This is a genomic window from Streptomyces sp. NPDC031445 (genome assembly GCF_055581365.1).
This window is the reverse complement of record NZ_JBVIJO010000002.1, coordinates 791,514-906,856: the sequence shown is the minus strand read 5'-3', so window position 1 is coordinate 906,856 and position 115,343 is coordinate 791,514. Positions and strand designations below refer to the sequence as shown.

Here is a 115,343-nt window from a genome sequence, read left to right as displayed (position 1 = left end):
TCAGGCCGAGCAGGAGGAGCAGTCCGGCCAGCCTCGGGATCTGCGGGCGGGCCTCGCGCCAGGCCTCGCCGGTGCTGACCGGCCTGCCGAGCACGGCGCGGCTGGTGATGGTGGTCAGCAGGGCGGTGGCGACGATGACGGCGGCCGCGGAGATCACCGTGACGATGCCGGTCCCGATCATGGAGTCGCGCAGGGAGCGGTAGACGTCGTCGAGGGTGGCGGTCCGGCTGTCGAGCGATGTGCGGGCGAGGGCGTCGTTGACGAAGAAGCCCTGGACGAGCACCAGGCAGGTGTCCGTGACGACGGCGACGGCCAGCGCGATGCCGAGGACGGTGCGCCAGTAGGTGCGCATGGTGGAGACGGCGCCGTCGAGGATCTCGCCGACGCCGAGCGGGCGCAGCGGGATGACGCCGGGCTTGGCCGCCGGCGGGGGACCTCCCCAGCCGCCGCCCCAGGCGGGGTAGCCGCCGGGGTTGCCGTAACCGCTGTAGCCGGGGGGCGGGCCGCCGTATCCGCCGCCGGGGGCACCGTAGCCACCGTGGCCGGGGCCGCCGGGCTGCCCGCCGCCCCAGCCCGGGCCGGGCGGCGGGGCGTGGTGCGGGCTCGGGGCACCGGTGGGCGCGGACCACTGGCCGGCCGGCGGCTGCTCCTTGGACCACTTCGAGCCTGGGCCCTGCGCGTCCGGGCCCGGCTGCGGCGCGGGTTCGGTGGGGGCGGGGCGGTCCGCGGGCTCGGCGGGGCCGGACGCACCGGGTTCCCGCCCCTCGGGCGACGGGGCGGATCCGGGCGAGGCCCAGCCCGGAGTGTCAGTCATCGAAGCTCCTTCTCGGTGCCCGTCCGCGTTCGCGGCGGCAGGTTGGCAGCCATCGTGCCATGTGCTGGTCACCGGGTAACCGGCCACGGTGGGGGCCGGACGCCTTCAATTGTCCGCCGGATCCGGGGCAGACTGACGGCATGGTTGATCAGCAGGCGCGAACCGGTGGGGACAGGCGGCCGACCGAGATACCGGCGATCCGATGGGAGGAACCACCAGAAGGCCCCGTACTGGTCCTTCTTGACCAGACGAGGCTTCCGGCCGAAGAGGTCGAGTTGGTGTGCACGGACGCGGCGGCGCTGGTGGAGGCGATCCGTTCGCTCGCCGTGCGCGGGGCGCCGCTGCTCGGGATCGCGGGGGCGTACGGCGTCGCGCTCGCCGCCGCGCGGGGGTTCGACGTGGCCGAGGCGGCGCGGTCGCTCGAAGAGGCGAGGCCCACCGCGGTGAACCTGTCCGTCGGGGTGCGCCGGGCCCAGGCGGCGCACCAGGCGGCGCTGGCCCGGACCGGCGACCCGACCGCGGCCGCCGTGGCGGCGCTGGCCGCCGCGCGGGCGCTGCACCAGGAGGACGCCGAGGCCAGCGCCAGGATGGCGGCCCATGGTCTGACGCTGCTGGACGAGTTGCTGTCCGGTGGCGGGCACCGGATCCTGACCCACTGCAACACCGGGTCGCTGGTGTCGGGCGGGGAGGGCACGGCCTTCGCGGTGGCCCTCGCCGCGCACCGGGCGGGCCGGCTGCGGCGGCTGTGGGTGGACGAGACGCGTCCGCTGCTGCAAGGCGCCCGCCTGACGGCGTACGAGGCGGCCCGCAGCGGTATGGCGTACACCCTGCTCACGGACAACGCGGCGGGTTCCCTGTTCGCGGCGGGTGAGGTGGACGCGGTGCTCGTCGGGGCGGACCGGATCGCGGCCGACGGTTCGGTGGCGAACAAGGTGGGAAGCTATCCGCTCGCCGTGCTCGCCCGGTACCACCATGTGCCGTTCATCGTGGTGGCGCCGCTGACGACGGTCGACCCGGACACGCCCGACGGGGCGTCCATCGAGGTCGAGCAGCGTCCCGGCTTCGAGGTGACCGAGATGGCGGCGCCCCAGGCGGCGGGAGCGGGGGGTGGGATTCCGGTGGCACCGCTGGGGACGCAGGCGTACAACCCGGCGTTCGACGTGACGCCGCCCGAACTGGTGACGGCGATCGTCACCGAGGAGGGGGCGGTGTCGCCCGTGACGGCCGAGGCGCTCGCGGAACTGTGCGCCCGGTCAGCGGCCGGGGCCCCGCAGGCGTCGGGCTGACACCGGCGAGCGGCATCATCGTCGGCGGACAGGGGCAGACAGTGACGGCCCCGTACGACTATCGTCACCGGCCAGTGACCTGCCTCACCAGGGCGCCTGTCGCTGTTATGAGAATGGGATGATGTCGTTTATGAAGGGACGAGTCCTTGTCGTCGACGACGACACCGCACTGGCCGAGATGCTCGGCATCGTGCTGCGTGGTGAAGGTTTTGAGCCGTCTTTCGTAGCCGACGGCGACAAGGCGCTGGCCGCTTTCCGGGAGGCGAAGCCCGATCTGGTGCTGCTCGACCTGATGCTGCCCGGACGGGACGGCATCGAGGTGTGCCGGCTGATCCGGGCGGAGTCCGGTGTGCCGATCGTGATGCTCACGGCCAAGAGCGACACCGTCGACGTCGTCGTGGGCCTGGAGTCGGGCGCCGACGACTACATCGTGAAGCCGTTCAAGCCGAAGGAGCTGGTGGCCCGGATCCGGGCGCGGCTGCGCAGGTCGGAGGAGCCGGCGCCGGAGCAGCTCACCATCGGTGACCTGGTCATCGATGTCGCCGGGCACTCGGTGAAGCGGGACGGGCAGTCGATAGCACTGACCCCGCTGGAGTTCGACCTGTTGGTCGCGCTCGCGCGCAAGCCCTGGCAGGTGTTCACCCGTGAGGTGCTGCTGGAGCAGGTGTGGGGCTACCGGCACGCGGCCGACACGCGGCTCGTCAACGTGCACGTCCAGCGGCTGCGCTCCAAGGTCGAGAAGGACCCGGAACGGCCGGAGATCGTGGTGACCGTCCGTGGTGTCGGTTACAAGGCCGGACCGAGCTGACATGTCCGGGGACAGCGCCGCTTCGGCCCCCGGCGGTACTGGGGCCCGCCCGGGGCGGCCTGTCGGCCGGACGGCTGCGGGTGCGCGCTGGCGGGCGATGTTCGACGGCGGGCTGATCGAGGGCGGGGTGCAGGGCAGCCCGGTCCTGCGCCTGTTCCTGCGCTGGGTGCGCCGTCCGCTGCTGCCGGTGATGCGGCTGTGGCGGCGCAACATCCAGCTCAGGGTCGTCGCCACCACCCTGCTGATGTCGCTCGGCGTCGTCCTGCTGCTGGGCTTCGTGGTGATCGGGCAGGTGCGCAACGGCCTGCTCGACGCGAAGGTGAAGGCGTCGCAGAGCCAGGCCACGGGCGGGTTCGCGGTGGCCAAGCAGAAGGCCGACGAGGCGGCCGGCGGGACGGCAGCCGGGACCGGTGCCGGCGACGGCACGGCGACCGGGGACGGGCGGCAGTCGCAGAACGTCATCCAGTGGATGAGCGACCTCGTGGAGTCGCTGTCCAGCGGCGGCGCGGGCGCCTTCGACGTGGTGACGCTGCCGGTCGGCGACGACAGCGGCGGCGGACGCAGCCCGCGCGGCTCCGGGAACGTCAACCCGACCTCCAGCGTGCCCGCCGCCCTGCGCGAGCGGGTCAACAGCGGTATGTCGGCCGCCCAGAGCAACACGCGGATCGTCTACTACGGCGGCAAGGACTCGCAGCCGGGACTCGTCATCGGCAAGCAGGTCAACGACCCCAACGGCCGCCCGTACGAGCTGTACTACCTCTTCCCGCTCACGCAGGAGGAGAAGTCCCTCAGCCTGGTCAAGGGCACGCTCGCCACCGCCGGGCTGTTCGTCGTCGTCCTGCTCGGCGCCATCGCCTGGCTGGTGGTGCGGCAGGTCGTCACGCCGGTGCGGATGGCGGCCGGGATCGCGGAGCGGTTGTCGGCCGGTCGGCTGCAGGAGCGGATGAAGGTCACCGGCGAGGACGACATCGCGCGCCTGGGCGAGGCCTTCAACAAGATGGCGCAGAACCTCCAGGGCAAGATCCAGCAGCTGGAGGACCTGTCGCGGATGCAGCGGCGGTTCGTCTCCGACGTCTCGCACGAGCTGCGCACCCCGCTGACCACGGTCCGGATGGCCGCCGACGTCATCCACGAGGCGCGCGGGGACTTCGACCCGGTCACCGCGCGGTCGGCCGAGCTGCTCGCCGACCAGCTGGACCGGTTCGAGTCGCTGCTCGCCGACCTGCTGGAGATCAGCCGTTTCGACGCCGGGGCGGCGGCGCTGGAGGCCGAGCCGATAGACCTCAGGGAGGTCGTCCGGCGGGTCGTGAGCGGTGCCGAGCCGCTCGCCGAGCGCAAGGGCACGCACATACGGGTCCTCGGCGACCAGCAGCCCGTCGTCGCGGAGGCGGACGCCCGGCGAGTGGAGCGGGTCCTGCGCAACCTCGTCGTCAACGCCGTCGAGCACGGCGAGGGCAAGGACGTGGTCGTGAAGCTGGCAGCGGCGGGCGGAGCCGTGGCCATCGCGGTGCGGGACTACGGCGTAGGCCTCAAGCCCGGTGAGGCGACCCGGGTCTTCAGCCGCTTCTGGCGGGCCGACCCGGCACGCGCGCGTACCACCGGCGGCACCGGCCTCGGGCTGTCGATCGCCCTGGAGGACGCGCGGCTGCACGGCGGCTGGCTCCAGGCCTGGGGCGAGCCGGGCGGCGGCTCGCAGTTCCGGCTGACGCTGCCCAGGACGGCGGACGAGCCGCTGCGCGGCTCACCGATACCGCTGGAGCCCAAGGACTCCCGCCGCAACCGCGGCCTCGACGACGCCGGCCTGCCGCGGGCGGGCGAGGAGAAGCGGGCGACCGTGCCGGTGCAGCAGAACGGCGCCCAGCCCGCGCTGCCGCCGCGGGCGGAGATCGCGCCGCGGCTGACCACGTCCACCCCGGCCACCGACCCGACCGCCCTGCCCGGCAACGGCAACGGCACGCGTGTCGTGCCCCGGCCCGCCGCCGGCGCACGGCGTCCGGCCGACGGGCCCGCCGCACATCCGTCGCCCGGCGCGGGAGCGGGCGGGCGGGACGCGGCCGTGCCGGAGGACTCGACCGAGCCAGGGGAGGCATTTCGTGGCCGCTGACCGCGAGGGGGGCGCGCGGCGGCGGTCGTGGCGCGCGGTGGCGTACGCCGCCCTGGGTGCCGCACTGCTGGCCGGGTGTGCCTCGATGCCCGACAGCGGGGACCTGCGGGACGTGGAGTCCACGCCGCGGCAGGACACCGGGGTCCGGGTGTTCGCCATGCCGCCGGCCGACGGCGCGGGTCCGGGCGAGATCATGCAGGGCTTCCTGGAGGCGCTGACCAGCGACGACCCGGGGTACGACACGGCTCGCAAGTACCTGACGGCCGACGCGGCCCGCACCTGGCGGCCCGAGCAGTCGACCACCGTCCTCGCGAACGGGCCGACCATCGAGACCGACTGCCGTCCGGGCGGCCGGGAGGAGACCAACAGCGTCACCTGCGTACTGGCCGGAAGCCAGGTCGCCACGGTGGACGCGCAGCAGGCCTACCAGCCCGCCGACGGCACCTACCGCAAGAAGCTGCACCTCACGAAGGACCCGAAGAACGGGCAGTGGCGCATCGACGGGCTGCCCGACGGGGTGGTCATGGGCAAGTCGGACTTCCAGCGGAACTACACGTCCGTCGGCAAGTACTACTTCGCCTCCGACGCGTCCGTCGGGGTGGGCGGGCAGCCGGTGGCGGTAGCCGACCCGGTGTTCGTGCGCAGCAAGGTCGACCCGATGACCCAGCTGGTCCGCTCGCTGCTGAAGGGCCCCACCACCTGGCTCGGACCGGTGGTCAGGTCGAGCTTCCCGACCGGTACGGCGTTGCAGAAGGGTGTGTCCGGGCTGGCACCGGACGACCAGAACAAGGTGACCGTGCCGCTGAACCTCAAGCCGTCCAGGGTGGCGCCGGGCAAGTGCACCGAGATGGCGACGCAGATGCTGTTCACCCTGCGGAACCTGGCGCCGACGCTGGAGTCCGTCGAGCTGCGGGGGACCGGTGGCGACCGGCTGTGCGAACAGACCGCGGAGCGCGCCGAGTCCGTCGCCTGGCACGGGTCGTCCAAGCGCCCCGACTACCTGTACTTCCTCGACGGCAAGCACCGGATGGTACGGATGCAGACCGGGAGCGCCGGGACGGCGTCCGCGCCGGTGCCGGGTCCGCTGGGCGAGGCCGGCAGGGGGCTGCGGGCCGTGGCGGTGTCGCGCGACGAGCAGACCGCGGCCGGGATCGCCGACGAGGGCAGGACGCTGTACGTGACGTCGCTGGCGTCGGACGGATCGCTCGGCGCTCCGCTGGTGACCAGTGCCGGTACGACCCCCGACCACCGGCTCGCCACCCCGAGCTGGGACGCACGCGGCGACCTGTGGGTGGCCGACCGCGACCCGCACCGGCCGCGGCTGTTCGTCCTGGAACGGGGCGCCGAGAAACCGGAGCCGGTCGCCGTACCGGACCTGTCCGGCCGGATCGAGGACGTGCGGGTGGCCGCCGACGGCGCGCGGATCGCGCTGGTCGTGGAGAAGGACGGCAAGCTGTCCCTCTTCATCGGGCGGATCCAGCGCGACGACGGGACCGGGCAGGGCATCTCGGTGGACGGACTGCGGTCGGCGGCACCGGACCTGGAGCAGGTCAGCGCCATCGCCTGGGCCGGGGACAGCAGGCTGCTGGTCGTCGGGCAGGAGCAGGGGGGCGTGCAGCAGATGCGGTACGTCCAGGTCGACGGCTCCACGCTCGACGGCCCGGCACCGGGCGCGCTCACCAGCGTGAAGGCGGTCGCCGCGTCCGAGGACGAGCGGGTGCCGCTGGTGGCCTACTCGGAGGACGGGATCGTACGACTGCCGTCCGGGGCGCAGTGGCAGAAGGTCGACAAGGACGGGTCGGCGCCGGTCTATCCGGGCTGAGCGCGCGGCGGCCGGCATGCTCCGGCCGGGCTGAGCGCGGGACGGCCGGGAGCGGGACGCTCCCTTCCCGGGCCACGGGCCGAGTTGTCCACAGGGCGTTGTCCACAGGGGTGGCCGGTCCGTGGTCGCGTTGGCACAGTGGTGGTCATGCGGGGGTGGTGGCAGGACCTCACCGACCTGGTGCTGCCGGCCGACTGCGCGGGCTGCGGCGCACCTCGTACGGCGCTCTGCCCGCGGTGCCGGGCCACGCTGCACGGAGGCGCGGCGCGGCGGGTGCGGCCGGTGCCGGAGCCGGCCGGGCTGCCGGTGGTGCACGCGGTGGCTCCTTACGCGGCGCAGGTGCGCGAGCTGTTGATCGCGCACAAGGAACGGGGTGCGCTGACGCTCACGGGAGCGCTGGGCACGGCGCTGGCGGGGGCCGTGCGGGCGGGCCTGGGCGCGAAGGACGGCGCGGGTGCCGGTGCGGGCGGTGGTGCTCGCGCCGGCATGGACCGTGGTGCCCGCGTCGCGGGGCCGGCCGGGTGGCCCCGGCCCGGGCCCGTGGTGCTGGTTCCCGTGCCTTCGGCCCGGTGGGCCGTGCGGGCGCGTGGGCACGACCCGGTGCGGCGGATGGCGCTGGCGGCGGCCGGGGAGCTGCGGCGCACCGGGACGCCGGCCCGGGTGGCGGCCGTGCTGCGCCAACGGCGGCCCGTGGCCGACCAGGCGGGGCTGGACGCGCGGCGGCGCCTGGAGAACCTCGCCGGGGCGCTGGAGGTGAGTCCGGGTGGCGGCCGGCTGCTCGGGGCGGGCCGCGTCGTGCTCGTCGACGACCTGATGACGACGGGCGCCAGTCTCGCGGAGGCGGCGCGGGCCTTGCGGGAGGCGGTCGTGTCCCCCGGTTCGGGCAGGACGGCTGTGTACGCGGCCGCAACTCGGGAAGGTAGGGAGGAACGACGGATCGGCGCCCCGCGGGGGAGAAGGGAGTCGGTGCACAGTGCACCGGAAAATGCGATGCCGAACGCCCCGCGGTGGATGCTGCATGCTGCCGTGATCGCAGCTCCTCGTGATTCTTTCGAAATGAGCAGGAACTGATCGTCAACGTGCATCGTTCCAGCTAGTGACAGGGGTAATTCACCGGAATGGAGGTACGTCGCAGTAGAGGGTGACGACATCCGTCCGGGCGAGATATGTTCGGGTGTGAGGAAAGGCGCAGGCCACACCTCTCATATCCGAATGCCGTGCTGCGGGTTTTTCGCAATCACCCGCGCCGGTGGGGTGGAGATCTCGCCCATGGGGGAGGAGGAGGTGGAAGTCACCGAGTCCGAGGTCCGGTGATCACCGGATCTGGTGCGAAAGGGAGACGCTCCGCCGAGGCGGCGGGGCGATCCGGGAACGGAGTTCTGCGTGGACATCGTCGTCAAGGGCCGCAAGACCGAGGTGCCCGAGCGGTTCCGCAAGCACGTGGCCGAGAAGCTGAAGCTGGAGAAGATCCAGAGGCTCGATGCCAAGGTGATCAGCCTCGACGTCGAGGTGTCCAAGGAGCCGAACCCTCGACAGGCCGACCGCTGTGACCGAGTGGAGATCACGCTCCGCTCCCGCGGTCCGGTGATCCGGGCGGAGGCGGCGGCCAGCGATCCGTACGCGGCGCTGGACCTGGCGGCGGAGAAGCTCGACGCCCGGCTGCGCAAGCAGCACGACAAGCGGTTCTCGCGCCGTGGCGCACGCCGGATCTCGGCGGCAGAGGTCCCCGACCACGTCCCCGGCGCGGCGACACTGAACGGCAGCGGCCAGCCCGTCCACGAGGAGGAGACGGACGGAGTGCCGACCAAGAAGATCGGCTCGCTGGAGGTCAAGGGTGAAGGCCCCCTCGTCGTCCGCGAGAAGACCCACGTCGCCTCCCCCATGACGCTCGACCAGGCCCTCTACGAGATGGAACTGGTCGGCCACGACTTCTACTTGTTCGTCGACTCCGAGACGAAGGAACCCAGCGTCGTCTACCGGCGACACGCCTACGACTACGGCGTGATCCACCTCAGCACCGACCCGATGGTCGCCGAGGCGCAGACGCAGCCCCCCGCGGCGGGTGGCACGCTGGGCGGCTGATCCATCCGGCTGAAGCTGTGCGGGTGCCCCTGGAGCGCGTGTGCGCCCCCAGGGGCACCGGTGTGCGACCACTTCGCGCCGCGTACGTCACCTCGGTGCCGCCCGGGCATGAAATCATGGCCGCACCGGCCCAACCGGTGGGCCGCTGCCTTGGGTTGGCGATGGCACAGGACCACAGGCCACAGCCTTCAGGGGGAGGAACGATGGCGGACACCTTCGGACCGATGCGGGACGGGGACGCCGGCGACGATGTCATCGGCGGCAACCAGGACGCGGGCTCCTCGCGCGAGCCGATCAGAGTCCTGGTCGTGGACGACCACGCCCTCTTCCGGCGCGGCCTGGAGATCGTGCTCGCGGCCGAGGAGGACATCCAGGTCGTCGGCGAGGCCGGCGACGGGGCCGAGGCCGTCGACAAGGCCGCCGACCTGCTGCCCGACATCGTGCTGATGGACGTCCGCATGCCCAAGCGCGGCGGGATCGAGGCCTGCACCTCCATCAAGGAGGTCGCCCCCAGCGCGAAGATCATCATGCTGACGATCAGCGACGAGGAGGCCGACCTCTACGACGCGATCAAGGCGGGCGCGACCGGATACCTCCTCAAGGAGATCTCGACCGACGAGGTGGCCACCGCCATTCGCGCGGTGGCCGACGGACAGTCGCAGATCAGCCCGTCGATGGCGTCGAAACTGCTCACCGAGTTCAAGTCGATGATCCAGCGCACCGACGAGCGCCGGCTGGTGCCCGCGCCCCGGCTGACCGACCGTGAGCTGGAGGTCCTCAAACTCGTCGCCACGGGCATGAACAACCGGGACATCGCCAAGGAACTGTTCATCTCCGAGAACACCGTGAAGAACCACGTCCGCAACATCCTGGAGAAGCTGCAACTGCACTCCAGGATGGAGGCCGTGGTCTACGCGATGCGGGAGAAGATCCTGGAGATCCGCTAGCTCCCGGCCAGGCAGCCCGGTGAGCTATGCCGGCAGCCCGGCTGGCTATCCGAGCAGCCCGGCGAGTTCCCTGGTCAGGGGTTCGCGTAGCCCGGGTGCGTCCACGCGCTCCACGCGGACGTCGGTGCAGTTCACCCACGCCGCCGCCTCGAAGAGGGCCTGGGCGACCGCCGGGACCGCCTTCGGACCGTCCAGGGTGACCTGCTTGGCCACCAGGGTGCGGCCCTCCCGCGCCGGGTCGACACGCCCGACCAGCCGGCCGCCCGCGAGCACCGGCATCGCGAAGTAGCCGTGGATGCGCTTGGGCCTGGGGACGTACGCCTCCAGCCGGTGGGTGAAGCCGAAGATCCGCTCCGTGCGCGCCCGCTCCCAGATCAGCGAGTCGAACGGCGACAGCAGCGTGGTGCGGTGCCGGCCGCGCGGCGGCGTCGCCAGGGCCGCCGGGTCCGCCCAGGCCGGCTTGGACCAGCCCTCGACCTCGACCGGCACCAGGCCGGAGTCCGCGATGACCGCGTCGACCTGCTCGCCCTTGAGACGGTGGTAGTCGGCGATGTCCGCACGGGTGCCGACCCCGAGCGACTCGCCGGCCAGCCGGACCAGCCGGCGCAGGCACTCGGAATCGTCCAGCTCGTCGTGGAGCAGCTCGGCGGGGACCGCGCGCTCGGCGAGGTCGTACACCCGCTTCCAGCCGCGCCGTTCCACGCACACCACCTCGCCGTACATCAGCGCGCGCTCCACGGCGACCTTGGTGCCCGACCAGTCCCACCAGTCGTTCGTCTTCTTCGCGCCGCCCAGTTCGGTGGCGGTCAGCGGGCCCTCCGCGCGGAGCTGCTTGATGACCTGGTCGTAGGCGCCCTCGGGGAGTTCGTGGTACCAGTGCGGCCGGTTGCGGTAGGCGCGGCGGCGGAAGGCGAAGTGCGGCCACTCCTCGATGGGGAGGATGCAGGCCGCGTGCGACCAGTACTCGAAGGCGTGGGTGTCCGTCCAGTACGCGGCCTCCACGGCCTTGCGGCCGACCGCGCCCAGCCGGGCGTAGGGCACGAGTTCATGGGAGCGGGCGAGCACCGAGATGGTGTCGAGCTGGACCGCGCCGAGGTGGCGCAGCACCCCGCGGACGCCCGCGCGCCGGTCGGGCGCGCCGAGCAGGCCCTGGGCCCGCAGGGCGATCCGGCGGGCGTCGTCCGCGGTGAGAGTGGTGGTCGGGCGCGGAAGGGTCGTCATGCGTCGGACGATAGAGGGTGCCACTGACAGCCCGCGACGGGCCGGCCGTTCCCCGGGAACGGCCGGGGCTCAGGAACGCGCGGGCAGGTACGGGGCGGTGGAGGGCAGGCCCAGGTCGGAGGGGAGCAGGGAGCCGACCCAGCAGTCGCGGCGCACGCCCTTGTTGTTGAGGCCGGAGCGCAGGGTGCCCTCCAGGGTGAAGCCCGCGCGTTCGGCGACCGCGCGGGAGGCGTGGTTGCCGACCTCGGCCCGCCATTCGACGCGGTCGACGCCGACCTCGGTGAAGATCCACCGGCAGGCGGTGAGCGTCGCCTCCACGACGTAGCCGTTGCCGCGGTGCTCCTTCGCCGCCCAGAAGCCGACCTCGGCCGTGCCCGGTGAGCGCATCATCAGGGCCAGCATGGCGGCCAGCTCCCCGCCCGCGAGGAAGACGCCGAAGGTGAACGTGGAGCCCTGCGACCAGCCGTCCGGGACGGTCTGCTCCGTGAAGCCGACCGCGTGCTCCGGGAGGTACGGCGAGGGGACCAGTGTCCAGCGCTGGATGTCGGGGTCCTGCGCCGCCGCGTACACGGCGTCGGTGTCGGCGGGGCCGACCGGGCGCAGCAGCAGGCGGTCCGTGGTGAGCGTGACGGGTTCCATCGCCCGATTCTGCTCGGGACGCCCCGCCCCGGCCACGGATTTTCGCGATGTGTGAGCGGGCGGTCACGTTTCGCGTAATTCCTCGCGCCGATGCGGCACCATCGCGGCGTCCCGTCCGTTGTCCCGGGTGAAGCAGCCGTCGAGCCGCCAGGCCTCCCGGCGCGGCCGGGTCCTCGCATACGATGGCCGTTGCTCAGTACGTCAGAAGGAAAACCGACCGTCCCAGGCCCGACCGGCAAGGAGACCAGCCCCCGTGTCCGTCCTCTCGAAGATCATGCGTGCAGGCGAAGGCAAGATCCTGCGCAGGCTGCACCGCATCGCGGACCAGGTCAACTCCATCGAAGAGGACTTCGTCGACCTCTCCGACGCCGAGCTGCGGGCCCTCACCGCGGAGTACCAGCAGCGCTACGCCGACGGTGAGAGCCTGGACGACCTGCTCCCCGAGGCGTTCGCCACGGTGCGCGAGGCCGCCAAGCGTGTCCTCGGCCAGCGCCACTACGACGTGCAGATGATGGGCGGTGCCGCGCTCCACCTCGGCTACGTGGCCGAGATGAAGACCGGTGAGGGCAAGACCCTCGTCGGCACGCTGCCCGCGTATCTGAACGCCCTGTCCGGGGACGGCGTCCACCTCATCACGGTCAACGACTACCTGGCCGAGCGCGACTCGGAGATGATGGGCCGCGTCCACAAGTTCCTGGGCCTGAGCGTCGGCTGCATCCTCGCCAACATGACGCCGGCCCAGCGCCGCGAGCAGTACGCGTGCGACATCACCTACGGCACGAACAACGAGTTCGGCTTCGACTACCTGCGCGACAACATGGCGTGGTCGAAGGACGAGCTGGTGCAGCGCGGCCACAACTTCGCCATCGTCGACGAGGTCGACTCCATCCTCATCGACGAGGCCCGTACGCCGCTGATCATCTCCGGCCCGGCCGACCAGGCCACCAAGTGGTACGGCGACTTCGCGAAGCTGGTCACGCGCCTCAAGCGCGGCGAGGCCGGCAACCCGCTCAAGGGCGTCGAGGAGACCGGCGACTACGACGTCGACGAGAAGAAGCGCACGGTCGCCATCCACGAGCCCGGTGTCAGCAAGGTCGAGGACTGGCTGGGCATCGACAACCTGTACGAGTCGGTGAACACCCCGCTCGTGGGCTACCTGAACAACGCCATCAAGGCCAAGGAACTCTTCAAGAAGGACAAGGACTACGTCGTCATCGACGGCGAAGTCATGATCGTCGACGAGCACACCGGCCGTATCCTCGCCGGCCGCCGCTACAACGAGGGCATGCACCAGGCGATCGAGGCGAAGGAAGGGGTGGACATCAAGGACGAGAACCAGACGCTCGCCACGATCACCCTGCAGAACTTCTTCCGCCTCTACAAGAAGCTCTCCGGCATGACCGGTACGGCGATGACCGAGGCCGCCGAGTTCCACCAGATCTACAAGCTCGGCGTGGTCCCGATCCCGACGAACAAGCCGATGATCCGCAAGGACCAGTCGGACCTGATCTACCGCACCGAGGTGGCCAAGTTCGAGGCGGTCGTCGACGACATCGCCGAGAAGCACGAGAAGGGCCAGCCGATCCTCGTCGGCACCACCTCCGTCGAGAAGTCGGAGTACCTCTCGCAGCAGCTCAGCAAGCGCGGCATCCAGCACGAGGTGCTGAACGCCAAGCACCATGAGCGCGAGGCGCAGATCGTCGCCCAGGCCGGCCGCAAGGGCGCCGTGACGGTGGCGACCAACATGGCAGGCCGTGGTACGGACATCAAGCTCGGCGGCAACCCCGAGGACCTCGCCGAGGCGGAGCTGCGCCAGCGCGGCCTCGACCCCGAGGAGCACATCGAGGAGTGGGCCGCCGCCCTGCCCGCCGCCCTGGAGAAGGCCGAGCAGGCCGTCAAGGCGGAGAAGGACGAGGTCGAGGAGCTGGGCGGCCTCTACGTCCTCGGCACCGAGCGGCACGAGTCGCGGCGCATCGACAACCAGCTGCGCGGCCGTTCCGGCCGTCAGGGCGACCCGGGCGAGTCCCGCTTCTACCTGTCGCTGGGCGACGACCTGATGCGCCTGTTCAAGGCCCAGATGGTCGAGCGCGTGATGTCCATGGCCAACGTGCCGGACGACGTGCCGATCGAGAACAAGATGGTCACGCGCGCCATCGCGTCCGCGCAGGCCCAGGTCGAGACGCAGAACTTCGAGACCCGTAAGAACGTCCTGAAGTACGACGAGGTCCTCAACCGGCAGCGCGAGGTCATCTACGGCGAGCGCCGGCGCGTCCTGGAGGGCGAGGACCTGCACGAGCAGATCCGGCACTTCATGGACGACACCATCGAGGCGTACGTCGGTGCCGAGACCTCCGAGGGCTTCCCCGAGGACTGGGACCTGGACCGCCTGTGGGGCGCGTTCCGGCAGCTGTACCCGGTGAAGGTCACCATCGAGGAACTGGAGGAGGCGGCCGGCGACCGGGCCGGTCTCACCGCCGAGTTCATCGAGGAGTCCATCAAGGAGGACATCCACCAGCAGTACGAGGCCCGCGAGGCGCAGCTCGGCTCCGAGATCATGCGTGAGCTGGAGCGCCGGGTCGTGCTGTCGGTCCTGGACCGCAAGTGGCGCGAGCACCTCTACGAGATGGACTACCTCCAGGAGGGCATCGGCCTGCGCGCGATGGCGCAGAAGGACCCGCTGGTCGAGTACCAGCGCGAGGGCTTCGACATGTTCACCGCGATGATGGACGGCATCAAGGAGGAGTCCGTCGGCTACCTGTTCAACCTGGAGGTCCAGGTCGAGCAGCAGGTCGAGGAGGTCCCGCTCGAGGAGGCCCAGCCGGTGGGCGAGGGCGTCCAGGACACGGTGCCGGCGCAGGCGGGCGCGCGTCCCGAGATCCGTGCGAAGGGGCTGGACGTTCCGCAGCGGCGGGACCTGCACTTCTCCGCGCCGACGGTGGACGGTGAGGGCGGCATCGTCGAGCGTGACCTGGAGGAGGACGAGCCGGTGCGGTCCGAGTCGGACGGGCTCACGCGGGCCGAGCGGCGCCGCCAGGCCAAGGGCGGGCGGCGCCGCAAGAAGTAACGGTCGCCTGCGGCGCCTCAGCGGTCGAGCGGGGCCGGGTTCCCCTTCCGGGGCCCGGCCCCGCCGCGTTGCCCGCGGGGCGGTGCCCTGGGCTGCGGCGGCCGCGCGGGCAGCGGCCACGGTGGTTCCCGTGCCCCCGGCCCCCGGCCCTACGGCGTGCCGCCGGCTCACGGCGTGCCCGTTTCCACCGCTGTGCAGCGCCAGCGGAGGTCCTTGCCCAGTTCCAGGCGGAAGGCCATGGCGCGCAGCCGGCCACCGGCGGCGATGCGGGCGAAGACCTCCAGGGCGCCCTGGCTGGGGACGTAGTAGCCGATGTCCTGGACGACCGGGCGGGGGCCGAGGGTGCGCAGAGGGCCGTGTTCGGCCAGGCGGGCCAGGTCGTCGTAGGCGCGGCCCGCGGTGTGCCGCAGCATCCAGTGGACGGGCCGCTGACCGCTCAGGACGGCCAGCAGACGCTCGGCGAAGAGGTCGGTGGGCCGGGGCTGCCGTACGGCGGCCCCGGGCCGTGTGCGGGCCGCCTCCGGCCGTGCGGCCGTGGGGCCGCCGGGCGTGCGGGGCGGGGCGCCGCCGGGGCGGCGGGAGTCGCGGCGGGTCGGCGGCCGGTGCCGCAGGCGGGGCTGGGCGGTACAGCTCATGACCTTGTTCATGGGGCGTCCCCGTTCGGCGGGCCCGGTGGATACCGGGCGGTAACCAAGTGGTGGGGATCTTGTACGGGGCGCCGGAGGGGGTCGCAAGGAAGCGGCGGTGGGCGGGGAGGGGCCGGCACGGTTCACCTATCCGAGCGACCCGCAGGGCCCCGCGCCCTGTGGTCAGGCGGCCGGCGAGGGTGAACCGAGGGCTTGGAGTGGACGCCTCCACGCGTGCGGGCAGGGGCCCGAAAGGGGACGGCCGCACGTATCCTGAAGGCCCTCCGGGAGACGTGCCGGCAGCCTTCCCCGGGGCCCACGGAGCCTTCGACCAGGAACAGGAAAGAGCGGCCAGCATGCGCGTCTACGTCCCCCTGACCCTCCCCGCTCTCGCCGAGGCGTACAAGACGGGTGAGCTGGGGACCGGCTCCTTCGTCGCGTACGCCGTCACGCCCGGGCTGCGCGAGTGGTACCTCTCCGAGGACATCGAGGAGCTGGAGTACGCCGCGCTCAGCCGGGCCGCGCTGGCCTCGCTGCGGCTGCTCGCGGCGGACCCGGACGCGCCGCGGCGCCGGGTCGTGGTCGCCGTCGACGTGCCCGACGGTGCCACGAGCACGGACCCGGACCGCGCGCTCGACCCCGCCGCGCTCGGCGAGGTCACCGTGAAGGTCGCGGTGCCGCTCGCGAAGGCGGCCGCCGTGCACGTCGACGCCGAGGACGCGGAGCCGGACGTGTCCGCCGCGGCGGACGCCCTGGAGGCGGCGGACGGCGGGGACGACGACGCGCAGTTCGTCGTGGACGGCGCGGACGACCACGAGCTGCTGTGGTACGCCACGCAGGAGATCCCCAACCTGGTCGGGCTGGGCTGACCCCCGCCCACCGTCGCCGTGCCCTGATCGTCAGTGGGGGCGGGTACGGTCTTGGACATGGGGACGCAGGGAAGCGCGCACATCGTCTGGGACTGGAACGGGACGCTGTTCCACGACAATGACGCGATCATCGGGGCGACGAACGCGGCCTTCGCGGAGCTGGGCCTGGCGCCGATCACGCTGGAGCAGTACCGGGCGCTGTACTGCGTGCCGGTACCGAGGTTCTACGAGCGGCTGCTCGGCCGGCTGCCGTCCGACGCCGAGTGGGAGCTGATGGACGGGGTCTTCCACCGCTACTACACCGAGCACCGGGTGCGGTGCCGGCTGACCGAGGGGGCGGAGGAGCTGCTCGCGGGGTGGCGGTCGGCGGGGCACAGCCAGTCGTTGCTGAGCATGTACGGGCACGAGGACCTGGTGCCGCTGGTGCGGGGCTTCGGGATCGAGGCGCACTTCATACGGGTCGACGGGCGCACGGGGCCGTCCGGTGGCAGCAAGGCCGAGCACATGGTGCGGCATCTGGAGGCGCTGACGGGGAGGGTGGCGCCCGAGCGGACCGTGGTGATCGGGGACGCGGCGGACGACGCGGTCGCCGCGCGGCACGTGGGGGTGCGGGCCGTGCTGTACAGCGGGGGGTCGCACAGCCGGGTGAGCCTGGAGGGGGCGGGGGCGCCGGTGGTGGACACGCTGGCCGAGGCGGTGGCCGAGGCGCGGAGGATGGCGGCGTAGCCGGGCCGCGGGCCGACGGCCGCCCGCGGCTCGACGGCTCCCCGGTGCGCGGGTCACCACGCGGCCGGCCACGGCGGACGGCCGCCGGTGTACCGCGAGCCTGACGCCGCCGGCGTACCGCGAGCCGGACGGCGCCGCGCGGACGGTTCTCAGCTCACCGGTGCCTTGGAGCGCAGCACCGTCAGGAACTCCCGCATCCACGCCGGGTGGTCCGGCCAGGCGCGGGAGGAGACCAGGGTGCCGTCGACGACCGCCTCGCTGTCCTGGAAGTCCGCCCCGGCCGCCTGCATGTCCGGTTCCAGCGCGGGGTACGCCGTGACCCGGCGGCCCCGCAGGGAGTCGATCGCGGCGGTGAGTAGCGGGCCGTGGCAGATCTGGGCGACCGACTTGTCGGCGTCGAAGAAGGCCTTGAGGATCTTGCGCAGTTCGGGGTCGTTGCGCAGGTACTCCGGGGCCCGGCCGCCGGGGATGACGAGGGCCGCGTAGTCGCCCGGATCGACCTCGGAGAAGGCCAGGTCGGCGGGCCAGGTGTAGCCGGGCTTCTCGGTGTAGGTGTCGAAACCGGGTTCGAAGTCGTGCACGACGAACCGGAGGGTCTTGCGGGTGGGGGCGGCGATGTGGACCTCGTAGCCTTCTTCGCGCAGCCGCTGGTAGGGGTAGAGCACCTCCAGTGACTCCGCCGCGTCGCCGGTGACGATGAGGATCTTGGTGGGCATGTCGGCTCCTCCGGGGAGACTGCGCACAGTGTCCTGGGCACCGTGCCTCCGCCGGGCGCCCCTTGCCAAGAGGGCCCGGCGCTTTTCAGGGTGCGACCGCGGGCGCGGGGGCGCGACCGGGTGTCCCGGACGGGAGGCAGCCGTCGGATACGCCACCCCCGTCCGCCCCGCCGCTGTGCAGAACGTCAAACTTCACCCCTCGGTTTTGTACACATACGGCTCATGACGGGCCCGGGGTAAGTGGCGATAGCCTGGTGGCGTGATCAGCGCGATATCTCGCGGGGGCGTTCCTGCTCCTGCCCTGCGCCCGGGTTGCACGGAGCACCTCCGTGACCGGGCCGCGATCGCTGGTCTTCGCGGGCGGGACGGGGGCGCCGACGCCCCCAGGACGCCGAGGACGGCCCGGGACGCGGCGGTGCCGAGAGCAGCGTCACACTCCACGGACGTGCCGAGAATGGCCGAATTCCCCCCACTCATCTCACCTCGCGGCATAGCGTCGGACCGGACCGGACACCCCGGGCCGTGGCGTCGAGCCGGAGGGAAAGAGACCGTACTTCCTTCTACGTCACGCAACGGCGCGCGACAGGAGCCAGAGGACAATGCAGACCAAGCTGGACGAAGCCAAGGCCGAGCTGCTCGAACGGGCCGCCCGGGTAGCTGAGAACAGCCCGGTCGGTGGCCACCTACCGACCGGGACGACGAGCGAGGGCACCCCCGGCACCCCGGACAGCGAGTCCGTGCTCGCGTTCCTCCAGCGCTACTACCTGCACACCGCCCCGGAAGACCTCACCGACCGCGACCCGGTCGACGTCTTCGGCGCGGCGGTCTCGCACTACCGTCTCGCCGAGACCCGCCCCCAGGGCACCGCGAACGTCCGGGTGCACACCCCGACGGTGGAGGAGAACGGGTGGACGTGCAGCCACACCGTCGTGGAGGTCGTCACCGACGACATGCCCTTCCTCGTGGACTCGGTCACCAATGAGCTGACCCGGCAGGGGCGCGGCATCCACGTCGTGATCCACCCGCAGTTCGTCGTGCGGCGGGACCTGACCGGCAAGCTGATCGAGGTGCTGCCGGACCGGCCCGCCGGGCTCACCGGCGACCTCCCGCACGACACACACGTCGAGTCCTGGATCCACGTCGAGATCGACCGCGAGACCGACCGCGCGGACCTGAAGCAGATCACCGCCGACCTGCTGCGCGTGCTGTCCGACGTCCGCGAGGCCGTCGAGGACTGGGAGAAGATGCGGGACGCGGCGGTCCGGATCGCCGACGGCCTGGAGGGCGAGCCCGTCCCCCGCGACCTGCCCGGGCCGGAGGTCGAGGAGGCCCGCGAGCTGCTGCACTGGCTGGCCGACGACCACTTCACCTTCCTCGGCTACCGCGAGTACCAGCTGCGCGACGACGACACGCTCGCCGCCGTGCCCGGCACCGGTCTCGGCATACTGCGTTCGGACCCGCACCACGCCGAGGACGAGCAGCACCCGGTCAGCCCCTCCTTCGAGCGCCTCCCGGCCGACGCCCGGGCCAAGGCGCGCGAGCACAAGCTGCTCGTGCTGACCAAGGCCAACAGCCGGGCCACCGTGCACCGGCCGTCGTACCTGGACTACATCGGCGTCAAGAAGTTCGACGCGGACGGCAACGTCGTCGGCGAGCGGCGCTTCCTCGGTCTGTTCTCCTCCGCCGCGTACACCGAGTCGGTGCGCCGCGTCCCGGTCATCCGCCGCAAGGTCGACGAGGTGCTGGAGCGCGCCGGGTTCTCGCGCCACAGCCATGACGGACGCGACCTGCTCCAGATTTTGGAGACCTACCCGCGCGACGAGCTGTTCCAGACGCCCGCCGCGGAGCTGCAGTCCATCGCCACGAGCGTGCTCTACCTCCAGGAGCGCCGCCGGCTGCGGCTGTACCTGCGCCAGGACGAGTACGGCCGCTACTACTCGGCCCTCGTCTACCTCCCGCGCGACCGCTACACCACCGGTGTGCGCCTGCGGATCATCGACATCCTGAAGGAGGAGCTGGGCGGCGTCAGCGTCGACTTCACCGCCTGGAACACCGAGTCGATCCTGTCCCGGCTGCACTTCGTCGTCCGGGTGCCGCCGGGCACCGAGCTGCCCGAGCTGTCGGACGCCGACCGGGAGCGCATCGAGGTCCGCCTGGTCGAGGCGGCCCGCTCCTGGGCCGACGCGTTCGCCGAGGCGCTGACCGCCGAGTGCGGCGAGGAGCGCGCGGCCGAGGTGCTGCGCCGCTACAGCAACGCCTTCCCCGAGGGCTACAAGGCCGACCACAGCCCGCGTGCGGCGGTCGCCGACCTGGTCCACCTGGAGCAGCTCGGCGAGGACAAGACCTTCTCGCTGAGCCTGTACGAGCCGGTGGGTGCCGCGCCCGAGGAGCGCCGCTTCAAGATCTACCAGAAGGGCGGCTCGGTCTCCCTCTCCAAGGTGCTGCCCGTGCTGAGCCGGCTCGGTGTCGAGGTCACCGACGAGCGGCCGTACGAGCTGCGCTGCGCGGACCGCATCACCGCCTGGATCTACGACTTCGGTCTGCGCATGCCGAAGGCGGCGGGCGGCGGTGAATACCTGGGCGACGACGCCCGCGAGCGCTTCCAGGAGGCCTTCGCCGCGACCTGGACCGGTCGGGCCGAGAACGACGGCTTCAACGCGCTCGTGCTGAGCGCCGGGCTGACCTGGCGGCAGGCGATGGTGCTGCGCGCCTACGCCAAGTACCTGCGGCAGGCCGGCTCGACCTTCTCCCAGGACTACATGGAGGACACCCTCCGCAACAACGTCCACACCACCCGGCTCCTCGTCTCCCTGTTCGAGGCGCGGATGTCCCCGGAGCGGCAGCAGGCCGGTGTGGAGATCACCGACGCGCTGCTGGAGGAGCTGGACGCGGCCCTGGAGCAGGTGGCCAGCCTGGACGAGGACCGCATCCTGCGGTCCTTCCTGACCGTCATCAAGGCGACCCTGCGCACGAACTTCTTCCAGGACGCGGCCGGCGGCCGGCCGCACGCCTACGTCTCCATGAAGTTCGACCCGCAGGCCATCCCGGACCTGCCCGCGCCGCGCCCGGCGTACGAGATCTGGGTGTACTCGCCGCGCGTGGAGGGCGTGCACCTGCGCTTCGGCAAGGTCGCCCGAGGGGGCCTGCGCTGGTCCGACCGGCGCGAGGACTTCCGCACCGAGATCCTCGGCCTGGTCAAGGCGCAGATGGTGAAGAACACCGTCATCGTGCCGGTCGGCGCCAAGGGCGGCTTCGTCGCCAAGCAGCTGCCCGACCCGAGCGTGGACCGCGACGCCTGGCTCGCCGAGGGCATCGCCAGCTACAAGACGTTCATCTCGGCGCTGCTCGACATCACCGACAACATGGTGGCGGGCGAGGTCGTGCCGCCGCGGGACGTGGTGCGGCACGACGGCGACGACACCTACCTGGTGGTCGCCGCGGACAAGGGCACCGCGACCTTCTCGGACATCGCCAACGACGTCGCGAACACCTACAACTTCTGGCTCGGCGACGCCTTCGCCTCCGGCGGCTCCGCCGGGTACGACCACAAGGGCATGGGCATCACCGCGCGCGGCGCCTGGGAGTCCGTGAAGCGGCACTTCCGCGAGCTGGGCGTGGACACGCAGAGCGAGGACTTCACGGTCGTCGGCATCGGTGACATGTCCGGTGACGTGTTCGGCAACGGCATGCTGCTGTCCGAGCACATCCGCCTGGTCGCCGCCTTCGACCACCGGCACATCTTCATCGACCCCAACCCGGACGCGGCCGTCTCCTACGCCGAGCGCCGCCGCCTGTTCGAGCTGCCCCGCTCCAGCTGGGCCGACTACGACACCGAGCTGCTGTCGGCGGGCGGCGGGATCTTCCCGCGCACGGCCAAGTCGATCCCGCTCAACAGCCACATCCGCGAGGCGCTGGGCATCGAGGGCAAGGTCGCCAAGATGACCCCGGCCGACCTGATGAAGACGATCCTCACGGCCCCGGTGGACCTGCTGTGGAACGGCGGCATCGGCACGTACGTGAAGGCGTCGACGGAGTCGAACGCCGACGTCGGCGACAAGGCCAACGACGCCATCCGCGTCGACGGCCAGGACCTGCGGGTCAAGGTCGTCGGCGAGGGCGGCAACCTGGGCCTGACCCAGCTCGGCCGGATCGAGTTCGCCCTGCACGGCGGCAAGATCAACACCGACGCGATCGACAACAGCGCCGGTGTGGACACCTCCGACCACGAGGTGAACATCAAGATCCTGCTGAACGGCCTGGTCGCGGACGGCGACATGACCGTCAAGCAGCGCAACAAGCTGCTCGCCGAGATGACCGACGAGGTCGGCGCACTGGTCCTGCGCAACAACTACGCGCAGAACACCGCCCTGGCCAACGCCCTGTTCCAGGCCAAGGACATGCTCCACGCCCAGCAGCGGTTCATCCGCCACCTGGTGCGCGAGGGCCACCTGGACCGGGCGCTGGAGTTCCTGCCCACCGACCGGCAGATCCGTGAGCGCCTCGCCCAGGGCCAGGGCCTGACCAGTCCCGAGACCGCCGTCGTGCTCGCGTACACGAAGATCACGGTCGCCGAGGAGCTGCTGCGGACTTCGCTGCCGGACGACGCGTACCTGCGCGGACTGTTGCACGCGTACTTCCCGGCGCCCTTGCGCGAGCGGTTCGCCGAGGCGATCGACAACCACCCGCTGCGCCGCGAGATCACCACGACCGTGCTGGTCAACGACACGGTCAACACGGGCGGTACGACGTATCTGCACCGGCTGCGCGAGGAGACCGGCGCCTCCCTGGAGGAGATCGTCCGCGCCCAGACCGCGGCCCGCGCGATCTTCTGCTCCGCGCCCGTGTGGGACGCCGTCGAGGCCCTGGACAACCAGGTCGACGCGGCCGTCCAGACCCGTATCCGCCTGCACTCGCGCCGCCTGGTCGAGCGCGGCACCCGCTGGCTGCTCAACAACCGGCCGCAGCCGCTCCAGCTCGCCGAGACGGTGGAGTTCTTCGCCGAGCGGGTCGAGCGGGTCTGGCAGGAGCTGCCGAAGCTGCTGCGCGGCGCGGACGCGGAGTGGTACCAGCACGTGTACGACGAGCTGTCCGCGGCCGGCGTGCCGGACGAACTCGCCACCCGCGTGGCCGGCTTCTCCTCCGCCTTCCCGACGCTCGACATCGTGTCGGTGGCCGACCGCGTGGGCAAGGAGCCGCTGGACGTCGCCGACGTCTACTACGACCTCGCCGACCGGCTGAACATCACCCAGCTCATGGACCGCATCATCGAGCTGCCGCGCGCCGACCGCTGGCAGTCCATGGCCCGCGCCTCCATCCGTGAGGACCTGTACGCGGCGCACGCGGCCCTCACCTCGGACGTCCTCGCGGTGGGCAACGGCACCTCGACGCCGGAGCAGCGGTTCGAGGCGTGGGAGCAGAAGAACAGCGCGCTCCTGGGCCGGGCCCGCACCACGCTGGACGAGATCCGCAGCTCGGACTCGTTCGACCTCGCCAACCTGTCGGTGGCGATGCGCACGATGCGGACGCTGCTGCGGACGCACTCGTAGCCGTACCGCGGGAAGGGCGCCTCGGGGACTGTCTCCCCAAGGCGCCCTTCTTCTTGCCCGCTTCTCGTACCAAACGTGCGGAGAACTTACCTTTTCCTGCTCTTCGGGGTGGGTCGGATAGGGTCGGCGTGTGCACACCGCGCCGTCTGACACCGAACGGGTGGACCGTACGGCACCACCGGGCGGCTCCGCGTCGCGCGTGGGCCGTGAGCTGCCGCAGGTCGCCGCCGCGCTCGTCGTGGTGCTGATGCTCTGGGTCGTCGTCCGCCTGCCGTGGGCGGGCGACCTCGGCATGCATGCGGCCACGATCCAGCGCTTCCGGCACAGCCTGCTGCATCCCGGCAACCCGCTGGTCGACGCCGACACGCCGAGCCCGTACCACTCACCCTGGATGCTGCTGCTCGGCGCCGTCGCCAAGCTGACGGGCCTGTCGGTCTTCGTGGTCCTGCGCCTGGCCGCGCTCACCGGCCTGGGCCTGCTGGTGACGGGCGTCCGGCGCTACGTCCGTACGCTGAGCGGCCACCGCGCCGCCCCCGCGCTGGCCTTCCTGAGCCTGGTCTTCCTGTGGGGGCCGCTGCTGTTCGACTGGAGCGGCTTCGTCGGGCTGAACTCCCTCGCGCTGACGGTGTCGTACCCCAGCGTGCTCGCGCTCGGGCTCGCCTTCCACTTCTGGGCCTGGCTGTCGCGGGCGGTGCGCGGGGAGACGGCCTGGCGGGCGTGCCTGGGGCTGGGCGCGCTGTGGGCGGTGATCCTGCTGTGCCATCAGTTCACCGGCGTGGTGGCCTCGTTGGGCGGGCTGGCGACGGTGCTCGCGGCGCGGCCGGCGCGCGGGGCGCTGCTCCGGCTGGGCACCGGACTGCTCCTGGGCCTGCTGGTGCTGTGGCTCTGGCCGTACTACGACTTCTTCGCGCTGTTCTCCGCGGGCGCGGACCTGGAGGCCGTCCACCGGCCGCTGTACCAGCACCTGGCCGGGCGGTTCGGGCTGGTGCTGCTCGGGGTGGCGGCACTGGGCCTCCGCCTGCGCAGGGACCACCGCGACCCCCTGGCCCTCTTCTTCCTGTTCGGCGCGCTGGTGTTCGCGGCCGGGGGGCTGACCGGCCACTACTCCTGGGGCCGCGCCCTGCCCGCCGCGCTGATCCCCGCGCAGCTCGCGGCGGCGCTGGAGGCGGTGTCGGCGGGGCGGGCCGCGGTGCGGCGCGGGTGGGCGTGCGCGCTGCTCGCCGCGCTGGCGGTGGGGGCGTGGACGCAGGCCGGGACGCTCGGGTACGCGGTGCCGCGGGACGCGCTGCCCGGCGTGGTCGCGGCGAAGTACCGCACGCCGTGGACGGGTTACCAGTGGATCATGCGGGCGGGGGTGCGGTACGGGGACGTGGTGATGGCGCGCAAGTTCCCGGCCCGGCAGATCCCCGCGTACGGCCCGTACACCGTGGCACCCGGCTACCCGGACTTCTTCCTCCCGGACGCCGGGCGGAGGCAGGCGGCGGTGGACCGGTACTTCTCGCCGGCGACGGGCGCCGGGGAACGTCGGGCGATCCTGCGGGAGTACGGGGTGAAGTGGGTCGTGGGGGGCGGCGACGCACCGTGGCTGCGCAGGACGGCCGTGGGCCCGGGCGGGCAGGTCCTGTACCGAGCGGCGCCCTGAGCCAGCGGCACGACAGCCCCCTACGGCTACTTCAGCGCACTCGCCACCAGCCGCGCGGCGTTGCGTACCCGGGGCCGGGCCAGGCGGCGGACGGCCGGCCGGGTGATCCGGGCCGTCACCCCGACCGGGCGCCAGCGGAACTGGAGCCGGCCCGGGTTGCGGCCCTCGGGTTCGACGGTCAGCTCGTGGGGGGCCGCACCGGAGTGGTAGTCGATGCGGGCCGTACGGGCCGGGAAGTCCAACGGTGCCAGGAGCAGACCGGAGTGGGACAGGCCCTGCTGCTCCAGGCGGACCAAGGGGTGCCGTACGCCCTGGAAGCCGTGGAGCGGGAGCGGCGCGGATGTGAGGTCGAGGCGGACCGTGCCCTCGAAGACGCCGGGGCGGACCGGGTCCAGGCGGAAGGGGGTCGTCATGCGGCGCCGGCCGGGGGTCAGGAGCAGCGACGCGCGCTGAGGCCCCACGGGCAGGCGCAGGCCGGGGTCGTAGGTACGGATCGCCAGGGTCAGGGTCGCGCCCGCGCCGGGCGTCAGCTCCGTGATCTCGTGCCGGAACAGGGCGGTCGGGAACGGCCGGGTGTCCAGCTCCAGCTCGGACACGTCCAGTTCGCGGCGGGCGCGGTCCGTCGCGGGCACGGTGTCACCCCAGTACGGGACTCCCGTACCGTCGGCCGTCACCCGCCGCGGCGCCACCGCGTGCCCCAGTCCGCGCGCCGCGAGCCGGGCCTCGTCCGTGCGGCCGTGCCGCAACAGCTCCAGCACCACCCGCTCGGCGCGCGGCAGCCGGCCGTAGGCCGCGGGGGAGAGCGTGTCGAGGTAGGGGTTCACGATGTCCGCGAAGGACGTCAGCCACTCCTCGTCCCGGTACGGCAGGTCGCCGGCGTACATCCGGAAGTCGTGCTTGAGGAACTTGTAGTCCTTGTCCTCCCGCAGCCCCGCGTGCCCGCTGCTCACCAGGAACTCGTCGATCAGCCGCTGGACGTGCACCCGGTCGGCGACGTTGGAGATCTTGTGCCGCTGGTTGGAGATGGAGGCGGCGGAGGCGTCCGCGAACGGCTCGATGTACCAGACGTACACCGGGTCCGGGATGATCGTGAACGCCTGCGCCAGGCAGTACGCCTGCGCCGAGAACAGCTGGTCCTCGTAGTGGATGCCCTCGGGGAAGCGCAGCCGGTGGCGGTCGAGGAAGGCGCGCGCGTACATCTTGCTCGTCGACAGGTGCTCGAAGAGGAGGCGGGGGTCCGCCTCGATGCCCTCCAGGGTGCGGCGCTCGGCGACCAGGTGCGGCATCCAGGTCGAGCGGCGGCCGTTGTCCACCCGGACCCGGCGGACCGCGCCCATGGTGAAGTCGACGTCCCGTTCGCGGTGCGCGGCGAGCAGCGACTCGACGGCGCGCGGCGGGAGTTCGTCGTCGCTGTCGAGGAACATCAGGTACGGCGCACGGGCGATCTCGATGGCCCGGTTGCGCGGGGCGCTGCACCCGCCGCTGTTCTCCGGCAGCCGGATGTAGCGGATGCGGTGGTCCTGGGCCGCCAGCTCCCGGGCCACCGCGGGGGTTTCGTCCGTGGAGTGGTCGTCGCTGATGACGATCTCGATGTTCGCGTGGGTCTGCGCGCGCAGCGAGGCCACCGCGCGGGGCAGGCGGGCCGCGTCGTTGTAGACGATGACCGTGACCGTGACGTCGGGGCGGGTCATGCCGTGGCCTCCTCGGGCGTGGGAGCGGGGGTGCGGTCCTCGATGGGGAGCACCGGCGGCAGCGCGTCCTCCGGTTCGTTTAGGAACACCCTGCGTACGACCCGTTCGGCGGCGCGCCCGTCGTCGTACTCGCAGAACCGGCGCCGGAACGCGGCCCGCGCCTTGGCCGCGTTCTCGTCGCGCCAGGCGCCGGAGAGGAAGATCTCGGCCAGCTCCTCCTGGGTGCGGGCGACCTGGCCGGGGTGTTCGGCCATCAGGTCGAAGTAGACGCCGCGGGTGGTCCGGTACGTCTCCCAGTCGTCGGCGTAGACCACGATCGGGCGGTTCAGGTTGGCGTAGTCGAACATGATCGACGAGTAGTCCGTGACCAGCGCGTCGGCGGCCAGGCACAGCTCCTCGACGGGGTCGTAGGAGGAGACGTCGATGATCCGTCCGGAGCGGCGCAGGCCGGTCAGCGGGGAGGCGGCGCCGCCGTAGAAGTAGTGGGCGCGGACGAGCAGGACGGTGTCCTCGCCGAGGCGGTCGGCGAGGGCGGCGAGGTCGAGGCGGGGGGTGTAGCCGGCCTCGTAGTCGCGGTGCGTGGGGGCGTAGAGGACGGCGGTCCTGCCCGGGGCGATGCCGAGGCGGTCACGGGCCGCGCGGACGTCGGCCGCGGTGGCCGCGTAGAAGACGTCGTTGCGCGGATAGCCGTAGTCGAGGGACGTGTAGCGGGACGGGTAGGCGCGCTCCCACATCCGGGTGGAGTGGCTGTTGGCGCTGACGCTGTAGTCCCACTTGTCGACCCGGGACAGCAGGGCGGCGAAGTCCAGGCCCTTGGCGGCGGCCGGGTGGTCCATCTGGTCCAGGCCCATGCGCTTGAGCGGGGTGCCGTGGTGGGTCTGGAGGTGGACCGCGTCCGGGCGCTTGACCACGGCGTTCGGGAAGTTGACGTTGTTCGTCAGGTACTTGGCGGTGGCGAGGGTCTCCCAGTAGCGGCGGGTGCCGGGGACGACGTGGTCGGTGCCGGGCGGCAGCAGGGCCTCGTTCTGCTTGTTCACCACCCACACCGGGCGGATGTGCGGGGCGAGTTCGGCGAGCTTGGCGGCGATGGCGGCCGGGTTGCAGGCCACGCCGCGCTCCCAGTAGGCCGCGAACACGGCGAGGTGGGGGTCCACCGGGCGGCTCAGGGCGCGTTGGTACTGGTGGTCGCGGATTCTGGTGCTCAGCTGCCGCTTGCGGGTGCGTACGGCCTTGCGGGCGGTGCGGCGGGTGCGGTTGGCGGCCTGGAACGCGCGGTACTTGGTGTACGCGCCCTCCTCCAGCAGCGCGTGCCGCACGCCTTCCAGGCCCGCCGGGCGCCGGTGGCCCTCGGGGCGCCAGCGGACCGCGGCCACGGAGGCGCGGCGGAAGAACTCGCGGGCCACCGGGTCGGGCAGCTCCTCGCGGGCGAAGGTGCGGATGAGGTCGCGCACCATCAGGTCGTACAGCACCGTGCGGGGGGCGCGTCGGTCCCGGGCGAGCGCGAGCAGGGTCTCGTAGCGGTCGATGAGCCCGAGCCGGTCCTCGGGGGCGCGCGGCGGCAGGCTCTCGGGGCGCAGCACGCGGTGCTCGTACGCCGTCTGGTTGAGGCAGGCGACCCGGCCGGCGTACAGCAGGGCCGCCTGGGCGGCGCGCTGCTCGTCGCCGGTGTTCAGCTGCTCCTCGTGGGCCCGCCAGAACGCGGTGCGCAGGGCGCGGTTGCCGAGCAGCGGGGTGAGCCGCAGCAGGTCGGCGGTCTCGTCCAGGGGCCGGCCCGCCCGGCCGACGGCGGCGAGGTGGCGGCCGTCGCGGGAGGGCCTGGCGGCGGTCTGCCAGGTGGTGGTGACGTGGTCGAAGAGGAGGACGTCGACGGGTTCGGCGGAGGCGGTGGCGTCCAGTTCGGCGGTCCGCTCGGCGATCAGGCGGGGGGCGCCGGCCGGCAGGCCGTCCTTGGCGTGGACGAAGTGCAGCCAGCGGCCGGAGGCCCGGGCGGCACCGGCCGCCCGGGCCTCCGGATCACCGGTGCCGTCCGGCAGCGGGACGACGATCGTCTCGGGCGCGTGGTGCTCGGCCGTCTCCCGGGCCCAGTCGCCGACGGCGGCGACGATCACCTCGCAGCCGGTGAGGGGATGGGCCTCCAGGGAGTCCAGCAGATCGGTCAGGTGCCCCTGTGCGTTCGGCCCGTGGACGATGACGCTCAACTGGGGCATCGCGATGGACTCCTTCGGCTCGTCGTCTCCCGTCGCACCCTTCATAACATACTGTCATTAAGCGGATGAAAGGGATAACTACGGTTAGCGTAAGAGCTGCGCTAGGAAGGAAGACCGGCTTTCAGTGCGTCCGGTTGCGGCGTGTCCGCTTTTGTGGCGTCCGGCTTCGCTTTCGTGGCATCCGCCTTCGGCGCGGGCTTCTTCGCGGCCGGTTTCTTGTCACCGGTGAACGCCTCGTACTCCTTCATGACGTCCTCGGTCGGCCCGTCCATGCGCAGCTCGCCGCGTTCCAGCCACAGGACCCGCTCGCAGGTGTCACGGATCGACTTGTTGTTGTGGCTGACCAGGAAGACCGTGCCCGCGTGCTGCCGCAGCTCGCGGATCCGCGCCTCCGAACGCTTCTGGAAGGAGCGGTCGCCGGTGGCCAGCGCCTCGTCGATCAGCAGGACGTCGTGGTCCTTGGCGGCGGCGATGGAGAAGCGGAGCCGGGCCGCCATGCCGGAGGAGTACGTGCGCATCGGCAGGGTGATGAAGTCGCCCTTCTCGTTGATCCCGGAGAAGTCGACGATGTCCTGGTAGCGCTCCTTGATCTGCTCCCGGGACATGCCCATGGCAAGCCCGCCGAGGAACACGTTCCGCTCGCCCGTGAGGTCGTTCATCAGGGCCGCGTTGACGCCCAGCAGGGAGGGCTGGCCGTCGGTGTAGATGCGCCCGTTCTCCACCGGGAGCAGGCCCGCGACCGCCTTCAGCAGGGTGGACTTCCCGGAGCCGTTCGTCCCGATGAGCCCGATCGCCTCACCCTTGTAGGCGACGAAGGACACCTTCTTGACCGCGTGCACCTTGCGCACGCCGGCGGCCTTCTCCGCCTGCTTGCGGCGCAGGATGCGGTTGAGGGCGGCGGTGGCGGAGCCCCGCCCGGCGCCGGTGCCGTTGACCCGGTAGACGATGTCGACGCGGTCGGCGACGACGGTGGGGACCTTCTCTTCGCTGCGCTCAGCCACGGCCGTACGTCTCCTCAGCCTTCCAGAAGTAGATGAAGCCGCCGATGCCCGCGGCCAGGGCCCAGCCGACCGCCGCCGCCCACACGTGCGGGGGCAGCTGGCTCGCGTGGAAGCTGTCGATCAGCGCGAACCGCATGAGGTCGATGTAGACGGCGGCCGGGTTGATCTCCAGCAGGACGGTGACGACGCGCGGCAGGTCGTCCTTGTCGGCCAGCTTGTCGATGCTCCACATCACGCCGGACACGTACATCCAGGTGCGCAGCACGAACGGCATCAGCTGGGCGATGTCCGGGGTCTTCGCGCCCATCCGCGCCATGACCATCGAGACGCCGGCGTTGAACGTGAACTGGAGTGCCAGGGCCGGCACGGCCAGCACCCAGGAGACGGAGACCGGCACGCCGAAGCAGAGCAGGATGACGACCAGCGCGGCCATCGAGAACAGCAGCTGCTGGAGCTGCTGGAGCGCGAAGGAGATCGGCAGGGCGGCGCGCGGGAAGTGCAGGGCGCGGACCAGGCCGAGGTTGCCCGAGATGGCCCGGGTGCCCGCCATGATCGAGCTCTGCGTGAAGGTCCAGATGAACACGCCCGTGACCAGGAACGGCACGTAGTCGGGCACGTTGTGCTTGGTGCCGAGCAGCACGCCGAAGATGAAGTAGTAGACCGCCGCGTTCAGCAGCGGGGTCATGACCTGCCAGACCTGGCCGAGCTTCGCCTGGCTGTACTGCGCGGTGAGCTTGGCGGTGGCGAAGGCGCCGATGAAGTGGCGGCGGGCCCACAGCTGGCGGACGTACTCCGGCAGGGTGGGGCGGGCGCCGCTGACCGACAGGCCGTGCCGGGCGGCCAGCGCCGCGAGATCGTCGTCTGCCGGGGCCCGGGTGGGGGGCGGTGTGTGGAGGACCTGGCTCACATCCGCTGCTTTCGCTCGGGGGGAGGGGGTGCTGCGCCCGACTTTCGCCGGGATCGCCGCGTTCGTGCCCGTCGTCCGGCGTTTACTTACGCTTCTCTTCACGTTCTCTTACGTCGGGACGGGACCGTATCGTCGCAACGCGAGCGTAAGACCAACAGACGTCGGAACGCAACCGTTTCGTCGTCACGCCCTATGCTGTGACCATGACGACGAACGCCGCCGAGCCAGCCGACGAGCCGCCGGCGCGTCCGCGCCGCCGGGCGCCCGCCGGGGCGGCCGTGCTCCGCGAGGACGTGACCGAGGCGATCCGCGCGGCCGTCTTCGAGGAGCTGGCGGCCGTCGGGTACGCGCGCATGTCCATCGAGGGGATCGCCCGGCGGGCCGGGGTCGGCAAGACGGCGGTGTACCGGCGGTGGCGTTCCAAGCTCCACCTGGTCCTGGACGTCGTCTCGGCGATGGCGGTGACCGGGTTCCCGGTGCCCGACACCGGCTCCCTGGAGGGTGACCTGCGGCTCCTGTACGAGGTCACGTCCCGTGCCCTGCGCCACCCGGTCGCGTCCCAGATCATCCCCGACCTCCAGGCCGAGGCGGCCCGCAATCCCGAGATCGCGGACGCCTTCCAGAAGGCGCTGCGCGACGGGCAGCAAGGGGTGGCCAGCGGGATCGTGGCGGCGGCCGAGGAGCGGGGCGAGGTCCGCGCGGGCGTCGATCCCGACCTGGCCCTGGACCTGATCTCCGGGCCGCTGTACTGGCGCTCGGTGGTCATCCGCTCCCCGAAGCTGCCCAAGGGGTACCTGGAGAGACTGGCGCGGGCGACGGCGGGTGCGCTGAAGGCGTTGTGAAGGGCCGGGAGGGGCGCGGGGGACCGTGCGAGCAGCTACGGCGGGCCCGTGGCCGGTGCAGGGCCCGGCTCCCGGCGGCGGGTCTTCCGCGACCGCGCCGCCTGCGGACGCCACTGCACCCGCCGCACCCGTCGTACCCGTCGTGTGTCAGTGGAGCAGGCCCGCAGGGCGGGTGCGCTGAAGGCGCTCTGAGGCGCCCGGGAGGGGCGCGGGGGACCGTGCGAGCAGCTACGGCGGGCCCGTGGCCGGTGCAGGGCCCGGTTCCCGGCAGCGGGACTTCCGCGACCGCGCCGCCTGCGGACGCCACTGCACCCGCCGCACCCGTCGTACCCGTCGTGTGTCAGTGGAGCAGGCGGCGCAGTCGGCCGCGGGCCACGGCCAGCACGCCCCGGAGGCCGGTGGCCACCCGCAGGGCCAGCGCGCCGGAGTGCGTGGCGTACGGCTGTGCCAGGAGCACGCCGTGCAGGGCGCTCGGCACGGCGCGCCGGCGCAGCCGGCCGGCGCCCGCGAGGGCGTGCGCCGTGGTCTCGCGCCCGGTGCCGTCCGGGAAGCGGAGGGTCAGACGCAGGTCCCAGGTGCCCGGGCCGAGCCGTGCCAGGTCGACGGGCACCTCGGCGGACCAGCCGTCCGGGCCGGAGGGCGTGAGCGTCACCGCCGTGTGCCCGCGCCCGCGGCCGTCCTCGCGCGCGTGCCACTCCACGTCCACCTCGGGCAGCCCCGCCTCGGCCACCTTCCCGTACAGCTCGTGCAGCCGCAGGCGCAGCAGCGAGGCCCCCGGGCGGGGGCGCAGTTCCGCGTCGACCGCGAGCGGGAGCGCGGCGACGGGCCCGGTCAGCAGGGGGGCCAGGGAGACCTCGGGGAGGTCGGCGGACCAGACCGGGCCGCCCTCGGGGGCGCGGGCGTACGGCGGGAGCAGACGGGCCGGCTGGGCGGCGAGTTCCCGCAGGCGGGGCAGGTCGCGCGGCTCGGGGGAGGCCAGGACGACCCGTGCGAGCAGGCCACCTGGGGTGGCGGGGTCCAGCTCCCGGCCGGCCGCGTCGTAGCGCGCGAGGTACGCGCGGGTGTGCGCCCACCAGGCACGCCGGTACCGCGCGTCGCGCAGCCCCAGCTCGCGCGCGTACATGCGCAGGTCGTGGTCGAGGAACTTGGCGCGTGCCGCCCGCGCCAGTTCCTTCTGCCCGGCGTCCAGCAGGATGCCGTACGCCTGCGCGCACGCCTCGACACGCGCCGTCCAGTTCCCGATGCCGCCCCGGTCCAGCGAGAGCGACGGCCGCCGGGCCGAGCGGCGTACCTGCCAGACGTAGACCCGGTCCGGGATCAGGGCGACGCGCGGGGACGCGGCCAGCACGCGCGCGGTGAAGACGAAGTCCTCGTAGAGGAAGCGGCCCTCGGGGAAGCGGATGCCGTGGTCGCGCAGGAAGCCGGTGCGGTACAGCTTGTTGACGCACAGCGTGTCCTGGACCAGCCCGGGGTGCTGCGAGGGGCGCGCGAGGACGGTGTGCGCCGTGTAGAGGGGCGCCTGCCAGGGCTGCTCGCGCCCCGACGGCAGCTCCCGGCGCACGCACAGGCCGCTCGCGACCTGGGCGCGCGCCCGCGTGGCCGCCGTCAGCAGCGCGTCCACCGCGCCGGGCGGCAGCACGTCGTCGCTGTCCAGGAACATCACGTACGGCGCGGTCGCCGCGTCGATCCCGGTGTTGCGCGGACTGCCGCAGCCGCCGCTGTTCACGCTCCGGCGCACCACCCGCAGCCGCGGCTCATCGGTGGCCAGCCCGGCGAGCAGCGTGTCGCTGCCGTCGGTGGAGCAGTCGTCCACGGCGATCACCTCGGCGACCGCGGGCCCCTGCGCCAGCGCCGAGCGCACGGCCTCGCCCACATGGGCGCGGTCGTTGTAGCCGATGACGACCACGGTGACCTGAGCCGCCGGGGCCGGACGCGTCTGACGCGGTGCTGGATGCATGGGGTCCACGGGCCGGGAGCGTAGGGAGACTCGGTAATACGCCGTTAAGAGGCGCTCAGTACTCGCCCCGGAAGACGGTCGGAACCGGGCCGGGGTTGCGTGCTCGGCACCGGCTGCCCGGCCCGCGGCCGCGTGGACCGCCACAGCCGTACGAAGGACAGCACGGCGGCGGCCGTCAGCAGCCCGTTGCGGGACAGCATCAGCAGGCACCCGGCCCAGCTGCCGTCGATCACCTCGCGGTAGTGCATCGGGAACGCCACCGTGCTCAGCGCGGACGCCAGCAGGACCAGCACCGCCACCGGCCGCTGGCCGGTGTGCCGCGAGGTCAGGCACACGGCGGCCAGCCCGATCAGCCAGATCATGTACTGGGGGCTGATGACCCGGCTGGTGACCGTGAACAGCAGCACCGCGCTCAGCGCCGCGTCGTACGGCGTCGCCTCGTTCCAGCGGCGCGCCCGCACCCGCCACAGCACCAGCAGCCCGAAGGAGACCGCCGTCAGCGCCAGCGAGGCGGTGGCGACGGCGTGCACGTGGGGGCCGGTCATCTCCATCGCGCCGTACTGGTAGCGGGCCCGGCCCGGCCAGCCGAAGTGCCGGGCCAGGTTGAGCGCCGTACCGCCGAGCGACTCGATCTGCACGCCCCGGCCGCCCTGCTCCCGCAGGAAGGACAGCGGATGCGTGAAGAGGGCCGCGAGCACGGCCAGGCACGCGGCCCCGGCCCACGTCGCCCACGCCCACGCCGTGCGCGTCGGCCGGCCCCGGGGCGTGCCCAGCAGCACCAGCGCCGGCCACACCTTCACCAGCGCGCCGAGCGCCCCGAGCACACCGCCCGCGCGCGGGGAGCGCGCCGAGGCCAGCAGGGACAGCACGGCCAGGGCGGTGACCTGCACGTCGTACCGGGCGAGCGGCATGTGCAGCAGCAGCGGCAGACCGCCCGTCCACAGCGCCGCGCCGAGCGGGCTCCGTCCGGGCCGGGTGCCCGCGCGGAGCAGCGCGAGCGCGGTCAGCGCGTCCACGGCCAGGGTGAGCGCCACGAACGCCTCGAAGTACGTCAGGCCCGGCAGCAGGCCCGGCGCCAGCAGCACCGCGCCCGCGCCCGGCGGGTACTGCCACAGCGTGTCGTGCACCGGGAAGGAACCGTGCGCGAGGACGCCGTACCAGCGGAAGTACAGCCGCCACACCTCACGGGTCACCGAACCGCCGCCCAGCAGCGGGGCGCCGCCGTGGACGAGCAGCCACAGCATCAGGGCGCGGGTGGCGAGCCACAGGGCGGTGAGGGTGAGGACCGGGCCGGGGGTGACACGGAGGCGGTTCATCACATGGGAGCCTAAGCGGTACGGATGGTGTATTCATGTTGATACGCCGTCAAAGACCGCAAATATTGGCTAATCGCAAGAGATCGGGCCAGGGTGAACGTCGGGCTTCCTGCGAAACCGCAGTCGCGTCGGGCGGCTGGAACGACCACGGACGTACCGGCAGGTGCAACGAGCCACCCCCCGCACGGGACACTCGGGCCCACCCGACTCCACCGGGCCGCCGTCGTGGGCGTGCCCGCGCTGGTGATGCTCGCGCTCGGGCTCTGGGGCCTGGACCGGGGCGGCATGTGGCGCGACGAGGCCGTCAGCTTCCAGGTCGGGCGGCGTACGGTGCCGCGGATCTGGCTCCTGCTGCACGACGTGGACGCGGTGCACGGCCTGTACTACCTGCTGCTGCGGCCGGTCCTCGCCGTCCATCCCGGCGAGGTCGCCCTGCGGCTGCCGTCGGTGTGCGCGGCGACCCTCACGGCGGGCCTGGTGGCCGCCCTCGGCGCCCGGCTGGCCCGGCCGCGGGTCGGCCTGTGGGCCGGGCTGCTCTACGCCGTCTCGCCGATGGCCGGCCACTACGCGCAGGAGGGCCGCTCCTACGCCCTGGTCGCGGCCGGCTCCACCGCGGCGACCCTGCTGTTCGTCCGGGCCGTGCGGTGCGGGTCGTGGTGGCCGTACGGCGCGGTCCTCGGACTCACCTGCTGGCTGCACGAGTTCGCGGTGCTGCTGCTCCTCGCCCACGCGGTGTCGCTGGCACTGGCGCGGGCCGGGGCGCGGGTGTGGCGGAGGTGGGGGAGCGCGGCGGCGGCGGTCGTGGCCGCGCTGGTGCCGATGGTGGTGGTCTCGCGGGGGCAGTCGGCGCAGGTGGCCTGGTTGCGCACGCCTACGGCGGACACAGCGGAAAGGTTGCTGCGCAGGTTCCTGGGGCCGACGGACGAAGTGTTCTGGGTGTGTCTGGCGCTGGCCGTGGTGGGGCTGGTCGGCTTGGTGGGGCGGCGGGGGGAACCGACGTGTGCCGGGGTGGCGCTGCCGCTGGTGGTGGTGCCGCCGGCGGTGCTGATGCTGGCGTCCCAGTTCTCGCCGCTGTACGTCGACCGGTACGTGCTCTACGCGCTGTCGGGGGCGCCGCTGCTGGTGGCGTCGGGGGCCGAGCGGGTGGCGGGCGCGGTGGGGCGGTGGCCGCTCACGCAGTCCCCCGCGGTTCCCCTCACCGGAGTCCTCGCCGTCGCCCTCTCCCTCCTCCACCAGTTCCCGCTCCTGCGGCAGGACCGCGACCCGGGCAGCCGGCCGGACGATCTCGGCGCCGTCTCCCGCGCCGTCGCGCGCGGGGTGGAGCCGGGCGATCCCGTGCTGTTCGTGCCGGCGTCGGCGCGGAACGTGGCGCTCACCTACCCGGGGGCGTTCCGGGGGGCCCGGGACGTGGCGCTCGTGGCGGGGGCCGCCGGGTCCGGGACGCTGTACGGGAGGGAGGCCGGACCGGCGGAGGTGCGGCGCAGGCTGGCGCGGGTGGAGCGGGTGTGGGTCGTGGCGGACCGCAAGCTGCTCACCGGCCGCGCGGCGCCGGCCGGTCCCGTCGAGCGCGCGAAGACCGACGTGCTCGGGCGGGAGTTCCTCTGCCAGGACGAAACCGTGCGGGGCCCGGTGACCGTACGGCTGTACGTCCGCCCGGTCAGCCCGCTGCTCGCGCCTCAGCCTCCGCCGCCGCGTCCAGGGCCGTCGTGAGCCGCTCCAGGCGGGCGTGCAGGTCGACGACCTCCGCCAGGTCGAGGCCGGTCGCCGCCATGATCCGCGGGGGCACCTCCAGGGCCCGCTCGCGCAGTGCCGTGCCCTCCTCGGTGAGGTGGACCCGGACCGAGCGCTCGTCCTGCGCGCTGCGCTCGCGCCGCACCAGACCGGCCCCCTCCAGCCGCTTGACGAGGGGGGACAGCGTGCCGGAGTCGAGCCGGAGCTGTTCGCCGAGCTTCTTGACGGGCAGGTCGCCCTGTTCCCACAGGACCAGCATCACCAGGTACTGGGGGTAGGTGAGCCCGAGGTCCTTGAGGATCAGGCGGTAGACGCCGTTGAAGGCGCGGGACGCCGCGTGCAGCGAGAAGCAGATCTGGCGGTCCAGTCGCAGCCACTCCGTGTAGGTCATGGGTCCAGGATAGCTCTTGCGGTCCATTTAGTTGTGCGCAACTCAGTTGTGTGCTCTACTGGTGCTCGCAACGAACCGCACACCCCAGAGGGATGGTCTTCATGGACGCGCTCTACACCGCTGTCGCCACCGCCACCCACGGCCGCGAGGGCCGCGCCGTCTCCTCCGACGGCAAGATCGACCTCAAGCTGGCCCCGCCGGTGGAGCTGGGCGGCAACGGCGAGGGCACCAACCCCGAGCAGCTCTTCGCCGCCGGCTACGCCGCCTGCTTCGGCAGCGCCCTCGGACTCGTCGGGCGCCAGGCCAAGGTCGACGTCAGCGACGCGTCCGTCACCGCCGAGGTCGGCATCGGCAAGCAGGGCGAGGGCTTCGGGCTGAAGGTGACCCTGCGCGTCGAGCTGCCCGACACCCTGGACCAGGAGACCGGCCGCAAGCTCGTCGAGAGCGCCCACCAGGTCTGCCCGTACTCCAACGCCACCCGCGGCAACATCGACGTCGACCTGGTCGTCGAGTAGGCACCGCGCACACGTGAGGGGGCCGCCCCGGCCGGGGCGGCCCCCTCACGTGTCCCTGAGCGTCCCCGCTACGCCGACGTCAGCGCGTCCGGGGAGGCCGCCTGGCCCGGGATCCGCGGCACCGGGGCGGGCATCGGCTCGCCCAGCAGCAGGGCCCGTACGACCCGTTCGGCGGCCCGCCCGTCCTCGTACGCGCAGAACCGGGCACGGAAGTCCGCGCGCAGCCGCGCCGACTCCTCGTCCCGCCACCCGCCCGAGGCGAACAGCCAGGCCAGCTCCCGGTAGGAGCGCGCGACATGGCCGGGCGGCTCGGCGGTGATGTCGAGGTAGGTGCCCCGGCTCGCCGTGAACGCGGCCCAGTCGTCGGCGTGCACCACGATCGGCCGGTCCAGGTTGGCGTAGTCGAACATGACGGACGAGTAGTCCGTGACCAGCGCGTCCGCCGCCAGCAGCACGTCCGGCAGCCGTGGTTCGTCGGTCGCGTCCACCACGACCCCGCGCCTGGCCAGCTCCGCGAGGCCCATGCCGCGCGCGTGACCGTTCGCCAGCGACGGGTGCAGCCGGACCACGAGGGTGTGCCCCTCGCCGAGGTCGGCCGCGAACCGGGCGAGGTCGAACCGCTCCACGTACCCGCCGCGGCGGTAGTCCCGGCGGGTCGGCGCGTACAGCACGACCGTGTGGTCCGCCGGGATGCCGTGCCGCTCCCGGAAATCGCCGGGACCGCCGTTCACCAGCACGTCGTTGCGCGGGCTGCCGGTGCGCACCGAGGTGAAGTGGCAGGGGTAGGCCCGCTCCCAGACCAGCTCGGAGTGGCGGTTGGCGACCAGGCTGTAGTCCCAGCGGTCGGCCCGGCGCAGCATCTGCGGCACGTCGAAGCCGAGCCGGGCGCCCGGCTTGTCCAGCAGGTCGGCGCCCAGGTGCTTCAGCGGGGTGCCCTGATGGGTGTGGATGTGCACGCTGCCGGGTCGCTTGGCGAGGCCGCCGGGCCAGTTGACGTCGTTGACGAAGAACTTCGCGCGCGCGGTCACCTCCAGGTAGCGCCGGGAGCCGACGATCACGTGCTCGACGTCGGCCGGCAGCCCCGCGGCCGTCTCCGCGTCCCGCACCACCCACACGCCCCGCAGCCCCGGGGCGATCTCCCGGGCGGCGGCGTGGACGGCCGCCGGGTCGCCGAGCACACCCCGGTGCGAGGACGCCGAGTAGACCACGAGGTTCTCGTCGAGCGGCCGGCGGGCGTGCAGGGCCGTCCAGCCGGTGCGGGCCCGCGCGGCGGCGGCCCGGCGCGCCCGCTCCGCCCGCCGGGCCGCCTCCCGCCCGGCCCGCGCCGCCTGCCGCCTGACCCGGTACCCGGCCCAGGAACCGGTCAGCACGGCGACCTCGCCGTCCACCGGGGCGCCCTCCGGCCGGTGCCTGCGGAACATCTCCGCCGTACGCCGGAAGAACTCGGCCTTGTCGGCGGGCGGCAGCCGGTCCGGCTTGGCCAGGATGTCCAGGCAGTGCTCGCCCATCTTGCGGTGCAGGTACGGCCGCCAGGCCGCCAGCTCCGGCCGCTCGGCCACGAAGGCGAAGACCCGCTCGTACTGGTCGTGGATGTCGAAGTGCTTGCGGCTGGTGGTGGACAGGATGTTGCCCTGCCGGCGCTGCCGGTAGTTCAGGCAAATCCGGTCCAGGGCGGCGATCCGGCGGGCGCTGAGCATGACCGGGAACGTCCAGGGGGTGTCCTCGTAGTAGCCCGGCGGGAACGCGAAGCCGTGCTCCGTGACGAACTCGCGCCGGTAGACCTTGTTCCAAACCACCATCAGCAGGTCGAGGACCTGCGGGTACTCCGAGACGGCGAACGTGCCGGGGGCCTCGGCCAGGACGTGCGCGAGGACGTTGCGCCGGGTGCCGCCCCACCAGTAGGTGCGCGCGTAGTCGAAGACGAGCACGTCCGGGTCCCCGGCCTCGGTGAGCCGGTCGGCGACGGCCCGCAGCGCGCCCGGGGTGAGGGTGTCGTCGCTGTCAAGGAAGAGGAGGTAGTCGCCGGTGGCGTGCGGCATGCCCGCGTTGCGGGCCCGGCCGAGGCCCACGTTCTCCGGCAGGTGCAGCACCGTCACGCGCGGGTCGCGTTCGGCGTACTCGTCCAGGATCGCGCCGCAGCCGTCCGGGGAGCAGTCGTCCACGGCGATCAGCTCGAAGTCGCCGAAGGACTGGCCGAGCACCGAGTCCAGGCACTCGCGCAGGAACCCCTGCACCTTGAAACAGGGCACGATCACACTGAAGCGGGGCACGGCGGGTCAGCTCCTCACGAGGGTCGCGGCGGCGGGGGCGGGGATGCGCTCCGCGAGCGGGATCACGGCCGGGACCGCCTCCGGCGGCTCGCCGAGCAGCACCCGCCGCACGACCCGTTCGGCGGCCCGCCCGTCGTCGAACTGGCAGAACCGCTCCCGGAACGCGGCCCGCAGCGCCCGGGCCTCCGGGCCGGCGTAGGAGCCGTCGCGGAAGACGGCGGCCAGCTCCTCGGGGGTCCGGGCGACCGGTCCGGGCGGCCCGGCCATCAGGTCGAAGTAGACGCCCCGGGTCTCCCGGTAGACGTCCCAGTCGTCGGCGTACACGACGATCGGCCGGTCCAGGTTGGCGTAGTCGAACATGATGGACGAGTAGTCGGTGACCAGCGCGTCCGCGGCCAGGCACACGTCCTCGGCGGAGCGGTGGGCGGTGACGTCGATGATCCGCCCGGAGCCCCGGACGCCGCCCCGGTCGTAGAAGTAGTGGGCGCGCAGCAGCACGACGACGTCCTCGCCGGCCGCCGCGCAGAACGCCTCCAGGTCCAGGCCGGGCTCGAAGCCGCTGTGGTGGTCGCGGTGGGTCGGCGCGTACAGCACGGCCGTCCTGCCCTCCGGGACGCCCAGCTCCCGCCGGATCCGGGTCACGTCCCGCGCGGTCGCCGTGTAGTAGACGTCGTTGCGCGGATAGCCGTACTCCAGGTGCTCGTAGGAGCCGGGGAAGGCCCGCTCCCACATCTGGGTGGAGTGGCGGTTGGACGACAGGTTGAAGTCCCAGCGGTCGACCCGCCCGAGCAGCTTGGCGAAGCTTCCGGACCGCGCGGCCACCACCGGGTACGTCGACTGGTCCACGCCCATCGTCTTCAGCGGGGTGCCGTGCTGGGTCTGCACGTGCACGCTGCCCGGCCGCTTGACGACGCCCTCGGCGAAGTTGGCGTTGTTGATCAGGTACGTGGCACGGGCCAGCACCTCCCAGTAGCGGCGGGAGCCGATCACCGCGTACTCGACGTCCCCCGGCACGGCGTGCTCCTGGCCGGCCTCGACCAGGAACACCGAGCGGATGTGCGGGGCGAGTTCCCGGGCCTTGGCGTGGATCGCCGCCGGGTTGCAGGCGTAGCCGCGGCCCCAGTAGGCGCAGTACACCGCGAGGTTCGGGTCGAGCGGGCGGCGCAGGTCGCGGGCGTAGCGCAGCCGGGTGCGTACGCTGTGCGGGCGGGGCAGCCGGCCGGTGGCGCCGCCGGCCGCCCGGTTGGCGCCGCGCAGGGCGCGGAACGCCGTGTACGCGCCCGCCGCCAGCAGCCGGTGCTGCACGCCCAGGCTGCCGCCCGGCACCCGGTGGCCGGCCGGCCGGTGCCGCCGGTAGAGGCGGGCCGCCCGGCGGAAGAACGCCCGGTGCCCGGCGAGCAGCCGCTCCGGCCGGGACGCCGTCTTCAGCACCACGGTGAAGAGCTGGTCGAACAGCGGCCCCGTCCGCTCGGCCGGCAGGGCGCGCTCGGCCGCCCGCGTCAGCACCCGCTCCACCTGGTCCAGCAGGGTGTGCTGGTGCGGCCCGGGCAGATTGAGCCGGCTGCCCTGGCGGCGCACCCGGTGCCGTACGACGGTCCGGCGCAGCACCGCGATCCGCTCGGCGGCGACGGTCACCAGCCCGCCCCAGCCGAGGTCGGTGAAGTGCCCTTCGGGGAAGGCGAGTTCCCGCTCGGCGAGGAAGGCGCGGCGGTAGACGGCGCTCCACGCGGGCAGCTGGACGCCGGTCAGCGCGGGCCGGTCGGCGGGGGCGAAGGCGCCCTTCGGAGCCCCCGCGAGCAGCGGCGCGGCCGGGTTCGTCGGCTCGCCCTCCCACCACGGGGCGCGCTCGTGCTCGGCGTACAGCACGTCCACGCCGGCCGTCTCGGACAGCCGGGCGTCCAGCGCCGCCAGCGCGCCCGGCAGCAGCAGGTCGTCGCCGTCGAGGAACAGCAGGTACGTGCCGGTCGCCGCCCGGACGCCGGCGTTGCGCGCCCCGCTCAGCCCGGCGGACGGCGGCGAGTGCACGGGGGTCACCCGGGAGTCCCGCTCGGCGTACCCGGCGGCGACCTCGGCGGCCGGGGCGTCGGGGGCGTCGCAGACCGGGATCAGTTGCAGGTCGCCGAAGGACTGGCCGAGGACCGAGTCCAGCGCCTGGGACAGCCGGCCGGTGACCCCGTGGGACGGGACGATGATGCTGAAACGGGGCATTCTGTTCTTTCTGTCGTCTTGCGGACGCGGCCGGGCCGTCCCGCCGGACGCCAGGTGGACGGCCGGCTCGGGGTGGGCCGCGTCGAGCCGAGGGGCATGGGAACTCCCGGTATGACCAACGCCGTTCAGCGGCTCTCGGTGACGGGGACGGGGCCGGAAGGTTGCGGCACGGTGGCCAGCGGGGAGCGCGCGCAGGACGACGGGGCCGGAGCGCGGTCCGCCAGGGGCACCGCCGGCGGCGGCTCCGTCTCGCCCAGGACCACCCGCCGCGCCACCCGCTCGGCGGCGTGCCCGTCGTCCCACGGGCAGAACCGCTCCCGGAACGCGGCCCGGAGCTGAGCCGAGCGCGAGCCGCGCCAGTGCCCGGAGGCGAAGATGTCGACCAGCTCGTCCTCGCTGCGCGCCACCGCGCCCGGCGGGAACCGGCGCAGGTCGAAGTAGGCGCCACGGCACGCCTCGTACGCCGCCCAGTCCTCGGTGTGCACCACGATCGGCCGGTCCAGGTTCGCGTAGTCGAACAGGACCGGCGCGTAGTCGGTGAGCAGCGCGTCCGAGGCGAGGCACAGCTCCGCCAGGTCCGGGTGGCCGGAGACGTCGACGACCCGGGTGCCACCGGCGGGCGCGTGGGCGCGGGCCAGGACCACGAAGCGGGGGCCGAGGCGGCGCACGATCCGCTCCAGGTCGAGCAGGGGCTGCTGGGTGCGCCGGTGGTCGCGGTGAGCGGGCGCGTACAGGACGGCGACCGCGCCCTCCGGGACGCCCAGCGACGCCCGCAGCCGGGCCACGTCCGCCGCGGTCGCCCGCTGCAGGACGTCGTTGCGGGGCAGCCCGTACTCCAGCGTGGTGTAGCCGCCCGGCAGGACCCGCTCCCAGGTCAGGGTGGCGTGCCGGTTGCCGGACAGGACGTAGTCCCACTGGTCGACGTCCCGCAGCAGCTCCGCGAAGTCCAGGCCGCGGGCCGCCGCCGGGCGCTCCAGCAGGTCCAGGCCCGCGTGCCCGAGCGGGGTGCCCTCCAGGGCCCGCACGACGACCTGCCCGGGCCGCTTGCGCAGCCGCCGCTCGAAGCGGGCGTCGCTGACCAGGTAGCGGGAGCGGGCCAGCGCCGTCCAGTAGGCGGCGGTGCCGGGCGTCAGCCGCCGCGGACCCGGCGGCACCGCGCCCCCGGGCGTGGCGACCCACGCCGTCCGCAGCCGGGGGGCGTGCGCCCGGAACGCCTCCTCCAGCGCGGCCGGGTCGCCGTACCCCTCCCGGGCGGCGAACACCGCGCGGTCGGACCGCAGCGGCAGCCGCAGCTGTACGCCGTAGTGCAGCCGCAGCGCGCCGGTGCGCAGGGCGCGGGCGAGCCTCAGCGCCCCCCTCGGCACGCGCCGGCGGACGGCCGCGGCCAGCCGCAGCGCCCGGAACGTGCGGTGCAGCCCGAAGCGGACCAGGCCCTGCCGCAGCCGCAGGCGCGTGCCCGGCACGCGGTGGCGGCGGCAGTGGACGCGGGCCCGGCGCAGGAACTCGCCGTGGCTGCCGCGCGGCAACCGGTCCCGCCTGGTGAACACCACGGCGTAGTGGTCGACCATCCGGCGGTACAACTCGGGGCGCCAGCACGCCAGTTCAGGCCGCTCCTCGACGTACGCGAACACCCGGTCGTACTGCTCGAACAGGTCGAAGTGGCTGCGGCTGGTGGTGCCGAGGATGCTGCCTCGCCGGCGCTGCCGGTAGTGCACGCACACCCGGTCCAGGGTGGCGAGCGACTCGGCCGTCAGCAGCACCGGGAAGGTCCAGGGGGTGTCCTCGTAGTAGCCCGGCGGGAACGTGAAGCCGTGCCGGGCGACGAACTCCCGCCGGTACGCCTTGTTCCAGGCCACCATCAGCACCCGCAGCAGCCCCGGCCGGTCCTCCAGCCGGAACGGCGCCGGGCCCTGCTCGGCGAGCTCGGCGGCGAGCTGGTTGCGCACCCGGGCGCCGTCCCAGTAGGTGCGCGCGTAGTCGAAGACCAGCACGTCCGGGTCGCCGGTCTCCTCCAGCCGGTCGGCCACCGCCCGCAGCGCGTCCGGGGTGAGCGTGTCGTCGCCGTCCAGGAAGACCAGGTAGTCGCCGGTGGCCTCGGCGAGCCCCGCGTTCCGGGCTCGGCCCAGCCCCTGGTTGACGGCCAGGTGGACGGGCTTCACGCGCGCGTCCCGGGCCGCGTACTCGTCGATGACCGCGCCGCAGGCGTCGGGTGAGCGGTCGTCCACGGCGATCAGTTCCAGATCGGGGAACGACTGCGAGAGCACCGAGTCCAGGCACTCGGGGAGGTACGCCTGGACCTTGTACGCGGGGACGATGACACTGAACCTGGGCACTGGACATCCATGGGTCGGTCGGCGCGGGCGTTCTGCCCGGGAACGGCCGATGGAGTGACTTGGTTACGGCCCCGTGCGGCATTCGGGCGACGACGGGGGAACGCGAAGGGGCGGGCCGCGGGCGGCCCGCCCCCCGAGATGTCCCTCCCCGGCTACTTGACCGCGCCCGCCATCACCCCGGACACGAACTGCCGCTGGAACGCGAAGAACACGGCCAGCGGGATCACCATCGAGATGAACGCGCCGGGCGCCAGCACGTCGATGTTGTTGCCGAACTGCCGTACCTGCGTCTGCAACGCCACCGTGATCGGCTGGGTGCCCGACTTGGTGAACACCAGCGCCACCAGCATGTCGTTCCACACCCACAGGAACTGGAAGATGCCGAGGCTCGCGATGGCCGGCCCGCCGAGCGGCATCACCACCCGCGCGAACAGCCGGAGTTCGCCGGCGCCGTCCAGCCGGGCCGCCTCCAGCAGCTCGCGCGGGATCTCCGCGAAGAAGTTCCGCAGCAGGAACACCGCGAACGGCAGGCCGAAGCCGGTGTGGAACAGGATCACCCCGAGGATCGTCCCGAACAGGCCGAGCTTGCCGAACAGTTCGGCGATCGGGATGAGCGCCACCTGCACGGGCACCACCAGCAGGCTCACCACGCCCAGGAACCACCAGTCCCGGCCCGGGAACTCCATCCACGCGAACGCGTACCCGGCCAGCGCCCCGATCACCACGACCAGCACGGTCGCCGGGACCGTGATCAGCACCGTGTTCACCAGGGAGTGGGTGATGTCGGGGTTCTCCAGCAGCTTCCGGTAGCTGTCCACGGTGAGCTGGGACGGCTCGGTGAACACCGTCCACCAGCCGCGGGCGCTCATGTCCTGCGGGGTGCGCAGCGAGGAGACGAGCAGGCCGATGGTCGGCACCAGCCAGAACAGGCCCACGAGGACGAGGACCACGCGGACCAGTCCGCCGCCCAGCCGTTCCGTGATCCGGGCGGCGACCGACTGCCTGGCCTTCACCGTCCCGACCGGATCGGCCTTCCCGATGCGTCCGGCGGTCGCCGTCATCGCCGCACCTCCCGCCTGAGCCGACGAATGTTGAACAGCATCACCGGGATCACCAGCAGCAGCAGGAACACCGAGATCGCGCTCGCGATGCCCGGCTGGCTCTCCGCGAAGCCCTTGCGGTACAGCTCCAGCGCCAGCACGTTCGCGTCGTCCTGGGAGGAGCCCGGCGCGATGATGAACACCAGGTCGAACACCTTCAGCACGTTGATCATCAGCGTGACGACGACGACCGCCAGCACCGGTGCCAGCAACGGCACCGTGACCTTGCGGAACACCTGCCACTCGGTGGCGCCGTCCACCCGTGCCGCCTCCAGCAGTTCCCGGGGCACGCCCGCGAGCCCGGCCGCGATCAGCACCATCGCGAAGCCCGCCCACATCCACACGTACGACCCGATGATCGCCGGGGTGACCAGCGCCGGGCCGAGCCAGTCGACCCCGTTGTACGGCTCCTTGAAGTTGCTCGCGGGCAGCCGGAGCAGAGCCCCGTCGGCCGCCGCGGGCAGGGTGAAGGTGCCGTCGCCGGACGCCTTCGTCGAGGCGACCACACGGCCGTCCTTCACCGCCTCGATCCGCATCCCGGCGTAGCCCACCTCGGACGGGTCGGGCGCGCCGAGCTTGCCGACGCCCTTGCCGCGGGTGAAGTCCTGCCAGGTGGTGCCGGTGACCTTCCCCGCCTCGGGCCGCGCGGCCGCCGCCTTCTTCGCGTCGCCCGGCAACCGGTCCGGGGCGACGCCGACGAGCGGCAGGGCGACCGGCTGCCCGGCGTGCACGGCGGTCTTGGTGACGAAGCCCCCGCCCTGGGCCACGAGCGGCGACTCGCGGCCCGGGTGCGCCTTCGGGAACGCCGACGACTGCGCGAACGTGTCGTGCACGCCGACCCACACCGCGTTCGCGACGCCCTTGTCCGGGTCCTGGTCGTACACGAGCCGGAAGATGATCCCGGCGGCCAGCATGGAGATCGCCATCGGCATGAAGACGACCAGCTTGAACGCCGTTCCCCAGCGCACCCGTTCGGTCAGCACCGCGAAGACCAGGCCGAGCGCGGTGGAGACCGTCGGCGCGAACACCACCCACAGGACGTTGTTCTTCAACGCGGTGCGGATGCCGTCGTCGGTGAAGAGAGTCTTGTAGTTGTCGAAGCCGACGAAGCCGTCACCGGAGGCGTTGGAGAAACTGCGGACGAGCGAGTACCCGATCGGGTAGACCACGAGCGCGCCCAGCAGCACCAGCGCGGGCAGCAGGAACAGCGCCGCCACGGTCCTGCGGGTGCCGGTCACGCTCTTGCGACTGCGGGGCGCGGCGGGGCCCGGTGGGGCCCCGGCCGCCGCTGCCGACGCCATGGCCGGATCAGCCCCCGTTCCCGTAGGCCGCGGCCGCGTCCTTCTCCAGCCTCGCCTGGGCGCCCGCCACGTCCTTCGGGTTCTTCAGGAAGTCCTGGAGGTCCTTCCACTCGCCCTTGCCGGGCGTCCCGCCGAAGGCCTGCGGGGCCTGGTCGGACATGTCGAAGCGGAAGTCGTCACCGGACGCGATCAGCGCCTTGGCGATCTTCTGCTGCACCGCGTTCGGGTACGCCGAGAGCGGCACGTTCTTGTTCGGCGAGAGGTAGCCGCCGAGCTTCGCCTGGATCGTGGCCGCGTCCGGCGAGGCGAGGAAGGTGACGAGGGCCTGTGCCGCCTTGGAGTCCTTCAGGACCACCGCCGCGTCACCGCCGGAGACCACCGGCGCGCCCCCGCCGACCGCGGGGAACGGGAACACCTTGGCGTCCGTGCCCACCTTCGCCTTGGTCTCACCGATGTTCACCTGCACGAAGTCGCCCTCGTAGACCATCGCGGACTTGGGCTGGTCGCCGCCGGTGAAGGTCTGGGTGACCGACTGCGGGAACTCCGTCTGCAGCGCGCCCTTCTGACCGCCCGCCAGATAGTCCTTCCTGCCCCAGATCTCGGCGAGCGTGGTCAGTGCCTGCTTCACCGACGGATCGGTCCACTTGATCTTGTGCTGGGCGAGCTGGTCGTACTTCTCCGGCCCCGCCTGCGACAGGTACACGTTCTCGAACCAGTCGGTCAGCGGCCAGCCGTCCGCGCCGGCCACCGAGAACGGGGTGACACCCGAGTCGTACACGGCCCGCGCGGCGGTCAGCAGGTCCTTCCAGGTCTTCGGCTCCTGGGCGCCCGCGTTCTCGAAGACCTTGGCGTTGTACCAGATCAGCGACTTGTTGGCGGCCTTGTAGTAGACGCCGTACTGCTTGCCGCCGACCTTGCCGATGTCCTGCCAGCCCTGCGAGTAGTTCTTCGCCAGCTCCTGCCGGGCCCCGGCCCCGAGCGGCTTGGCCCAGCCCTTCTCGACGGCCTGCTTGATCGCGCCGGGCTGCGGCAGCAGCGCCACGTCCGGCGGCTGGCCACCGGCGATCTTCGAACCGAGGAAATTGATGATGGGGTCCTGCGCGGGAACGAAGGTGACCGTGGCGCCGGTCCGCTTCTCGAACTCGGCCAGGACCTTCTTGAAGTTGGCCTGCTCCCCGCCGGTCCAGACGGCGGCCACCTCCAGGTGGGCGCCGTCCAGCTTCGGCAGTGTGACGGTGGAGCCGGTGCCCCCGCTGCTCTTGTCCCCGTTGTCCTTCTTGTCGTCGTCCCCGCCGGAGCAGGCGGAGAGCGCGAGCGCTCCCGCCAGCAGTGCGGCGAGTGTGGTGACGGCCCTGTGTGACCGGAACGTGCTGCTCTTGCTGCGCATCACTTCCCCGTTCGTCGTTCTCCGTTGAACGTTGTTGAACGTCAGAACTCTGTCCCGTGCGGTCCGGTGTACGCCGGGCCGCGACGGGTGGGCAAGAGCGCCTGCGGTGTCCACCGGCTCATCGTGACCGGCTCGTGACCAGGGGTGCATGCCCCCGGATCTTCGACGGCACGCGGGCCGGGGGCCGGCCGGGGAGGGGCCGGGTTCGCCTGGAGGGGTGACGGGGTTCCGTCAGAGCAGGGAGGGCACCTCCGCCGCCGCGACCTCACGGGCCGCCCGCTCCACCGCGCTCGCCAGCAGCGCCAGGTCGGTCGGGCCGTTGCCCAGCTCCCGCACGGGCCGGCGGGCCGGCGGGTCGCCCATGCGCTCCCAGTCCAGCGGGACGACCGTGGGCCGCTGGGTCGCGGTCCGCGGGATACGGCCCGTCACCCGGCCGCCCTGGAAACCGGTGGCCCGCCCGTCCGCGTACACCAGCGTGCCCCGGCCCGGCGCGGGCTGGTCCGGCCCCGGCTGCGGGGCGTCCAGCGTGACGCGCAGCGCGGCCCGGCGCGCCGGCTCGGACTCCGCCGTACGGCCGCCGGTCCCGGCCGCCGCCACCAGCTGGACGCCGAGCCGCTCGCCCTCCCGGGCCACCGCCTCCAGCGCCCGTATCACCGATCCGGCGGCGGGCCGGCCCGGCGAGCCGAGCGCCGGGGAGACCAGTGCGTCCAGGTCGTCCACGACCACCACCAGCCGGGGCAACGGCGCCACGGCCGCGGCCCGCTGCCGGGCGGCGGCCCCCGGCCGCAGCCGCAGGGTCGAGCTGGGCGGCGTCTCGATGTCACCGGAGGAGGACGCGGCACCGGGATGGGGCGTGCGCTGGGCCACCAGCCGGCCGGACACCTCCTGCCCGGCGTGCCACTGGGCGAAGTCGGTCCGGCCCAGCAGCTCCGCCCGGCGCTTCAGCTCGGCGGACAGCGACTGCGCGAACTCCCGCATGCGGACCGGGTCGTTGGCGAGGAGGTGCGTGGTCACATGCGGTATGTCCGTGCACACGCGCAGGCCCTCACCGCGGCCGGCGCCCGTGCCGACCCCGTCCCGGCCGTCGAGCAGGACCATGGCCAGCCGGTCCGGCCGCTCGGCGGCGGCCAGCGAGGCGACCACGGCCCGCAGCAGTTCGGTACGGCCGCTGCCGGCCGGCCCCTCGATCAGCAGATGCGGCCCGTCGGCCACGAGGTCGACGGTGACCGGTCCGCGCGGCCCGGCCCCCAGCACCGCGCGGGCCCGCCCGCCCAGCGACCGGGTGTCGTCGGCCGCGTCGGCCCAGCGGGCCATCAGCGACGCCGGGGTGGCCCGGGCCAGCCCCAGCTCGTCCAGCAGCCGGGCCGACTGGGGCAGCGGCACCGCCACGCGCGCGTGGTGCTCGCCGGCGGGGCCGTCCGGGCGCAGCGGTGCGAGTGCCCGCGCGAACCGCTCGGCCCAGGCGGCGGAGACGGCGTCGACGGTGGCGGGCGATCCGGGGCCGACCGGACCGCCCGGCGCGACCCGCGCCAGCCGCAGCGTGGCGGCGACGTCCCCGCCGAGCAGCGCCACGGCACCGCAGTGCCGGAACGTCGGCGTCACCGCGCAGGCGGCCTCGTACGTCTCCGCCACCGGGGAGGCCGGCGACGCGGTCGGGGTCTCGGCGAGACACACCACGTGGACCCCGGCGCGGGGCCCGGCCACGGCCAGCCGCGCCAGCGCCTCCCGCAGCGCGGCCCCGCCGGGGTCACCGTCGACGACGACCACGGTGAACGGTCCGCCGAAGCCGCCGCCGGCACCGGAGGTCTCCCTGGCCCAGGAGGGGCGGCGGGCGGGGGGCTCGGTGTGGGCGGGGGAAGCGGCAGGTGCGCCGGGCGTGCCGGGGCCGGCGGGGCGCACCGCGTGCCCCGGGCCGCCGTAGGTCCCGTACGCCTCATGGGTCGCCTGGGGCCCGTCGTAGGCCGCGGGGGAGGGGTCCGGTCCGTGGTGGGTGCCGGTGCCGGTGCCGGTGCCGGACGGGCCGGGGGCGGCCGCGTCGCGCGCGGGCGCGGGGTGGGCCGTCGCGCGGCCCGTCGCCGCGTGGTCCTCCACCCGGCGCAGCAGTTCCTGTGTGCGGGCCGCCGCCTGTTCACGGTCGTAGGCCAGCAGCAGCCGGCAGTCCTGGCCGTGGCCCGGACGGACGTGCGGGAGCCAGCCGAGCCAGGCCCACTCGGCGGTGCGGTCCGCCACCGGCCGTGCGTGGTCCGCGCTGATCAGCACGATCTCCAGCAGGTCGGGGGAGTGCAGCGCGGCGAGCTGGGCCAGCACCGCGCGGGCCAGCCCGGACAGCCTCGGGCGCGGCCCGGCCAGGCCCAGCGCGCCCGCCTCCCGCAGCGCGGCCGTCACCGGCACCGCCGGCAGCAGGCCCGAGCCGTCCGGCGTGCTCCGGTCGGCCGTGCCGAGCCGTACGGTCAGCGCCTCGGGGTGTCCAGGCCCGCGCTCCCACAGCCGGGGCCCGGGGCCGAGCGCGGCCAGCAGCAGCGCGGCCGGGTCCGGCCAGGTCTCCGGCTGCCGTGGGGCGTCGTCCGGCGGGGCGCCGCCGACGGGGGCGGCCGTACCGTCGTACGCCTGCGGGCCGGACGACTGCTCCCCGCGCCCGCCGGCCAGCCGGCGCGCCCAGGCGCCGAGCCCGCGCCGCCTGACACCGTGCGGGAGGCCGGTGCCCCCGAGCGGGGTGCCCTCGCGCCCGCGCGCCGGCGTGCCCTCGGCACCGGTCCCGGCGACCCCGGACCGGCCCGCGTGCGTGTCCGCGCCGGACACCGGGCGGAACGCGCCGGCGGAGCCACCGCCGGGGCTCTCCACGCTCGGCGCGCCCGCCTGCCCCGGAACGACGGGCGACTGCCCGCGCCGGTGCTCCCGGGCCCCGGCGTCCCAGCCGGCGGAACCGTGGGGGTCGTAGGCGTGCCGGGCACCGCCGGAGGAGGCCCACGCACCGGTGTGCCCGCCGGTGGAAGGCGCCGCGCCGTGCGGGTGCCCCGCGCCACCGGCAGCCCCTCCGGCCTCACCGGCACCGTTCACTCCGGACGAGGGCGTCCGTGCGGGCGGCACGGCGGCACCGGCCCCTGGCGGACCCGCGTCCGACGGGCCCCGCTCCTCGCCCACGGCGACCCGTACGCACCCCTCACCGTCGGCCATGGTCCGCACCCGCGTCCCGGGTCCCCCGGACGGAGTCACCCGCAGGGCGGACTCTCCGATCCGCAGCAGGCCCCCGGCGGGCACCCGTACCGGCCGCTCCGTCACCCGTACGCCGTCGAGGGACGTGCCGTTGGTGGAGCCGAGGTCGGCGACCGAGACCCGGCCGTCCGCGCCGACGGTGACCACGCAGTGCAGACGGGAGACGTCGGGGTCGTCCAGCGGGACGTCGGCGTCGGCGGAGCGGCCGACCGTGATCCGGCCGCCGTGCAGCAGATGGACCCCGCCCGCGTCGGGGCCGGCGACCACGTGCAGCCGGGTCGGCGCGTCGTCCAGTTCGGGATGCGGCTCGGGGGCCGCCGGGGCGCCCAGGGACAGCACGGCGCCGTCGACCAGCGGGGGCTCGCCGAGCGTGCTGCGGCGCGGGTCGAGCCGCTCGGTGCCCGCGTACAGCACCACGGACGCGCCGCCGGCCTCCCGCCCCGTGCCGCCCTCCGCGGTGACCGCCCCGGCCAGCGCCGACGCGACCGCGGCCAGCTCCGTGCCCGCGGGAGCCGTGACCAGCACGTCGCGGCTCGCGGCGCGGCCCCGCTGCGGGGACGGGCCGAGCGGGTCTACGACGGTCAGCCGGATCTGCATCGGCGTCAGCGGTCCCTTCTGCGCGGATCTGCGCGGGCGCGGACTTCCCCCCACCCCCGCACGAGCACGTCGGCCAGCAGCCACTGAAGGCATCCCAGGGAGCTGCTGCACGCATCCTCGCACCTGCCACCGACAACGCGCCCGTGACCCGGGCAGAAGTGATCTTGATTGGTCGGCTCTGCCCCCAAAAATGCCTGACCAACACGTCGCAGGTGATCAGTTGAGATCGGTCACGTCCGTCCCCGGCAACCGGCGGACCGGGCCGCGCGTCTTCCCGTCGAGCCCGCGAACGTGCTCGGGAACGCGTACGTGGTGCCGTGGAGCACGGCCTACAGTGGGTCGGAACACCGGAACGCAGGCAAGCGAAGCAACAGCGACCAGCAGGGAGCGCGAGACGTGCGGCCAGTCGGCAGCAAATACCTGCTTGAGGAACCGCTCGGACGCGGTGCCACAGGCACCGTCTGGCGTGCCCGCCAGCGTGAGACCGCGGGCGCCGAGGCGGCCGTGCCCGGACAGCCGGGGGAGACCGTCGCGATCAAGGTCCTGAAGGAGGAGCTGGCGAGCGACCCGGACATCGTGATGCGCTTCCTGCGCGAGCGCTCCGTGCTGCTCCGGCTCACCCACCCGAACATCGTCCGGGTCCGCGACCTGGTCGTCGAGGGCGATCTGCTGGCGCTGGTCATGGACCTCGTCGACGGCCCCGACCTGCACCGCTACCTGCGCGAGAACGGCCCCTTCACCCCGGTCGCCGCGGCCCTGCTGACCGCCCAGATCGCCGACGCCCTCGCCGCGAGCCACGCCGACGGCGTCGTCCACCGCGACCTGAAGCCCGCCAACGTGCTGCTCATGCAGCACGGCGGCCAGATGCACCCGATGCTGACCGACTTCGGCATCGCCCGCCTCGCCGACTCCCCGGGCCTGACCCGCACCCACGAGTTCGTCGGCACGCCCGCGTACGTGGCGCCGGAGTCCGCCGAGGGCCGCCCGCAGACCTCCGCCGTCGACGTCTACGGCGCCGGCATCCTGCTGTACGAGCTGGTCACCGGACGTCCGCCGTTCTCCGGCGGCTCCGCCCTCGAGGTCCTGCACCAGCACCTGAGCGCCGAACCGCGCCGCCCCTCCACCGTCCCCGAGCCGCTGTGGACGGTCATAGAGCGCTGCCTGCGCAAGAACCCGGAGGAGCGGCCGAGCGCGGAGAACCTCGCGCGCGGGCTGCGGGTCGTCGCCGAGGGCGTCGGGGTGCACGCGAACGCCGCGCAGATCGCCGCCGCCGAGGGCGTCGGCGCGCTGCTCGCCCCCGACCCGGCCCCCGCCGCGGTCCCGGGCGTCCCCGGTGCCGCCGACCCCACCCAGGTCCTGCCGACGAACGCGCCGCAGGGGGCGTACGACCCGAATGCCGCCACCAGCGTGCTGCCGCACACCGGCGGCCCGGCCGGCGCCGCCGACCCCACCGCCGTACTGCCGAACACGGGCGCGGCGGACCCGACGGCGGTCCTGCCGCCCGTCCCGCAGGGGCAGTACGGCCAGCAGGGGCAGCAGGGTCAGGGCGAGCAGCCGCACCCCTGGCAGAACCAGCTGCGGGCCGCCCGCGACCGCAACGAGCAGACGCAGATCCAGTACCTGGGCCCGGACGAGGACCCGCTGCGCCGCCGCCCCCAGCGGCAGGCGGCGCGCCCCCAGCAGCAGCCGCGCCCGGCCCCGCAGGGCCGTCCGCAGCAGCCGCAGCCGCGCGGCCGGCAGCAGGGCGCCGGTTACGGCTATCCGCAGCAGCAGCCCCAGCCGTACGCCCCGCCCCAGGAGCCCCGGCAGCCCCAGCGGTACGCGCCTCCCGCCCCGCCGGCGCCGCAGCGGCCCGCGCGGGAGCCGCGGGAGCCCCGGCAGCGCAGCGCCAACCGGATGAAGATCCCCGGGCTGGGCTGTCTGAAGGGCTGCCTGTTCACGATCGTCATCCTGATCGTGGCGAGCTGGCTGGTCTGGGAGCTGACCCCGCTGCAGGACTGGATCGGCACCGGCAAGGGCTACTGGGACCAGATGGCCGACTGGATCGGCAAGGCCGGCGGCTGGATCAAGGACCTCGGCGGTTCCGGCGGCGGAAACTGACCGCTGGTTCGGAGATTTGTCGACATCTGCCGGGTGATTTCCGTCTCCGCGGTGAAGGTTGGCTCGTCGGACGCGTAGTTTTGGCGACAACACGCGTCTGTAGGAGCAGTCTTGGCACGGAAGATCGGCAGCCGGTACACCGCGAACCAGATCCTGGGGCGGGGAAGCGCCGGGACGGTGTGGCTGGGCGAGGGACCGGACGGCCCCGTCGCCATCAAGCTGCTGCGCGAGGACCTCGCCTCCGACCAGGAGCTCGTCGGACGCTTCGTGCAGGAGCGCACCGCGCTGCTCGGTCTGGAGCACCCGCACATCGTCACCGTGCGCGACCTGGTGGTCGACGGCAACGACCTGGCCCTGGTCATGGACCTCGTGCGCGGCACCGACCTGCGCACCCGGCTGGAGCGGGAGCGGCGGCTCGCCCCCGAGGCGGCCGTGGCGATCGTCGCCGACGTCGCCGACGCGCTGGCGGCGGCCCACGCGGCCGGGGTCGTCCACCGGGACGTCAAGCCCGAGAACGTCCTGCTCGACATGCGGGGCCCCATCGGGCCGGGCGGCTCCCACCCCGCCCTGCTCACGGACTTCGGTGTCGCCAAGCTGATCGACTCGCCCCGGCGGACCCGCGCCACCAAGATCATCGGCACCCCGGACTACCTGGCACCGGAGATCGTCGAGGGCCTGCCGCCCCGGGCCGCCGTGGACATCTACGCGCTCGCCACGGTCCTGTACGAGCTGCTGGCCGGCTTCACGCCCTTCGGCGGCGGCCACCCGGGCGCGGTCCTGCGGCGGCACGTCACCGAGACCGTCGTACCGCTGCCCGGCATCCCCGAGGAGCTGTGGCAGCTGCTGGTGCAGTGCCTGGCCAAGGCCCCGGCCTCCCGGCTGCGCGCCTCGGAGCTCGCGGCGCGGCTGCGCGAGCAGCTGCCCACGCTGGCCGGGATGCCGCCGCTGGACGTGGACGAGCCCGACCTCTCCGAGGACGGCGCGGAGGAGTCCGTGCCGTCGGCCCCCCAGGGCGAGCCGGTACGGCGGCGGGGGGCGGTGTCCCTGGTCCCCGGGGCCAAGCCCGACTCCAACCGCGACACGCACACCTCGATGCGGGTGCCGGGGCCGGACGAGCTGGCGGGGGGCGCGCACGGGACCGCTCGCGTGCCCCGGGCCAGCGGCGCGCCCCGGCCGGGCTCGGCCCGCCACCGGGCCGCGGTGCGGCGGCGCCGGGTGACGCTCGGGGTGGCCGGGGTGGTGGTGGCCGCCGGCGTGGCCGTCGGCGCCTGGCTCGCCTCCTCCGGCGGGGACGACGACCAGCCGGCCCCGGGCACCCACAGCACGTCGGCCCCCTGACCCGGGCCCGGCCCGCCTCCCGTCCGGCCCGGTCGGCCGGGAGGCGGGCAGGGTCGCTTGCCACAGCCGTTACGCTGGAAGGCGTGGCAGTCGTCGATGTATCCGAAGAGCTGAAGTCCCTCTCCTCGACCATGGAGTCGATCGAGGCCGTCCTGGACCTCGACAAGCTGAGGGCAGATATCGCCGTGCTTGAGGAGCAGGCGGCGGCCCCGTCCCTGTGGGACAACCCGGACGAGGCGCAGAAGATCACCAGCAAGCTCTCCCACCTCCAGGCCGAGGTCAGGAAGGCCGAGGCGCTGCGCGGCCGGATCGACGACCTCGCGGTCCTCTTCGAGATGGCCGAGGAGGAGGACGACCCGGACACCCGCGCCGAGGCCGAGTCCGAGCTGGTCTCGGTGAAGAAGGCGCTGGACGAGATGGAGGTCCGCACCCTCCTGTCCGGCGAGTACGACTCCCGTGAGGCGCTCGTCAACATCCGCGCCGAGGCCGGCGGCGTCGACGCCGCCGACTTCGCCGAGAAGCTCCAGCGCATGTACCTGCGCTGGGCCGAGCAGCACGGCTACAAGACGGAGCTGATCGAGACGTCGTACGCCGAAGAGGCCGGCATCAAGTCGACCACCTTCGCCGTGCACTCGCCGTACGCCTACGGCACCCTCTCCGTCGAGCAGGGCACGCACCGCCTGGTGCGCATCTCGCCCTTCGACAACCAGGGGCGCCGGCAGACCTCCTTCGCCGGTGTCGAGGTGCTGCCCGTGGTCGAGCAGTCCGACCACGTCGAGATCGACGAGTCCGAGCTGCGCATCGACGTCTACCGGTCCTCCGGCCCCGGCGGCCAGGGCGTCAACACGACCGACTCCGCGGTCCGCATCACGCACCTGCCCACCGGCATCGTGGTCTCCTGCCAGAACGAGCGGTCGCAGATCCAGAACAAGGCCACCGCGATGAACGTCCTCCAGGCCAAGCTGCTGGAACGGCGCCGTCAGGAGGAGCAGGCCAAGATGGACGCCCTCAAGGGCGACGGCGGCAACTCCTGGGGCAACCAGATGCGTTCGTACGTGCTGCACCCGTACCAGATGGTCAAGGACCTGCGCACGGAGCACGAAGTGGGCAACCCGGAGGCCGTGTTCAACGGCGAGATCGACGGGTTCCTGGAGGCCGGGATTCGCTGGCGCAAGCAGCAGGAGAAGTAACTTTGTCGACATGACAACTGCCGCCCCGCAGGCGGCAGTTGTTCGTTCTCCTGGGTTTTACGTCACACTCACAGGCTTCTACTCGCCGCAAAGGCCACTCCACCGGACATTGCGCCCGCAACGCCCTTGACGTTGCTGTGAAAACTCGGAAGGGTGAGGCGCGGCATGCGTACCTTGGGGCGCATGTGAACCGGGGGATCGAGTTGACGCCACTTCGTCACCAGCTGCCTCCGTCGATCACGGCACGCCCCACGCGCCGCCTCATTGACGAACAGCTACTGGGGGTAGCAACCATATGACGAAGAAGACGCGGATCCGGGTCGCGCGGATAGCCGCCGGCGCCGTGATCGCGGCCGGTGCGTCGCTGACGGCCGCCGGCGCGGCTTCCGCGCTGGACCTCGGTGTCCAGGCCGGTCCGATCAGCCTCGGCGTGAGCGGTGTCGGCGCCGACGGCGGCAACACGGACGGTGGCACCGCCGACGGCGGCGCCACCATCGGCGTGACCGAGGGCACGACCCTGGGGACCGACGGCGGATCGGTCACCGGCTCGGCAGGTACCGACGGCTCGGCTGCCAGCGGCGGCGACGCCTCCAGCGGCGGCGACGCCTCCATCGGCGGCGACGCTTCCATCGGGGGTGACGCGACCACGGGCGGTGACGCTTCCATCGGCGGTGACGCTTCCATCGGGGGTGACGCCTCCATCGGCGGCGACGCTTCCATCGGCGGTGGCGACAGCACCTCCGGCGGCAGCAACAGCGGCGGTGACGCCTCCACCGGCGGTGACAACGGCAACTCGGGTGGCAACGGCAACTCGGGTGGCAACGGCAACTCGGGCGGTACCGGCAACTCGGGCGGCACCGGCACCTCCGGTGGTGACAGCGGCACCAGCGGCACCAGCGGTTCCACCGGCACCAGCGGTTCCACCGGCACCAGCGGTTCCACCGGCACCAGCGGTTCCACCGGCACCTCCGGTGGCGACAGCGGCACCAGCGGTTCCACCGGCACCTCCGGTGGCGACAGCGGCACCAGCGGTTCCACGGGCGGCGGTTCCACCACCGGCGGCAACCACACCGGCCCCGACGGCGGCAACAACAACGTCCCGCAGGACGAGGGCTCCTCGGCACTGACCGACACCGGCTCCGACACCTCGGTCCAGGGCGGCGACAAGCAGCTCGCCGAGACCGGTGCCGGCCAGACCGCGTTCCTGCTCGTCGGCGCCGCGACGATGATCGCCGGCGGCATCGGCTTCCGCATCCTGCCGCGCCTGGTGAGCGGCCGCGGCGCCGCCGCCTGACCGTATCCGCGAGGTCACGCACGGCACACGCGCAAGGGCCCGGAGCCTTGGCTCCGGGCCCTTGTGACGCTTTCCGTCAGGCCGTCTGGTGCGCCAGCAGCGCCACCGCGGCGATCAGCACCGCCAGCAGCGCGATCAGCGCCATCGGGTTCAGTCCGCCCAGGCCCTGGAAGAAGCCCTCCTGCTGCAGTCGCTCGCGGTTGGCACGGCACACCGGGCACCGGCCCTCGCTCACGGGCGCCGCGCAGTTCGCGCACACCAACCGGTCGTACGTCATGCGCTCGCCCTCCTCGCACCGGCCATCACATGCACAACGCTCACGGCCACGAGAACGTTCCCCCGCGTTCCCGTCGTCCTTCGTTTCCCTTCCACTGTGCCAGGTTCCCGCGGCGCGTGCGCGGGGCCTCCGGGAACCGGGCACGGGAAGCGGCCGGTACAAAAACGTACAAGTCTTGCCCAACCTCAACCCGCGACTGCGCCGGCACGCCCGGTTCGCGTATGGTCACGCTCATCTACCCCCGGCGACCCGTGGTGCATCCGTGATCCGATTCGACAATGTCTCCAAGGTCTACCCCAAGCAGACCCGCCCCGCACTCAGGGATGTCTCCCTGGAGGTGGAGAAGGGCGAGTTCGTCTTCCTCGTGGGGTCCTCCGGCTCCGGAAAGTCCACCTTCCTGCGGCTCATCCTCCGCGAGGAGCGGTGCAGCCACGGCCAGGTGCACGTGCTGGGCAAGGACCTCGCGCGGCTGTCCAACTGGAAGGTGCCGCAGATGCGCCGCCAGCTGGGCACGGTCTTCCAGGACTTCCGGCTGCTGCCGAACAAGACCGTCGCGGAGAACGTGGCCTTCGCCCAGGAGGTCATCGGCAAGTCCCGCGGCGAGATCCGCAAGTCCGTGCCGCAGGTGCTCGATCTCGTCGGGCTCGGCGGCAAGGAGGACCGCAGGCCCGGCGAGCTGTCCGGTGGTGAGCAGCAGCGCGTCGCCATCGCGCGCGCGTTCGTCAACCGGCCGAAGCTGCTGATCGCCGACGAGCCCACCGGCAACCTCGACCCGCAGACCTCCGTCGGCATCATGAAGCTGCTCGACCGCATCAACCGGACGGGCACGACCGTCATCATGGCGACGCACGACCAGAACATCGTGGACCAGATGCGCAAGCGCGTCATCGAGCTGGAGAAGGGCCGCCTCGTCCGCGACCAGGCCCGCGGCGTCTACGGCTACCAGCACTGACCGCACCAGCACCCAGTTCCGGAAAGGCCTGAAGAACCCGCCATGCGCGCCCAGTTCGTCCTGTCGGAGATCGGTGTCGGTCTCCGCCGCAATCTGACGATGACCTTCGCCGTCATCGTCTCCGTCGCCCTGTCCCTGGCCCTGTTCGGCGGCTCGCTGCTGATGAGCGACCAGGTGAGCACCATGAAGGGCTACTGGTACGACAAGGTCAACGTCTCGATCTTCCTGTGCAACAAGCACGACGCGGAGAACGACGTCCACTGCGCCAAGGGCGCGGTCACCGAGGACCAGAAGAAGCAGATCCTCGCGGACCTGGACAAGATGCCGGTCGTCGAGAAGGTGACCTACGAGTCGCAGGACGAGGCGTACAAGCACTACAAGGAGCAGTTCGGCAACTCCCCGCTGGCCGGCTCGCTGACGCCGGACCAGATGCAGGAGTCGTACCGGATCAAGCTCAAGGACCCGCAGAAGTACCAGGTGATCGCTTCCGCGTTCAACGGGCGGGACGGCGTGCAGTCGGTGCAGGACCAGAAGGGCATCCTGGACAACCTCTTCCAGCTGCTGAACCTGATGAACCGGGGCGCGCTCGGCGTGATGGCGATGATGCTGATCGTCGCGCTCCTGCTGATCGTCAACACCGTGCGCGTCTCGGCGTTCAGCCGACGGCGGGAAACCGGGATCATGCGTCTGGTCGGTGCCTCGGGCTTCTACATCCAGGCGCCGTTCATCGCCGAGGCCGCGGTCGCCGGGCTCATCGGCGGCGGCCTCGCCTGCATCGCGCTCGTGGTCGGCCGGTACTTCACCATCGACCACGGCATGGAGCTGTCCCACAAGCTCACGCTCATCAACTTCGTCGGCTGGGACGCGGTGTTGACCAAGCTGCCGCTGATCCTGGCCACCAGTGTCCTGATGCCGTCGCTCGCGGCGTTCTTCGCCCTGCGCAAGTATCTGAAGGTGTGACGCACGCCAACGGGGTCGTACGGGCTTCCGGCCGTACGGCCCCTTCGCGTTGCCCTAGACTCGCCGCCATGTCAGGCCGTGACCTGTTCTGTCAGCCCCGCCGCGTCCGCCGTGGGGCCACCCTGACATTGGTCTTCGCCGGTGTGCTGATCGCCGGTGCCGCCAGCGGCTCCTTCCCGGAATCCGAGCTTCCAGCGCGGAAGTCCGCCGTCGGCCCCGCGGGCCCGACCGCCCGGCACGAGGCCGTCGAGAGGGCCGCCGCGGAGGCGATGGCCGACGGCAAGTCCCCGATGGAGGCGGCGGAAAGGGCCGTCAGCCGCAGCGGGGACCGCTGGGCCGCGGTCTACTCCGAGGGCGAGTACGAGGAGTTCCAGGACGCGCTCGACGGCCGGTACACCGGTGTCGGCCTGTGGGCGCGGCAGGAGGCGGACGGCGGGGTCGAGGTGACCCGGGTGCAGTCCGGCTCGCCCGCCGGCGACGCCGGGATCAGGGCGGGCGACCGGCTGCGCAGCATCGACGGCAGGAAGGTCGACGGGCGCCCGGTCACCGAGGTGGTCGCCCTGCTCCGCGGCGACGCCCTGCGCGGGGGCGGCGACGGCGCCCCGGCCGGTACGACGGTCACCCTCGGCCTGGAGCGCGGCACGCGCGCGTGGACCGAGACCCTGCACCGGGCCCGGCTGTCCACCGACTCCGTGACCGTGCGCCGGCTGTCCGACGGCGTCACCGTGCTCAAGGTCGCCGCGTTCACCAAGGGCTCCGCCGACGCGGTCCGCGAGGCGCTGCGCGCCGCCCCCGCCGACGGCCGCACCGTCCTGGACCTGCGGGGCAACTCCGGCGGCCTGCTCACCGAGGCCGTGGACACCGCCTCCGCCTTCCTGGACGGCGGACTGGTCGCCACCTACGACGTCGACGGCGCCCAGCGCGCCCTGCACGCGGCCTCCGGCGGTGACACCAGCCGCCCCCTGGTCGTCCTGGTCGACGGCGGCACCATGAGCGCGGCCGAGCTGCTCACCGGGGCCCTCCAGGACCGGGGCCGCGCGGTGGTGATCGGCTCCCGCACCTTCGGCAAGGGCTCCATCCAGATGCCGACCGAGCTGCCCGACGGTTCGGTGGCCGAGCTGACCGTCGGCCACTACCGCACCCCCGCCGGCCGCACCGTGGACGGCCGGGGCATCACCCCCGACCTGGAGGCGGGGCCCGAGCAGGCCCTGCCACGGGCCGAGACGGTCCTCACCGGGCTGGGCGACCCGCCGTAGCCACGCGTAATCGGCTGTACGCACACCCCCTGTGTGGTGCGAAAATGGTGGGCACTATGAGCAAGGGAATGTACGTACCGAAGGAGTCCCAGCCCAAGCAGGGCGGCGGGGCCGACAAGGCCAGGGACGGCGAGAAGGGCGGCAAGCGCAAGATCGTCGCCCAGAACAAGAAGGCCCGCCACGACTACGCGATCATCGACACCTACGAGGCCGGGCTCGTGCTCATGGGCACGGAGGTCAAGTCGCTGCGCGAGGGGCGGACCTCGCTGACCGACGGCTTCGTCCAGATCGACCGGGGCGAGGCGTGGCTCTACAACGCCCACATCCCCGAGTACCACCAGGGCAGCTGGACCAACCACTCCGCGCGCCGCAAGCGCAAGCTGCTCCTGCACCGCGAGGAGATCGCCAAGCTGGAGTCGAAGGCCCAGGAGACGGGACACACGATCGTGCCCCTGGCCATCTACTTCAAGGACGGCCGGGCGAAGGCCGAGATCGCCCTCGCACGGGGCAAGAAGGAGTACGACAAGCGGCAGACGCTGCGGGAGCAGCAGGACCGGCGGGAGGCGGACCGGGCGATCGCGGCGGCCAAGCGCAGGCAGCGCGGCCACTAGCCGGCCGACGGGCCTTCGGGCCGACGGGAATAGGCTGGCATCGTCGGGCGTTGGTCACGTACGATGGCAGCGCACTCCACAGAGGGTGCGCGAACCCTCCTCGGAGGGGTTTGAAAAATCAACATGGGGATGATCGGTTTCGACAGCGGCTGTCGAAGCAGGGGAAGCGTGTCGAGGAAGCGGCAATGATCTCGTAAACCATATGTCGCAAAAAATAATCGCCAACACCAAGCGCGATTCCTTCGCCCTCGCTGCCTAAGTAGCGACTTGCGAAGTGTCAGCCCGGGGCTGTTCCCGACCCGGATCCTGGCATCAGCTAGGGAACTAAACCTCTAGGCCCGGTCACGGGGTGTAGAGGGAAACCAAACAGTGACTGAGCCCGTCGGAGACTTGTCCGCGTGATCTCCGGGGCCGAGAAAATCGCAGCGGACTGCACACGGAGAAGCCCTGATTCCGCACCGTTGGACGCGGGTTCGATTCCCGCCATCTCCACGAGGCCCCTTCGGGGGGCCGACCCCATGTGGGCGAAGGCCCCGTCGCTTCCGAGCGGCGGGGCCTTCGTCATGGGGCGGCCCTGTCGGCGCGGGTGAGCGTGGCCGCGCCGAGGGCGAGGGCGGCGGCGGCCACCGGCGCGGCGTACGCGGTGGTCGGGGAGAGGTGTTCCGCCGCCCAGCCGCCCGTCGCCGAACCGCACGCGATGCCGGCGAGCAGGCCCGTCACCATCAGACTCATCCCCTCGTTGATCCGGTCGGCCGGGGTCCGCCGCTGGACCAGCGTCATCGCCGTCACCATCGTCGGCGCCGTCGCCATCCCCGCCACCAGCAGCGCACCCGCAAGCGCCGGCAGGGACCCGGTGCCGGCCGCGAGCCAGGGCAGGGTCATGAGCCCGGCCATCGCCGCCAGACACCAGGACAGGCGCGCCCTCGCCGGCTTCCGCGCCCCGTACACCAGCCCCGCCGCGCAGGAGCCCGCCGCCTGGAGCGCGAGCACCGCACCGGCCGCCGCGCGGTGCCCCTGCGCGTCGGCGTAGGCGATCGTGACGACCTCCATGGAGCCGAACACCGCGCCGGTCGCGATGAAGCACGCCAGCAGCGGCGGGATGCCGGGGCTGCGCAGCGGCGAGGGTCCCTGCGAGCGGGGCGTCGGCGGCGGCTCGGTCGCCCGCTGGGCGAGGAACACCAGCATGCCGGCGAGCAGCAGCACCGTTCCGGTGAGCGTGCCCGCCTCCGGGAAGAACGCGCCGGTCAGGAAGGACGCGAGCACCGGCCCGAGCATGAAGCACAGCTCGTCCGCTGCCTGCTCGAACGCGTTCGCCGTGTGCAGCGCGCCGGGCTCGTCCCGCAGCAGATGGGCCCAGCGGGCGCGGGACAGGCCGCCGATGTTGGGGGTGGCCGCGGTGCCGGCGTAGGCGGCGAACAGGGTCCAGTCCGGGGCGTCGTAGCGGACGCACAGCAGCAGCGCGAGGCTGCCCAGCACGGACACGACCGTGGCCGGCAGCGCGACCCGGGCCTGCCCGTGCCGGTCGACCAGCCGGGCGAGCCAGGGACCGGCCAGCGCGGTCGCCGCGAGCCCCGTCGCGGTGACGGCACCGGCGAGGGCGTACGAGCCACGGGAACCGGCGATCATCACGACCGCGCTCACGCTGAACATGCCCATCGGCAGGCGGGCGAGGAGGTTGCCGGCGGTGAAGGCACGGGTGCCGGGGAGACGGAACAGGCGGCGGTATCCACCGGCTTGGCCGCTCCCGCCGTCTGTTCGGCTTCTTCGGACGTCTTGGGCGGTCTCTTGGGGCATGGCCCAACGGTCGCCCGGGGCGGATCACCGGGTCCAACACCTTCTGCGCCCCGATCCACGCGTCCGCGTTGTAAATTCGCCGCCATGTCCGCCCCCGCCGCCCACATAGACCCCCGCCTGCTGCGGTCCTTCGTCACCGTCGCCGAGGAACTGCACTTCACACGGGCGGCGGCCCGGCTGTACGTCGCCCAGCAGGCGCTCAGCCGGGACGTACGGCGGCTGGAACGGGAGCTGGGCGCCGAGCTGTTCGTACGGACCACCCGGCAGGTCACGCTGACCCCGGACGGCGAACGTCTGCTGCCGCACGCGCGCCGGGTCCTCGCCGCCCAGGACGACCTGCTCGCCGCGTTCGCCGGCGGCCAGGCCCGCCCGCTGCTGGTCGACCTCAACTCGCCGGGCCTGGCCACCGGCCGCCGCGTACTGCACCGGGCCCGTGAACTCGCCCCGGACTGCGAGCTGATGGCCCGCTACGAGAGCGGCCTCACCGGAGCCGCCGCCGAGTTGCTCACCGGCCGCCTGGACGTCTCCTTCGGCCGGTTCGCCGGACTGGACCCGGCGCTCCGCTCCGGCCTGGAGCAGCAGCCGGTGCGGTACGAGCCGATGGCCGTCGTGCTGCCCGACGACCATCCGCTGGCCGCGTCGGCGCGGGTGCCGCTGTCCGCGCTGGCCGGCGAGACGGTGTACGCCGGTGCCGGGAACCCGCGCACCCGGGAGTGGACCGACCTGGCCCTGCGCCTCTTCCAGGACCGCGCCATCCGGCTCGCGCCGCCGCTCCCGCTGGCCGTCGGTGACGAGGAGTTCGGCCGCATCATGGCGAAGACCCGCAATCCGGTGCTGGCGGTCGTGGACTTCCCGCCCATGCCGGGGACGGTACGACGGCCCCTCGTCGATCCCGTCCCGCTGTCGCCCGTCTCCCTGGTCTGGCGGAAGGGGTTGGTACATCCCGGATTGACCGCCCTGCGGACGGCGGTGGCCGAGATCGCTCGGGTGGAGGGGTGGTTGCGGCGGCCCGCCGACGGTTGGATTCCGGCCATGGACGAGGACGTCATGAACGGCGTGTGACTTATGGGCACGGGCGTCCGCGTATACCCGGTCCGGCGCGTCGCACTCCTCCGCGTGCGTTACATTCTTGGCCCGGGCACAGGGTGGTTGTAGGGCGCTCGGGCCGGGCGGGCGTCGGGTCCGGTCGACGGGTGCCCGGGATCGTGAGCGCGCCCGTGACTGTCCCGTGGGGGGATGAACGCGCGTGGAGAAGTGTCCTGAAGACGCCCAACCCGAGGGGCGAGAGATGGCGTCCGAGGGGCGCGGTGAGCCGATGGGCGGGGGCGACGAGCGGATGAATTCGGACGCACGGGTTGCGCAGGTCGCGGCCTTTGGTGCGGGGGCCGTCGGTGACTTTGGCGTCGGTGCGGGGGCTGTCGGCGTCTCCGGTGCCGGGACCGGTGAGGCGTCTGGGGCTGTCGGGACCGTAGCCGAGTCGGCCGGGTCCGCCGGTCTCGGGGAGCCGGGCGACTCGGCGCGGCCGGCGGGGACCGAGGCGGAGGGCGCATCCGGGGCGTCCGCCGAATCGGAGCGGCCCGCTGGACCGGCCGAGCCCGCGGATGCCATCGAGGCCGGCAAGGGCGCCGGGTCTGCCGAGGCCGGCGAGCCCGTGGGGTCTGCGGAAGCCGGCGAGTCCGCCGCACAGGAGCCCTCCGGGGCCTCCACCGGCACCGCAGATGTTCTCGCACCCACTCCCGCCCCCGCCCTCACCCCGCAGGACGAGACCGTCCAGCTGGGCGACGTACGACTCGGCGCTGTCGGTGCGGAGTCGGCCGTACGGGACCCCCGTGGCTCGGACGGGCCCGTCTTCGTGGACGAGTCGGGCCGTCGCGGCCGCCGTTTCCGCCGGCTCGGCGTGGCCGTGGCCGTCGCCTGTGCCGGTTACGCCGCCGTCATCGTCGCCACCCTGCTGTCCGGCGACTCCGCCGCGCCCTGGCTGCCGGTACCGGGCCAGCACGAGGACAAGCCGGCCGGCAAGGTGGACACCTCACCGCTGCCCAGCGTCTCCACGACCCCGGCCCCGCCGGGAGCCGGCACGGTGACCGCACCCGTCGTCGGTGCCGGGGCAGGCGCCACCGCCGTACCGGCCGGCGGAGCGCCCACCGGCGCCGACGCCTCCGCGTCCACCGAGCCGGACGGCGGCGGCACCGCCTCTGCGCCCGCCGCCGACGCCGGGACCACCGGTTCCCCGACCCCGTCGGCCCCGGCCACCGCCGCGTCCCCGGCACCGTCCGGCACCGCCACCGCCACGGCCACCGCTCCGGCGGCCACGCCGACCCCGCCGGGCCGCACCCACATCCCGCCCGGTCACACCCGGCGCCCGCACCCCAAGCTCTCCCTCTGACGACCGGGCGGAACACCCCCAGATGGCCTCACACCCCCGCCGCCGTGCCCGGCTGCCGCTGCGTTACCTGCTCCCTCTCCTGGTCCTGGCGGCGACCCTGGCGATGCTCATGCTGCGCGGCTACGTGCACAACGAGATCCTCGCCGACCATCGCGTCCGGCCCGCCGCGGCGAACGACGAGGTTCCGCGGCGCGTCCTGGACGGCGGCCCGGTCATCGACACGCGCGACGGCCGCAGCGACAGCCTGCGCATACCCGACCACCGCATCGTCCTCACCTTCGACGACGGCCCCGACCCGACCTGGACCCCGAAGGTGCTCGACGTGCTGAAGAAGCACCACGCGCACGCGGTCTTCTTCGTCACCGGCACCATGACCTCGCGCCACCCCGAGCTGGTCCGGCGCATGGTGGCCGAGGGCCACGAGGTGGGCCTGCACACCTTCGGCCATCCCGACCTGTCGTACCACTCCACCCGGCGCATCGACTGGGAGCTGTCGCAGAACCAGCTGGCGCTCGCCGGGGCGGCCGGGATCCGCAGCTCGCTGTTCCGGCCGCCGTACTCCTCCTCCGCCGACGTGATCGACGACCGGTCCTGGCCGGTGACGCGGTACATCGGCAGCCGCGGCTACCTCACGGTCGTGGACGACACCGACAGCGAGGACTGGCGCAAGCCCGGCGTCGAGCGGATCATCCGCAACGCCACGCCGCACGGCGGCCGGGGCGCGGTCGTCCTCATGCACGACTCGGGCGGCGACCGGCACCAGACCGTCCAGGCGCTCGACCGGCTCCTGCCCCGGCTCCAGCACCAGGGCTACACCTTCCAGACCCTCACCGGAGCGCTGCGGGCCCCGAGCGCCGACACCCCGGTCACCGGGCTCGGCCTGTGGAAGGGGAGGGCCTGGATCTTCCTGGTGACGGCGGCCGACGACATCACCACGGTCCTCGTCGCCGGGCTCGCCGTCGTCGGCTGCCTCGTCTTCGCCCGGTTCGGCCTGATGCTGCTGCTGTCCGGCGCGCACGCCCGCCGCACCCGGCGCCCCGGTTTCCGCTGGGGCGCGGAGCCGGTGACCGAGCCGGTGTCGGTGCTGGTGCCGGCGTACAACGAGGCCAAGTGCATCGAGAACACGGTCCGTTCGCTCATGCGCAGCGAACACCCCATCGAGGTGCTGGTCATCGACGACGGCTCGGCGGACGGCACGGCCGACATCGTCGAGGCGCTGGACCTGCCGGACGTACGGGTGATCCGCCAGGCCAACGCGGGCAAACCGGCCGCGCTCAACCGGGGCCTGGCGAACGCCCGTCACGAGCTGGTCGTGATGATGGACGGCGACACCGTCTTCGAACCGGCGACCGTCCGCGAACTCGTCCAGCCCTTCGCCGACCCGCGCGTCGGCGCCGTCGCCGGCAACGCCAAGGTCGGCAACAACAACCGGCTCATCGGCGCGTGGCAGCACATCGAGTACGTGATGGGCTTCAACCTCGACCGCCGCATGTACGACGTCCTGCGCTGCATGCCGACGATCCCGGGTGCGGTCGGGGCGTTCCGCCGCTCGGCGCTGCAACGGGTCGGCGGCATGAGCGACGACACGCTCGCCGAGGACACCGACGTCACGATGGCCCTGCACCGCGACGGCTGGCGCGTGGTCTACGCCGAGCAGGCCCGCGCCTGGACGGAGGCGCCCGAGTCGGTCCAGCAGCTGTGGTCGCAGCGCTACCGCTGGTCGTACGGCACCATGCAGGCCGTCTGGAAGCACCGCCGCGCGCTGTTCGACCGGGGTCCGTCGGGCCGCTTCGGCCGCGTGGGCCTGCCGCTCGTGTCGCTCTTCATGGTCGTGGCCCCGCTCCTGGCGCCCCTGATCGACCTCTTCCTGGTCTACGGCCTGGTCTTCGGCCCGACGGCCAAGACGGTCCTGGCCTGGTGCGCGGTGCTGGCCGTCCAGGCGCTCTGCGCGGGGTACGCCTTCCACCTGGACCGCGAGCGCCTCGCCCCGCTCCTTTCCCTCCCCCTCCAGCAGCTCCTGTACCGCCAGCTGATGTACGTCGTCCTGCTCCAGTCCTGGATCACCGCCCTCACCGGCGGCCGGCTGCGCTGGCAGAAACTCCGCCGCACGGGCGGGGTGGCGGCACCGCCGACCGAGCGCCCGCCGGTTCCGGAGGCGACACCGGTCGGCTGAAGCGGCCCCCTACTCCTGGTGGGTCACGGCGTCCTTCTGCAACTGCACCGCCGCCAGCAGGCTCAGGCCCGGCTCGGCCTGGCGCAGTGCCTTGACGGCGGCGACGGAGGCGATGTCCCCGGTGAAGCCGACGTCGGCCAGCCGGGCGCGGACCCAGTCGGCACGCAGCCGTCCCTCACTGGCGCCGGCGGTGGCCCCGACGAGCGCGACGGCCCGCTCCAGCCCCGCGCGCTCCTCCTCCGAAGCCCCGTCCAACGCCTCCCGCAGCGCCGCGCCGACCAGGTCCGAGTCCCGGATCACCAGCACCAGATCCTGCTTCCTGCCGAACCCCGCGAATCCCTTCATACGACCAGGGTGAACGCCGCAAGCCGCCGTCTTCAAACCACTTGAGCAGTTCCAGAGCCTTGGCCCGCCCGGAGGTGGGGAAGGAAGTCCGCCCAGGTCGAGGGGGCGAGGGTGAGGTGGCGGGCGGTGGGGGTCTTGGAGTCGCGGATGTGGACGGTGGTGGGGGTGGTGGCTATCTCGACGCAGTTCGATCCGTCGGAGCTGTAGGTGGACTTCCGCCAGTGGAGGGTCGGCATAGCTTCTCCTTACAGGTTCTGGATGCGGCGATGGATGAAGTCGCGCGTCTCGGCGGGATCGAGCGCGCAGGACTCCATCCGGTTCAGCACGGCCCGGTACTTGTTCAGCGGGGCCTCGGCGTCGATGAATTCACAGGCGCCGTGATGCGAGTCCAATTGAACGGTGTCGAGCTGTGGGACGGGGCCCTCGACATAGTCGAAGGGCTGACCGGTGGTCGGGAAGTCGTCCGCTCCGAAGGTGATGACGCGAACGGTGATGTGCGGGAGTTCGCTCATGTCGAGCAGGTGCTTGAGCTGACCCCGGGCTACGGCAGGGCCACCGAAGTTCATGTGGAGCGCCGATTCGTGGATGATCGCCTACCGGCACACCGCCGGCCCCGCCTCCCTCCGGGTCACCGCCCTCGCGGACGGCCGGCTGCGGGTCGGCGTCTGGGACAGCCACCCGCGCGTCCCGGCGCCTTTCGGGGATCCCCCCTGGGACCGTGTTCCGGCGGCTCCGGTGGACGCCGAGGCAGGGCGCGGACTGCACCTCGTGCAGGAGTACGCCGACTCCTGGGGCGGCCTGTCCCTGGCGGACAGCCCGCTGGACCGGGGCGCGGGGAAACTGCTGTGGTTCGAGGTGGGCGGTCAGGGAGCGGCCGGTGTCGGCTGAGCGGCGCAACCCCTCACGCGTCCGCGTACTTCGCGTCCGCCGCCGGGTCCAGGGCCAGGCGGTAACCCCGCTTCACCACCGTCTGGATCAGCTTCGGTGCGCCGAGGGCCGTGCGGAGGCGGGCCATCGCCGTCTCGACGGCGTGTTCGTCGCGGCCCGCGCCGGGGAGGGCGCGCAGGAGGTCGGCGCGGGGGACGACCCAGCCGGGGCGGCGGGCCAGGGCGCGCAGCAGGGACATGCCGGCCGGGGGGACCGGCTTGAGGTCGCCGTCGACCAGGACCGCGTGACCGCGGATCTCCACCCGGTGCCCGGCGACGGGCAGGGACCGGGCACGGGCCGGGAGTTCCTGGCACAGGAGCTGGACCAGGGGGCCGAGGCGGAAGCGTTCCGGCTGGACCGTGTCCACCCCGCGGGCCTGGAGGGGGATCGCGGTGACCGGGCCGACGCAGGCCGGGAGGACGTCGTGGGCCAGGGCGGACAGCAGGTCGTCCAGCAGGCCGCGGTCCTCCGCGCGGGAGAGGAGGGAGGCCGCGGCGGGGGCGCTGGTGAAGGTCAGGGCGTCCACGCCACGGGTGACGGCAGCGTCCAGGAGGCGGTCGAGCGGGCCGAGGTCCTCGGGGGGCATCCAGCGGTACACCGGGACGGGCACCACGTCCGCCCCGGCGGCCCGCAGCGACTCCACGAAGCCGGGCAGTGGCTCGCCGTGGAGCTGCACGGCGACGCGGTCGCCGTCGACGCCCTCCTCCAGGAGACGGTCCAGGACCTCGGCCAGGGACTCCGAGGACGGCGACCATTCCTCGGTGAGGCCCGCCGCGCGGATCGCGCCCTTCACCTTGGGGCCGCGGGCCAGCAGGCGGACCCCGCGCAGCCGGCCCAGCAGCTGTTCGCCGAGGCCCCAGCCGTCCGCGGCCTCGACCCAGCCCCGGAAGCCGATCGCCGTGGTGGCGACCACGACGTCCGGCGCCCGGTCGATGATCTCCCGCGTGGCGGCGAGCAGTTCGCCGTCGTCCGCGAGCGGCACGATCCGCAGGGCGGGGGCGTGCACGACGGTGGCGCCGCGCCGCTGGAGCAGGGCGCCCAGCTCCTCGGCCCGGCGCGCGGCGGTCACGCCCACGGTGAACCCGGCGAGGGGGCCGTGCTCGGGATGCTGTTCTTCGTCGTACATGGGCCCTCCTGGCTGACCGGCGCGCCGACCGAGCCTGTCAACGATGCGTGACAGGCTCGGTTCCGCTCGATGTCACCGGTGTTACGTCACACCTCGGCATAGCCGAGCCGGGCCTTCGCCTCCGATGCGGAGGCCGTGGCCGGGACCCGCGCCGCCGTACGGCGAAGGTATACGGCCCAGGTGACCACGAAGCAGACACCGTAGTAGGCGAGGAAGGCGACGAACGCGCCGGTGCCGGAGCCGTAGGAGAGGAAGGACTGGCGGAAGGCCAGGTTGATGCCGACACCGCCGAGCGCGCCGACCGCGCCGATCAGGCCCATGGAGGCGCCGGACAGCCGCCGGCCGTGGGCGACCGCCGCCTCGCCCTCCAGACCCTCGGCCAGCGCCTTGGCGTGGAAGATGCCGGGGATCATCTTGAACGTCGAGCCGTTGCCGAGCCCGCTGAGCACGAACAGGACGACGAAGACGGACACGAACAGCGGCAGCGACTCGCGCATGCCGGCCACGATGAGGACGGCGGTGGCGGCGGCCATGCCGACGTAGTTCCACAGGGTGATGCGGGCGCCGCCGTAGCGGTCGGCGAGCCGGCCGCCGAGGGGGCGGACGAGGGAGCCGAGCAGCGGGCCGATGAAGGTGAGGTACGCCGCCTGGAGGGGCGTCCGGCCGAACCCGTTCGTCAGCACCTGGCCGAAGGCGAAGCTGTAGCCGATGAAGGAGCCGAAGGTGCCGATGTAGAGCACGGACATGATCCAGGTGTGGGCGTCCCGGGCGGCGTCCTTGGCCGCGCCGGTGTCGTTCCTCACCGAGGACAGGTTGTCCATGAACAGCGCGGCGAGCACGGCGGTCACGACGATCAGCGGGATGTAGATGCCGAGCAGTACGCGCGGGCCGCCGCTCGCGCCGATGACGGCGAGGGCGACGAGCTGGATGACGGGGACGCCGATGTTGCCGCCGCCCGCGTTGAGACCGAGCGCCCAGCCCTTCTCCCTGAGCGGGAAGAAGGCGTTGATGTTGGTCATGGAGGAGGCGAAGTTGCCGCCGCCGATGCCGGCCAGCAGGCCCACCAGGAGGAAGGTGGAGTACGACGTCCCCGGCTCCATCACCACGAACGCGGCGACGGTCGGGACCAGCAGCAGGCTCGCCGAGACGATCGTCCAGTTGCGGCCGCCGAAGACGGCCACGGCGAAGGTGTACGGCACCCGGACCACGGCGCCGACCAGCGTGACCACCGACGTCAGCAGGAACTTGTCGGCGGGCGTCAGGCCGTACTCCGGGCCCATGAACAGCACCAGGACCGACCACAGGGTCCACACGGAGAAGCCGACGTGCTCGGACAGGACGGAGAACCAGAGGTTGCGGCGGGCGGTCCGCTCCCCGGTCGCCCGCCAGAACGCCTCGTCCTCCGGATCCCAGCGCTCGATCCAGCGGCCACTGCGACGGGTTGGGGCTGGGCCTGTCATCACGCCTCCACGGTGCTCCGGCTGCTCGGTCTGCCGACCGCTGACTCAGCCCGAAGGTAGGCAGGACGCGTTTCCGTCCTGTGGCTGCGGGTGACCGTGGGGGAACGTTGCTCTCACTCGGCGGGGGAACAGCCGGTGAGGCACCCCTGCGGCCCGGGGTTCCCCGGGAGCCCACCGCGAGCGTGGCGCAAGGGGTTCCGGTGTCCCCTCCGCGCGGGCACTGTGGGGGAGACCCCGCACGGTTCTGCCCAGGCGGTGACTGTCCCATGGCACTCGGTAGCGCCCCCTCCGCGCCCGCGCCGCGGTTCGACGCCGGACGGGTGTGCCTGGACCTCCTCGCGACCACGCATCCGGGCGAACGGCTGGACGGCGTCGGCGCGCTGTGCGCGTGGATCGGGCGTGCCGGGCTCGTGCCCGACGGTACGGCGCTCGGTCACGCCGACGCCTCCTGGCTGAGCGGGTTCCGGGAACTGCGCGGATGCGTACGGGTGTTGGTGCGCGGGCCGGGCCTAGGGGACCCGGCGTCCTACGGGCGGGCGCTCGGGCGCGTGAACGAGCTGGCCCTCGGTGCGACCCCCGCGCCCGTCGCCGTGCCCGTGGAAGGGGGCGGGCTGGTGCGGGAGTTGGCCGGGCCGCCCGGCTCCGCCGCGCTGCTCGCCCTGGTCGCCCGGGACGCCGTCGAGTTGCTCACCGACCCCGTCGCGCGGGCGGCCGTACGGCAGTGCGAGGGGGACGACTGCCCCCTGCTGTACCTGGACACCTCCCGCGGCCGGCGCCGGCGCTGGTGTTCCAGCGAGGCGTGCGGCAACCGGGAGCGGGTCGCCCGGCACCGGCGGCGGGCGGCGCTGGCGCGGGCCTGAGGGTGAAGTGATTTCTGCAACACCGGGTTTGGGTGCCCCGTACACGGGAATCTTCCGGCGGCCTCGACCGCGTGTCGGAGATGTGAAGATCGAGCGGTGGGAATGTGCGCGCATGTCCCGCTCGTCACGTCAGCCTCAAGAAATCTGTCACTCCGGTTTGAACACCGGGCCGCCCCCGTCCGTACGGGTGGGCGAGCGACCGACTGGGGGAACCCCCGGACACCGGAGGTGGGCGTGCGCAAGGATGCGGCCGTGGCCAATGAACGTGGAGCGAGGGCCCGACATCGCATGTCCTCACAGCCCTCGGAGCCGGATGAGGAGCTGATGCGTGCGCTGTACCGGGAGCACGCCGGACCCCTGCTCGCGTATGTCCTGCGGCTGGTCGCCGGTGACCGGCAGCGCGCCGAGGACGTCGTACAGGAAACGCTCATCCGTGCCTGGAAGAACGCCGGTCAGCTCAATCGGGCGACCGGTTCGGTACGCCCCTGGCTGGTGACGGTCGCGCGCCGCATCGTCATCGACGGCCACCGCAGCCGGCAGGCCCGGCCGCAGGAGGTCGATCCGTCGCCGCTGGAGGTCATCCCCGCGGAGGACGAGATCGACAAGGCGCTGTGGCTGATGACGCTGTCGGACGCGCTCGACGACCTGACCCCGGCCCACCGGGAGGTGCTCGTCGAGACGTACTTCAAGGGGCGTACCGTCAATGAGGCGGCCGAAACACTGGGCATACCGAGCGGAACGGTACGTTCCCGGGTGTTCTACGCCCTGCGGTCGATGAAGCTGGCACTGGAGGAGCGGGGGGTGACGGCGTGATGAGCAGCGGGTACGGGGGGATGCAGGGATTCGGACCGGGTGGTCCGGGTATGTCTGGGCCCATGAGCCCCAGTCAGGGATCTTCGGTGCCGAGCGAGCACGAGACCGTCGGCGCCTACGCCCTCGGGATCCTCGACGACGCCGAGGCGACCGCTTTCGAGGCGCACCTCGCCGGCTGCGAGTGGTGCGCCCAGCAACTGGACGAGCTGGCCGGGATGGAGCCGATGCTGGCCGCGCTCGCGGACCTGCCGGGCTCCGGCAGCACGCCCGCGATCGGCGAGTCGCTGTCGGCCAGACCCACTCCGCGGCTGGTGGAGAAGCTGGTCGACGAGGTCGCCGAGAAGCGCGCCCAGAAGCGCCGGCGCGGCTTCTACATGATCGCCGCGGCGGCAGCGCTGATCATCGCCGGACCGCTGGCCGCGGTGGCGGTGAACGGCGGCTCGGACGGCGGCGGGCAGGTCACCGCGACGCCGGCCCAGGCGACCTTCCGGACCATGTCCGACAAGAAGTCCGCCACGGACGCGTCGACCCACGTCAGCGCCACCGTCGCCATGGCGGGTAAGGACTGGGGCACCCAGGCGGTCCTGGAGCTGAAGAACGTCAAGGGCCCGCTGAAGTGCTCCCTGGTGCTCGTCGCCAAGAACGGGCAGCGCGTGACCATGTCGTCGTGGTCCGTGCCGGACTGGGGATACGGCGTCCCGGACGCCAAGACCGAGCAGTCGAAGCAACCGCTCTACATCGGCGGGGCCGCCGCCTTCCAGCCCAACGAGATCGACCACTTCGAGGTGGTGACGTTCGAGGGCAAGAAGCTCGTCCAGGTGGAGGCGTAGCCGACGTAGCTTCCACGGGCCCCCTTCGCGTACGGTTGACGGCTGCCCAGCACGTCAGAAGGGGGCCCGGTGGCCGCTCAGGTTCAGCAGTCCGCGGTCGGCTCGGTACAGGACGCACCCGATTCCGTCCGCGACCGTGAGATCAGCGTCGAGCAGGAACACCTGGACCGGGTGTACCAGCGCCTGGAGGAGAAGATCCACGAGGCCGAGTTCCTGATGCACGACGCGGCCAAGCGCGGCCAGGTGGGCACGCCGGGCGCGCTCGCCGAACGGGACGCCCAGGTCTTCCGGGCCGGCATCCACCTCAACCGGCTCAACAACGAGTTCGAGGACTTCCTCTTCGGGCGGATCGACCTGCTGCCCGGCAAGGACGGCAAGAAGGGGCCCGACGGGGCCTACACGGCGGTCGAGCCGGCCGAGGGGGCCGTGCGGCCGGACAACACCGCCGACATCGCCGAGACGCTGCACATCGGCCGCATCGGCGTCCTGGACCAGGACTACTCGCCGCTGGTCATCGACTGGCGCGCCCCCGCCGCCGCCCCCTTCTACCGGGCCACCCCCGTGGAGCCGGGACGAGTGGTGCGGCGCCGGGTCATCCGCTCCAAGGGCCGCCGGGTCCTCGGCGTGGAGGACGACCTGATGCGGCCCGAGCTGACGGCCTTCCTCGACGGCGGCCGACTGCCCGTCATCGGCGACGGCGCCCTGATGGCCGCGCTCGGCCAGGCCCGCGGCCACACCATGCGGGACATCGTCTCGTCCATCCAGGCCGAGCAGGACATGGTCATCCGGGCCCCCGCGGCCTCCATCACCTACGTGGAGGGCGGTCCGGGCACCGGCAAGACCGCCGTCGCCCTGCACCGCGCGGCCTACCTGCTCTACCAGGACCGCAGACGCTACGCGGGCGGCATCCTCATCGTCTCCCCGACCCCGCTGCTCGTCGCCTACACCGAGGGCGTGCTGCCCTCGCTCGGCGAGGAGGGCCAGGTCGCGATCCGCGCGATCGGCTCTCTGGTCGACGGCGCGCAGGCCACGCTGTACGACTCCCCGGCCGTGGCCCGCGCCAAGGGCTCGTACCGGATGCTGAAGGTGCTGCGCAAGGCCGCCCGGGGCGCCCTGGAGCTGGGGCCGGCCGCCGCGGAGGGCGACACCGTCACCGGCCCGCCCGCCCGGCTCCGGGTCGTCGCCTTCGGGCGCCGGCTGGAACTGGAGGCCGACGAGCTGGAACGTATCCGCCGTACCGCCCTCGGCGGCACCGCACCCGTCAACCTGCTCCGCCCGCGCGCCCGCAAGCTGCTCCTGGACGCCCTGTGGGACCGCTCGGGCGCCGCCGCCCGGCACACCGACCCGGAGCTGGCCGCCGAACTGCGCTCCTCCTTCGACGAGGACGTCAGCGGCGAGGACTCCTTCCTCGCGTTCCTCGACGCCTGGTGGCCCGAGCTGACCCCGAAGGCCGTGCTCGCCGCCATGGCCGACGAGAAGCGGCTCGGCCGCTGGGCCCGGCGGGTCCTCAACCCCGGGGAGGTCCGCAAGGTCGCCCGCTCGCTCAGGCGGGAGGGGTACTCCGTGCACGACGTCGCCATGCTCGACGAGCTCCAGGCGATCCTCGGCGCCCCGGCCCGGCCGCGCAGGAAGCGCGAGCTGGACCCGCTGGACCAGCTCACCGGCCTGGAGGAGCTGATGCCGGTGCGCGAGGAGTCGCAGCGGGAGCGGGCCGAGCGGCTGGCACAGGAGCGCACCGAGTACGCGCACGTCATCGTGGACGAGGCGCAGGACCTCACGCCGATGCAGTGGCGCATGGTCGGCCGCCGCGGCCGGCACGCCACCTGGACGGTCGTCGGCGACCCGGCGCAGTCCTCCTGGTCCGACCCGGAGGAGGCGGCCGAGGCCCGTGACGAGGCCCTCGGCACCCGGCCCCGGCGCCGCTTCCAGCTCACCGTGAACTACCGCAACCCGGCCGAGATCGCCGAGCTGGCCGCCCGGGTGCTGGCGCTCGCCATGCCCGGCTCCGAGGCCCCGTCGGCCGTACGGTCCACCGGTGTCGAGCCGCGCTTCACGGTCGTGCGCGACTCGCTGGAGAAGACCGCGCGCGCGGAGGCCGAGCGGCTGCTCGCCCTGGTGGACGGCACGGTCGGCGTGGTCGTCGCGATGAACCGGCGCGAGGAGGCGCGGCGCTGGCTGGCCGGGCTCGGCGACCGGGTGGTGGCCCTGGGCAGCCTGGAGGCCAAGGGCCTGGAGTACGACGCGACGGTCGTCGTCTCGCCCGCGGAGATCGCCGACGAGTCGCCGGCCGGCCTGCGCGTGCTGTACGTGGCGCTGACCCGGGCCACCCAGCAGCTGACGGTGGTGTCGGGGGAGCGGGACGAACCGGACGCGGCGGGTGTCCCGGACCTGCTCAGGGACTGAACCCGCGGTCCGGGAATGGCCTTACGGGATCCGTTTGTTAGCCTTGGTGTGGCACCGGCCCGATCCAAGCCCCCGGGCCCAACCTTCGTCCCTCAGAGGGACCACTTGCCGCGAGGCGAGCATGGCGGGTCGGTGTCATAGCGTGTGAGAGACCCACGTCACCACAGTGACGTGGGTCTCTTTCTTTGCCCCGCGGGCCTCTTTCCCCGGCTGATCGATTCTCGTATGGTGGAAGTCGTTTTCCGAAATCGATACCTGCCGGGGAACCCCGCGTGAACACAACGTCCGTAACCCGGGGCGAGTACCACGTACTCGGCGGTAGGTGCGACGATCGGACGGCACAACTAGCGACACGGTGAAAGCAGAGGAAGTCGGCCATGGCAACGGCGCCCAGCGTCTCCTACTCGATGACGATCCGGCTGGAGGTGCCCGCGAGCGGAACCGCCGTCTCGCAGCTCACCACCGCCGTGGAGTCCTCCGGAGGCTCGGTGACCGGCCTCGACGTCACCGCGTCCGGCCACGAGAAGCTCCGCATCGACGTCACCATCGCGGCCACCTCGACGGCCCACGCCGAGGAGATCGTCGAGAAGCTGCGCGGCATCGAGGGCGTCACGCTGGGCAAGGTCTCGGACCGTACGTTCCTCATGCACCTCGGCGGCAAGATCGAGATGGCGTCGAAGCACCCCATCCGCAACCGTGACGACCTCTCCATGGTCTACACGCCCGGTGTGGCCCGGGTCTGCATGGCCATCGCCGAGAACCCCGAGGACGCCCGCCGCCTCACCATCAAGCGCAACTCCGTTGCGGTCGTGACGGACGGCTCCGCCGTGCTCGGCCTCGGCAACATCGGTCCCAAGGCCGCGCTGCCCGTCATGGAGGGCAAGGCGGCCCTCTTCAAGCGCTTCGCCGGCATCGACGCCTGGCCGATCTGCCTGGACACCCAGGACACCGACGCCATCGTGGAGATCGTCAAGGCGATCGCCCCCGGCTTCGCCGGCATCAACCTGGAGGACATCTCCGCGCCGCGCTGCTTCGAGATCGAGGCCCGGCTGCGCGAGGCCCTCGACATCCCCGTCTTCCACGACGACCAGCACGGCACCGCCATCGTCGTGCTCGCCGCGCTGACCAACGCCCTGCGCGTCACCAGCAAGGCGATCGAGAACATCCGGGTCGTCATGTCCGGCGCCGGCGCGGCCGGCACGGCCATCCTCAAGCTGCTGATCGCCGCCGGCGTGAAGAACGCCGTCGTCGCCGACATCCACGGGGTCGTGCACGCCGGCCGCGAGGACCTGGTGAACGCCCCGGCCGACTCGGCGCTGCGCTGGATCGCCGACAACACCAACCCCGAGGGCCTCACCGGCACCCTGAAGGAGGCCGTGCGCGACGCCGACGTCTTCATCGGCGTCTCCGCCCCGAACGTCCTGGACGGCGCCGACGTGGCCGCCATGGCCGAGGGCGCCATCGTGTTCGCGCTCGCGAACCCGGACCCCGAGGTCGACCCGGCGGTCGCCCGGCAGACCGCGGCCGTCGTGGCCACCGGCCGCTCCGACTTCCCGAACCAGATCAACAACGTGCTCGTCTTCCCGGGCGTCTTCCGCGGCCTGCTGGACGCCCAGTCCCGCACGGTCAACACCGAGATGATGCTCGCCGCCGCGAAGGCCCTCGCCGACGTGGTGACCGAGGACGAGCTGAACCCGAACTACATCGTCCCGAGCGTCTTCAACGACAAGGTCGCGGGCGCGGTCGCCGGAGCGGTCCGCGAGGCCGCGAAGGCGGCCGGGGCGACCGTCTGATCAGGGCGTGGCGTACTGTGCTGGGGGCTGTGAGCATCACCACGGCGGCCCCCCGCACCGGCGCGTCGTGGAACCCCGCGATGCCGGGTGCGCTCTAGGGTGACGGCCGAGCAGGCGCTTTTCGTGCGACTCCCCAGGGTGTTCTCACGACTCCTACGGGTGCCGGATTGGCTTTCCCGCCGCAGGTAGGGGCAGGATGCTCCCCCAGGGACTTCGTCCCAGGGGGCACCCCCAAGGGCGCGAGCGCATCGGCATCGCAGTGCCTCGGGCGGCTCCGCCGCGTGGCACACCCCAACGGCAAGAAAAATACGGGAGTAACAACATGAACCGCAGTGAGCTGGTGGCCGCGCTGGCCGACCGCGCCGAGGTGACCCGCAAGGACGCCGACGCCGTGCTGGCCGCGTTCGCCGAGACCGTCGGCGAGATCGTCGCCAAGGGCGACGAGAAGGTCACCATCCCCGGCTTCCTGACCTTCGAGCGCACCCACCGTGCCGCTCGCACCGCGCGCAACCCGCAGACCGGCGAGCCCATCAACATCCCGGCCGGCTTCAGCGTGAAGGTCACCGCGGGCTCCAAGCTCAAGGAAGCGGCGAAGGGCAAGTGACCTTGCCTTCCCTGTGCCGACGGGACGGCGCGGGGACCTTCTGAAACAACGGCGATGGGGCGGCACCCGGAACACCGGGGCCGCCCCATCGCCGTACGGAAACCCAGCCGCGCTCGAAGGGCGGCCCCCTGCCGCCTGGAGGGGGCCGCCCATTCGTCGTGCGTGGAGGCTAGCCGAGCGCCTTGCCCGGCAGCTCGACCTTCGCGCCGAGTTCCATGAGCTTCTCCATGAAGTTCTCGTAGCCGCGGTTGATCAGGTCGATGCCGTGGACGCGGGACGTGCCCTCGGCCGCCAGGGCCGCGATGAGGTACGAGAAGCCGCCGCGCAGGTCGGGGATGACCAGGTCGGCGCCCTGGAGCTTGGTGGGGCCCGAGACGACCGCGGAGTGCAGGAAGTTGCGCGCGCCGAAGCGGCAGGCGGAGCCGCCCAGGCACTCGCGGTAGAGCTGGATGTGGGCGCCCATCTGGTTCAGCGCGGAGGTGAAGCCGAGGCGGGACTCGTAGACCGTCTCGTGGATGATGGACAGGCCCGTGGCCTGGGTCAGGGCCACCACCAGCGGCTGCTGCCAGTCGGTCTGGAAACCGGGGTGCACGTCCGTCTCCAGCGCGATCGACTTCAGCTGGCCGCCCGGGTGCCAGAACCGGATGCCCTCGTCGTCGATCTCGAAGGCGCCGCCCACCTTCCGGTAGGTGTTCAGGAACGTCATCATCGAGCGCTGCTGGGCGCCGCGGACGTAGATGTTGCCGTTGGTCGCGAGCGCCGCGGAGGCCCAGGAGGCGGCTTCGAGGCGGTCCGGCAGGGCGCGGTGGGCGTACCCGCCGAGCTTCTCCACACCGGTGATGCGGATCGTGCGGTCGGTGTCCATCGCGATGATCGCGCCCATCTTCTGCAGCACGCAGATGAGGTCCTCGATCTCCGGCTCGACGGCCGCGTTGGACAACTCCGTGACGCCTTCGGCCAGTACGGCCGTCAGCAGCACCTGCTCGGTCGCGCCCACGGACGGGTACGGCAGCCGGATCTTCGTGCCGCGCAGCCGCTGCGGGGCCTCCAGGTACTGCCCGTCGGCCCGCTTCTCGATGGTCGCGCCGAACTGCCGCAGCACGTCGAAGTGGAAGTCGATGGGCCGGCCGCCGATGTCGCAGCCGCCGAGGCCCGGGATGAAGGCGTGGCCGAGGCGGTGCAGCAGCGGGCCGCAGAAGAGGATCGGGATGCGGCTGGAACCCGCGTGGGCATCGATGTCAGCCACGTTGGCGCTCTCGACCCGCGTCGGGTCGAGCACCAGCTCGCCGGGCTCATCGCCCGGGCGGACCGTCACCCCGTGCAGCTGGAGCAGGCCGCGGACGACCCGCACGTCACGGATGTCCGGAACATTGCGCAGTCTGCTCGGTTCGCTGCCCAGCAGGGCGGCGACCATGGCCTTCGGCACGAGGTTCTTCGCACCGCGGACACGGATCTCGCCCTCCAGCGGGGTTCCGCCGTGGACAAGCAGGACATCGTCGTTGACGGTCATGAATCTCGCGTTCCGATGAGTTGGTCAGGGGCCGGCCGATCACTGTGCGCACGGGCCGGGAAGACAGGGTAATCGCCGATCACCCCCCGCCCGTAAGTCCACGGACCGCCCAGCCGCGTCATAGCTGTGTCACAACACGAACCGTTCCCTGCCGGGCACATGGGGTCACCGGCGCGGGGACGTGCGCCGGGGTCGCTCCCGTACGCCCTGAGCTGCCTTCACTCCCGTGCCCCCGATTGGCTCCCCACACCGGGGGAAGATGCGGGATCATGTCTGGCATGACCGAGGTGTCCTCGCTCACAGGGCGGCTGCTCGTGGCCACCCCCGCCCTGGCGGACCCGAACTTCGACCGTGCGGTGGTGCTCCTTCTCGACCACGACGAGGAGGGCTCCCTCGGTGTCGTCCTCAACCGGCCCACCCCGGTGGGCGTCGGCGACATCCTGGAGGACTGGGCCGACCTCGCCGGCGAGCCCGGCGTCGTCTTCCAGGGCGGCCCCGTCTCGCTGGACTCGGCGCTCGGCGTCGCCGTGATCCCCGGCGGCGCGAACGGGGACGGCGCGCCGCTCGGCTGGCGGCGGGTGCACGGCGCGATCGGACTGGTCGACCTGGAGGCGCCGCCGGAGCTGCTGGCCTCCGCCGTCGGCTCCCTGCGGATCTTCGCCGGGTACGCCGGCTGGGGCCCGGGCCAGCTGGAGGACGAGCTGGCGGAGGGCGCCTGGTACGTCGTGGAGTCCGAGCCGGGCGACGTGTCCTCCCCGGCCCCGGAGAGACTCTGGCGCGAAGTGCTGCGGCGCCAGCGCAACGAGCTGGCGATGGTGGCCACGTACCCGGACGACCCGTCGCTCAACTGATGCCTGCGAGCTTCAGTACCCTTGCTGGTATGAGCACTCTTGAGCCCGAGCGCGGGACTGGTACGGGGACCCTCGTAGAGCCGACGCCACAGGTGTCCCACGGCGACGGCGACCACGAGCGCTTCGCCCACTACGTCCAGAAGGACAAGATCATGGCGAGCGCCCTCGACGGCACCCCCGTCGTGGCGCTGTGCGGCAAGGTCTGGGTGCCGGGCCGCGACCCGAAGAAGTACCCCGTCTGTCCCATGTGCAAGGAGATCTACGAGTCCATGGGCAGCGGCGGCGACGAGGGCAAGGGCAAGGGCGGCGACAAGTAGGCCGCGCCCCCTCCGCCCGCGGACGGTGAGGTCCCCGGGGCGCGCGTGCGGCGCGTCCCGGGGATCTTCGCGTTCCCCGGCCGCCAACTGGTCCAGACCTCTTGTGGGCTCCTCGCGCAGTGCCTAGCCTTCGGGGCGACGGAGTACCCGTGGAGCGGGCGGCACGAGCGTCGCGTGAGGCGCGACGCCGGGAGGGGCTGATGTCGTGGAACTGATTCCGGCGCCGCGCGCGATCCAGGACCGGCAGGGGTCCGCCGTACCCTTCGGGCCCGGCACCACCCTGTGGGCCGGCGAGGGCACCGAAAGCAGCGAACGCTGGCTGCGCGCCACCCTCGGCGCGGCCCTGGGCCTGCCGCTGCGCCCCGGGCCCCGGGACGCCCGCGACGGCGTACGGCTGCTGCTGGACGACACGCTCGAACCGGAGGCGTACCGGCTCACCGCCGGCGACGGGGGCGTGGAGATCCGCGGCGGCGGGCCCGCAGGCGTGTTCTGGGGCGCGCAGACCCTGCGCCAGCTGCTCGGCCCCGACGCCTTCCGGCGCGCCCCGGTGCGCCCGGACACCGCCCCCGGCGTCCCGTACCAGGTCATCGAGGACGCCCCCCGGTTCCGCTGGCGCGGGCTGCTCCTCGACGTCGCCCGGCACTTCATGCCCAAGGAGGGCGTGCTGCGCTACCTGGACCTGATGGCCGCGCACAAACTCAACGTCCTGCACCTGCACCTGACGGACGACCAGGGCTGGCGCATCGAGATCAAGCGCTACCCGCGGCTGACCGAGATCGCCTCCTGGCGCACGCGCACGAAGTTCGGCCACCGGGCCTCACCGCTGTGGGAGGAGAAGCCCCACGGCGGCTACTACACCCAGGACGACATCCGCGAGATCGTCGCCTACGCCGCCGAGCGGCACATCGCCGTCGTCCCCGAGATCGACGTGCCGGGCCACTCGCAGGCCGCCATCGCCGCGTACCCCGAACTCGGCAACACCGACGTCATCGACACCACCGCCCTTGCCGTCTGGGACAACTGGGGCATCTCGGCCAACGTGTTGGCCCCGACCGACGCCACCCTGCGGTTCTACGAGGGCGTGTTCGAGGAGGTCCTGGAGCTGTTCCCCGCGGACGCCGCCGCGTTCTCGGAGTTCGTCCACGTAGGCGGCGACGAGTGCCGCAAGGAGCAGTGGACCGAGTCCGTCACCGCCAAGACGCGGATCACGGACCTCGGCCTCGCCGACGAGAACGAGTTGCAGTCCTGGTTCATCGGGCACTTCGACGCCTGGCTCGCCGCGCGCGGGCGCCGCCTCATCGGCTGGGACGAGATCCTGGAGGGCGGTCTCGCGCCCGGCGCCGCCGTCTCGTCCTGGCGCGGCTACGGCGGCGGCGTCGCCGCCGCGCGGGCCGGCCACGACGTGGTCATGTGCCCCGAGCAGTACGTCTACCTGGACCACCGTCAGGCCCCGGGCGAGGACGAGCCCGTGCCGATCGGCTTCGTGCGCACCCTGGAGGACGTCTACCGCTTTGAGCCCGTGCCGGACGGGCTCACCGGCGAGGAGGCCCGGCACGTGCTGGGCACCCAGGCCAACGTGTGGACCGAGGTGCTGGAGGACGCCGCGCGCGTGGACTACCAGGCCTTCCCCCGGCTCGCCGCCTTCGCCGAGGTCGCCTGGAGCCCGCTGCCGGCCCCCGCGGACCGGGACTACGCCGGCTTCGAACGCCGGATGGCCGCCCACTACCGGCGACTTGACGCGCTCGGCGTCGCCTACCGGCCGCCGGCCGGACCCCGCCCGTGGCAGAAGCGCCCCGGCGTGCCCGGCCGCCCGATCGAGGGGCCGCCCCCGAACAGGTGACAGCGCGGGGCCGGCCCCGGACGGGCAGAAACCCCGGCAGCATCACCGAAGAGTGGCATTCCGTGCACACCGGCGATGCCGTGCGAAAACGGCCACCACCCTGGTGGGGTGGGCGAATGCCTCCTAGCGGACCCCTGCGTCCGGGCGTCGCGAAGATGTGCCAGAGTTGCGTCGTCCGCCCTGTCAGCACGTACCGTACGGCAACACAGGCGGGACCAGGTGGGGCAGCGGGAAGGGGCAGCCGGTTTGACCACGCACGCACCGCAGACGGCGCAGGCCGTCACCTTGCCCACGACACTGGAGGAGGCCGTGGCGGCCCTGGCCGCCATGCCCACCGCCGTCCCCGTGGCGGGCGGCACCGACCTGATGGCCGCCGTCAACTCCGGCCAGCTCAGGCCCGCCGCGCTGGTGGGCCTCGGCCGGATCAGCGAGATCCGCGGCTGGCAGTACCAGGACGGCCACGCGCTGCTCGGCGCGGGCCTCACGCACGCGCGCATGGGCCGCCCCGACTTCGCGGCCCTGATCCCGGCGCTCGCCGCCGCCGCGCGCGCCGCGGGCCCGCCGCACATCCGCAACGCGGGCACCCTGGGCGGCAACATCGCCTCCGCCGCCCCCACCGGGGACGCGCTGCCGGTGCTGGCCGCCCTGGAAGCGACCCTGATCATCGCGGGCCCGGGCGGAGCCCGCCGGGAGATCCCGGTGTCGCACCTGCTGGCCGGCGTGGAGATGCTGCGCGGCGGCGAACTCATCGGCTACGTGCGCGTACCACTGCTGCACGCCCCGCAGGTCTTCCTGAAGGCGACCGGACGCACCGGACCGGGCCGCGCGCTCGCCTCCGTGGCGCTCGTCCTCGACCCGGCCCGGCGCGGCGTGCGCTGCGCCGTCGGAGCCATAGCGCCGATGCCGCTGCGGCCGCTGGAGGCCGAGCAGTGGGTCGCCCAGCTGATCGACTGGGACAACGACCGCGCCCTCGTCCCGGAGGCCCTGCACGCCTTCGGCGAGTACGTCGCCGCGGCCTGCATCCCGGACCCGGCCCCCGAGCCCGACGGCTCGGTGACCCCGCTTCCGCCCGCCGTACTGCACCTGCGGCGCACTGTCGCCGCGCTGGCCCGACGAGCACTGGGGAGGGCGCTGTCGTGACCGACGACCAGCACGGAGAGGGCACGCCCCAGGGCGGCGGACGCTGGGACCCGCTGCCCCAGGGCGACTACGACGACGGCGCCACCGCCTTCGTCAAGCTCCCCGAGGGCGGCATCGACGCCCTGCTGTCCGGCGACAGCCCGCTGGCCGCGCCCGGACACGGCTACGTGCCGCCGCGGATCACGGCCGCGCACACCGACGGCACGCACACCGACGGCGCCCCTGGCACCTGGCCCGCGCCCGACGGCGGCGGCCCGTGGCCCGACCCGAACGCCACCCCGGCCCCGCCGCACGCCGGGGACGACCGGTTCACCTACCAGCCCGCCGCCACCCAGCACTGGACCTACGAGGAGCCGGCGGCGCCGGCCGCCCCGGGGCACGACGTCACCGGGCAGTGGTCCATCCCCGTCGCCGGGGGCGACCTCCCCGACGAGTCGGGCGAGTTCACCACGTCCTCGCTGGCCGGGCAGTGGGGCGCCGCACCGCCCGCCACACTGCCCGGCGGCGCGCCGGCCCCCTGGGCGACGGACGGCACGGGCCACGCGTACCCCTCCGGGGGCGAGCCGGTGGACGCCCCGGCGCCCGGAGCTCCGGACGCGTACGGCGGGTACGGGCCCGAGGAGGCGTACGGCACCGAGCAGACGTACGGCGCGCAGGACGGGTACGGCGCCGCGGAGGCGTACGTTCCGCAGGACGGGCACGGGCACGGTCCGGGCGGTCGCGCGCAGGGCGGCCACGCCGGGGCCGGTCACCACGACGAGGGCGGCCACGACGGAGCCGGTCACCCGGACGCCGGTCACGTGCACGTCGGTCAGGACGAGGCTGGCCACGACGGAGCCGCGCGCCAGGACGACGGTCACGCCGGTGCCCCCGACGCCGACACGCCCGGCGCCACGGACGCTCCCGCCGCGCCCGCCGAACCGGCCCCGCCCGCGCACGAGTCGGCTCCGCCGGCGCACGAGCCGGCCGAGCCCGCCACGGCGCCGGAAGGCGACGTCCAGGGCGCCGCCGAGGCCCCTGAACGCCCCGCTGACGCCCCGGCGGACCCCGCGGACCCCGCGGGCTCGGCGACCGCGCCGGAGCCCGCCACGGCGCCGGACGCGGACGAGGCGGAGGCACCGGCGGACCCAGCCGCCTCCACGGCCCCCGACACGCCCGACTCCCCGCCGGCAGCCGCACCCGAGGGTGCGGTCGACGCGCCCGCGCCTGACACCCCTGCCGAAGGCACCGAGGCCGCGGAGGACGCCGAGGGGGCCGCCGTACCGCTCCCGCCGCACGACGACCACCCGCTCGCCTCCTACGTCCTGCGCGTCAACGGCACCGACCGCCCGGTCACCGACGCCTGGATCGGCGAGTCGCTGCTGTACGTGCTGCGCGAGCGGCTCGGCCTCGCGGGCGCCAAGGACGGCTGCTCGCAGGGCGAGTGCGGCGCCTGCAACGTGCAGGTCGACGGCCGCCTGGTGGCCTCCTGCCTGGTCCCGGCGGTCACCGCGGCCGGCAGCGAGGTGCGCACGGTCGAGGGACTGGCCGAGGACGGCCGGCCCTCCGACGTGCAGCGCGCGCTCGCCCGCTGCGGAGCCGTGCAGTGCGGGTTCTGCGTGCCCGGCATGGCGATGACCGTGCACGACCTGCTGGAGGGCAACCCCGCGCCGACCGAGCTGGAGACCCGGCAGGCCCTGTGCGGCAACCTGTGCCGGTGCTCGGGCTACCGGGGCGTCCTGGAGGCCGTCAAGGAGGTCGTCGCCGAGCGGGAGGCGGCCCACGCCGGCCCCGCGACGGACACGGACGAGGCCCGCATCCCGCACCAGGCCGGCCCCGGCTCCGGAGGCGTCCACCCGTCGGCCTTCGAGGCGCCCGGCGCGTTCGACCCCCCGCGGCGACAGGACACGCACGAGACGCCCGACCCGTACGGGACGCCGGACGCGTACGACACGCCCGACGCGTACGGCGGACCGGACACGTACGACGCACCGGACCCGTACGGCACGCCGCCGGGACCGCACGACCAGCACTACGGCCAGGACGGAGGCCAGGCGTGAGCAACGAAGCCGGCACCGCGACCACCGCCGCGGAACCCGCCCCCGTGGCCGAGGAGCCGCCGCACGGCCTCGGCGCCTCCCTGCCGCACGCCGACGCCCGCGCCAAGACCGAGGGCACCTTCCCGTACGCGGCCGACCTGTGGGCCGAGGGCCTGCTGTGGGCGGCCGTGCTGCGCTCCCCGCACGCGCACGCGCGCATCGTCTCCATCGACACCACCCACGCGCGCGAGATGCCCGGCGTCCGCGCGGTCGTCACCCACGAGGACGTGCCCGGCACCCCGCGCCACGGCCGGGGCACACCCGACCGGCCGGTGTTCGCCTCCGAGGTCGTGCGCCACCACGGCGAGCCCATCGCGGCCGTGGCCGCCGACCACCCGGACACCGCGCGCATGGCCGCGGCCGCCGTCATCGTCGAGTACGAGGTGCTGGACCCGGTCACCGACCCGGAACAGGCTTTCGAGGCCGAGCCGTTGCACCCCGACGGCAACCTGATCCGGCACATCCCGCTGCACCACGGCGACCCGGAGGCGGCCGGCGAGGTGGTGGTCGAGGGCCTGTACCGCATCGGCCGCCAGGACCCGGCCCCGATCGGCGCCGAGGCCGGTCTCGCCGTACCGCGTCCGGACGGCGGGGTGGAGCTGTACCTGGCCTCCACCGACCCGCACACCGACCGCAACACCGCCGCCGCCTGCTACGGCCTGTCCCCCGACCGGGTGAAGATCGTCGTCACCGGGGTGCCCGGCGCCACGGCCGACCGCGAGGACCAGGGCTTCCAGCTCCCGCTCGGCCTGCTCGCCCTGAAGACCGGCTGCCCGGTGAAGCTGACGGCGACCCGCGAGGAGTCCTTCCTCGGCCACGCCCACCGGCACCCGACGCTGCTGCGCTACCGCCACCACGCCGACGCCGAGGGCCGGCTGGTGAAGGTCGAGGCGCAGATCCTGCTGGACGCGGGCGCGTACGCCGACACGTCCTCCGACGCCCTGGCCGCCGCCGTCTCCTTCGCGTGCGGCCCGTACGTCGTCCCCAACGCCTTCATCGAGGGCTGGGCCGTCCGCACCAACAACCCGCCCTCCGGCCACGTGCGCGGCGAGGGCGCCATGCAGGTGTGCGCCGCCTACGAGGCGCAGATGGACAAGCTGGCGAAGAAACTGGGCCTCGACCCGGCCGAACTGCGCCTGCGCAACGCCCTCGCCACCGGAGACGTCCTCCCGATCGGCCAGACCGTGACCTGCCCGGCCCCGGTCGCCGAACTCCTCCAGGCGGTCCGGGACTTCCCGCTCCCGGCGCTGCCCAAGGACACCCCCGAGGAGGAGTGGCTGCTGCCCGGCGGCCCCGAGGGCGCGGGCGAGCCCGGCGCGGTGCGCCGGGGCGTCGGCTACGGCCTGGGCATGGTGCACATGCTCGGCGCGGAGGGCGCCGACGAGGTGTCGACCGCGACGGTCAAGGTCCACGACGGCATCGCGACCGTGCTGTGCGCGGCCGTGGAGACCGGCCAGGGCTTCACCACCCTGGCCCGGCAGATCGTCCAGGAGACCCTCGGCGTGGAGGAGGTCCACGTCGCCCCCGTCGACACCGACCAGCCGCCGGCCGGCGCGGGCTGCCGGGGCCGGCACACCTGGGTGTCCGGCGGCGCGGTGGAGCGGGCGGCCAAGATGGTCCGCACACAGCTCCTCCAGCCCCTGGCGCACAAGTTCGGCATGTCCACCGAACTGCTCCAGATCACGGACGGCAAGATCACCTCGTACGACGGCGTGCTGTCGACCACCGTCGCGGAGGCGATGGAGGGCAAGGAGCTGTGGGCCACCGCCCAGTGCCGCCCGCATCCGACCGAGCCCCTGGACGCCGCCGGACAGGGCGACGCCTTCGTGGGCCTCGCCTTCTGCGCGATCCGCGCGGTGGTGGACGTCGACGTCGAGCTGGGCTCGGTCCGGGTCGTGGAGCTGGCGGTCGCCCAGGACGTGGGCCGGGTGCTCAACCCGGCCCAGCTGGCCGCGCGCATCGAGGCGGGCGTCACCCAGGGCGTGGGCATCGCCCTCACCGAGAACCTCCGCACGCCCCGCGGCCTCGTCCGCCATCCCGACCTGACCGGCTACGCCCTGCCGACCGCCCTGGACGCCCCCGACATCCGGATCGTCAAACTGGTGGAGGAACGGGACGTGGTGGCCCCCTTCGGCGCCAAGTCCGTCAGCGCCGTGCCCGTGGTGACGGCCCCGGCGGCCATCGCCTCCGCCGTCCGCGCCGCCACCGGCCGCCCGGTCAACCGCCTCCCGATCCGCCCGCAGGCGGCGGTGGTGACGGACCGGTGAGCACACCGCCGCCCGAGGAGCCGCGCTACGAACCCGCGCCCGGCGTGGGCAAGTTGTTCCTGTGGATCCTGCTGTTCGTGGTCGCGGCACTGGCCGTGGTCCTGGGCGGGATCTACTTCACCTGAGGGGTCCGGCCCGGCGAACGGAGCGGTCCCGCTCTTTTCCGCGCACGCGCAACGGTCCCGGCTCGCCGGGCGTCCTTCCTCGTGAAGGCCGTTGTCAGTGGGGCGGCGTAATGTGCTCGGCAGTGGGGGGCACCTGCCCGCGGGCGGCGTACGACGGGGTACGCGGACCTGCCACGCACCGGGAGATCGCGGGGGAGCGATGAGCACGACGGACGCCGAGGTTCCGGCGATCACGCTGAGCGAGGCGGAACTGGACCGCTACGTCACGCACGCGCCGACGCGCGGCCTCCTCACGGGCGCCGGACTGCCCGCGGAGAGCACCCTGCTGACCTTCTCCCCGCTGCGCACGCACGGCCTGCGCACCCTCGCCGACGCCGCCGACGGCCCCTTCCACCTGGCGGAGGAACTGCGCGGACGCCTGGTCATAGGCGAACTGCTCACCCCGGCCGGCCTGGAGCGCCGGTCGATCCTGCTCGACGGCGCCACGGGCGAGCTGACGACGGCCTACCTCTTCGACCCGTCCGAGCCGCGCCCCTTCGCGCCCTCCCTGAACACGCTGCTGCGCTTCGCCGCGGTCACCGAGGAACTGGCGGGGTTGCGCGGCCGGTTCGCCTCCCTGGCGGGACAGTACGGCCCCGGGACCGTCACCGAGGCCTCCCGCCGGCTGCTCACCCTCTTCGAGGAGGGCACGGACGGCGAGGTCCCGGCGTACTGGAAGGCGGCGGCCCTGATCCGCCCGCTCTCCCTCATCGCCGGCCCCGGCACGGCATCGGGCCTCACCCTGGACGTCCCCGCGCGCGTCCTGGACCAGCAGTTCGGGCACGGCAGGGTGGTCCGCTTCGAGGAGGTCGACTTCCCGAAGACGCTCACCCACGAGCCGACCCGCCGCTTCCTGAGCGAGACGGGACTGCCGGAGAAGGCGGTCCTCTTCCACGCCGACACGGACGTCCCGCTCCCCACGCTCCGCGAGTACTTCACCCAGGAACGTCCCGAGTACCCCCTCGCCGAGCTCCCGGCCCACTGCGACCACCTGATCCGCCTCGGCCACCTCCTGGAGGACACCAGCCTGGTGGTCGACGGCCGGACGGGCGCGGTCCTCACCTTCAGCGAGCCCGAGGCGGCCCTGCACCCCCTCAACAGCGACGTCTCCACCCTGGCCGTCACCCTGTGGCTCATCCACCACGAGCGCACGATCGACGCCCACCTGGGCCACGAACTGTCCACCCACGCCTACGACCACCTGGTCGCCCTGATGATCGGCACCCTCCACGCGATCGACCCGACGGGCACCGCCCCGGAAACGACCTGGCACTACTGGACGAACCTGTTCCATGACGAGACGGGCGGGGTGTTCTGACACCCGCGGGATGCTTCCCTTTCCGACGGAGGGCTGATGCCGTCAAGTGCGGATCTCGCCGCGTGGGTCGGCGCCGCGGGGACGTGGGCGGCACTGGCAGCCGCGGTCTACGGAGCGCGCGCTGCGTTTCACATGATCCGAGTGGAGCGTGACCGGGATCGCCAGCAACAACGTCAGCAGCAGGCGGATCAGGCGTCCAGTGTGGCGGTCTGGGTCGGTCGCCCTTTCGGCAGGAACCGCCCGGACCTCTTGGCGACCAGCATGGCCTACAGGCGTGAGGACTTCTTTCCCGACATTCACTTGGTCAATAGCTCACGTCTGCCCGTCTACGAGGTCAGGATCTTCGTCTGGGTCGAATTCAGTGATCGCCCGATTCACTGGCAAGATCGCGTCATCCTCCCGCCCACGCCCGGACCCGTGATCGCCAGCGCGTATGTGGACGCGGCCCCCGATGCCGCGCGAGTCATGGAGCAGGTCGTCGGCGTCAGCATCGCCTTCCGTGACGCTGAGGGGAAGCACTGGCAGCGCACGCGAAACGGGTCTCTTCGTGAGATCGACGTCAACGATGTGATGCAGCGGACGGGAGTTGCCGACGGTGACGGTTTCGTGCAGCCCCAGGATCTGGAAGACGTGGATCCGCGGAACCTGAGGCGATCGCCAGGCGATGACTGAGACGGACGAGCGAAAGGGGCGGCATCCGTGAGGGTGCCGCCCCTTTTCTCGCCTGCTCGGACATCAGAGGCCGTGGCGGGAATCGAACCCACGTAACTCGCTTTGCAGGCGAGTCCCTAAACCACTCGGGCACACGGCCGTGTTCGTGAGAAGAACGTACGGGGCGGGGCGTGAGGGGTTCAAGGGGAGCGGAGGCGCTGCAACGGGACTGCCATGTGGCGTTCATGAAGCGGGGCGGGACGTACGACCAACGGCCTAGCGGGGGTCGGACTCCTGACAGGGGCCAAAGTGCGTTGTGGGCCTTACTCTGTCGCACATGAGTGCCCTTGGATCCCGTGAGCCCGACGTCCTCGATCCGCCCGCCGAGCAGGACGGCGGTGTGCTGAGCAGGGCGTACCGGGCGCTGAGTGTCGGGATCGTGTCCGTCGTGGTGCTCATCGCGTTCGAGGCGACGGCCGTGGGGACCGCCATGCCGGTCGCCGCGCGGGAGCTGGACGGCCTGGCGCTGTACGCGTTCGCCTTCTCCGGGTACTTCACCACCAGCCTCTTCGGGATGGTGCTCGCCGGGCAGTGGTCCGATCGGCGGGGTCCGCTCGGAGCGCTGACGACCGGCATCGCGGCCTTCGCGGTGGGGCTCGTCGTCGCCGGGACCGCGCAGGTCATGTGGACGTTCATCCTGGGTCGGGCCGTGCAGGGGCTCGGCGGCGGGCTGGTCATCGTCGCGTTGTACGTCGTCGTGGGGCGCGCCTACCCGGAGCGGCTGCGGCCCGCGATCATGGCCTCCTTCGCCGCCGGCTGGGTCGTCCCCTCGATCGTCGGCCCCCTCGCCTCCGGCGCCGTCACCGAGCACCTCGGCTGGCGCTGGGTCTTCCTCGGCATCCCGGTCCTCGTCGTGTTCCCGCTCGCCCTCGCCCTGCCCCAGATACGGCGGCGGGCGGCCGGCCCGGTGGACGCGCAGGCCGGCGCCGGCTCCTTCGACCGGCGGCGGATCCGGCTCGCGTTCGGGATCTCCCTGGGCGCCGGGCTCCTCCAGTACGCCGCCCAGGACCTGCGGCCCCTCGCCCTGCTCCCGGGACTGGCGGGAGCGGCCCTGCTGGTGCCCGCCGTGCTCGGACTGCTGCCCCGCGGCACCTACCGGGCCGCCCGCGGCCTGCCCTGCGTCGTGCTGCTGCGCGGGCTGGCCGCGGGGTCCTTCATCGCCGCCGAGTCGTTCGTGCCGCTGATGCTGGTCACCCAGCGCGGGCTGTCCCCGACGCTCGCCGGGTTCTCGCTGGCGGCCGGCGGCGGGACGTGGGCGCTGGGCTCGTTCGTGCAGTCCCGGCCGCGCCTGGCGCCGTACCGGGAGCGGCTGATGACCGTGGGGATGGTGCTGGTCGCCGTCGCGATCGTCACCGCGCCGAGCGTGCTCCTGCACTCCGTGCCCGTGTGGACCGTGGCCGTCGCCTGGGGCATCGGCTGCTTCGGGATGGGCCTGGTGATCTCCTCCACCAGCGTGCTGCTGCTCCAGTTGTCCGCCCCGGAGGAGGCCGGCGCCAACTCCGCCGCGCTCCAGATCTCCGACGCCCTGTCCAACGTCGTGCTCCTGGCGGCCACCGGCGCGGCCTTCGCGGCCCTGGGCGGCGGGAGCACCGCGGCCACCACGGGGTCCGGTGGCGGGCATCCCGCCGCCTTCGCCGCCGTCTTCCTGCCGATGGCGGCGGTGGCGGTGGCGGGGGCCTGGGTGACCACACGGCTGCGGGACCGGCCGGCGCCGGCGCGGTGACAGGGGCGGGGGACACCTGTGCGGACACCTGCACGGAGACAGGGGCGGGGGACGGTGGTGGGCCGGTGGCTGCCGCGGGCTTGTGACGTCGCTCCCACCCTCGGGCGAGGCGGGGTCGTCCGCGCGTCGAGCGGAGGGCGGCGCCGGTAGGGTGGCCCGGTTGTCATACGTAGCCGCCCTACCCCGCTCGGAGACCGTGACTACCACCGCCGCCTCGCCCGCTTCCTCCCACCACCTCTCGCCCGCCTTCCCGGGCCGGGCCCCCTGGGGTACCGCCAGCAAGCTGCGTGCCTGGCAGCAGGGGGCGATGGAGAAGTACGTCCAGGAGCAGCCGCGTGACTTCCTCGCCGTCGCCACGCCCGGCGCCGGCAAGACGACCTTCGCCCTGACGCTGGCCTCGTGGCTGCTGCACCACCACGTCGTACAGCAGGTGACCGTGGTCGCGCCGACCGAGCACCTGAAGAAGCAGTGGGCCGAGGCCGCGGCCCGGATAGGGATCAAGCTCGACCCCGAGTACAGCGCGGGCCCGCTCGGCAGGGAGTACGACGGCGTGGCCGTGACGTACGCCGGTGTCGGCGTGCGCCCGATGCTGCACCGCAACCGGGTCGAGCAGCGCAAGACCCTGGTGATCCTGGACGAGATCCACCACGCCGGCGACTCCAAGTCCTGGGGCGAGGCCTGTCTGGAGGCGTTCGAACCGGCGACGCGGCGCCTCGCGCTGACCGGCACGCCGTTCCGGTCCGACACCAACCCCATCCCCTTCGTGACCTACGAGGAGGGGGCGGACGGGATCCGCCGGTCCGCCGCCGACTACACGTACGGCTACGGGTCGGCGCTGTCGGACGGGGTCGTCCGGCCGGTGATCTTCCTCTCCTACAGCGGCAACATGCGCTGGCGGACCAAGGCCGGCGACGAGGTCGCCGCGCGGCTCGGCGAGCCGATGACCAAGGACGCGATCAGCCAGGCCTGGCGTACGGCCCTCGACCCGCGCGGCGACTGGATGCCGAGCGTGCTGCGCGCCGCCGACCAGCGGCTGACCGAGGTCCGCAAGGCCATCCCGGACGCGGGCGCGCTCGTCATCGCCTCGGACCAGGACTCCGCGCGCGCGTACGCCAAGCTCATCCGGGAGATCACCGGGACGAAGGCGACGCTCGTCCTCTCGGACGACGCCGGCGCCTCGAAGAGGATCGACGAGTTCAGCGCGAGCGACGAGCGGTGGATGGTCGCCGTGCGGATGGTGTCCGAGGGGGTCGACGTACCGCGGCTCGCGGTGGGCGTGTACGCGACGACCATCTCGACCCCGTTGTTCTTCGCGCAGGCCGTCGGGCGCTTCGTGCGGTCCCGGCGGCGCGGCGAGACCGCGTCCGTGTTCCTGCCGACCGTGCCCGACCTGCTGACCTTCGCCAACGAGATGGAGAAGGAGCGGGACCACGCCCTCGACAAGCCGAAGAAGGAGGGCGAGGAGGACCCGTACGCCGAATCCGAGAAGGAGATGGAGGAGGCGAACAAGCAGCAGGACGAGGACACCGGCGAACAGGACATGCTGCCGTTCGAGGCGCTGGAGTCCGACGCCGTGTTCGACCGCGTGCTGTACGACGGCGCCGAGTTCGGCATGCAGGCGCACCCCGGCAGCGAGGAGGAGCAGGACTACCTGGGGATCCCGGGGCTGCTGGAGCCCGAGCAGGTGCAGTTGCTGCTGCAGAAGCGGCAGGCCCGGCAGATCGCGCACAGCCGGAAGAAGCCGGACACCGAGGCCGACCTGCTGGAGCTGCCCGCCGAGCGGCGGCCGGTGGTCACGCACAAGGAGCTGATGGAGCTGCGCAAGCAGCTGAACACGCTGGTCGGCGCGTACGTCCACCAGAGCGGGAAGCCGCACGGGGTGATCCACACCGAGCTGCGGCGGGTGTGCGGGGGGCCGCCGAGCGCGGAGGCCACGGCGGGACAGTTGCGGCAGCGGATCGAGAAGGTGCGGGAGTGGGCTACGCGCATGCGGTGACGCTGCGCTGGGCTTGGGGGGTTGTTCTGCCCACCCGCCCACCCGACTCGGTCCGCCGGGAGGGCACCGCCCGGAGGCTCCGCCCCGGACCCCGCAGGGGTGGGCGGGTGGCCCGGGTGGGTGGCTCGCTTCGCGGGGGCTGCGGGGTGCGAGGGTGCCGTGCGTCGGTGTCGGTGCGGATCTTCGTGTGTGCGTATCCGGACGAATGCAGGCAGGCCGGATCTGGGCTTGCCCGGATTCTGGACGAAGACTTCCGCTCAGCGAACCGGCTTCGCTACTGTCCGGCTACGCACACGCCCCGTGGCAGCGCCGCCGCGGAGCGCAGCCGTGAAGCGACTAGGTCCGGGAGCCGCCGGGCCGTCCTGCCGATCGGCGGCCTCTGAAGCGCGTCGCCGACGGGACTCGGTGACGCATCCGCCGAACAGGGGACGCCGACCTCACCGCCGAAGGAGTGGGCGTCGTGACCGCGGAGACCTCTCAGACGCTCGACCGGGGACTGCGCGTCCTCAAGCTGCTGGCCGACACCGACCATGGGCTGACCGTCACCGAGTTGTCCACCAAACTGGGCGTGAACCGGACCGTGGTGTACCGGTTGCTCGCGACGCTGGAGCAGCACGCGCTCGTACGGCGTGATCTGGGCGGGCGAGCCCGGGTCGGACTGGGCGTGCTGCGGCTCGGACGGCAGGTGCATCCGCTGGTACGGGAGGCCGCGCTGCCCGCGTTGCGGTCGCTCGCGGAGGACATCGGGGCGACGGCCCACCTCACGCTCGTGGACGGGTCCGAGGCGCTGGCCGTCGCGGTGGTGGAGCCCACCTGGACGGACTACCACGTGGCCTACCGGGCCGGGTTCCGGCATCCGCTGGACCGGGGCGCGGCCGGCAAGGCCATCCTCTCCGCACGGCAGTCGCCGTCCTCCGACCCCGGGTACACGCTCACGCACGGGGAGCTGGAGGCGGGGGCGAGCGGGGCCGCGGCGCCCCTGGTCGGGGTGACGGGCGTCGAGGGCAGTGTGGGCGTGGTGATGCTCGCGGACGCCGTGCCGGAACGGGTGGGCGCGCGCGTGATGGAGGCGGCGCGGGAGGTCGCGGAAGCGTTGCGCTGAGCCCGACCGGTGCGGCGAGGGCGCCGTCTCTCCGGCCTCCCCTCCCACTCCGCCGGCCCTTGGCCTGGCGGGGCCGGTACACGTCGTGACGGAACCCGTACGCAGAAGGGCACCTCTGCGCACCGCGTCCTCACGCCGACGGGACTCCCACCCGTCCCGGCGGGCTCCACATCCGCGCGGGACTCGATCCGGTTTGGCGGGACTCCGACCCGGCCTGGCGGGACTCCGATCCGGCCTGGCGGGACTTCCACCCGGTCCGGCGGGGGTCGCACCGGTCCCGGCGGAGCTCCCACCCGGTCTGGCGGGGCTCGCACCCGGTCCGGCGGGAGAGCCCGCACCCGTCTCGGCGAGGCCCGCACCCGTCTCGGCGAGGCCCGCACCCGTCTCGGCGAGGCCCGCACCCGTCCGGGCGGGGCCCGCACCCGTCCCGGCAGGGCTCCCACCCGTCCGGGCGGGACTCGCATCCGTCCGGGCGGGACTCGCAGCCGTCCGGGCGGGACTCCCACTCGTCCCGGTGGGGCTCGCACCCGTCCCGGCGGGGCTCCCACCTGGTCTGGCGGGGCCCGCACCCGTCTCGGCGGGGCTCCCACTCGTCCCGGTGGGGCTCGCACCCGTCCCGGTGGGGCTCGCACTCGTCCCGACAGGGCTCCCACCCGGTCCGGCGGTGGAGCCCGCACTCGTCTCGGCGGGGCCCGCACTCGTCCCGGCGGGGCTCCCACCCGGTCCGGCGGTGGAGCCCGCACTCGTCCCGGCGGTACTCGCACCCGGTCCGGCGGGACTCGCACCCGGCCCGCGGAACCCCACCCGGCCCGCGGAACCCCCACCCGGCCCGCGGAACCCGCACCCGGCCCGCGGAACCAGCACCCGGTCCGCGGGACCCCCGCCCGGTCCGGCGGGACCCGTACGCGGCGGAAGGTGTGCCTGGTCGGCGCGTTAGATTGAGTTCGTGCTCTCACGTCTCACACGCCTCCAGGCCCTCGCCGTCTGCGCGCTGCCCGTCGTGGCCCTGCTCGCCACGGCCGCGTTCGCGCCGCTGCCGTTCTCGGTGGCGCAGCCCGGCATGACGGCGAACGTGCTCGGGCGGAACCAGGGCACCCCGGTGATCACGGTGTCCGGGGCGGAGACCCGCAGGACCAGCGGGCAGCTGCGGATGACCACCATCGAGGCGACCGGTCCGGACGCCCGGGTCGGGCTCGGCGACGTGGTCGACAGCTGGTTCCGTACCGACCGCGCGGTGCTGCCGCGCGACTCGGTCTACCCGAGCGGCGACACCGTCAAGGAGATCGAGCAGCACAACGAGGCACAGATGCGGCAGTCCCAGGACGCGGCGACCCAGGCGGCGCTGAAGTACCTCGGCCTCGGCGCCGACCGGGTGAAGGTGACGCTGAGGCTCGCCGACGTGGGCGGGCCCAGCGCGGGGCTGCTGTTCTCCCTGGGGATCGTCGACAAGCTGGACGGCGACGGCAGCGGCGGCGACCTCACGGGGGGCCGCGTCATCGCCGGTACGGGCACGATCGACGCGGCCGGCCGGGTCGGCGCGGTCGGCGGGGTGGCCCTGAAGACCCGGGCCGCGCGCCGCGACGGGGCCACCGTCTTCCTGGTGCCGAAGGCGGAGTGCGCCGACGCCGGGGCGGAGCTGCCGAAGGGGCTGCGACTGGTCCCGGTGACCACGCTCAAGGGCGCGGTGGACTCCCTGGTGGCGCTGGAGAAGGGCAAGGGCCCGGTGCCCAGCTGCTGATCCACGGGTTCGGGACCGCCTACGACCGTTCGATGTCCGCCGCCTGCTCCACCAGCGGGATGATCCGCAGCGGAACGGGGTTCTCCATGACGATCGCCGTGGAGGCCCGGACGATGCCGTCGAAGCCGACGACCCGGTCGATCACCCGCTGGAGATCGGCGTTCGAGCGGGCCACCAGCCGGCACAGCATGTCCCCGCTGCCGGTGGTGGTCAGCAGCTCCAGCACCTCCGGCACGGTCGACAGGTACGCCCGTACGTCGGCGCCCTGGCCCTGCCGGATCTGCAGGGTGGCGAACGCGGTGACCGGATAGCCGAGGGCCGCCGGGTCCACCTGGGGACCGAAGCCCCGGATCACCCCGCTCGACTGGAGGCGGTCCAGCCGCGCCTGCACGGTCCCGCGCGCCACGCCCAGCCGCCGGGACATCTCCAGCACCCCGATGCGCGGCTCCCGGGCCAGCAGCACGATGATGCGTCCGTCCAGATGATCGATCGCCACGGGACCCCCAGAGATGGTCATCCTGTACAGAAAGACCGCCGATACGGCCGTACCACTGGTCAGGCTGCCCAGCGATTGCGCGAACTATTGCGCACCTTGCAGAGCGGAGCCACCCTTCGGCTATGACGCAGACCACAGACCTCACTCCCGGTACGGCCGCCCGGCAGGACGATCCCTTCCCGGTCAAGGGAATGGACGCGGTCGTCTTCGCCGTGGGCAACGCCAAGCAGGCGGCGCACTACTACTCCACCGCCTTCGGCATGCGGCTGGTCGCCTACTCCGGACCGGAGAACGGCAGCCGCGAGACCGCCAGTTACGTGCTGGAGAGCGGCTCCGCCCGCTTCGTCCTCACCTCCGTGATCAAGCCGAGCAGCGCCTGGGGCCGCTTCCTCGCCGAGCACGTGGCCGCGCACGGCGACGGCGTCGTCGACCTGGCCATCGAGGTCCCGGACGCGCGCGCCGCCTACGCGTACGCCGTCGAGCAGGGCGCGAGGAGCGTCACCGAGCCGTACGAGCTGAAGGACGAGCACGGCACGGTCGTCCTCGCCGCCATCGCCACCTACGGCGAGACCCGGCACACCCTGGTCGAGCGCACCGGCTACGACGGCCCCTACCTGCCCGGGTACACGGCCGCCCGGCCGATCGTCGAGCCGCCCGCCCAGCGCGTCTTCCAGGCCGTCGACCACTGCGTCGGCAACGTCGAACTCGGCCGGATGAACGAGTGGGTGGCCTTCTACAACAAGGTCATGGGCTTCACGAACATGAAGGAGTTCGTGGGCGACGACATCGCCACCGAGTACAGCGCGCTGATGTCGAAGGTGGTCGCGGACGGCACCCTCAAGGTCAAGTTCCCGATCAACGAGCCCGCCATCGCCAAGAAGAAGTCCCAGATCGACGAGTACCTGGAGTTCTACGGCGGCGCGGGCGTCCAGCACATCGCGCTCAACACCAACGACATCGTGCAGACGGTCCGCACCATGCGGGCGGCCGGCGTCGAGTTCCTCGACACCCCCGACTCCTACTACGACACCCTCGGCGAGTGGGTCGGCGACACCCGGGTGCCGGTCGAGACCCTGCGCGAGCTGAAGATCCTGGCCGACCGCGACGAGGACGGCTACCTGCTGCAGATCTTCACCAAGCCGGTCCAGGACCGTCCCACCGTGTTCTTCGAGCTCATCGAGCGGCACGGCTCCATGGGCTTCGGCAAGGGCAACTTCAAGGCGCTGTTCGAGGCGATCGAACGCGAGCAGGAGAAGCGGGGCAACCTGTAACGGCGGGCCCTACTCGCTGGGCGGCGGCTCGTCGGGTACGTCGCCCAGCTCCCGCAGCGCCTCCCGTGCCATCGGCGCCTTCAGCGGCGAGAAGTACGGGTTGATGCGCAGCGCCTCCTCCAGGTGCCGCCGCGCGGGGGCGTACCGCTCCAGCTCCGCCTCGATCACGCCCCGGTGGAACGCGTACAGCGCGCTGCGCACCCCGCCCCCCTTCGCCTTGTCCGTCGCGGTGGTCGCGTAGGTCAGCGCCTCCTCGTCCTCACCCGCCCGGTGCAGCGCCCAGCCCAGCGCGTCGGCCACCTCGATCCCCGGCTGCCGCCCCCACTCCTCCCGCAGCCGCTCCACGCCGTCCCTCGGGTCCCCGTGGTCGGCCTCGAACCGCCCGATCAGCAGCTCCTCGTCCACCCCGCCGGACACGGCCTGCCGCACCGCCGCCTTCATCCGCGTGTACTGCTCCTCGGCGACCCCGGGCTGCCCCAGCGACTCGTACAGCTCGCCCAGTTCCAGCAGATCCGCCGGGTCCGGCCGCCTGGCGACGGCGGCCCGGTACACGGCCAGCGCCTGCGCCGTGCGCCCCAGCGCGGCCAGCGTCCGCGCCCGCCCGACCGATGCCTTCCGCTGGTCGGGATCCAGCCGCAGCGCGGCCTCGAAGTGCCGCAGCGCGTCCGCGAGGTCCCCGCGCTCCCACGCCAGCTCTCCCAGCCCGGTCAGCCACGCGGCCTGCTCCGCCGGGGTGCGGGCGGCCGCCGCCGCGTCGGTCAGCTGGGCCACCGCGTCCTCACGCCAGCCCCGGTCCCGGTACACCGCCGAGGCCCGCGCCATCACGGCCGGCCGCGCCGCCGCGTCGGTGCGCAGCGCCAGCAGCTTGTCCAGGCTGGAGCGGGCCTTCTCGTAGTCGCCGAGCCCGGTGTACGCGTCGATCAGCGGCGGATACGCCTGCCACCGCTTCGGCGCCGCCTTCAGCGCCTGCTCGCCGTAGTCCTTCGCCGCCGGGAAGTCCCGGCGCGCCAGCGCCAGCGCGGCCAGGCCGTCCAGCGCCTCGGTGTTCCGGCCGCCCCGCACCTCCAGCGAGGACCGCAGCGCCCGCTCGGCCTTCGGGTAGTCCGCCGCGTCCCCCGCCCGCCGCCCCCGCTCCACGTACGCCGACCCCAGCACCGCCCACGCCCGGGCGTCCCCCGGCTGCGCCCGCACCAGCCGCTCCTGCCGCCCGATGAGCGCCGTCAGCCCGGGCAGCGCGGCCGGCACCCCGTAGGTCACCGAGGTCAGCGCCGGCGCCTGCGCCCGTGGCCGCGCCGGCGGACCGGCGGCGGGCGGCGCGGCCGGCCCGTGCCGCCGTTCGTGCGGCAGCAGCATCAGCACCGTGCCCGCCACGACACCGCCCGCCAGCGAGGCGACCAGCGCCCGCCGCAGCGCCCGCCGGCGCGCCCGCCGGCGCGGCGCCGGCGGCTCCGGGACCAGGGACGTACCCACGCACTGTCGGTTGTCCATGGCGCTCACTGTGCGTCAATACGACGAGCACATCCGCGTGGCCCCGGAGCGGCACGGGCGGGGTTCACACCGATGGCCGCGAGTGACACGCTGTGATCATGAGCCGTATCGAAGCACCCCGCGACGAGCACACCGGTAACCTCACCGACCGGCTCCTGGCCGGCCTGCCGCCCGAGGCCGTCCTGACGGACCCCGACGTCACGGACTCCTACGCCCACGACATGGCGAGCTTCTGCCCGGCGGGCAGCCCCGCCGTCGTCGTCCTGCCGCGCACCGTCGAGCAGGTCCAGCACGTCCTGCGCACGGCCACCGAACTGCGCGTTCCCGTCGTCCCGCAGGGCGCCCGCACCGGCCTGTCCGGCGGCGCCAACGCCACCGAGGGCTGTGTCGTGCTGTCCCTCACCAAGATGGACCGCATCCTGGAGATCAGCCCCGTCGACCGGATCGCCGTGGTGGAACCGGGCGTGGTCAACGCGGCCCTGTCCCGCGCGGTCGAGGAACACGGCCTGTACTACCCGCCGGACCCCTCCAGCTGGGAGATGTGCACCATCGGCGGCAACATCGGCACGGCCTCCGGCGGCCTGTGCTGCGTCAAGTACGGCGTGACCGCCGAGTACGTCCTCGGCCTGGACGTCGTCCTCGCCGACGGCCGCCTGATGTCCACCGGCCGGCGCACCGCGAAGGGCGTCGCGGGCTACGACCTGACCCGGCTCTTCGTCGGCTCCGAGGGCTCGCTCGGCATCATCGTCCGGGCCGTCCTCGCGCTGAGGCCCAAGCCGCCCCGGCAGCTCGTGCTCGCCGCCGAGTTCGCCTCCGCGGCGGACGCCTGCGACGCCGTCTGCCGGATCATGGAGCGCGGTCACGTGCCGTCCCTCCTCGAACTGATGGACCGTACGACGGTCAAGGCGGTCAACGACTTCGCCCACATGGGGCTGCCCGAGACCACCGAGGCGCTGCTGCTGGCCGCGTTCGACACCCCGGACCCGGCCGCCGACCTGGCCGCCGTCGGCGCCCTGTGCGAGGCCGCCGGCGCCACACAGGTCGTCCCGGCCGAGGACGCCGCCGAGTCCGAGATGCTGTTGCAGGCCCGGCGGCTCTCGCTGACCGCGCTGGAGGCGGTCAACGGCACGACGATGATCGACGACGTGTGCGTGCCCCGCTCGCGGCTCGGCGCCATGCTGGAGGGCGTGGAGCGGATCGCCGCCGCGTACGGCCTCACGATCGGGGTCTGCGCGCACGCCGGCGACGGCAACACGCACCCCACCGTCTGCTTCGACGCCAGCGACCCCGAGGAGTCGCGCCGGGCCCGCGAGTCCTTCGACGAGATCATGGCCCTCGGCCTGGAGCTGGGCGGCACGATCACCGGCGAACACGGCGTCGGCGTCCTGAAGAAGGAGTGGCTGGCCCGGGAGATCGGCCCGGTCGGGGTGGAGATGCAGCGGGCGGTGAAGCAGGTCTTCGACCCGCTGGGCATCCTCAACCCGGGCAAGCTGTTCTGACGAGCCCGGGGCCGTTCACCGGGCGAGGAGGTGGTCGAGCGCGTCGTCGATGCCCAGCCGCCCGCTCTCCGCGCCCGGCGGCACCGCCAGCAGCGTCCGCTCCAGCCAGGCCGACACCTGCGGGACCGGCGCCTGGAGCAGCGCCTCGCCGTCCGGTGAACTCAGCGCCATCAGCACGACACCGCGCCCGTCCGCCTTCGCCGGCCACACCCGCACGTCCCCGTGCCCGCACGGCCGGAACACCCCCTCCACCAGCAGGTCGCGGGCGAACGTCCAGTCGACGGGGTGCGCCGAGTCGATGTGGAAGGTGATGTGGACGGCGTAGGGGTCGTCGGAGCGGTAGCCGAGCCGGGCCGGCACCGGGACGCTCCGCTCCGGCGACAGGATGAGCCTCAGTTCGAGTTCGCGCTCCACCACGGTGTACCGCATGACCAGCGTCTCCTTTCGTGTCGGGGCCGCCGGGACGGGCCCGCACCGGGGGAGAGGGGGCCGGGGCCGGACCATTACGCGGGTCGGGGGACATTCTTTTCGCCGGCCCCCGAGGGAGCCTCGTACGGCGTTGCCCGGAAAGGAGTGGGTCCGGCGGGACTGGCGGTGGGGGATGCCCGGGTCTGATAGATGTGGAGGCCCCCATCCCACCCCCGAGCAGATACGGGACGACGGACATGAGCGCCCCAACCCCGGCCCCCGGCGACGACCGGCCCCGCGAGGGCTACTACCCGGACCCGTCCATCCCCGGCTACGTCCGGTACTGGAACGGCGCCTCCTGGGTGCCCGGCACGAGCCGCCCGGCGCCGGAGAACGGTGAACCGCTCACCCCGCCCCCCGGCGCCCGCCCGGCGCCCCCTTCCGTGGAGGAGACGGGCCCCCACTTCTTCGACGAGGACCCGCCGGGCGGGGAGCAGCCGGGCGGCGCCGGTCAGCCGGACCGGCAGGGCGCCCGGCCCGCGCAGGGCGCGCCGGGCGCGCAGTGGGGCCGGCCCGGTGAACCCTGGGGTGCCGACCCCCGGGTGCCGGCCGAGGCCCCCGACGGCCGTGCCACCGCCCGGACCGACGGCACCGCGACGATCCCGCCGGCGCAGGACGACCCCCACGACCCCGGCACCTTCATCTTCCGCCGCCCGATCCCCGGCCCGGCGGCGGCCGACCGCACCGACGACGGCACGATGACCTTCCGTCCGGTCCCGCCCGCCCCGCCGGGCCCGTCCGGGACCGGCAGCGGCCCGGCCGGCTTCGGCGCGCAGGGCCCGCTCGGCGCGCCCGCGAACTCCGGCTTCGGCGCCGGAAAGGCCGCCGCGGCCCGCGCCGCCGCCGAGCGGACACCCCCGGCGGCCCAGGGACCGCAGACGCCGTCCATTCCGCAGCCGGCCCCCGCGCCCCAGCCCTCCCCGGCCGTCCCCGCTCCCGCCCCCGTGGCGCCGTCGGTGCCCCATCAGGCGGTTCCCGGGCAGGCCGGTGTCCCCGCCACCCCGCTGACCAGCGGACCCGGTGGCGGGCAGACCTCCTGGGCGCAGCAGGTGCACCAGCTGGCCGGGGGCGGGGACGACCAGCCCGTGGCGCCGTGGAAGCCGCCGGTGGAGGACGTCTTCCAGGCCGCCGCGCGCCGGCAGGCAGCCGCCCGCCCCGCCGGGCTCGGCAAGCGGCTCGCCGCGCGGCTGATCGACCTCGTCGTCATCGGCGCCGTGACGGCCGCCGCGGCGGTCCCGCTCGGCGTCCGGGCCGTGGACCACGTCCAGCGGAAGATCGACGAGGCCCGGCTCTCCGGCCACGAGGTCACGGTCTGGCTGGTCGACGGCACGACCGGCACCAGCCTCGGGATCGTCCTGGCCGTCCTGCTCCTGGCCGGTGTCCTGTACGAGGTGCTCCCCACGGCCAGGTGGGGCCGCACCCTCGGCAAGAAGCTGTGCGGTCTCGAGGTCCGGGACATCGAGGCGCACGAGCCCCCGGCGTTCGGCGCGGCACTGCGCCGCTGGCTGGTCCTCAGCGTGCCGGGCCTGCTGGCCGTCGGGATCGTGGGCGTGCTGTGGTGCCTGTCCGACCGGCCCTGGCACCAGTGCTGGCACGACAAGGCGGCCCACACCTTCGTGGCCGGCTGAGCGCGCGTACTCCGTCCGGCCGTCTGCCGGATGCGCGGCCGCGCTCTTCGGGTTCCACTCGGGCCATGAGCAGCGAACCGCCCCCCGGCTCCGGAGAGCAGCCCCCCGAGGACGACCCGTTCAGGAAGCGGCCCCCGTCGGACCAGGGCTCGGGCTCGCCGTACGGCGCCCCGTACGGCGGCGCCCAGCCCCCTCCGCCGGGCGGCGGCGCGGGCGGTCCCTACGGCGGCGGTCCTTACGGCGGCGGTCCCTACGGCGGCGGTCCGGGCGGTCCTTACGGCGGTGGTCCGGGCGGCGGCCCCTACGGTCCCGGCGGCTACCCCGCCGACCCGCTGGCCGGCATGCCCCCACTGGCCGACAGCGGCAAGCGGACGCTCGCGCGCATCATCGACATGATCCTGGTCGGCATCGTCGTGCTGCTGCTCACCTGGGCGGTCGGGGTGAGCGCGTACACCATCGACAGCGAGCGCGCGCAGGTCGGCAGGTCACTCGCCCAGTCCGTCATCGCCGCCGTGCTCTACATCGCGTACGACACCGTCATGATGTCCAGGTCGGGGCAGACCCTCGGCAAGAAGTGGCTCGGCCTGCGGGTGGCCAACCTGGACAACGGCGCCACGCCCTCCGTGCAGACCATGCTGATCCGCTCCCTGGTGCTGTGGGTGCCGTTCGCCTTCTGCTGCGCGTGCGTCTGGACGGCCGTCTCGGGCGGCTGGAGCTTCTTCGACAAGCCGTACAAACAGGGCCTGCACGACAAGGCGGCCAAGACGGTGGTGGTCAGCACCGGCTGAGCCGCCTGCCGGGAGCGGTCACAGCGCCGTGGGCACGCGTTCCTCCTCCGTGACGGGCCCGGCGGGCGTCCGCTCCGCGCGCCCCCCGGGGACGGGGACCGTCAGGGCGACCAGCAGGCCCAGCGCGAGGGCCGCGAGGGCGATGACGGCGACCCCGACGCCCGAACTCGTCTGGGACAGCAGCAGCATGGCGAGCGTCGAGAAGATCACGGTGCAGGAACCGTAGGCGAGCTGTGCGGCGGTCGGACGAGGCATGGCAATCGTGTCCTCGGCAGTCTTCGGAAGTCGGGGGTGCCACTCTGTTGGCCTGCATGCCCGAGCGGGACGCCCGGTAAGCGTGACCTAACCCACGGTACCGGTGCACAGGGGGCGCACGGAGTCACCGTCCCGGCCAAACGGGCGTTCGTCCGCGCCCGTTGGCGTCGGCGACACGCGTCCGTAAAGCGAACGCCACCTCCGCATAGTGCACTTGTCCTGCTCAAGTCAAGGTCTGTTTTTTCAGCTAAACCTCTAGTCAAATGTCGTCACTTGACTACACGCGTTGATCGTGCGCGCACGGATTCCTCCATCACCCGGAACCCTCTGTCCGTGTGCGCGGCGCGGGGGAGGAACTCAAGTGACAGGCAGATCCTGGACGTTCAGAGCGGCCGCCATCGGTGTGACGCTCGCGGCGGCCTCCGCCACGTTCGCCACCTTCGCCGTCGCGGAGGCGGGCACCCAGGCCCAGAGCGCCGCCGCCAACCGGCACGACCCGGCTCCGGTGAAGCAGCGCACGCACGATTTGGACGGCCCCCTGAGCAAGACCCAGGAGGCGCAGCGCAAGGAAGCCCTGAACCAGCTCATAGCGGGCAAGGCCACCGCGAAGGAGCGCAACGGCTCCAAGGTCGTCGAGCTCAAGAGCCGCAAGGGGCACAGCAAGTACGTCGAGCTGAGCCGCGAGAAGACCGACAAGATCTTCACGATCCTGGTGGAGTTCGGCGACAAGACCGACCCCAAGTTCGGCGGCACCGCGGGCCCGCTGCACAACACGATCGCCGCGCCGGACCGCAAGAAGGACAACTCGACGGCCTGGCAGAAGGACTACAACCAGAAGCACTTCCAGGATCTCTACTTCGGCACCGGCAAGAAGACCGAGTCGCTGAAGAAGTACTACGAGAAGCAGTCCTCGGGCCGCTACTCGGTCTCCGGTGAGGTCTCCGACTGGGTCAAGGTCCCCTACAACGAGGCCCGTTACGGCAACAACGCCTGCGGTTCCACCAACTGCCCGAGCGTGTGGAACGTCGTCAGCGACGGCCTGAACGCCTGGGTCGCCCAGCAGAAGAAGGCCGGCCGCACCGACGCCGACATCAAGAAGGACCTCGCCCAGTACGACCAGTGGGACCGGTACGACTACGACGGCGACGGCAACTTCAACGAGCCGGACGGCTACGTCGACCACTTCCAGATCGTGCACGCCGGTGAGGACGAGTCCGCGGGCGGCGGCGCCCAGGGCACGGACGCGATCTGGGCCCACCGCTGGTACGCCTTCGGCACCGACGCCGGCGCCACCGGCCCCGTGAACAACAAGCTCGGCGGCACGCAGGTCGGCGACACCGGCGTCTGGGTCGGGGACTACACCATCCAGCCGGAGAACGGCGGCCTCGGCGTCTACGCCCACGAGTACGGCCACGACCTCGGTCTGCCGGACGAGTACGACACCGCCGGCGGCGACAACTCCACCGGTTTCTGGACGCTGATGTCGTCCGGCTCCTGGCTCGGCACCGGCAAGGAGTCCATCGGCGACCTGCCCGGCGACATGAACGCCTGGGACAAGCTCCAGCTGGGCTGGCTGAACTACGACACCGCCAAGGCCGGCAAGCAGTCCACGCACAAGCTGGGCGTCGCCGAGTACAACACCTGGGACAAGCAGGCCCTCGTGGTGACCCTGCCGGACAAGGCGGTCAGCACCACCATCACCGAGCCGGCGCAGGGCGCCACCCAGTGGTGGAGCGGCAGCGGCAACAACCTGAAGAACACGCTGACCCGTTCCGTGGACCTGACCGGCAAGTCCTCGGCGAGCCTCACCCTGGACGGCTGGTGGGCCACCGAGGCCGGCTACGACTACGTCTACACCGAGGTCTCGACCGACGGCGGCGCCAACTGGACCGCCCTGGACGGCACCGCCGACGGCCAGGCCCTCCCGGTCGACGCCAGCGGCAAGCCGGCGCTCAGCGGCTTCTCGCAGACGCACAAGAAGCTGGTGTTCCCGCTCGACGCCTACGCCGGCAAGAAGATCGACCTGCGCTTCCGCTACGCCACCGACGGCGGTGTCGCGGAGAACGGCTTCACGGCCGACGAGATCGCCGTGACCGCCGACGGCACCCCGCTGTTCTCGGACGACGCCGAGAGCGCGGACGCCGGCTGGACCGCGGACGGCTTCTCCCGCATCGGCGCGTCCTTCACCAAGGACTACAAGCAGTACTACATCGCCGAGAACCGGCAGTACGAGTCGTACGACAAGACGCTGAAGACGGGCCCGTACAACTTCGGCTTCGCGTCGCGCCCGGACTGGGTGGAGCACTACCCGTACCAGAACGGCCTGCTGATCTGGAAGTGGGACACCTCCCAGGCGGACAACAACACGAACGCCGCGAACGGCCACCCGGGCTCCGGTCTGATCCTGCCGGTCGACTCGCACCCGAAGGCGCTGAAGTGGACCGACGGCACGCTGCTGCGCAACCGCATCCAGGCCTACGACTCGCCGTTCAGCCTCTACGCCACGGACGGCATCACGCTGCACAAGGCCGACGTCGCGCTGAAGATCAAGGGTTCGAAGGGTGTCCGGGTCTTCAACGACCACACCAGCACCTACTACGACCCGTCGAACCCGACGGGCGGGGTGAAGGTCACTGACACCAACACCAAGATCACGATCGTCAAGGAGGCCAAGGACGGCTCCACGATCCAGCTCAAGGTCGGCCCCGCGGTGAAGTAGTCCGCATCACCGCAGGTCACAGACGTATCGGCGGCAACCCCTTGGCGGGTTGCCGCCGGTCGTGTTTAGGTGCGTCCTGTGGACCGCTTATTGACACCGACCGGAACGGGGATGTGACCGCATGGCCGCTGGAGGCTTCTGCAAGCTGCCGAACGGCACGGTGGTGGTGGCGCTCAACCTGCCGTACGGCTCCGCCGGGGTGCGGGTTCTCGTGCACGCCCAGAACCGTGCCCGGGCCCTGACCAGGCTCCGGAACCTGGGCCTGCGGGCGATCTACCTCCGGGGGAACGCCGAGCCCCCGACGCCGGACGAGATCACGGCGGTCCTGCACCACCCCGACGGCCTGATATGGCGCACGGCACCGGCCGACAACGCTGTCATGGTCACGGAGCTGTGGCACCCGATCCGGGCGCTGCTGCGCGGGCCGGCGCTGGTGCGGTGAGGAGAGCGGCGGCGGGCCGGCGGGCTTGCCCGCGCCCCCCGCGGGCGCCCTAGCCGCTCACCACGGGCTTGCCGGTGAGTTCCACGCCCGCTTCCCGCAACTGCTCCAGGGCCCGCTCGGTGGTCTCGCCCGCCACCCCGGCCGTCAGGTCCAGGAGGACCTGCGTGCGGAAGCCCTCCCGCGCGGCGTCCAGGGCGGTGGCCCGTACGCAGTGGTCCGTGGCGATGCCCACCACGTCCACTTCCGTGATCTCCCGGGCGCGCAGCCAGTCGGCCAGGGGGACGCCGTTCTCGTCCCTGCCCTCGAAGCCGCTGTACGCGGCCGCGTAGGCGCCCTTGTCGAACACGGCGTCCACCGCGCCGGAGGCGACGGCCGGGGCGAAGTTCGGGTGGAAGCCCACCCCCTCCGTGCCCGCGACGCAGTGCGCGGGCCAGGAGCGGACGTAGTCGGGGTTGTCCGCGAAGTGGCCGCCGGGCGCGATGTGGTGGTCGCGGGTGGCCACCACATGCCGGTATCCGGTGCCCGCCGCCTGGCCGATCAGCTCGGTGATGGCGGCGGCCACGTCGGCACCGCCGGCCACCGCGAGACTGCCCCCCTCGCAGAAGTCGTTCTGCACGTCTACGACGATCAAGGCGCGGCGCATGGTGGGTGTCCTTCGACTGAGAGTGAAGTAACTGAGCCTAGAGAATTCCGGGCTCCGGCGGGAGGGGGCGTCGAGGGGCGGACGGGGTCCCGCTCTAGCTACCCGGGCGCCCTTGGACGTACTCCGTCGGAATGACGGGTTCCCCCCTGGACAGCTGGATCGCGGAGAGCGGCAGATTCGCGCGGGCCGCGATGTGGCGGTCCCGGGCCATGTCCAGCGGCTCCCGGGCGACCACCTCGCCGCCCTTGACCAGCTCCACCAGCAGCTGCCGGTCGGCCAGCTCGGCCGGGACCGCCCCGGTGCCGATGACCTCGGCCTCCGCGACCCCCTCCGCGTCCAGCCGCCGCGCCGCCCACTTGCGGCCCCCGACGGACACCTTGCCGCCGCTGGACTTCTTCGCGACCGGCAGCAGCGGCGCCTTCGGGTCGGCGGATTCGGCGCGGGCCACCAGCTTGTAGACCATGGAGGAGGTCGGGTGCCCGGAGCCGGTCACCAGCTGGGTGCCGACGCCGTACGCGTCCACCGGCGCGGCGGCCAGCGAGGCGATGGCGTACTCGTCCAGGTCGGAGGTCACGACGATCTTCGTGCCGGTCGCGCCCAGCTCGTCCAGCTGCTGGCGCACCCGGTGGGCCACCAGCAGCAGGTCGCCGGAGTCGATGCGGACCGCGCCCAGCTCGGGGCCGGCCACCTCCACCGCCGTACGGACGGCCTCGGCGACGTCGTAGGTGTCCACCAGGAGGGTCGTGCCCCGGCCGAGGGTGTCGACCTGGGCCTGGAAGGCGTCGCGCTCGCGGTCGTGCAGCAGGGTGAAGGCGTGGGCGGAGGTGCCGACGGTCGGGATGCCGTAGCGGAAGCCGGCGGCCAGGTCGGAGGTGGTCGCGAAGCCGCCGACGTAGGCGGCGCGGGCGGCGGCCACCGCGGCCAGCTCGTGGGTGCGGCGGGCGCCCATCTCGATCAGCGGGCGGTCACCGGCGGCGGAGGCCATCCGGGAGGCCGCGGCGGCGATGGCGGAGTCGTGGTTGAGGATGGACAGGATCACGGTCTCCAGCAGGACGCACTCGGCGAAGCTGCCCTCGACGCGCATGACCGGCGAGCCGGGGAAGTACACCTCGCCCTCGGGGTAGCCCCAGATGTCCCCGCTGAAGCGGTAGTCGGCGAGCCACCGCAGGGTCTCGTCGTCGACGATGTCCCGCTCGCGCAGGAAGCCGAGGACCGCGGAGTCGAAGCGGAAGTTCTCCACCGCGTCCAGGACACGGCCGGTGCCGGCCACCACGCCGTAGCGGCGCCCGTCCGGCAGCCGCCGGGTGAAGACCTCGAACACGCTCCGCCGTTCGGCCGTGCCGGCCTTCAGCGCGGCGCGCAGCATCGTCAGCTCGTACTGGTCCGTGAAGAGCGCCGTCGAGGGAACGTCCACCGGCAGCCCAAGGTCCGCTGTGTTCATGGCGAGGAATCGTACTCCCTTTTCGTCGGTGTGACGATTTATGGGGGCCGTGGCAGCATGGCTGTGTGACGTCACCCGCGCCCGTAGAGATCGAACGCACCGAGTCGGCGGAGGAGGTCTTCGCCGTACCCGAGCCCGACGTCCCCTGGGTCACCATCGTGCACAACGACCCGGTCAACCTCATGAGCTATGTGACGTACGTCTTCCAGACGTACTTCGGCTACACCAAGGACAAGGCCACCAAGCTCATGCTCGACGTCCACCACAAGGGCCGGGCGGTCGTCTCCAGCGGGACCCGCGAGGAGATGGAACGCGACGTGCAGGCGATGCACGGCTACGGTCTGTGGGCCACCCTCCAGCAGGACCGGAAGTAAACGCACCCCGATGCCCGGACACTTCGAACCGCTCCCCGGCGGCGGCGCGGCCGTCGCCCTCGACGACGTCGAGATCTCCATCATCCGGTCGCTGGCCGTCCAGCTCCTGGAGCTCATCGGTCCCGGACCCGGCGCCGACGCCCCGGACGACCCGCTCGCCGAGCTGTTCGCGCAGGGCCCGAGCGAGCCCCCCTCCGACCCGGTGCTGCGCAGGCTCTTCCCGGACGCCTACGGCGGCCCGGAGGAGGCCCCCGCCTCGTCGGCGGAGGCCGAGGAGCGACGGGCGCACTCCGCCGAGTTCCGCCGCTTCACGGAGAACGACCTGCGCGCCGGCAAGCGGGAGAACGCCCTCGGGGTGATCCGCAGCCTCGACGCGCTCGCCCCGGTGGACGAGGGCGGGGCGGTGCTCAAGCTGTCGCCCGACGAGTCCCGGCAGTGGCTCGGCGCCCTCAACGACCTGCGGCTGGCGATCGGTTCCCGGCTGGACATCACCGACGAGGACGACACCGACCTGCTGTACCGGCTCCCGGACGAGGACCCGCGCAAGCCGATGGTCATGGCGTACCTGTGGCTCGGCGGGCTCCAGGAGACCCTGGTGACGACCCTGATGCCGTAGTTCGTACGGTTTCGCCCCCTCGGAGCCGTTCGCTCAGAGGACGCTCAAATCCGGATAACGATCCCGTCACCATCGCGGCCGGTTTTGCCGCATTCGGGCGTTCTTTGTCCGCTTTTACCTGTGCGATGCGCCACATCCCACCCCTGTGATCAATATTGCGGCCGTGATAAATCTTCACGACCGCCCGGCCGACACCACCCACGTCCGGCCGGGTGCGCCACCGAGCCGACGACCGTCGGCCAGGCAGACAACTCCATCATCCGGGGGGATCGAGACCCGATCCGAGGCCGACGAAAGGCCCGGGTCGGCATGGAGAAAGGCGCACCACACATGACCTCTGAGAAGGTCACCACCACCCCTGAGGAGGGGTACGAGCGAGGGCTCGGCAGCCGTCAGGTCCAGATGATCGCGATCGGCGGCGCGATCGGCGTCGGGCTCTTCCTGGGCGCCGGCGCGAACATCGCCAAGGCCGGTCCCAGCCTCATCCTGATGTACGCCCTCGCCGGCGTGATCATCTTCTTCATCATGCGGGCCCTGGGCGAACTGCTGCTCTACCGCCCGGTCTCCGGCTCCTTCGCCGAGTACTCCCGGGAGTTCCTCGGCCCGTTCTTCGGCTACTTCACCGGCTGGACGTACTGGCTGATGTGGGTCGTGACCGGCATGGCCGAGCTGACGGCCGCCGCGATCTACGTCCACTACTGGTTCCCCGGCATCCCGCAGTGGGTGACGGCCCTGGTCTTCCTCGTGGTCCTGTTCGTGGCCAATCTGATCTCGGTGAAGCTGTTCGGCGAGATCGAGTTCTGGTTCTCCATGGTCAAGGTCACGGCCCTGATCGGCATGATCGTGATCGGCCTCGGCGTGCTCACCTTCGGCTTCAGCGCCGCGGGCGACACCGCGCACGTGGCGAACCTGTGGCAGTTCGACGGCTTCTTCCCCAAGGGCATCGGCTCCTCGCTGATGACCCTCCAGGGCGTGATGTTCGCCTACCTCGCCGTCGAGCTGGTCGGCGTCACCGCCGGCGAGTCCGAGAACCCGGAGAAGACCCTCCCGAAGGCCATCAACACGCTGCCCTGGCGCATCGCGCTCTTCTACGTCGGCGCCCTCACCGTCATCCTGTGCGTGGTGAAGTGGACCGAGTTCGCGCCGGGCGTCAGCCCCTTCGTGAAGGCGTTCGCGGTCATCGGCATCCCGGCCGGCGCCGGCATCGTCAACTTCGTGGTGCTCACCGCCGCCCTGTCGTCCTGCAACTCCGGCATGTACTCCACCGGCCGCATGCTGCGCACCCTCGCCGACAACGGCGAGGCCCCGCGGGTCTTCTCGAAGCTGTCGTCGACCAAGACCCCCGCGCTCGGCATCACCGTCTCCGTGCTGTTCATGGGCATCGGCGTCGTCCTGAACTACGTCGTCCCGGAGAAGGCCTTCGGCTACGTCACCTCCGTCGCCACCGCGGCCGGCATCTGGACCTGGCTGATGATCCTGATCAGCCACGTCCTGTACCGCCGCGCGGTCGACGCGGGCCGGCTGCCCACCAGCTCCTTCCCGGCGCCCGGCGGCGCGGTGTGCTCGTACATCGCCATCGCCTTCCTGCTCTTCGTCACCGGTCTCATCGCCTACGACGCCGACTCCCGCGTCTGCCTGTACGTCATGGCGGTCTGGGCGGTCGCCCTCGGCATCGGCTGGCTGGTCCTGAAGTCCCGGACGCCGTCCATCGCGGACCGCCGCGAGCCGGAGTTCGAGAAGGTGGGCTGACCCCGGAAGGGGCCCGGGGGAAACCCCGGAAACCCCCGGGGCGGACCCCCCAAGACCCTCCGGAAAGGACGTCCGGCCGTCGGGAGCTCTCGTGGCGCCCCCGGCGGCCGCCGCTCAGGACGTCCGGCATGTGGGCCGTCCCGTACCACTCCTCGGTACGGGACGGCCCCTTTGCTTATCCTGACCCCCATGCTGACCATCACCCAGGCGCTCCACGACCAGATCGTCGCCCACGCGCGCGCGGACCACCCCGACGAGGCGTGCGGGGTGGTCGCCGGACCGGTGGGCTCCGGCCGCCCCGAGCGCTTCGTCCCGATGCTCAACGCGGCCCGCTCGCCCACCTTCTACGAGTTCGACTCCCAGGACCTGCTCAAGCTCTACCGCGAGCTGGACGACCGCGACGAGGAGCCGGTGATCATCTACCACTCCCACACCGCGACCGAGGCCTACCCCTCCCGGACGGACATCAGCTACGCCAACGAGCCCGGCGCGCACTACGTCCTGGTGTCCACCGCCGACACCGACGGCGCCGGAGAGTTCCAGTTCCGCTCCTTCCGCATCCTGGAAGGGGAGGTCACCGAGGAGGAGGTCAAGGTCGTCGAGGCGTACTGATCTCAGTAAGCGGTCGGATGCAGTCCGGGATGTGAAATCACCCTCCGGAACCCGGACCGGGAATCGATACGATGAGCCCATGGTTCTGAACGACGTGAGCGAGAAGGCGCCGGGCACACTGCTCGTGGCGCGGCTGCACGTCGATCTGTGCAGGCTGAACAGCGCCATCTGTTGACGTTCCCCGCCGCCGTACGGCCGTGAGCCGCGGCGTGCCGCGCCGCGCGCCCACACCTTCCGACACTTCCCGACAGGAGCCCGCAACCATGGCCATCGAGGTCCGCATCCCCACCATCCTCCGCCAGTACACCGACGGTCAGAAGGCGGTGGAGGGCAACGGGAGCACCCTCGCCGAGCTGTTCGCCGACCTGGAGTCGCGGCACGCGGGCATCCAGGCCCGCATCGTGGACGGCGACCAGCTGCGCCGCTTCGTCAACGTGTACCTCAACGACGAGGACGTCCGCTTCCTGGACGGCATCGACACCAAGCTGTCGGACGGCGACAACGTCACGATCCTGCCGGCCGTCGCCGGCGGCATGCGCTGATCGGTCACCGAGCAGCGATGCGCTACGACTCCCCGCTGGCCGCGGTGGGCAACACCCCCCTGGTGCGCCTGCCGCGGCTGTCGCCGTCCCCGGACGTGCGGATCTGGGCCAAGCTGGAGGACCGCAACCCCACCGGCTCGGTCAAAGACCGGCCCGCCCTGCACATGATCGAGCAGGCGGAGAAGG

General features: G+C 72.8%; 91 protein-coding genes, 1 tRNA gene, 1 other RNA gene and 1 pseudogene (2 of these 94 cut by a window edge). 60 read left to right on the top strand and 34 right to left on the bottom strand.

Annotation, left to right across the window (positions count from 1 at the left end; translation table 11 throughout):
* Positions 1-814: the 5' portion of a glycerophosphoryl diester phosphodiesterase membrane domain-containing protein gene (locus ACZ5DC_RS10240; protein ID WP_468651239.1), read on the bottom strand. Its footprint begins 572 nt before the window's first position; only the first 814 of its 1,386 coding nucleotides appear in the window; its start codon is at positions 812-814; its stop codon lies off the left edge, out of view.
* A 140-nt stretch (positions 815-954) separates the two neighbouring features.
* Between ACZ5DC_RS10240 and mtnA the strand changes: the two genes are divergently transcribed.
* The 7 genes from mtnA (at position 955) to ACZ5DC_RS10205 (ending at position 9,863) form a co-directional block, all read left to right on the top strand.
* A complete protein-coding gene (gene mtnA, locus ACZ5DC_RS10235) occupies positions 955-2,100 on the top strand; it encodes an S-methyl-5-thioribose-1-phosphate isomerase (protein WP_468651237.1) in 1,146 nt (381 codons plus the stop codon).
* A 118-nt stretch (positions 2,101-2,218) separates the two neighbouring features.
* Entirely contained in the window at positions 2,219-2,908 is a 690-nt protein-coding gene (mtrA, locus tag ACZ5DC_RS10230) for a two-component system response regulator MtrA (RefSeq protein WP_005316841.1), read from the top strand.
* A 1-nt stretch (position 2,909) separates the two neighbouring features.
* A complete protein-coding gene (gene mtrB / locus ACZ5DC_RS10225; protein WP_468651235.1) occupies positions 2,910-5,012 on the top strand; it encodes an MtrAB system histidine kinase MtrB in 2,103 nt (700 codons plus the stop codon).
* Positions 5,002-6,834: an LpqB family beta-propeller domain-containing protein gene (locus tag ACZ5DC_RS10220; protein WP_468651233.1), complete on the top strand. Its 1,833-nt coding sequence runs from the start codon at positions 5,002-5,004 to the stop codon at positions 6,832-6,834. Before mtrB ends, ACZ5DC_RS10220 begins: the two co-directional genes overlap by 11 nt.
* A 147-nt stretch (positions 6,835-6,981) precedes the next feature.
* A complete protein-coding gene (locus ACZ5DC_RS10215; protein ID WP_468651231.1) occupies positions 6,982-7,905 on the top strand; it encodes a ComF family protein in 924 nt (307 codons plus the stop codon).
* A 312-nt stretch (positions 7,906-8,217) separates the two neighbouring features.
* Positions 8,218-8,916, top strand: coding sequence for a ribosome hibernation-promoting factor, HPF/YfiA family (gene hpf, locus ACZ5DC_RS10210; protein WP_468651229.1), 699 nt, complete (start codon positions 8,218-8,220; stop codon positions 8,914-8,916).
* A gap of 203 nt (positions 8,917-9,119) precedes the next feature.
* Positions 9,120-9,863: a response regulator transcription factor gene (locus ACZ5DC_RS10205; RefSeq protein WP_366754424.1), complete on the top strand. Its 744-nt coding sequence runs from the start codon at positions 9,120-9,122 to the stop codon at positions 9,861-9,863.
* A 45-nt stretch (positions 9,864-9,908) separates the two neighbouring features.
* On the opposite strand, the gene ACZ5DC_RS10200 is transcribed toward ACZ5DC_RS10205, so the two are convergent.
* Both ACZ5DC_RS10200 and ACZ5DC_RS10195 read right to left on the bottom strand, forming a co-directional pair.
* Positions 9,909-11,084 (bottom strand): winged helix-turn-helix domain-containing protein, encoded by a 1,176-nt coding sequence (locus ACZ5DC_RS10200; RefSeq protein WP_468651227.1) that lies wholly within the window; start codon positions 11,082-11,084, stop codon positions 9,909-9,911.
* A 69-nt stretch (positions 11,085-11,153) separates the two neighbouring features.
* The gene (locus ACZ5DC_RS10195) at positions 11,154-11,723 is read right to left on the bottom strand and encodes a GNAT family N-acetyltransferase (RefSeq protein ID WP_366754426.1); all 570 of its coding nucleotides are present in this window, start codon (positions 11,721-11,723) and stop codon (positions 11,154-11,156) included.
* Between the two features lie 253 nt (positions 11,724-11,976).
* On the opposite strand from ACZ5DC_RS10195, the gene secA reads away from it, so the two are divergent.
* Positions 11,977-14,787, top strand: a complete 2,811-nt coding sequence (gene secA, locus ACZ5DC_RS10190; protein WP_468651224.1) for a preprotein translocase subunit SecA — start codon at positions 11,977-11,979, stop codon at positions 14,785-14,787.
* Between the two features lie 167 nt (positions 14,788-14,954).
* Here secA and ACZ5DC_RS10185 read toward each other — a convergent pair whose 3' ends face one another.
* On the bottom strand, positions 14,955-15,434 hold the full coding sequence (locus tag ACZ5DC_RS10185; RefSeq protein WP_468651220.1) for an Rv3235 family protein: 480 nt from the start codon (positions 15,432-15,434) through the stop codon (positions 14,955-14,957).
* A gap of 335 nt (positions 15,435-15,769) precedes the next feature.
* Here ACZ5DC_RS10185 and ACZ5DC_RS10180 point away from each other — a divergent pair, with 335 nt between their 5' ends.
* The gene (locus ACZ5DC_RS10180) at positions 15,770-16,282 is read left to right on the top strand and encodes a DUF6912 family protein (RefSeq protein WP_468651218.1); all 513 of its coding nucleotides are present in this window, start codon (positions 15,770-15,772) and stop codon (positions 16,280-16,282) included.
* Positions 16,283-16,339: 57 nt separating this feature from the next.
* Positions 16,340-17,008: an HAD family hydrolase gene (locus ACZ5DC_RS10175; RefSeq protein WP_468651216.1), complete on the top strand. Its 669-nt coding sequence runs from the start codon at positions 16,340-16,342 to the stop codon at positions 17,006-17,008.
* Between the two features lie 149 nt (positions 17,009-17,157).
* On the opposite strand, the gene ACZ5DC_RS10170 is transcribed toward ACZ5DC_RS10175, so the two are convergent.
* The gene (locus tag ACZ5DC_RS10170; protein WP_468651214.1) at positions 17,158-17,724 is read right to left on the bottom strand and encodes a DJ-1/PfpI family protein; all 567 of its coding nucleotides are present in this window, start codon (positions 17,722-17,724) and stop codon (positions 17,158-17,160) included.
* A 599-nt stretch (positions 17,725-18,323) separates the two neighbouring features.
* On the opposite strand from ACZ5DC_RS10170, the gene ACZ5DC_RS10165 reads away from it, so the two are divergent.
* Both ACZ5DC_RS10165 and ACZ5DC_RS10160 read left to right on the top strand, forming a co-directional pair.
* Positions 18,324-23,270: an NAD-glutamate dehydrogenase gene (locus ACZ5DC_RS10165; RefSeq protein WP_468651212.1), complete on the top strand. Its 4,947-nt coding sequence runs from the start codon at positions 18,324-18,326 to the stop codon at positions 23,268-23,270.
* A gap of 247 nt (positions 23,271-23,517) precedes the next feature.
* The gene (locus ACZ5DC_RS10160; protein ID WP_468651301.1) at positions 23,518-24,912 is read left to right on the top strand and encodes a hypothetical protein; all 1,395 of its coding nucleotides are present in this window, start codon (positions 23,518-23,520) and stop codon (positions 24,910-24,912) included.
* Positions 24,913-24,938: 26 nt separating this feature from the next.
* Here ACZ5DC_RS10160 and ACZ5DC_RS10155 read toward each other — a convergent pair whose 3' ends face one another.
* The 4 genes from ACZ5DC_RS10155 to ACZ5DC_RS10140 form a co-directional block, all read right to left on the bottom strand.
* Positions 24,939-26,603, bottom strand: a complete 1,665-nt coding sequence (locus ACZ5DC_RS10155) for a glycosyltransferase family 2 protein (protein ID WP_468651210.1) — start codon at positions 26,601-26,603, stop codon at positions 24,939-24,941.
* Positions 26,600-28,810 (bottom strand): CDP-glycerol glycerophosphotransferase family protein, encoded by a 2,211-nt coding sequence (locus tag ACZ5DC_RS10150; RefSeq protein ID WP_468651208.1) that lies wholly within the window; start codon positions 28,808-28,810, stop codon positions 26,600-26,602. Before ACZ5DC_RS10150 ends, ACZ5DC_RS10155 begins: the two co-directional genes overlap by 4 nt.
* 101 nt (positions 28,811-28,911) lie before the next feature.
* Entirely contained in the window at positions 28,912-29,811 is a 900-nt protein-coding gene (locus tag ACZ5DC_RS10145) for an ABC transporter ATP-binding protein (protein ID WP_468651206.1), read from the bottom strand.
* Complete coding sequence (locus ACZ5DC_RS10140) at positions 29,804-30,718, bottom strand: ABC transporter permease (protein ID WP_468651204.1); 915 nt, start codon at positions 30,716-30,718, stop codon at positions 29,804-29,806. Before ACZ5DC_RS10140 ends, ACZ5DC_RS10145 begins: the two co-directional genes overlap by 8 nt.
* A gap of 203 nt (positions 30,719-30,921) precedes the next feature.
* Here ACZ5DC_RS10140 and ACZ5DC_RS10135 point away from each other — a divergent pair, with 203 nt between their 5' ends.
* Positions 30,922-31,560 (top strand): TetR/AcrR family transcriptional regulator, encoded by a 639-nt coding sequence (locus ACZ5DC_RS10135; protein WP_366754436.1) that lies wholly within the window; start codon positions 30,922-30,924, stop codon positions 31,558-31,560.
* A gap of 340 nt (positions 31,561-31,900) precedes the next feature.
* On the opposite strand, the gene ACZ5DC_RS10130 is transcribed toward ACZ5DC_RS10135, so the two are convergent.
* Together ACZ5DC_RS10130 and ACZ5DC_RS10125 are read right to left on the bottom strand one after the other, a co-directional pair.
* Positions 31,901-33,517, bottom strand: a complete 1,617-nt coding sequence (locus ACZ5DC_RS10130) for a glycosyltransferase family 2 protein (protein WP_468651201.1) — start codon at positions 33,515-33,517, stop codon at positions 31,901-31,903.
* Between the two features lie 44 nt (positions 33,518-33,561).
* On the bottom strand, positions 33,562-34,833 hold the full coding sequence (locus ACZ5DC_RS10125) for a glycosyltransferase 87 family protein (protein ID WP_468651199.1): 1,272 nt from the start codon (positions 34,831-34,833) through the stop codon (positions 33,562-33,564).
* Between the two features lie 231 nt (positions 34,834-35,064).
* On the opposite strand from ACZ5DC_RS10125, the gene ACZ5DC_RS10120 reads away from it, so the two are divergent.
* On the top strand, positions 35,065-36,543 hold the full coding sequence (locus ACZ5DC_RS10120) for a glycosyltransferase family 39 protein (RefSeq protein ID WP_468651197.1): 1,479 nt from the start codon (positions 35,065-35,067) through the stop codon (positions 36,541-36,543).
* Here ACZ5DC_RS10120 and ACZ5DC_RS10115 read toward each other — a convergent pair.
* Positions 36,491-36,982, bottom strand: coding sequence for a MarR family winged helix-turn-helix transcriptional regulator (locus tag ACZ5DC_RS10115; RefSeq protein ID WP_468651196.1), 492 nt, complete (start codon positions 36,980-36,982; stop codon positions 36,491-36,493). The genes ACZ5DC_RS10120 and ACZ5DC_RS10115 overlap by 53 nt on opposite strands.
* A gap of 74 nt (positions 36,983-37,056) precedes the next feature.
* Here ACZ5DC_RS10115 and ACZ5DC_RS10110 point away from each other — a divergent pair, with 74 nt between their 5' ends.
* Positions 37,057-37,470 (top strand): organic hydroperoxide resistance protein, encoded by a 414-nt coding sequence (locus ACZ5DC_RS10110; RefSeq protein WP_366754441.1) that lies wholly within the window; start codon positions 37,057-37,059, stop codon positions 37,468-37,470.
* Between the two features lie 68 nt (positions 37,471-37,538).
* On the opposite strand, the gene ACZ5DC_RS10105 is transcribed toward ACZ5DC_RS10110, so the two are convergent.
* The 7 genes from ACZ5DC_RS10105 to ACZ5DC_RS10075 form a co-directional block, all read right to left on the bottom strand.
* Positions 37,539-39,740: a bifunctional glycosyltransferase/CDP-glycerol:glycerophosphate glycerophosphotransferase gene (locus tag ACZ5DC_RS10105; RefSeq protein ID WP_468651193.1), complete on the bottom strand. Its 2,202-nt coding sequence runs from the start codon at positions 39,738-39,740 to the stop codon at positions 37,539-37,541.
* 6 nt (positions 39,741-39,746) lie between these two features.
* Positions 39,747-41,948 (bottom strand): bifunctional glycosyltransferase/CDP-glycerol:glycerophosphate glycerophosphotransferase, encoded by a 2,202-nt coding sequence (locus tag ACZ5DC_RS10100; RefSeq protein ID WP_468651191.1) that lies wholly within the window; start codon positions 41,946-41,948, stop codon positions 39,747-39,749.
* Between the two features lie 125 nt (positions 41,949-42,073).
* Positions 42,074-44,281, bottom strand: a complete 2,208-nt coding sequence (locus ACZ5DC_RS10095; protein ID WP_468651189.1) for a bifunctional glycosyltransferase/CDP-glycerol:glycerophosphate glycerophosphotransferase — start codon at positions 44,279-44,281, stop codon at positions 42,074-42,076.
* Between the two features lie 152 nt (positions 44,282-44,433).
* Positions 44,434-45,342 carry a carbohydrate ABC transporter permease gene (locus ACZ5DC_RS10090; RefSeq protein WP_468651187.1) on the bottom strand — a complete coding sequence of 303 codons (909 nt, stop codon included), beginning with the start codon at positions 45,340-45,342 and terminating at the stop codon, positions 44,434-44,436.
* The gene (locus ACZ5DC_RS10085) at positions 45,339-46,619 is read right to left on the bottom strand and encodes a carbohydrate ABC transporter permease (protein ID WP_468651185.1); all 1,281 of its coding nucleotides are present in this window, start codon (positions 46,617-46,619) and stop codon (positions 45,339-45,341) included. Before ACZ5DC_RS10085 ends, ACZ5DC_RS10090 begins: the two co-directional genes overlap by 4 nt.
* Before the next feature lie 70 nt (positions 46,620-46,689).
* A complete protein-coding gene (locus tag ACZ5DC_RS10080) occupies positions 46,690-48,069 on the bottom strand; it encodes an ABC transporter substrate-binding protein (protein WP_468651182.1) in 1,380 nt (459 codons plus the stop codon).
* A gap of 231 nt (positions 48,070-48,300) precedes the next feature.
* Positions 48,301-51,879 (bottom strand): FHA domain-containing protein, encoded by a 3,579-nt coding sequence (locus ACZ5DC_RS10075; RefSeq protein WP_468651180.1) that lies wholly within the window; start codon positions 51,877-51,879, stop codon positions 48,301-48,303.
* 396 nt (positions 51,880-52,275) lie between these two features.
* Here ACZ5DC_RS10075 and ACZ5DC_RS10070 point away from each other — a divergent pair, with 396 nt between their 5' ends.
* The 4 genes from ACZ5DC_RS10070 to ACZ5DC_RS10055 all read left to right on the top strand — a co-directional run bounded on the left by ACZ5DC_RS10070 (position 52,276) and on the right by ACZ5DC_RS10055 (position 57,801).
* Entirely contained in the window at positions 52,276-53,979 is a 1,704-nt protein-coding gene (locus ACZ5DC_RS10070) for a serine/threonine-protein kinase (protein ID WP_468651178.1), read from the top strand.
* Positions 53,980-54,090: 111 nt separating this feature from the next.
* Positions 54,091-55,317: a serine/threonine-protein kinase gene (locus ACZ5DC_RS10065; protein ID WP_468651176.1), complete on the top strand. Its 1,227-nt coding sequence runs from the start codon at positions 54,091-54,093 to the stop codon at positions 55,315-55,317.
* 83 nt (positions 55,318-55,400) lie between these two features.
* Positions 55,401-56,507 (top strand): peptide chain release factor 2, encoded by a 1,107-nt coding sequence (prfB, locus tag ACZ5DC_RS10060; protein ID WP_366754450.1) that lies wholly within the window; start codon positions 55,401-55,403, stop codon positions 56,505-56,507.
* 295 nt (positions 56,508-56,802) lie between these two features.
* A complete protein-coding gene (locus ACZ5DC_RS10055) occupies positions 56,803-57,801 on the top strand; it encodes a hypothetical protein (RefSeq protein ID WP_468651173.1) in 999 nt (332 codons plus the stop codon).
* A 76-nt stretch (positions 57,802-57,877) separates the two neighbouring features.
* Here the strand turns inward: ACZ5DC_RS10055 and ACZ5DC_RS10050 are convergent, their stop codons facing one another.
* Positions 57,878-58,078, bottom strand: a complete 201-nt coding sequence (locus ACZ5DC_RS10050; protein ID WP_366754452.1) for a hypothetical protein — start codon at positions 58,076-58,078, stop codon at positions 57,878-57,880.
* A 262-nt stretch (positions 58,079-58,340) separates the two neighbouring features.
* Between ACZ5DC_RS10050 and ftsE the strand changes: the two genes are divergently transcribed.
* The 5 genes from ftsE to ssrA all read left to right on the top strand — a co-directional run bounded on the left by ftsE (position 58,341) and on the right by ssrA (position 62,352).
* On the top strand, positions 58,341-59,030 hold the full coding sequence (gene ftsE / locus ACZ5DC_RS10045; RefSeq protein WP_030610589.1) for a cell division ATP-binding protein FtsE: 690 nt from the start codon (positions 58,341-58,343) through the stop codon (positions 59,028-59,030).
* Between the two features lie 42 nt (positions 59,031-59,072).
* Complete coding sequence (gene ftsX, locus ACZ5DC_RS10040) at positions 59,073-59,990, top strand: permease-like cell division protein FtsX (RefSeq protein ID WP_171155745.1); 918 nt, start codon at positions 59,073-59,075, stop codon at positions 59,988-59,990.
* A gap of 68 nt (positions 59,991-60,058) precedes the next feature.
* Complete coding sequence (locus ACZ5DC_RS10035) at positions 60,059-61,246, top strand: S41 family peptidase (protein WP_468651170.1); 1,188 nt, start codon at positions 60,059-60,061, stop codon at positions 61,244-61,246.
* Between the two features lie 68 nt (positions 61,247-61,314).
* Entirely contained in the window at positions 61,315-61,857 is a 543-nt protein-coding gene (gene smpB / locus ACZ5DC_RS10030) for an SsrA-binding protein SmpB (RefSeq protein ID WP_366754476.1), read from the top strand.
* A 125-nt stretch (positions 61,858-61,982) separates the two neighbouring features.
* Positions 61,983-62,352, top strand: a transfer-messenger RNA (tmRNA) gene (gene ssrA / locus ACZ5DC_RS10025).
* A 66-nt stretch (positions 62,353-62,418) separates the two neighbouring features.
* Here ssrA and ACZ5DC_RS10020 read toward each other — a convergent pair.
* Positions 62,419-63,651: an MFS transporter gene (locus ACZ5DC_RS10020; protein ID WP_468651168.1), complete on the bottom strand. Its 1,233-nt coding sequence runs from the start codon at positions 63,649-63,651 to the stop codon at positions 62,419-62,421.
* A gap of 84 nt (positions 63,652-63,735) precedes the next feature.
* Between ACZ5DC_RS10020 and ACZ5DC_RS10015 the strand changes: the two genes are divergently transcribed.
* The 3 genes from ACZ5DC_RS10015 to ACZ5DC_RS10005 all read left to right on the top strand — a co-directional run bounded on the left by ACZ5DC_RS10015 (position 63,736) and on the right by ACZ5DC_RS10005 (position 68,210).
* Entirely contained in the window at positions 63,736-64,713 is a 978-nt protein-coding gene (locus ACZ5DC_RS10015) for a LysR family transcriptional regulator (protein WP_468651166.1), read from the top strand.
* A 589-nt stretch (positions 64,714-65,302) separates the two neighbouring features.
* Positions 65,303-66,037 carry a hypothetical protein gene (locus ACZ5DC_RS10010; protein ID WP_468651164.1) on the top strand — a complete coding sequence of 245 codons (735 nt, stop codon included), beginning with the start codon at positions 65,303-65,305 and terminating at the stop codon, positions 66,035-66,037.
* 22 nt (positions 66,038-66,059) lie between these two features.
* Positions 66,060-68,210: a bifunctional polysaccharide deacetylase/glycosyltransferase family 2 protein gene (locus ACZ5DC_RS10005; protein WP_468651162.1), complete on the top strand. Its 2,151-nt coding sequence runs from the start codon at positions 66,060-66,062 to the stop codon at positions 68,208-68,210.
* 9 nt (positions 68,211-68,219) lie between these two features.
* Here the strand turns inward: ACZ5DC_RS10005 and ACZ5DC_RS10000 are convergent, their stop codons facing one another.
* From ACZ5DC_RS10000 to ACZ5DC_RS09990, 3 genes and pseudogenes are all read right to left on the bottom strand, one after another.
* On the bottom strand, positions 68,220-68,555 hold the full coding sequence (locus ACZ5DC_RS10000; RefSeq protein ID WP_366754458.1) for a hypothetical protein: 336 nt from the start codon (positions 68,553-68,555) through the stop codon (positions 68,220-68,222).
* A 32-nt stretch (positions 68,556-68,587) separates the two neighbouring features.
* Positions 68,588-68,791 (bottom strand): DUF397 domain-containing protein, encoded by a 204-nt coding sequence (locus tag ACZ5DC_RS09995; protein WP_468651160.1) that lies wholly within the window; start codon positions 68,789-68,791, stop codon positions 68,588-68,590.
* Positions 68,792-68,800: 9 nt separating this feature from the next.
* Positions 68,801-69,148 (bottom strand): annotated as a pseudogene (locus tag ACZ5DC_RS09990) (DUF5753 domain-containing protein); the annotation flags it as partial.
* Between ACZ5DC_RS09990 and ACZ5DC_RS09985 the strand changes: the two are divergent.
* Positions 69,141-69,443, top strand: a complete 303-nt coding sequence (locus ACZ5DC_RS09985) for an ATP-binding protein (RefSeq protein ID WP_468651158.1) — start codon at positions 69,141-69,143, stop codon at positions 69,441-69,443. The pseudogene ACZ5DC_RS09990 and the gene ACZ5DC_RS09985 sit on opposite strands and share 8 nt — an antisense overlap.
* A gap of 13 nt (positions 69,444-69,456) precedes the next feature.
* Here ACZ5DC_RS09985 and ACZ5DC_RS09980 read toward each other — a convergent pair whose 3' ends face one another.
* Complete coding sequence (locus tag ACZ5DC_RS09980) at positions 69,457-70,608, bottom strand: uroporphyrinogen-III synthase (protein WP_366754464.1); 1,152 nt, start codon at positions 70,606-70,608, stop codon at positions 69,457-69,459.
* A gap of 86 nt (positions 70,609-70,694) precedes the next feature.
* A complete protein-coding gene (locus ACZ5DC_RS09975; protein ID WP_468651155.1) occupies positions 70,695-72,068 on the bottom strand; it encodes a nitrate/nitrite transporter in 1,374 nt (457 codons plus the stop codon).
* Positions 72,069-72,334: 266 nt separating this feature from the next.
* Between ACZ5DC_RS09975 and ACZ5DC_RS09970 the strand changes: the two genes are divergently transcribed.
* From ACZ5DC_RS09970 to ACZ5DC_RS09945, 6 genes are all read left to right on the top strand, one after another.
* The gene (locus tag ACZ5DC_RS09970; RefSeq protein ID WP_468651153.1) at positions 72,335-72,928 is read left to right on the top strand and encodes a CGNR zinc finger domain-containing protein; all 594 of its coding nucleotides are present in this window, start codon (positions 72,335-72,337) and stop codon (positions 72,926-72,928) included.
* Between the two features lie 228 nt (positions 72,929-73,156).
* Positions 73,157-73,741 (top strand): sigma-70 family RNA polymerase sigma factor, encoded by a 585-nt coding sequence (locus tag ACZ5DC_RS09965; RefSeq protein WP_009188888.1) that lies wholly within the window; start codon positions 73,157-73,159, stop codon positions 73,739-73,741.
* Positions 73,742-73,803: 62 nt separating this feature from the next.
* A complete protein-coding gene (locus ACZ5DC_RS09960; protein WP_468651150.1) occupies positions 73,804-74,571 on the top strand; it encodes an anti-sigma factor family protein in 768 nt (255 codons plus the stop codon).
* Positions 74,572-74,640: 69 nt separating this feature from the next.
* Positions 74,641-76,974: a HelD family protein gene (locus ACZ5DC_RS09955; protein WP_468651148.1), complete on the top strand. Its 2,334-nt coding sequence runs from the start codon at positions 74,641-74,643 to the stop codon at positions 76,972-76,974.
* Positions 76,975-77,351: 377 nt separating this feature from the next.
* Positions 77,352-78,767 carry an NAD-dependent malic enzyme gene (locus ACZ5DC_RS09950; protein ID WP_468651146.1) on the top strand — a complete coding sequence of 472 codons (1,416 nt, stop codon included), beginning with the start codon at positions 77,352-77,354 and terminating at the stop codon, positions 78,765-78,767.
* A 322-nt stretch (positions 78,768-79,089) separates the two neighbouring features.
* Positions 79,090-79,371 (top strand): HU family DNA-binding protein, encoded by a 282-nt coding sequence (locus ACZ5DC_RS09945; protein ID WP_014673024.1) that lies wholly within the window; start codon positions 79,090-79,092, stop codon positions 79,369-79,371.
* A 169-nt stretch (positions 79,372-79,540) separates the two neighbouring features.
* Here ACZ5DC_RS09945 and murA read toward each other — a convergent pair whose 3' ends face one another.
* On the bottom strand, positions 79,541-80,881 hold the full coding sequence (murA, locus tag ACZ5DC_RS09940; protein ID WP_468651144.1) for a UDP-N-acetylglucosamine 1-carboxyvinyltransferase: 1,341 nt from the start codon (positions 80,879-80,881) through the stop codon (positions 79,541-79,543).
* 278 nt (positions 80,882-81,159) lie between these two features.
* On the opposite strand from murA, the gene ACZ5DC_RS09935 reads away from it, so the two are divergent.
* From ACZ5DC_RS09935 to ACZ5DC_RS09895, 9 genes are all read left to right on the top strand, one after another.
* Positions 81,160-81,732 (top strand): YqgE/AlgH family protein, encoded by a 573-nt coding sequence (locus ACZ5DC_RS09935; RefSeq protein WP_189294549.1) that lies wholly within the window; start codon positions 81,160-81,162, stop codon positions 81,730-81,732.
* Positions 81,733-81,761: 29 nt separating this feature from the next.
* Positions 81,762-82,049, top strand: a complete 288-nt coding sequence (locus tag ACZ5DC_RS09930; RefSeq protein WP_189294548.1) for a DUF3039 domain-containing protein — start codon at positions 81,762-81,764, stop codon at positions 82,047-82,049.
* Positions 82,050-82,254: 205 nt separating this feature from the next.
* Positions 82,255-83,889 carry a beta-N-acetylhexosaminidase gene (locus tag ACZ5DC_RS09925; protein WP_468651141.1) on the top strand — a complete coding sequence of 545 codons (1,635 nt, stop codon included), beginning with the start codon at positions 82,255-82,257 and terminating at the stop codon, positions 83,887-83,889.
* Positions 83,890-84,135: 246 nt separating this feature from the next.
* Complete coding sequence (locus ACZ5DC_RS09920; protein ID WP_468651139.1) at positions 84,136-85,029, top strand: FAD binding domain-containing protein; 894 nt, start codon at positions 84,136-84,138, stop codon at positions 85,027-85,029.
* Positions 85,026-87,068: a 2Fe-2S iron-sulfur cluster-binding protein gene (locus ACZ5DC_RS09915; RefSeq protein ID WP_468651137.1), complete on the top strand. Its 2,043-nt coding sequence runs from the start codon at positions 85,026-85,028 to the stop codon at positions 87,066-87,068. Before ACZ5DC_RS09920 ends, ACZ5DC_RS09915 begins: the two co-directional genes overlap by 4 nt.
* On the top strand, positions 87,065-89,374 hold the full coding sequence (locus tag ACZ5DC_RS09910) for a xanthine dehydrogenase family protein molybdopterin-binding subunit (protein ID WP_366750316.1): 2,310 nt from the start codon (positions 87,065-87,067) through the stop codon (positions 89,372-89,374). Before ACZ5DC_RS09915 ends, ACZ5DC_RS09910 begins: the two co-directional genes overlap by 4 nt.
* On the top strand, positions 89,371-89,499 hold the full coding sequence (locus ACZ5DC_RS09905) for a hypothetical protein (protein WP_268252813.1): 129 nt from the start codon (positions 89,371-89,373) through the stop codon (positions 89,497-89,499). Before ACZ5DC_RS09910 ends, ACZ5DC_RS09905 begins: the two co-directional genes overlap by 4 nt.
* A 199-nt stretch (positions 89,500-89,698) precedes the next feature.
* The gene (locus tag ACZ5DC_RS09900) at positions 89,699-90,856 is read left to right on the top strand and encodes an SUKH-4 family immunity protein (protein WP_468651134.1); all 1,158 of its coding nucleotides are present in this window, start codon (positions 89,699-89,701) and stop codon (positions 90,854-90,856) included.
* Positions 90,857-90,892: 36 nt separating this feature from the next.
* Positions 90,893-91,528, top strand: coding sequence for a hypothetical protein (locus ACZ5DC_RS09895; RefSeq protein WP_468651132.1), 636 nt, complete (start codon positions 90,893-90,895; stop codon positions 91,526-91,528).
* 67 nt (positions 91,529-91,595) lie between these two features.
* On the opposite strand, the gene ACZ5DC_RS09890 is transcribed toward ACZ5DC_RS09895, so the two are convergent.
* Positions 91,596-91,667 (bottom strand) — tRNA-Cys (locus ACZ5DC_RS09890).
* Between the two features lie 177 nt (positions 91,668-91,844).
* Between ACZ5DC_RS09890 and ACZ5DC_RS09885 the strand changes: the two genes are divergently transcribed.
* The 4 genes from ACZ5DC_RS09885 to ACZ5DC_RS09870 all read left to right on the top strand — a co-directional run bounded on the left by ACZ5DC_RS09885 (position 91,845) and on the right by ACZ5DC_RS09870 (position 98,126).
* Entirely contained in the window at positions 91,845-93,290 is a 1,446-nt protein-coding gene (locus ACZ5DC_RS09885; RefSeq protein WP_468651130.1) for an MFS transporter, read from the top strand.
* A gap of 196 nt (positions 93,291-93,486) precedes the next feature.
* Positions 93,487-95,286, top strand: a complete 1,800-nt coding sequence (locus tag ACZ5DC_RS09880) for a DEAD/DEAH box helicase (protein ID WP_366750321.1) — start codon at positions 93,487-93,489, stop codon at positions 95,284-95,286.
* Between the two features lie 460 nt (positions 95,287-95,746).
* The gene (locus ACZ5DC_RS09875; protein ID WP_171155776.1) at positions 95,747-96,388 is read left to right on the top strand and encodes an IclR family transcriptional regulator; all 642 of its coding nucleotides are present in this window, start codon (positions 95,747-95,749) and stop codon (positions 96,386-96,388) included.
* Between the two features lie 946 nt (positions 96,389-97,334).
* Positions 97,335-98,126 carry a S16 family serine protease gene (locus tag ACZ5DC_RS09870; protein ID WP_468651128.1) on the top strand — a complete coding sequence of 264 codons (792 nt, stop codon included), beginning with the start codon at positions 97,335-97,337 and terminating at the stop codon, positions 98,124-98,126.
* 19 nt (positions 98,127-98,145) lie between these two features.
* Here ACZ5DC_RS09870 and ACZ5DC_RS09865 read toward each other — a convergent pair whose 3' ends face one another.
* Positions 98,146-98,622, bottom strand: coding sequence for an Lrp/AsnC family transcriptional regulator (locus tag ACZ5DC_RS09865; RefSeq protein ID WP_468651126.1), 477 nt, complete (start codon positions 98,620-98,622; stop codon positions 98,146-98,148).
* Between the two features lie 122 nt (positions 98,623-98,744).
* On the opposite strand from ACZ5DC_RS09865, the gene hppD reads away from it, so the two are divergent.
* Positions 98,745-99,893, top strand: a complete 1,149-nt coding sequence (gene hppD, locus ACZ5DC_RS09860) for a 4-hydroxyphenylpyruvate dioxygenase (protein WP_468651124.1) — start codon at positions 98,745-98,747, stop codon at positions 99,891-99,893.
* 9 nt (positions 99,894-99,902) lie between these two features.
* Here the strand turns inward: hppD and ACZ5DC_RS09855 are convergent, their stop codons facing one another.
* Positions 99,903-101,381 (bottom strand): tetratricopeptide repeat protein, encoded by a 1,479-nt coding sequence (locus ACZ5DC_RS09855; RefSeq protein WP_468651122.1) that lies wholly within the window; start codon positions 101,379-101,381, stop codon positions 99,903-99,905.
* A 92-nt stretch (positions 101,382-101,473) separates the two neighbouring features.
* Here ACZ5DC_RS09855 and ACZ5DC_RS09850 point away from each other — a divergent pair, with 92 nt between their 5' ends.
* A complete protein-coding gene (locus ACZ5DC_RS09850; RefSeq protein ID WP_468651120.1) occupies positions 101,474-102,880 on the top strand; it encodes an FAD-binding oxidoreductase in 1,407 nt (468 codons plus the stop codon).
* A gap of 15 nt (positions 102,881-102,895) precedes the next feature.
* Here the strand turns inward: ACZ5DC_RS09850 and ACZ5DC_RS09845 are convergent, their stop codons facing one another.
* Positions 102,896-103,309, bottom strand: a complete 414-nt coding sequence (locus ACZ5DC_RS09845) for an SsgA family sporulation/cell division regulator (RefSeq protein ID WP_468651118.1) — start codon at positions 103,307-103,309, stop codon at positions 102,896-102,898.
* A gap of 236 nt (positions 103,310-103,545) precedes the next feature.
* Between ACZ5DC_RS09845 and ACZ5DC_RS09840 the strand changes: the two genes are divergently transcribed.
* On the top strand, positions 103,546-104,976 hold the full coding sequence (locus ACZ5DC_RS09840) for an RDD family protein (protein ID WP_468651116.1): 1,431 nt from the start codon (positions 103,546-103,548) through the stop codon (positions 104,974-104,976).
* Positions 104,977-105,041: 65 nt separating this feature from the next.
* Positions 105,042-105,764 carry an RDD family protein gene (locus ACZ5DC_RS09835; RefSeq protein ID WP_468651114.1) on the top strand — a complete coding sequence of 241 codons (723 nt, stop codon included), beginning with the start codon at positions 105,042-105,044 and terminating at the stop codon, positions 105,762-105,764.
* Between the two features lie 18 nt (positions 105,765-105,782).
* Here ACZ5DC_RS09835 and ACZ5DC_RS09830 read toward each other — a convergent pair whose 3' ends face one another.
* Positions 105,783-106,019: a hypothetical protein gene (locus tag ACZ5DC_RS09830; protein ID WP_468651112.1), complete on the bottom strand. Its 237-nt coding sequence runs from the start codon at positions 106,017-106,019 to the stop codon at positions 105,783-105,785.
* Positions 106,020-106,380: 361 nt separating this feature from the next.
* On the opposite strand from ACZ5DC_RS09830, the gene ACZ5DC_RS09825 reads away from it, so the two are divergent.
* Together ACZ5DC_RS09825 and ACZ5DC_RS09820 are read left to right on the top strand one after the other, a co-directional pair.
* Positions 106,381-108,738, top strand: coding sequence for an immune inhibitor A domain-containing protein (locus tag ACZ5DC_RS09825; protein ID WP_468651110.1), 2,358 nt, complete (start codon positions 106,381-106,383; stop codon positions 108,736-108,738).
* A 121-nt stretch (positions 108,739-108,859) separates the two neighbouring features.
* Positions 108,860-109,180 carry a hypothetical protein gene (locus ACZ5DC_RS09820; protein ID WP_366750332.1) on the top strand — a complete coding sequence of 107 codons (321 nt, stop codon included), beginning with the start codon at positions 108,860-108,862 and terminating at the stop codon, positions 109,178-109,180.
* Between the two features lie 49 nt (positions 109,181-109,229).
* On the opposite strand, the gene ACZ5DC_RS09815 is transcribed toward ACZ5DC_RS09820, so the two are convergent.
* Together ACZ5DC_RS09815 and ACZ5DC_RS09810 are read right to left on the bottom strand one after the other, a co-directional pair.
* Positions 109,230-109,823, bottom strand: coding sequence for an isochorismatase family protein (locus tag ACZ5DC_RS09815; protein ID WP_468651108.1), 594 nt, complete (start codon positions 109,821-109,823; stop codon positions 109,230-109,232).
* A 94-nt stretch (positions 109,824-109,917) separates the two neighbouring features.
* Positions 109,918-111,264 (bottom strand): nicotinate phosphoribosyltransferase, encoded by a 1,347-nt coding sequence (locus ACZ5DC_RS09810; protein WP_468651106.1) that lies wholly within the window; start codon positions 111,262-111,264, stop codon positions 109,918-109,920.
* Between the two features lie 65 nt (positions 111,265-111,329).
* Here ACZ5DC_RS09810 and clpS point away from each other — a divergent pair, with 65 nt between their 5' ends.
* From clpS to ACZ5DC_RS09775, 7 genes are all read left to right on the top strand, one after another.
* Positions 111,330-111,638: an ATP-dependent Clp protease adapter ClpS gene (gene clpS / locus ACZ5DC_RS09805; protein WP_014672994.1), complete on the top strand. Its 309-nt coding sequence runs from the start codon at positions 111,330-111,332 to the stop codon at positions 111,636-111,638.
* Between the two features lie 10 nt (positions 111,639-111,648).
* The gene (locus ACZ5DC_RS09800; protein ID WP_468651103.1) at positions 111,649-112,254 is read left to right on the top strand and encodes a DUF2017 domain-containing protein; all 606 of its coding nucleotides are present in this window, start codon (positions 111,649-111,651) and stop codon (positions 112,252-112,254) included.
* 330 nt (positions 112,255-112,584) lie between these two features.
* Positions 112,585-114,003: an amino acid permease gene (locus tag ACZ5DC_RS09795; protein WP_468651101.1), complete on the top strand. Its 1,419-nt coding sequence runs from the start codon at positions 112,585-112,587 to the stop codon at positions 114,001-114,003.
* A 189-nt stretch (positions 114,004-114,192) separates the two neighbouring features.
* Positions 114,193-114,615: a M67 family metallopeptidase gene (locus tag ACZ5DC_RS09790; protein ID WP_171155802.1), complete on the top strand. Its 423-nt coding sequence runs from the start codon at positions 114,193-114,195 to the stop codon at positions 114,613-114,615.
* 79 nt (positions 114,616-114,694) lie between these two features.
* Positions 114,695-114,790, top strand: coding sequence for a putative leader peptide (locus ACZ5DC_RS09785; RefSeq protein WP_309550412.1), 96 nt, complete (start codon positions 114,695-114,697; stop codon positions 114,788-114,790).
* A gap of 88 nt (positions 114,791-114,878) precedes the next feature.
* Positions 114,879-115,157: a MoaD/ThiS family protein gene (locus ACZ5DC_RS09780; RefSeq protein ID WP_468651098.1), complete on the top strand. Its 279-nt coding sequence runs from the start codon at positions 114,879-114,881 to the stop codon at positions 115,155-115,157.
* A 17-nt stretch (positions 115,158-115,174) separates the two neighbouring features.
* Positions 115,175-115,343: the 5' end (the start) of a PLP-dependent cysteine synthase family protein gene (locus tag ACZ5DC_RS09775; RefSeq protein ID WP_366750338.1), read on the top strand. It continues 782 nt past the right edge of the window; only the first 169 of its 951 coding nucleotides appear in the window; the start codon lies at positions 115,175-115,177; the stop codon falls past the right edge of the window.

Bases quoted from the DNA above. Each gene is read 5' to 3' on its own strand.
- mtnA (WP_468651237.1), top strand. From the start codon at position 955: ATGGTTGATCAGCAGGCGCGAACCGGTGGGGACAGGCGGCCGACCGAG.
- mtrA (WP_005316841.1), top strand. From the start codon at position 2,219: ATGATGTCGTTTATGAAGGGACGAGTCCTTGTCGTCGACGACGACACC.
- mtrB (WP_468651235.1), top strand. From the start codon at position 2,910: ATGTCCGGGGACAGCGCCGCTTCGGCCCCCGGCGGTACTGGGGCCCGC.
- ACZ5DC_RS10215 (WP_468651231.1), top strand. From the start codon at position 6,982: ATGCGGGGGTGGTGGCAGGACCTCACCGACCTGGTGCTGCCGGCCGAC.
- ACZ5DC_RS10205 (WP_366754424.1), top strand. From the start codon at position 9,120: ATGGCGGACACCTTCGGACCGATGCGGGACGGGGACGCCGGCGACGAT.
- ACZ5DC_RS10200 (WP_468651227.1), bottom strand. From the start codon at position 11,084: ATGACGACCCTTCCGCGCCCGACCACCACTCTCACCGCGGACGACGCC.
- ACZ5DC_RS10195 (WP_366754426.1), bottom strand. From the start codon at position 11,723: ATGGAACCCGTCACGCTCACCACGGACCGCCTGCTGCTGCGCCCGGTC.
- ACZ5DC_RS10185 (WP_468651220.1), bottom strand. From the start codon at position 15,434: ATGAACAAGGTCATGAGCTGTACCGCCCAGCCCCGCCTGCGGCACCGG.
- ACZ5DC_RS10180 (WP_468651218.1), top strand. From the start codon at position 15,770: ATGCGCGTCTACGTCCCCCTGACCCTCCCCGCTCTCGCCGAGGCGTAC.
- ACZ5DC_RS10175 (WP_468651216.1), top strand. From the start codon at position 16,340: ATGGGGACGCAGGGAAGCGCGCACATCGTCTGGGACTGGAACGGGACG.
- ACZ5DC_RS10170 (WP_468651214.1), bottom strand. From the start codon at position 17,724: ATGCCCACCAAGATCCTCATCGTCACCGGCGACGCGGCGGAGTCACTG.
- ACZ5DC_RS10165 (WP_468651212.1), top strand. From the start codon at position 18,324: ATGCAGACCAAGCTGGACGAAGCCAAGGCCGAGCTGCTCGAACGGGCC.
- ACZ5DC_RS10160 (WP_468651301.1), top strand. From the start codon at position 23,518: ATGCTCTGGGTCGTCGTCCGCCTGCCGTGGGCGGGCGACCTCGGCATG.
- ACZ5DC_RS10155 (WP_468651210.1), bottom strand. From the start codon at position 26,603: ATGACCCGCCCCGACGTCACGGTCACGGTCATCGTCTACAACGACGCG.
- ACZ5DC_RS10150 (WP_468651208.1), bottom strand. From the start codon at position 28,810: ATGCCCCAGTTGAGCGTCATCGTCCACGGGCCGAACGCACAGGGGCAC.
- ACZ5DC_RS10135 (WP_366754436.1), top strand. From the start codon at position 30,922: ATGACGACGAACGCCGCCGAGCCAGCCGACGAGCCGCCGGCGCGTCCG.
- ACZ5DC_RS10130 (WP_468651201.1), bottom strand. From the start codon at position 33,517: ATGCATCCAGCACCGCGTCAGACGCGTCCGGCCCCGGCGGCTCAGGTC.
- ACZ5DC_RS10125 (WP_468651199.1), bottom strand. From the start codon at position 34,833: ATGAACCGCCTCCGTGTCACCCCCGGCCCGGTCCTCACCCTCACCGCC.
- ACZ5DC_RS10115 (WP_468651196.1), bottom strand. From the start codon at position 36,982: ATGGACCGCAAGAGCTATCCTGGACCCATGACCTACACGGAGTGGCTG.
- ACZ5DC_RS10110 (WP_366754441.1), top strand. From the start codon at position 37,057: ATGGACGCGCTCTACACCGCTGTCGCCACCGCCACCCACGGCCGCGAG.
- ACZ5DC_RS10100 (WP_468651191.1), bottom strand. From the start codon at position 41,948: ATGCCCCGTTTCAGCATCATCGTCCCGTCCCACGGGGTCACCGGCCGG.
- ACZ5DC_RS10090 (WP_468651187.1), bottom strand. From the start codon at position 45,342: ATGACGGCGACCGCCGGACGCATCGGGAAGGCCGATCCGGTCGGGACG.
- ACZ5DC_RS10080 (WP_468651182.1), bottom strand. From the start codon at position 48,069: ATGCGCAGCAAGAGCAGCACGTTCCGGTCACACAGGGCCGTCACCACA.
- ACZ5DC_RS10075 (WP_468651180.1), bottom strand. From the start codon at position 51,879: ATGCAGATCCGGCTGACCGTCGTAGACCCGCTCGGCCCGTCCCCGCAG.
- ACZ5DC_RS10055 (WP_468651173.1), top strand. From the start codon at position 56,803: ATGACGAAGAAGACGCGGATCCGGGTCGCGCGGATAGCCGCCGGCGCC.
- ACZ5DC_RS10050 (WP_366754452.1), bottom strand. From the start codon at position 58,078: ATGACGTACGACCGGTTGGTGTGCGCGAACTGCGCGGCGCCCGTGAGC.
- ftsX (WP_171155745.1), top strand. From the start codon at position 59,073: ATGCGCGCCCAGTTCGTCCTGTCGGAGATCGGTGTCGGTCTCCGCCGC.
- ACZ5DC_RS10035 (WP_468651170.1), top strand. From the start codon at position 60,059: ATGTCAGGCCGTGACCTGTTCTGTCAGCCCCGCCGCGTCCGCCGTGGG.
- smpB (WP_366754476.1), top strand. From the start codon at position 61,315: ATGTACGTACCGAAGGAGTCCCAGCCCAAGCAGGGCGGCGGGGCCGAC.
- ACZ5DC_RS10020 (WP_468651168.1), bottom strand. From the start codon at position 63,651: ATGCCCCAAGAGACCGCCCAAGACGTCCGAAGAAGCCGAACAGACGGC.
- ACZ5DC_RS10015 (WP_468651166.1), top strand. From the start codon at position 63,736: ATGTCCGCCCCCGCCGCCCACATAGACCCCCGCCTGCTGCGGTCCTTC.
- ACZ5DC_RS10005 (WP_468651162.1), top strand. From the start codon at position 66,060: ATGGCCTCACACCCCCGCCGCCGTGCCCGGCTGCCGCTGCGTTACCTG.
- ACZ5DC_RS10000 (WP_366754458.1), bottom strand. From the start codon at position 68,555: ATGAAGGGATTCGCGGGGTTCGGCAGGAAGCAGGATCTGGTGCTGGTG.
- ACZ5DC_RS09995 (WP_468651160.1), bottom strand. From the start codon at position 68,791: ATGCCGACCCTCCACTGGCGGAAGTCCACCTACAGCTCCGACGGATCG.
- ACZ5DC_RS09985 (WP_468651158.1), top strand. From the start codon at position 69,141: ATGATCGCCTACCGGCACACCGCCGGCCCCGCCTCCCTCCGGGTCACC.
- ACZ5DC_RS09980 (WP_366754464.1), bottom strand. From the start codon at position 70,608: ATGTACGACGAAGAACAGCATCCCGAGCACGGCCCCCTCGCCGGGTTC.
- ACZ5DC_RS09975 (WP_468651155.1), bottom strand. From the start codon at position 72,068: ATGACAGGCCCAGCCCCAACCCGTCGCAGTGGCCGCTGGATCGAGCGC.
- ACZ5DC_RS09970 (WP_468651153.1), top strand. From the start codon at position 72,335: ATGGCACTCGGTAGCGCCCCCTCCGCGCCCGCGCCGCGGTTCGACGCC.
- ACZ5DC_RS09960 (WP_468651150.1), top strand. From the start codon at position 73,804: ATGAGCCCCAGTCAGGGATCTTCGGTGCCGAGCGAGCACGAGACCGTC.
- ACZ5DC_RS09950 (WP_468651146.1), top strand. From the start codon at position 77,352: ATGGCAACGGCGCCCAGCGTCTCCTACTCGATGACGATCCGGCTGGAG.
- ACZ5DC_RS09945 (WP_014673024.1), top strand. From the start codon at position 79,090: ATGAACCGCAGTGAGCTGGTGGCCGCGCTGGCCGACCGCGCCGAGGTG.
- murA (WP_468651144.1), bottom strand. From the start codon at position 80,881: ATGACCGTCAACGACGATGTCCTGCTTGTCCACGGCGGAACCCCGCTG.
- ACZ5DC_RS09935 (WP_189294549.1), top strand. From the start codon at position 81,160: ATGACCGAGGTGTCCTCGCTCACAGGGCGGCTGCTCGTGGCCACCCCC.
- ACZ5DC_RS09930 (WP_189294548.1), top strand. From the start codon at position 81,762: ATGAGCACTCTTGAGCCCGAGCGCGGGACTGGTACGGGGACCCTCGTA.
- ACZ5DC_RS09900 (WP_468651134.1), top strand. From the start codon at position 89,699: ATGAGCACGACGGACGCCGAGGTTCCGGCGATCACGCTGAGCGAGGCG.
- ACZ5DC_RS09895 (WP_468651132.1), top strand. From the start codon at position 90,893: ATGCCGTCAAGTGCGGATCTCGCCGCGTGGGTCGGCGCCGCGGGGACG.
- ACZ5DC_RS09885 (WP_468651130.1), top strand. From the start codon at position 91,845: ATGAGTGCCCTTGGATCCCGTGAGCCCGACGTCCTCGATCCGCCCGCC.
- hppD (WP_468651124.1), top strand. From the start codon at position 98,745: ATGACGCAGACCACAGACCTCACTCCCGGTACGGCCGCCCGGCAGGAC.
- ACZ5DC_RS09855 (WP_468651122.1), bottom strand. From the start codon at position 101,381: ATGGACAACCGACAGTGCGTGGGTACGTCCCTGGTCCCGGAGCCGCCG.
- ACZ5DC_RS09845 (WP_468651118.1), bottom strand. From the start codon at position 103,309: ATGCGGTACACCGTGGTGGAGCGCGAACTCGAACTGAGGCTCATCCTG.
- ACZ5DC_RS09840 (WP_468651116.1), top strand. From the start codon at position 103,546: ATGAGCGCCCCAACCCCGGCCCCCGGCGACGACCGGCCCCGCGAGGGC.
- ACZ5DC_RS09835 (WP_468651114.1), top strand. From the start codon at position 105,042: ATGAGCAGCGAACCGCCCCCCGGCTCCGGAGAGCAGCCCCCCGAGGAC.
- ACZ5DC_RS09830 (WP_468651112.1), bottom strand. From the start codon at position 106,019: ATGCCTCGTCCGACCGCCGCACAGCTCGCCTACGGTTCCTGCACCGTG.
- ACZ5DC_RS09820 (WP_366750332.1), top strand. From the start codon at position 108,860: ATGGCCGCTGGAGGCTTCTGCAAGCTGCCGAACGGCACGGTGGTGGTG.
- ACZ5DC_RS09815 (WP_468651108.1), bottom strand. From the start codon at position 109,823: ATGCGCCGCGCCTTGATCGTCGTAGACGTGCAGAACGACTTCTGCGAG.
- ACZ5DC_RS09810 (WP_468651106.1), bottom strand. From the start codon at position 111,264: ATGAACACAGCGGACCTTGGGCTGCCGGTGGACGTTCCCTCGACGGCG.
- ACZ5DC_RS09800 (WP_468651103.1), top strand. From the start codon at position 111,649: ATGCCCGGACACTTCGAACCGCTCCCCGGCGGCGGCGCGGCCGTCGCC.
- ACZ5DC_RS09795 (WP_468651101.1), top strand. From the start codon at position 112,585: ATGACCTCTGAGAAGGTCACCACCACCCCTGAGGAGGGGTACGAGCGA.
- ACZ5DC_RS09790 (WP_171155802.1), top strand. From the start codon at position 114,193: ATGCTGACCATCACCCAGGCGCTCCACGACCAGATCGTCGCCCACGCG.
- ACZ5DC_RS09785 (WP_309550412.1), top strand. From the start codon at position 114,695: ATGGTTCTGAACGACGTGAGCGAGAAGGCGCCGGGCACACTGCTCGTG.
- ACZ5DC_RS09780 (WP_468651098.1), top strand. From the start codon at position 114,879: ATGGCCATCGAGGTCCGCATCCCCACCATCCTCCGCCAGTACACCGAC.